Here is a 112,643-nt window from a genome sequence, read left to right as displayed (position 1 = left end):
GCTCCGGCTCCGTGACGAATTATGTCCGAATGGGAAGTCCCGGGATCAGCCCAGTCGTTCGCGCAGGTCCAGCATCGCGAGCGCCGCCTGCGCCGCACCGCCTCCCTTGTCGAGCTGCGCCGGATCGGCCCGGCGGATCGCCTGCTCCTCGTTTTCGGTCGTCAGGATGCCGTTTCCGATCGGAATGCCGTCCATGGTGAGCGCCATGATGCCCCGCGCGCTCTCGTTCGACACGATTTCGAAGTGATAGGTCTCACCACGGATCACGACGCCAAGCGCGACATACGCATCATAGCGCCCGCTTTCCGCGGCCATGGCGATCGCGCCCGGCACCTCAAGCGCTCCCGGTACCGTCAGAACCTCGGCGTTATGCCCCGCGGCTTCGATCGCGGCACGCGCGCCGGCAACCAGCATGTCGTTCAGATGATCGTAGAACCGAGCCTCGACGATGAGGATGTTGGCCATTCAAAACTCCGTTGATCCCCAAACGGGTCGCAGGCGCGGTCCTCGCGCTTTGGGATGATGATCGCCGATCCGGCCTCCGGCCGGATCGCGAAGCCTTATTCGCCGCCCACGCCGGGGATCGGCCGCTCGCCGACGATCGACAAACCGTAGCCGTCGAGGCCGACCAGCGTGTGATGCGTGTTGGTGAGAAGGATCATTTCCTCCACCCCGATTTCCGCCAGGATCTGCGCCCCGACGCCATAGTCGCGCAGTTCCTCGACCTCCGGCGCACCGGCACCCTTGCCTTCGGCACGCAGCTGCATGGAACGGGTGATCGCACCCTTCATGGGGCGATTGATCACGACGATCACGCCCGCGCCTTCCTCGGCGATCAGCTCCATGGAGCGCGACAGCAGGCCAGCGCGATCCGACACCTCTCCGAACATGTCCGAGAAGTAGCTCGCGGTGTGCATCCGAACGAGGGTCGGCTTGTTGGGATCGATGCGCCCCTTCATCAGCGCAACCGTCTCGTCACCGGTCGCCTTGTTGTGGAAGGTCATCGCCTTCCACTGGCCACCCCAGCGCGATTCGAAGACGGTCTCGACCCTCTTCTCGACGAGATGGTCGTGCCGCCGCCGATAGGCGATCAGGTCGCGGATCGTGCCGATCTTGAGATTGTGGAGCTGGGCGAAGGAGACGAGATCGTCCATCCGCGCCATCGTCCCGTCTTCGTTCATGATCTCGCAGATCACGCCGGACGGATTGAGGCCGGCCAGCCGCGAAACGTCCACCGCTGCTTCGGTATGGCCGGCCCGCACCAGCACGCCGCCATTGCGCGCCACCAGCGGGAAGACGTGGCCGGGCGTGACGATCTCTTCCTTGCCCTTCGACGAGTCGATCGCCACCGCGATGGTGCGCGCCCGATCGGCGGCCGAAATCCCGGTCGTGACCCCTTCCCGTGCTTCGATCGATACGGTGAATGCGGTTTCGTGCCGCGTCCCGTTATGGCGGCTCATCAGATCAAGCCCGAGCGCATCCACCCGCGACTTCGACAGCGCAAGGCAGATCAGCCCACGCCCATGCCGCGCCATGAAGTTGATCTTCTCCGGCGTTGCCATCTGAGCCGGGATGACCAAATCCCCTTCATTCTCGCGATCCTCGTCGTCGACAAGGATGAACATCCGGCCGTTCTTCGCCTCGTCGATGATCTCTTCGGGGCTCGAGAGGAAGGCGTGGCGCAAACGCGCGAGTTCAGCGGGCTTTTGCACGATAATGTTCCATCCGTTGGAGATAGCGGGCAAGCACATCGATCTCGATGTTGACGGCGCTGCCCGGTGCCAGATCTGAAAGCGTCGTCACGGCTTGGGTGTGCGGAATGATGTTGACGGCGAAGTGAGTCGAGCCGTCGTCTGCATCGGTGACTTCGTTGACGGTCAGCGAAACACCATCAACCGTTATCGAACCCTTGGCGGCCAGGAACGGCGCCAGATCGCTGGAAACGCGGAAGCCGACCCGCTTCGAATCGCCATCAGGACAAATGCCGATCACCTCGGCAATGCCGTCGACGTGCCCGGTCACGATATGCCCGCCGAGTTCGTCGCCCAGCTTCATCGCACGTTCGAGATTCAGCCGCCGTCCCTCGACCCACTGCCCCTGGGCCGTGCGATGGATCGTCTCGCCAGAAACGTCGAAAGCCAGCCAGTTCGGGCCCTTGTCGACCACCGTCAGGCATACCCCCGAACAGGCGACCGAAGCGCCCAGATCGATCTCCAGCGTCTCGTAGCTGGTGCCAACCACCACGCGCGTGTCGCCACGCGTTTCCACGCGCGTGATTTGACCGACGTCGGTTATGATCCCCGTAAACATCGCACACGCTCGTAGACCTCGAGCCGGTCCCTGCCAAGCTGGCGCGCATCGGTCTGTGTCCACCGGCCGTGCGCATCGGCTAACGTCGCCAGGCCGATGTCGCCCAAAGCGGGACGACCACGGCCGATCAGGATCGGGGCGCGATACAGGATCAGCCGATCAACAAGGTCCTGCGCCAGAAAAGCGGCTGCCGCTCCTGCACCGCCTTCGACAAACAGGTGATCGCCCGGCAGGCGCGAAATGCTCGCCGGCGAATCGAGCCAGACCGGATCCGTTCCGCCGCTCCCGCTGGAAAGGATCACCCGCAGGGGCGATCGCGATTCGAGGCCGGACAACCGCACGTCCAGCTTCGGCCGGTCGGTCTCCCAGGTATTCCGACCGACCAGGATCGCTTCATGCCGGCTGCGCTCGAGATGGCAATGCGCGCGCGCCTCGGCGCCGGTGATCCAGCGGCTCTCGCCATCTTCCCTCGCGATACAGCCATCGAGCGAGGTTGCGAGCTTCAGCGTCACGTGCGGCCGACCGCTCGCCTGCCGGGTGAGAAAGCCCGCCATGGTGGCGCGCGCTTCCTCCGCTCGCACGCCTGCGATCGTCTCGATCCCGGCAACCGCCAGCCGGACCAGTCCCTTTCCGTTGGTGCGCAGATCCGGGTCACCCAGCGCGACTACGACGCGGGAGACCTTGCTGCTGGCCAGCAGGTCAGCGCACGCCGGCCCGCGCACGGAAATATGGGCACATGGTTCCAGGGTGACGTAGACCGAGGCTCCCGCGGCCGCGTCCCCGGCCTCCTGGAGTGCCATCGCTTCCGCGTGCGGCCGCCCGCCCGGCTGGGTCCATCCGCGACCGACCACAACACCGTCGCGCACGATCACGCATCCAACCGATGGATTGGGGCTCGTTCGTCCACGACCCCGCTCGGCTAGAGCAAGCGCGACACCCATCCAGCGCGCGTCAGCGGCGCTTACAGCCCCCATCGCTTCAGCTTGTCATCGACCTTCCGGAACGATTCCCGCAACTCTTCCTGGCGACGCTTCTGCTCGTCCATCATCTTCTGCTTGATGGGGGCATCAATCGCCTGCTGAGCCTTGATCTCCGCGTCCGTACGATCGAGACGCCACTGCTGCACATAAACGATCTCGGGCTTGTAGACCTTCTCGACCTTCGAGTCCTTGGCGAATCCGATCAGCAGCAGCCCGGTCAACATTACTGAAATGAAGAGGAAGATGAGTTCGTGCTTCTGCCGCTGGTGCAGAAACAGGCGCAGGTCACGCACCGCGCGAAACGGGCTCATCCGGGCAAAGAATTGCATAACCGTGACATAGTGCCGCGGGGATGCCGAGACCAGCCCTTCACCGCCGCTTCTCGGCCGTGGCGAGGTCGGAAGGCCGAACCGGACGATGGTCACCAGCCCCCCGAACCTCCTTCATCTTCAGGACTCTAGCTCGAACCGAACCGTCATTTCCCTGGTCGCTTCCGTCGGCACGCCGTCCCGTGTTGCTGGCTGGAAGCGCCATTTCGCCAGCGCATGCTCCCGTGTTGCGCGACAGAATGCGTCACTGGTCGCGCTCACGCATTCCGCAGCGACCACCCTGCCGCTGGCGCCTATCGTCACCCGGATGGTCGCACTCCCCTCCCGCTCGGCCCGTCGCTCGCCCGCCGGATAGGTGGGCTGAAGGTCGCGGGCGTAACGGGGATCCACACGCGCCTCGACCATGACGGGTGGAGCAGGTGGATCCACTCGCGCCACTTCGCTGGCCGGCTGGACCGCAGGGAGCGATGGAAGGGGCAACGTCGGAATAACGTAGAACTCTGACGCTTCCGTCGAAAGCGAGGAGGAGACATTCAGCTGTTCCGGCGGGTTGGAAAGCCTGCTTTCTGCCGCGGGGTTCGCTTTGGGCGGGGTAACTTCCGGCGGCTGAGGAGGAGGCTCGAGCGGGATGTTCTCAATTCTCAGACCTGTTCGCTGTGTGATCGCCTCCATCACGGGGGCGGACAATATCAGGGCACCGATCACAGCCGCGTTGATCGCAACGGCAGCAACAAGGCTGCCGGCATTCACGCCGCCCGACCGAACAGAATTGTTCGCGTACATGAGCCTCTCCTTTCTGTGTTCTTCTCCTTCCGGGTTTCAGCCGGTTCAGTTATGTTACCACGTAACATTGCGCGATCAAGCGCGGTCGCGCGTCCCGCCGCCGCGTCTCTTCAGCTCGCTCGCAACCGAGCGATCGCGCGCTCACGTCCAATCAGCGGCAACAACGCCGCCATGTCCGGTCCGTGATCGCGCCCCGTCAGAGCGCGCCGCAATGGCAGGAATAGCGCCTTGCCCTTACGCGCGGTCTGTTCCTTCAGTTTATCGACCAGCTGATGCCAGGGGTCTTCGCCCCACTCGATCACTTCCGCGGCATCGGCCGCCGCGGCGAGATACTCGCGATCTTCGCCAGCTGCCGGCGCATCGACAGGCCCTTCAATCACGCTCCACCAATCGGACGCTTCGGCAACCGTCGACAGGTTCGGCTTCACCACGTCCCAGGCATCCGCTGCCATGCCGGCCGGCAGGCGATCCGCCACTGCCCCGTACGGAAGCTGATGGATGATGCGCGCGCTGAGCTGCGCGAGTTCGCCTTCATCGAACCGGGCCGGCGCTCGGCCGAACCGCCCGAAGTCGAAGGTCGTGAGGAGGTCAGCCATATCCACCGCGGGCTCGACCGGATCGCTGGTGCCCAGCCTGGCCAGCAGCGCGCGGATCGCTTGCGGCTCGATGCCCATCTCGCGAAGCTGATCGACGCCAAGGCTTCCCAGCCGCTTGGACAATTTGCCCTCACTCCCGGTCAGCAGCGCGGCATGAGCAAAGCTCGGCGGTGCCGCACCGAGCGCCGCGAACATCTGGATCTGCAGCGCGGTGTTGGCGACATGGTCCTCGCCGCGCACGACATGGCTGATGCCCATGTCGATATCGTCGATGGCGGACGGAAGCATGTAGAGCCACGAACCATCTGCCCGTCGCACCACGGGATCACTCATCGTGCTGGGATCGAAGCGCTGATGCCCGCGCACCAGGTCATCCCATTCCACCAGACAATCATGGTCGAGGTGAAAGCGCCAATGCGGCCGGACACCATCATTCTCCAACCGCGCGCGATCGGCATCGGTCAGCTGCAGCGCTGCTCGATCGTACACCGGCGGCAAACCGCGACCGAGCTGAATCTTCCGCTTCAGATCGAGTTCCTGGCTAGTCTCATAAGCAGGATAGATCCGGCCCGCCGCGCGCAGTTCTTCGAACCTTTTTTCATACAGGCCGAAACGCTCCGACTGACGCACTTCCGCATCGGCTTCGAGGCCGAGCCAGGCCAGATCGTGCCGGATAGCGGCCACGAATCGCTCCTCGCTACGCTCGGCATCGGTATCGTCGATACGCAGCAGGAAACGTCCACCGTGCGCCCGCGCAAACATCCAGTTGTGAAGCGCGGTACGAATATTGCCGACATGCAGGCGGCCGGTCGGCGACGGAGCGAAGCGGGTAACCACGGTCATGCAGCGCCGGTTAGGCCCGCTGCGGCTGATCCGCAAACTGTCTCGCCAAACCATGTCTCACGATTGCAACATGGATCGTTCGCGCTAAGGGGGCCGCGCAGAAAGGGCGCGACGAACATGAAATTGATGACCGGCAACTCGAACCTGCCGCTGGCGCGCGACATTGCCTCCTATCTCGAGATCCCGCTGACGGAGGCGCTCGTCCGGCGCTTCGCCGATGAAGAGATTTTCGTCGAGATCATGGAGAATGTCCGCGGCGAGGACGTGTTCCTGATTCAGTCGACCAGCTATCCCGTCAACGACAATCTGATGGAGCTGCTGATCTGCATCGACGCACTGAAACGTGCATCGGCTAAGCGAATCACCGCTGTGGTGCCCTATTTCGGCTATGCCCGTCAGGATCGTAAGCCCGGTCCGCGCACCCCGATCTCCGCCAAGCTCGTGGCGAACCTGATCACGAAGGCGGGGGCCGATCGCGTCCTCTCCGTCGATCTGCACGCTGGCCAGATCCAGGGCTTTTTCGACATCCCGACCGACAATCTATTCGCCGCGCCGGTGATGTCGGCCGACATCCTGGCGCGATTCGGTTCCAAGAATCTGATGGTTGTTTCGCCGGACGTTGGCGGCGTGGTTCGCGCCCGCGCCCTGGCGAAGCGCCTCCACAACGCACCGCTGGCCATTGTGGACAAGCGCCGCGAGCGGGCTGGCGAATCGGAAGTCATGAACATCATCGGCGACGTCGAGGGCCGCTTCTGCATCCTCATTGATGACATCGTCGATTCCGCGGGCACGCTGTGCAACGCCGCGGCAGCGCTGCGAGAGGCTGGCGCCGAGGACGTTGTCGCTTATGTCAGCCATGGCGTGCTGTCCGGCGGTGCCGTCGCCCGGGTGGAGGGCTCGGCCCTGCGCGAACTCGTTATCACCGACTCGATCGGGAACCAGGAAGCGATCGGCAACGCCGGCCGGATCCGCCACCTCACCATCGCGCCGCTGCTGGCAGAAGCGATTCGGCGCATCGCGGATGAGACAAGCGTCTCTTCCCTGTTCGACTGAAATCATCAGGGCGCCGGCTTATCGAAGCGGCGCCCTTTTCGTGGTGCGATGAGAGCGCCGCTAGTACGACACGCATGAAAGCCCGCTCTCTACGGGCAGGTCACCTGCAATCTACTAGCGAATCGCGGCCGCTGGTCAGCTGTTGCCGAGCGCCACGATATGGTCGAACACAGCCGGGTGAAGCGGCTTGGTGAACGCACAGCCGTAGCGGTATTTGTCCCGCCACGCGACGACAGCCTCAAGCCCAGCAAGACCCGGCAGGGTGAGCCAAACCGTCGTTCCCGGCCACAGCGTAAAGCTTGTCTGCGCGCGAAATCCGGTGGTTGAAAGGTCGACCACTTCGATTTCAAACCGGGTAGTGCCGCGGTCGCGCAGGTGGGCGCGCATCTTCACCGCCTTGCGCAGTGCGCGGCGGTTTTCCTCGCCGTCAGCCGGGCTTGGAAGGGGAATGGCGTGATCCATGCCCGCGTTATCCGCCGCGAAAGTTACTTTTCGGCAAACATCCGGTCCGAACCGGCCGGGGCACGTACGCCGGCGCGCCCCCGGCGCTTCAACTCGGCCTTTAGCGCCTCTGGCCTCGGCGCGACGAGAAACCCGAAGCTGATGGTACCTTCCTTGGTATTCACCACATGGTGCAACCGATGCGCCTGCACGATCCGCTTCATGTAGCTCGATTTCGGCAGGTAACGCGTGCGCACCCGCTCATGCACGATCACGTCGTGGAATCCGAAATAGATCGCGCCATAGGCCGCGATACCGGCGCCGACCCAGGCCCAGCCCTCGCCCCAGCCGCCCTGCACCCCGCCATAGATCAGCAGGATCGAGGGGATGGCGAAGATCACGCCGTAGAGGTCGTTCAGTTCGAACCGCCCGGTACGCGGGCGATGGTGACTTTCATGCAGGAACCAGCCCGGGCCGTGCATCACCCAGCGGTGCATCACGTAGGCGAAGCCCTCCATCCCGGCGACGGTGAGGAAGAACAGGAGAAGGCCGGTCCAGATCGACATGCGTTGGCCATATAGCCATCGCGCGCCCGCCTCGCTACGTCGCAGGCCGTTATGACAGACGCATTTGATCCCGAACGGCGCGCCGCAGCGCTCGAGTCCAAGGCCTGGCCCTATGAGGAAGCGCGAAAGCTTCTGAAGCGCTGGCCCGAGGGCAAGCCAAACGGGGAACCGATGCTGTTCGAAACCGGCTACGGCCCCTCGGGCCTGCCGCACATCGGCACCTTCCAGGAAGTGCTGCGCACCACCATGGTCCGCCGCGCCTATGAGGAAATGACCGGCCGCCCGACCCGGCTGGTGGCGTTCAGCGACGACATGGACGGCCTGCGTAAGGTGCCGGACAATGTGCCCAACAAGGAATTGCTGGAGGCGAACCTCGGCAAGCCGCTGTCCCGCGTCCCCGATCCCTTCGGCAAGTTCGACAGCTTCGCCGCGCACAACAACGCCATGCTGCGCGACTTCCTCGATCGCTTCGGCTTCGACTACGAGTTCGTCTCGTCGACCGATTACTACACCTCAGGCCGCTTCGACGAGAAGCTGCGCGATGTTCTGCGCAACTACGACAAGATCATGGCCGTCATGCTGCCGACGCTGCGCGCCGAGCGGCAGGCGACCTATTCGCCCGTCCTGCCGATCAGCCCCACCTCGGGCATCGTGCTCCAGGTCCCGGTCGAGGTGGTCGACGCGGAGGCCGGCATCATCCGTTTCGAGGACACCTCTGTTCCCGGGGGCCAAATCGTCGAACAGTCGATCCTCGGCGGCAAGGCGAAGCTGCAGTGGAAGCCCGACTGGGGCATGCGGTGGGCCGCGCTCGGCGTCGATTACGAGATGTACGGCAAGGACCTGATCGATTCAGGCATCCTCGGCGGCAAGATCGCGCAGATCCTCGGCGGCCGTAAGCCGGAGGGCCTGATCTACGAGCTGTTCCTCGACGCCAAGGGCGAGAAGATCTCCAAGTCCAAGGGCAACGGCCTCTCGATCGAGGAATGGCTGACCTACGGCCCCGACGAGAGCCTCGCCTTCTACATCTATCGCGAGCCGAAGAAGGCGAAGTCGCTTCACTTGGGCCTCATCCCGCGTGCGGTCGACGATTACTGGCAGTTCCGCGCCAATTATCCCGCGCAATCGTGGAAGGAGAAGCTCGGCAACCCCGTTCACCACATCCACACTGGCGACGTGCCGGCGGAAACGCTGCCGGTCACCTTCGGGCTGCTGCTGAACCTTGTCGGCGTGATGGGCGAAGGCGCGACCAAGGAGCAGGTCTGGGGCTATCTCGGCAATTACCTGTCGGATGCCAACGCCGCGGCGCAACCCGAGCTCGACCGGATGATTGGCTATGCACTCGCCTATCACCGCGACTTCATTGCGCCCACGCTGAAGCGCCGCGCGCCCGAGGGCGTCGAGATTGCCGCGCTCGAGCGGCTCGACGCCGATCTCGCCACGCTGGGTGAGGACCCTTCGGCCGAGGATATCCAGAACGCGGTTTATGAGATCGGCAAGACCGCCGGCTTCGCCGAGCTGCGCGACTGGTTCAAGGCGCTGTACGAAACGCTGCTCGGCTCCAGCCAGGGCCCCCGCATGGGCAGCTTCATCAAGCTCTACGGCGTCGCCAACACCCGCCGGCTGATCGCCGAGGCGCTCGCCGCGGCCAAGTGATACCGGCAGCTGGCGTCAATCTCCCAAGCCGCGGGAGGTTGGCGTCAGCCCCGCCGATCCGCTACCCTCACGCCCATGTGCAACGAGGCCGCCCGCCGCATCGCCATCGGCGAATTGCGCAACGACTGGGGCGAGACGCGCATCCCGCTCGTCTTCCCCGAAGGCGTGCCCAACATGGCGCCGCTTGACAGCTTCCGCATCACCGACCGCACGATCATCATCCGCGGCGTCGAGGGCCGCGCCGACGAGGCGGAATGCGTCACCCGCCGCTGGAGCTGGCCCGGCTCGCGCGGAAAACCCGTGTACAATTTCCGCTCCGACGGGCGAGATCTGCGCGCCGGCCGCTGCCTGATCCCGGTCGACAGCTTCTTCGAATTCACCAAGCCCGCCGATCCCAAGGCGAAGCGCAAGGATAAATGGGCCTTTCGCCTCGCCGGCCATGACTGGTTTTGCATCGCCGGGCTGTGGCGCAAGGACGCAAGCGTTGGCGAAGCCTTCACCATGCTTACCTGCGAACCCGGCCCTGACATCGCGCCCTATCACTCACGCCAGGTTGTGGTGCTCGGCCGCGATACTTGGTCCGCATGGCTCGATCCCGCCGTGCCATCCGCCGATCTGTGCCAGCCGCTTCCGGCAGGCAGCCTCACCGTCACTCAGGTGCGCTGAGCAACCATCCTTCCTCCAATCAAGGTAAAGCCCGATGCGGCGCTTCTTCTCCCCCGATCAGCTCCATCACGCCCCGGCGCAGGAGCTGCACAACGGCAATTTCACCGACTATGCCGAAAAGCCGTCGCGGGCGCAGATGATCCTCGACGCCATCGGTGGCGCCGAGGAGCCGGACAATAGCGGCGAGGCGCCGATTCGCGCGGTGCATGATTCTGGCTACCTCCAGTTCCTGCAGGATGCGCCAGCCGCCTGGGCCGCCGCCGGCCGCCCAGGCGACGCCATCCCTTATGCGTTCCCGGTCGTTGGCCGCCGCCCGCTTCGGCTAGACCGGATCGACGCACTGATGGGCCGCTACGCCTTCGACGCGACGACCCCGATCACCCCGCAGACCTGGGCCAGCGCCTATGGCAGCGCGCAATCCGCGCTCGCCGCCGCCCACGCGGTTCTGGCCGGCGACCGCGCCGCCTTCGCGCTTTGCCGCCCGCCCGGCCACCACGCGGGTGCCGATTATTTCGGCGGCTATTGCCACCTGAACGTCGCCGCCATCGCCGCCCAGGCCGCGCGCGATGCCGGGCATAAGCGCGTGGCGATCCTCGACATCGACTATCACCACGGCAACGGCACGCAGGATATCTTCTGGCAGCGCGGGGACGTCTTCTACGCCAGCGTTCACGCCGATCCCGCGACCGATTATCCCTTCTACTGGGGCCATACCGACGAAATCGGCGAAGGCGATGGCGAAGGCACCACGCTGAACCTCCCGCTGCCGCACGGCACCAGAGCAGACGCGTTCCGCGCCGCACAGGCCACCGCGCTCGACGCCATCGCGCGTTTTGGCGCCACCTTCCTCGTGGTCAGCTTCGGCGCGGATACCTGGGAAGGCGATCCGATCAGCCAGTTCGCGCTGACGACGCCAGACTATGCGATCCTCGCCCGCGACATCGCCGGCCTCGGCCTGCCGACAGCGATCGTCATGGAAGGTGGCTATGCGATTGACGCGCTCGGCGCCAATGTGGCGAGTTTCCTCAGCGGCTTCTGACGGGTGGATGACAGACCGGGCTGCAGCGCTGTGCCGCAGCCCGGCCTTGTCGGATCAATCGGGCTCGATAGCATCTACCGGTCGCAAATTGCGCTGGCTCGCGGCCACCGCTTCCACCCGCTCCATGACTCGAAGGACATTGCCCTGCGCCAGGTTGGAGAGATCGGCATCGCTCCAACCGCGCCGCGCCAGTTCCGCAAATAGCCGGGGATAGCCGTCGACGCCGGTCATATCCTCAGGTGCGGTTCCGCTTATGCCGTCATAGTCGCCGCCAATGCCGACCGCGCCCTTGCCGGCGATCCGGGCGATGTGCTCGACATGGTCGGCCACCGTCGCCGCGGTCACGCGCGGCATCGGGTGAGCCGCATCCCACGCGATCATCGGCGCCGGCGCCTTGGGGCCATATACATCCGTCGCCAGCCCCTGCGACTTGCCAAAGGCGGTACGCGCCTGATCCCATGCCCGCCATTCGGTGGAAAGGAACGCCGGATAGACATTGACCATGACCACGCCGCCGCCGGCGCCAATGCGACGAAGCAGGTCGTCCGGAATGTTGCGCGGCACATCCGCGATCGCCCGGGCCGAGGAGTGGGAGGCGATCACCGGCGCTTTCGACAGATCGAGCACAGCCGCCATCGTCGTGTCCGCCACATGGCTGACGTCGATGATCATGCCGATACGGTTCATTTCGGCGACGACGTCGCGGCCGAATGCGCTCAATCCATTCGCACGCGGCGCGTCGGTGGAAGAGTCGGCCCAGTCGAGGCTCTTGCCGTGCGTCAACGTCATATATCCGACGCCAAGTTCCTTCATCTGACGCAGCACGGAAAGCCGACCATCGATCTGATGACCGCCCTCGATCCCCATCAGCGACGCGATCTTGCCCGCGCGTTGGGCGCGGCGCAGGTCGGCTGCGCTCGTTACCAACGCAAAGGTGTCCGGGTTTGCCGCTACCACCCTGCGTACGATGTCGATCTGCTCCAGCGTCATCTCCACGGCGCGAGGCCCGGTGGCGCTGGCCGGGATCCACACCGACCAGAACTGGCCCCCCACGCCGCCCTGCCGCAGGCGGGGAATGTCGGTCTGCAAGGGATAAGGCAGCGCTGCCGTGTTGCGGCTCAAGTCCACCTCTTCCACCTTCGCCTCGTGCCGTTCGCGGATCTCCCAGGCGAGATCGTTGTGGCCGTCGATCACTGGCGTGCGCTCCAGAAGACGGGTGATCCGCGCAGGAACGGCGGGGGCTGGCGCGGCAGCGGCCTGGGCAGCAAGAAGAACGGCGATCAACGACATGGCAGCTCCGGGAAGCACGGCCTGCCGAGGAACTTACCGGCATGCCGCGGGTTGTGATCAGGCTCGCGTGGAACCGAGCATCACGAACGTCTTGCAAAGCCGTCGTTGGCGCAAGCGTCAACCGAGCCCCGCCGCACCTTCGCGTCGGGGCCGACTTGTATTGGGGGAGGAGAAAGGGCGACTCAGACCGGAAACATCGCGCGCGAGGAGCAGGTTACCGCTGCCCGCAAGCATCGGATCTCAAAGAGTTAATCCAGTTGATTTGATGACTTCTCCCCGAAGCATATGCATCGGGGCGGGAGATGGAGTGAGTTCGGTGAACGACGACAAGGAATATTACTACAAGCGCGCCGAGTCCGAGCTTGAAATGGCCCAGCGTACCGAGGTGCCGGAGGCGGTGAAGGCGCATTACACTTTGGCCGGCTATTATCTCGACAAGGTGTACAATGACGAGGCGAACGCCACTTCCCCGTCGGTCACGTGATCGTGCCTGCGCGGTCGCGATGAGCCGATTGTCGCCTGACCGCATCTGGGGGTCGTCACCCCGTTAGCCCGTCTCTGGCTCGCCCTCCCTACTTCGTGGCGAGCCTCGGCTAGGCAGGACTGATTCTTCAACGATTCGCTCAGCCCCAGCGCCCGCGCCGCATACTGCGGCGACTTGTCGAGTGGCAGCGATCGGAGCGCCGGGTTCACGGGTGCCGCAGAGCCGCGTCGCTAACCGTCCTTGCGACCTTCCAGAATCCAGGGCCGCGGACGTCCGGTGGGCTTTGGCTTCCCGTCCAGCCGAACTGCCCGTTTCACATAAACGGGCTTCAGCAGCAGGGTGCCATTCATCGCGCCGCCGGTCGGCTGGGCGAGAATCCGCTTCACCACGGCCTGGCCTCCAACCACCCTCCCGAAGGCGGCGTAGCCGGGATTGTCGGGCTTCCAGTCCATCCAGGGCATCGCGCCCACTGCGATGAACCAGTTACCGTTTGCGGAACCTGGCGGGCCACGCCGCGCCATGGAAATGGTCATGTCCAGATGCTTGATCCCGGTCTTCTTCGTCGACTCATGCGGGATCATGTCGAGGAATCGGCGCGCGTCCGTGCGGATGCCAGACTGGATGAAGCCGAACTGCGGCGCCTGCTTGTTGCGAGCAACGCGGTAGAAGCTGACGCCGTCGAACCGGCCATCATCCACATATTTCATGAAGTTGGCGGTGGTGGCTGGCGCACGCTTTTCATCCAGCGCCAGGATGATCGCGCCCAGCGCTGTTTCCAGGCGAACTCGAACATAGCCGGGCGTGGGGCGATCCGCCCGCTGCGCCTCGGCAGGAACGGCCGAGATCAGGGCGGCGATCAGGAGAAGAAGACGCATCAGGCGCGAGATACCGCGCGCGTAACCGTGACGCTACTGCTTACCGGCGCAGCGTCCTGCCAACGATCCCGGGCACCTGCCGATGGCCCGGATATGAGAAGAGGTTGCCGAACGATCCATAGCGGACCGCCCGACAACCCCTAAACATGGTCAGCGGCCGGAGAGCTCCAGCCCGGGAGACCATGCAGGCCTCTGAAATTTACCGCATCCGGCGTTGTCTGGAGGAGGATACCTCCCGCCGAACAGCGGCACTCCTCAGAAGCGCGTCCCCCGAACGAACTGAACCGACCCCATTGCTGAACCATGAGACATCGGATCACCTCCTTTCGCTGGTTGATAACGAGCGTGACCTGCTCGGCCACGTCATCAATGTGCGTGCAGTGCGGCCGCTAAACAAGCCTTGTTTTACCGACAGTTTTGAACGAACCTCTTTCGCCTTGCCGCGGCCAGGCGCGCGGCGGTCAGGCGCGACAATCCTCGATCACTCGGCCGATCTCGGCATAGGCCGGCACCACAAGCGTCGCGGCGCCTGCCTGCTCAACGACGAACCGTCCTCGACTGAACGCCATCGCGTCCAGGAGCGGATCACGGCCGGGCAAACTCGCCTCTGCTCCCGTTGCCGCGCCGCTCGCCGGCCGGACGGAAAGGGCACGCGTCGCGCTGGAGGTACGAACAGTCAGCGGCTGCTGGGATTGGCTGGGCCGCGACAGCAGCATGCCGCGGGTGGCCGCATCGCACCGAAGCACGAGCACTGCCTCGCTGCCGCTCTGTCCAAAGGCCGCCTGGCTGCCACGCGTGTCCCGGACATAACGCCACGTTCCCGGCGTCAGCGGCCAGTCGCGCCAGTCCCCTGCCAGCGGTGCGGCTACCGGTGGGGGCGGGAGCACTGCGACTGGCGGCGGCGGCGGCGGAGCCGGGGCGTTGGCGGGAGGCGCAACACACCCCGACACGCCCAGGGTGAGCAGGGCGGGTGCGAGCAAGGCGACGGGGGCAAGAGAATGGCGCATCGGGACGAACCCTAGCCCCTCTACGCCTCCACGCTCAACCGGAACCGGCGCATGGCAAGAGCGGTTCAGCGTGGCAGGAGACCGAGATGAGCAACAACGACACGCACACCACATTGGCCCTGATCGAGGCCTCGCTGGCCGATACGGTTAAAATCGAGAGCCGCGACGGCGACAAGATCGGCACGGTTCATGCCTTTCTCGTCCACAAGGTGAGCGGTCGGGTGACTCACGCCGTACTCAGCCTCGGCGGCTTTCTGGGGATGGGCAAAAGCTATTACCCCCTGCCCTTCTCGCTTCTGCAATTCGATTCGGTACGCGACCTCTACGTCGTCACCATAGATCGCCGAATGCTGGAGGGCGGACCCAGTTGGGCCAACAACGCGCCGCATTTCGATCAGGCCTATGCTGATCGGGTGGCAAGTTACTACGGTGTCGGTGGTGAAGATCTGACCCTGGGATGACCAGCATGGAGGAGCGGTGGCGCCAACTGCTCCTCCCGCCGAATCTCAACGCCACCTCCCGGCCCGGCGATCAACACTAGCCGGGCGGCATCTTGCTGGCGCTTAACGGCAAAGATCCGTCCCGCTCGCTCCGCAGCGAGGGCCCGCGGCTACCGCCGCTTCGCCATCCTGATCGCCTGTTGCTTGCCGAAGCGCGTCTTGCGTGTGCCCGGCTTGCCCTCGTTGCTGCGCCCCATCAGCGGCGCCTTGTGCTCGTGCACCGGCAGGCCAAGCTCCTCCTGCTCCAGCGCGCGGATCTCGTCGCGCAGGCGCCCGGCCTCCTCGAACTCGAGGTCCGCCGCTGCCTTGCGCATCTTCTTCTCGAGCTCCTCGATGTAGGCGCGCAGATTGTGGCCCACCATGTGCGGCCGTTCCTCGTCGCCCGTATCGATCAGCACGCTGTCCTGGTTCGATACGTGCGCGATGATGTCGCCGATGTTGCGCTTGATCGTGGTCGGCGTGATGCCGTGCTCTCGGTTGTACGCCTCCTGCTTCTCGCGGCGGCGCGCGGTTTCGTTCATCGCCCGCTCCATCGAGCCGGTGATACGATCGGCGTAGAGGATCACGCGCCCGTCGACGTTGCGCGCCGCGCGGCCGATCGTCTGGATCAGCGAGGTTTCGGAGCGCAGGAAGCCTTCCTTGTCGGCATCCATGATGCACACGAGGCCGCATTCGGGGATGTCGAGGCCCTCGCGCAGCAGGTTGATGCCGATCAGCACGTCGTACACGCCGAGCCGCAGGTCCCGGATCAGCTCGATACGCTCCAGCGTCTCGACGTCGGAGTGCATGTAGCGGACCTTCACGCCCGCCTCGTGCATATATTCGGTCAGGTCCTCCGCCATCCGCTTGGTCAGCGTGGTGACGAGCGTGCGATAGCCGAGCTCCGCGGTCTTGCGGCACTCGACGATGCAATCCTGCACCTGTTCCTCGACCGGGCGAACCTCGACCGGCGGATCGATGAGGCCGGTCGGGCGGATGACCTGTTCGGCAAAGACGCCGCCGGTCTGCTCCATCTCCCAGCCGCCCGGCGTCGCCGAGACACTGACGGTCTGCGGGCGCATGGCGTCCCATTCGTTGAAGCGCAGCGGGCGGTTGTCGATACAGCTCGGCAGGCGGAAGCCGTATTCGGCCAGCGTGATCTTCCGACGATGGTCGCCGCGCGCCATTGCGCCGATCTGCGGGATCGTCTGGTGGCTCTCGTCGACGAACAAGAGCGCGTTCTCGGGCAGATATTCGAACAGCGTGGGCGGTGGCTCGCCCGGCAGGCGGCCGGTGAGGAAGCGGCTGTAATTCTCGATGCCGTTGCAGCTGCCGGTGGCGGCGATCATCTCCAGATCGAAATTGGTGCGCTGCTCCAGCCGCTGATGCTCGAGCAGCTTGCCCTCCGCCTCCAGCTCCTTCAGCCGCTCCGCCAACTCGTGGCGGATCGCCTCGGTCGCCTGCTTCATCGTCGGCCCGGGGGTGACATAGTGCGAGTTCGCATAGACCCGCACCGAGTTCATGCTCGCCGCCTTCTTGCCCGTCAGCGGGTCGAACTCGACGATCTCCTCGATCTCGTCACCGAAGAAGCTGATCCGCCACGCTGCATCCTCGAGGTGCGACGGGAAGATCTCCAGATTGTCGCCCTTCACGCGGAAATTGCCGCGCTGGAAGGCCGCATCGTTGCGTTTGTACTGGAGCGCGACGAGCTTCCTCACGATCTCGCGCTGATCGACCGTCTGGCCCTTCTTCAGGTCGAAGATCATCGCCGAGTACGTCTCGACCGACCCGATGCCGTAGAGGCACGAGACAGAGGCGACGATCAGCACATCGTCGCGCTCCAGCAGCGAGCGGGTGGCCGAGTGGCGCATCCGGTCGATCGCCTCGTTCACCGAGCTTTCCTTCTCGATGTACGTGTCCGACCGGGGAACGTACGCCTCGGGCTGATAATAATCGTAGTAGCTGACGAAATACTCGACGGCATTCTCGGGGAAGAAGCTCTTGAACTCCCCATAGAGCTGCGCCGCCAGGATCTTGTTCGGCGCGAGGATCAGCGCGGGGCGCTGCAATTCCTCGATCACCTTGGCCATGGTGAAGGTCTTGCCCGATCCGGTGACGCCCAGCAGCACCTGGTCCTTCTCGCCCTGCAGGGCCGCATCAACCAGCTCGCGGATCGCCGCGGGCTGGTCGCCGGCGGGCTGGTAATCCGACACCAGCTTGAACCTTTTACCACCCTCGACCTTCGCCGGGCGTTGCGGTCGGTGCGGGACAAAGTTTTCGCCGGTCTCTGGTTCAGCAAGCGTGGTACGAATCTGGATCGCCATGGCGTAGATATGGGGGGTGCCAGTGCGGCGCGGAAGAGCAACGCGGGTGGGCGCGTTGCACTGGCGCTGCGCATCGCCTACCTGCACCTCGTTGGTGCGCGCCGGGCATGTTGGCGTTTCGATGCGTACCGAACCGCCATGTGCTGACCAGGCCTCGCCCGTCGAGCGCGCGGCCGGCTTCTCGGCCTGCGAGCTTTTCTTGCTTGCAGCGGGAACGCAGGGCGGCGACGGGGTTGGTAACCGAAGGGGCAGTCAGGTGTTCAAGACTGCCGATGAATGGGTGGCGCCGCTTCTCGCACAGGGCGTCATCGAGGAGCGAGATCGTTGACCGTGCTTGCAGAACCGAAGTTGATCCCCGACCACAAGGCCTTCCTGACGGTAAACGTCCGCTGGGTGCGTCATTGGAACGAGCATCTGTTCAGCTTTGCGGTGGACCGACCGTCCTCGCTGCGCTTCCGCTCGGGCGAATTCATCATGATTGGCCTGCCGGGGGAAGAAGATCCGGCAAAGCCGATCATGCGTGCTTACTCGATCGCCTCCCCGTCCTATTCGGACGAGCTCGAATTCCTGTCGATCAAGGTGGAAAACGGCCCGCTGACTGGGCGCCTGCAGGCGATCCAAGCCGGCGATCAGCTCTATATGGGCAAGAAGCCGACCGGCACCTTGGTGTGCGACGCGCTGCTCGGCGGCGAGCGGCTGTGGCTGCTATCCACCGGCACTGGCCTTGCGCCCTTCCTCAGCCTGGCGCGTGATCCCGAGGTTTACGAGCGGTTCAACCAGATCATCGTCGTCCATGGCGTTCGCCGCGTCAGCGATCTCGCGTTCCGCGACGAGCTGACGGCGAAGCTCGCGGAAGATCCGTTGGTCGGCGAACACGCGCAGGAGCAGTTCCACTACATCCCGACCGTGACTCGCGAAGAATTCGAGACGAAGGGCCGGATCACGGACCTGATTGCGGACGGCCGCCTGTTCGCCCCGCCCGTCACCGGCCCGGCAAAGTTCGATCCGGAAACCGACCGGGTGATGCTGTGCGGCTCCACCGCGATGATCCGCGAAACCGCGCAGATGCTCGAACAGCTCGGCCTTACCGAAGGGTCGAATGCCAATCCGGGCCAGTTCGTGATCGAACGCGCCTTCGTCGACTAAAGCCGCTTCACCCCCGCTGCGCTGCGGCTATGCTGCGCGTAACAAAAGGGGAATCGGATGCGTCGTTTCGTTGTTGCCGCACTGCTTTGCGCCGTCGCCACGCCCGTGGCGGCGGCGCCTGACTATCAGGCACAGATCAAGGCCGATTACGATCGTGACCTGGGTAAGCTCTGGGACCAGCTTCACCGCAATCCGGAACTGTCTTTTCGCGAGGTGAAGACCGCCGCTGCTATCGCTGCCGAACTGCGCAAGATCCCCGGCATGCAGGTCACCGAGAAGGTCGGGCAAACCGGCGTGGTCGGCGTGCTGAAGAACGGTACCGGACCGACCGTGCTGATCCGGGCCGACATGGATGGCTTGCCGGTTCAGGAAAAGTCCGGCCTGCCCAATGCCTCCACGGTGCGGCAAGTGGGCGTCGACGGGGTGGAAACGCCCGTAATGCACGCCTGCGGGCACGACACTCACGTCGTCGGACTGATCGCCACCGCGCGGCGGCTCGCCGCCATGAAGGACCGCTGGCAGGGCACCGTCCTGTTCGTCGGCCAGCCTGCCGAGGAGCGGATCGCCGGCGCCAAGGCCATGGTGGCGGACGGCCTCTACACCCGCTTCCCCAAGCCCGATTACGCGCTCGCCTATCACGTCGACGCCAGCATGGAGGCTGGCAAGGTCGCGGCCAGTGAGTCGATCCAATATTCCTCGTCCGACTCGATCGACATCGTCGTGCCCGGCGTCGGCGCGCACGGGGCGAGCCCCAACACCGGCAAGGACCCGGTCTACATGGGCTCGCAGATCGTGATCGCGCTTCAGGGCCTGATCAGCCGCGAGCGCGCGCCACTGCTGCCCGGCGTCATCACTGTCGGCTCGTTCCACTCCGGGCTGAAGCACAACATCATCACGGACGAAGCGAAGCTCCAGGTGACGGTACGCGCCAACGACGAAAAGACGCGCGCGCAGCTCGTCTCCGGGATCAAGCGTGTCGCCGAGGGCGTTGGCGTGATTAATGGGATGCCGAAGGACAAGATGCCGGTGGTGACGGTGGTCGAAGGAACGCCCACGACGATCAACGATGCGCCGCTCGCCAAGCGATTGAACGCCGTGATGGTCGAAACGCTAGGGGCGCAGAACGTCGTGCCATTCGAACAGATGGGCATGGGTGCCGAAGACTTCGCCTATTTCGTGCAGCCCGATACCGGCGTGAAGGGCTATTACTTCGCGGTCGGCGGCACACCTAAGGCGGCGTTGGACGCGGCGCGCAACGGCGGCCCGCCCGTCGCCTCCCACCACTCGCCGCTGTTCAAGATCACGCCGGAGCCGGTGGTGGTGACTGGCGCCACCGCGATGACCGCCGCCGCGCTCGATCTGCTGAAGCCGGGCGCCGCGCAATGATCCGCAGCGTCGCCCTGCTCGCTTTGGCGGCCACGCTCGCTGGCTGCGATGTCGGCCCCGATCCTGCGGAGGTCGCGCGGGTGCGCGACGGCACGGAGGCAGTGCGGCGTGCGCTCAAGCAACCGGAGACGGCGCAGTTCAAGGGCGTCGCTGCTTACGGTGCGGCAGTCTGCGGCGAAGTGAACGCCAGCGTCGGCATGGGCCGCACCGGCTATGAGCGCTTTATCGTCAAGAACGGCGACGTGACCTTCGCCTCACAACTGAAGACCGATGCGGAAATGGACGCGCGTTGGGCGGCAGACTGCCGATCGTGAATGAAATCGGGCACTGGCCGGAATGTGCTGGCCAGTGCCCGATTGTCTCCTGAAACAGGCCGCTGCTGCCTCAGATGTCGGCCGCGAGTGCCTTCAGATCGGCCAGCGGACGCGCCCCGAAATGGCTGATCACTTCCGCCGCGCAAACCGCGCCCAACCGCAACGAGCGTTCCAGTCCCCAGCCCTGCGCCTGCCCGTGCAGAAAGCCAGCCGCGAACAGATCGCCAGCGCCGGTGGTATCGACAACCTTATCGACGGGCGCGGCAGGCACTGTCACCCGCTCTTCACCTGCGATGGCACAGGCGCCCTCTTCGCTCATCGTCACGACCAGCAACGGCACCTTGCCCTTGACCGCGGCGATCGCGGCTTCCGTGTCCGTCGCCTCGGTTAACGAGACGATCTCCGCCTCGTTCGCGAACAGCACGTCGATCAGCCCGGCGTCAATCAGCTGATGGAACGCCTCACGATGACGATCAATAACGAATTCGGCCGACAGCGTGAAAGCGACCTTGCGACCAGCAGCGCGCGCCACGTCGATGGCAGCACGCATCGCCGCCCGCGGCTCTTCCGGATCCCAAAGGTAACCTTCAAGGTACAGATATTGCGCGCCAGCGATCAGATCGCGGTCAAGTGCCTCGGCCGGCAAGTAGTGTGACGCGCCAAGAAAGGTGTTCATGGTGCGCTGCCCATCGGGCGTTACGAAGATCAGGCAACGGCCGGTGGTCGGGTTACCGGGGCGCGCCGCGGTGTCGAACCGGATACCCGCCGCACGGATGTCATGGGCAAAGACCGCGCCGAGCTGATCATCAGCCACCTGGCCGATAAAGGCGCAGCGGCTGCCGAGCGCTGCCATGCCGGCGATCGTATTTGCCGCCGAACCGCCGGACACCTCCTGCCCGGGGCCCATCTTTGCATAAAGTGCGTCGGCTTCCTCGGGAGAAAAGACCAGCGCCATGGCGCCCTTTGTCATACCATTGTCGGCGACAAAGGCATCGGTGGCGGGGGCGAGGATGTCGACAATGGCATTGCCGATCGCAACGACGTCGTAGCTGGACTGGGTCAAGGAAGGATCCTGCAGGCTCGTTCGCTCTTAGCGTGCCGAAAGGCCGCTCTCCGATCCGGATAGTAGCGGCCGCGACAAGCTCAGTCCGAACGGGATGAGTGTTGCCGGCGCCGTAATTGCCGCGCCCGCCTTGCGCAACTGCACAGGGGCGCGCATTCCAGATGTGATGTTGAAGGCATTTGCGCTCAGCCTCACCCAGCTTGGTGATCGGGCGGTGTTGGCGGTACTCGTCAGGAGCCTTGCGCTGACGTTCGCTTTGTTCGCGCTTCTGGGCGTGGGCACGTGGTGGGGCGTGGACGCGCTGCTTGCCCGTCGATCGTTCCACGGCGCACTCGCATCCGCTGCCGCTATCGTCGTGACCGTCCTCGCATTCTGGCTCCTGTTCCGGGCCGTGGCGATCGCAGTGCTGGGATTGTTCGCAGACACCATCGTTGCCGCAGTCGAAAGGCGTCACTATCCGGCGGCCATGGCGAGCGCGAGAGATGTCCCGCTCACCCGATCCTTGACCATGGGGCTTGGGTCGGCCGGCCGCTTTCTCGCCGTGAACCTCCTGCTCTTCCCCCTCTACATCGTGTTGCTCGCAACCGGGATCGGAACGGCGGCGCTTTTCCTTGCCGCCAACGCCTGGCTGCTCGGCCGTGATCTCGGCGACATGGTCGCGGCTCGGCACCTTGCTCCCGATATGATGCGGAACTGGCGCCGTGACACCGCCGGCCGCCGCTTCCTCCTCGGGTTGATCGTGACCGGACTGTTCCTTGTCCCGCTGGTCAATATGCTCGCGCCGATCGTCGGCGCTGCCCTTGCCACTCACTTCTATCACCGGAACCGTCGATGACGCGCTTTTCGCTCCCGATCCTGCTTTTGTTCCTGTCCGGATGCGCCACGGTGGCGACCAGCGCGCCTGAGCCGGCAGCGCCCGTTCCGATCCCCTATGGCGCCGCCGGATTGGAGCGCGTGATCGGCCAGGACGCGAACGGGCTGGTCCGTCTCTTCGGCGAGCCCGACGCCGACGTCCGCGAGGGTAATGCCCGCAAGCTCCAGTTTCAGAGCCGGATCTGCGTACTCGACACCTATCTTTACCCAAAGGGCTCAGCCGAGCCACGGGTCACCTATGTTGATGCCCGGCAGCCGGACGGCCGGGCAATCGACCGCGCCAGCTGCGTTGCGGCACTAACCCGGCGCGTCGGCGGCAAATAACGGCCTTCAGATCCATGCTGCACGTCAATCCGAATGGCGGTCGCCCTTGTGCGTCACTCCGGCCGCGGCTGGTTGTGCAGAGCGCATCCATCGCCCTTGCTCCTGCCGTTAGCAGGATCTTTCCGATCTCGCGGCTACCAGCAGACCATTGCCGTGCCTCCGCAAACGTCGGTCGACCGGCAGGAGCACCCGTTCTAATCCGCCGCGGCAACAGCCCCGGCCAATGCCAGGGCAGCCATCGTGGGTAGCAATGTAGACCCCGTCATTGTCGCCAACGGACTGGTGAAGCGGTTCGGCGGGCGGCCAGTGGTTGACGGCGTCGATCTCGTCGTGCCGCACGGTACGGTCTACGGTGTGCTCGGCCCGAACGGTGCCGGCAAGACGACGACATTGCGCATGTTGCTCGGCATCATCGAGCCTGATGCCGGGGAGCGCACCCTGCTCGGCTCACGCCATCCGCGCGATGCCAGCGATCGGGTGGGCTATCTGCCCGAGGAGCGCGGCCTCTATCCTGCAATGAAAGCACGTGAGGCCATCGCCTTCATGGGCGCGCTTCGTGGATTGCCCTGGAAGGAGGGGCGAGCTCGCGCGCAGCTGCTGCTGGAAAACGCAGGACTCGGCCATGCAGCCGATGACAAGATCCGCAAACTCTCCAAGGGAATGGCGCAGCTCGTCCAGCTGCTGGGCTCGGTGGTTCACCAGCCTGACCTTCTGGTCCTGGACGAACCGTTCTCGGGGCTTGACCCGGTGAATCAGGAGCGGCTCGAAGCGTTGATCCTCGCGGAGCGGGATCGCGGCGCAACTGTACTGTTCTCCACCCATGTCATGGCTCATGCCCAGCGCCTGTGTGATCGCCTGGCTATCATCGCCGGGGGCAAGAGACGGTTCGAAGGCACCGTTGCGGAAGCACGCGGCACCCTGCCGCAGCAGGTTCATTACGTGCCCCACTTCCCGAACGATGGCTTGCGCCAGCACCTGCCGTCCGACGCGCGTGCGGAGGGAGATGGCTGGCGTTTCGAACTGCCGCGCGAAGGTATCGAGGCGCTGCTCAAGAGGCTGATCGACGCGGGTTACGGCATTTCGGGCCTTTCGATCGAACGCCCCGGACTCCATGAGGCTTTTGTGCAGATCGTTGGCCAAGCCGCGCTGGAGCGCAACACATGAACATCTCGACCGCCAACCTGCGCCGGCGCTTTTGCCAGACCTTCACGATCGCTCGCCGCGACTTCACCGCCACCGTGTTCACGCCGATATTCCTTTTGTTCCTCTTCGCGCCGGTGATCATGGGATCGTTCGGCGCGATCGGCGGCCTCGGCGCGGCGTCGGTATCTGCGGGATCCGCCGAGAAAGAACGGCTGGTCGCCATCGCCGCTCCGAGTGATGCGGAAGCGCTGATCGCTGCTGACCGGCAACTCCGGCCGCTGTTCCCCGGCGAACTCCAGCCGCCTGCGCTTGAGGTCCGCGCACCCTCCGGTGATCTCGCAGCCCAAGCCCGCGCGGCGCTGAACACGCCGGACGTAGACGTTGTTGCGGTGATGAGCGGACCCCTCGCAGCACCGCATATATTATTCGGGCAGAGCCGCAGAGCCGCGCGTTATCTCGCGGCGTTATCCGAACAGGCGATGCGCGTCGCCGCCGCTGGCCCGCTGCCGCCAAGCCGCCCCGTCTTTACCCGCACGGCACGGGAAGCGCCGACCCTGGGCGGGCGCAACACCGCGGCCTTTGCTGCGGTGTTCGGCATCTTCTTTCTGACGCTGTTCCTGTCAGGACAAGTGGTCGGTACGATGGCGGAGGAGCGCAACAACAAGGTCATCGAGGTGCTCGCCGCCGCCGTACCGTTGGAAAGCGTCTTCCTTGGCAAGCTGCTCGGCATGTTCGGCGTAGCAGTATTGTTTGTCAGCTTCTGGGGCTTGGTGGTCAGCCAGATCGGAATGCTGCTGCCTGCGAGCGCTGACTTGGCGGGGATGGCACCCGCGGTGGGCTTCGGCACGTTCGCGCTGCTCTTCGCCGGCTATTTCACCACCGCCTACCTCCTGCTCGGCTCGGTGTTCCTCGGCGTCGGCGCACAAGCCTCGACTATGCGAGAGATCCAGATGCTCTCGCTTCCGATCACCATCCTTCAGGTGGCGATGTTCGGCCTCGCTTCTGCCGCCGCCTCGAACCCGGGCAGTGGCCTCGCGACCGTGGCCGAGATCTTCCCGCTGTCGTCACCCTTCGCGATGGCAGGGCGGGCGGCAAACTCCCCCTTGTTGTGGCCGCACATCGCCGCACTCGCCTGGCAGGTGCTGTGGGTCGCGATCTTCATCACTGTTGGCGCCCGCCTCTTCCGCCGCGGAGTCCTCCAGTCGGGAAGCCCGGCAGGCGCGTGGAAGAAGCTGCTTGGGAAGGCGGGCAAGGTGAACACCAACCTTCCCTATTGACAATATTGTCAGTGAGGTTCTTCCTTGCCCGATAGAATTCGGGAGAGAGATAATGGCGACCCTTGCCAGGGATGTGTCCGAATCGGTTGACCCATTCGACGTCAGCAGATCCGAACTATATCGCGACGATACCTGGCGAGAGCCTTTCGCTCGCCTGCGTGCCGAAGCACCGGTGCATTATGTGCACGACTCGGAGTTTGGTCCGTACTGGTCGGTCTCCTCCTACAAGCCGATCGTTGAGGTTGAGTCGCTTCCCGATCTCTACTCCTCCGAGGCGGGCGGGATCACGATCGCCGATTTCGATGCGACCGATCCAAATGCCGTGCGAATGCCGATGTTCATCGCACGCGATCGGCCCGTGCACACGGCGCAGCGGCGTACGGTTGCCCCCGCCTTCACCCCTTCGGAGATGACGCGCCTGGCGTCCGACATTCGTCGGCGCACGGAGGAGGTGCTAGATTCGCTTCCCTGGGGCGAACGGTTCGACTGGGTGGATACCGTGTCTATCGAGCTTACCACGCAGATGCTGGCGATCCTGTTCGACTTCCCTTGGGAAGATCGCCGCAAGCTCACCTTCTGGTCCGACTGGGCCGGCGATATCGAGATCATCAAGAACGAGGATCTACGTCAGCAGCGCCTCATGCACATGTACGAATGCGGCACCTACTTCCGCCGTCTTTGGAACGAGAAGCTGAACAAGCCGCTCCAGCCCGATCTCATCAGCATGATGATCCATTCGGACGCGATGCGGGAGATGGACGACAACGAGTTCCTCGGGAACCTGATCCTGCTGATCGTCGGCGGCAACGATACGACCCGCAACACCATGTCCGGCCTGGCATACGGCCTCGACAAATACCCCGACCAGCGCGCCAAGCTCGAAGCTGACCCGTCTCTCATCCCCAATGCGGTTAGCGAGATCATCCGCTGGCAAACGCCGCTTGCGCACATGCGCCGCACCGCCACCCAAGACACCGAATTGATGGGCCAGCAGATCAAGGCCGGCGACAAGCTTGCCTTGTGGTACATCTCCGGCAACCGCGACGAGAGCGTGTTCGGTGAAGACGCCGACAAGCTGATCGTGGATCGACCGAACGCTCGCCGGCACCTCGCCTTCGGTCACGGGATCCACCGCTGCGTCGGCGCCCGCCTCGCCGAGCTTCAGATCGGCATTTTGCTCGAAGAGATGGCCAAGCGGCGCATGCGCGTGAACGTGGCCGGCGCGCCGGAGCGAGTCTCCGCCTGCTTCGTCCACGGATATCGCAAGCTGCCGGTGGAACTTAGCAAGTATTGAGCGGGATCGGGGGCGGTTCAGTCGGCCGCCCCCGACATTGTGCGACCTTGCCTCTCTAAACCCCGCGCAACTATGCTGGCGTTGGGGAGAATGGGGCCATGGCGGACGGGATCGAGGCAAGTGCGGATGTGATCACCGGGGGGCTGATCGGTCGTATGCTCGAACGAGATGCCGGCGCGGCGCACACCGCGCACGATCATCCCACCCACTGCCTCAATTGCGGAACCCAGCTGATCGGGTCGCATTGCCATGCCTGTGGTCAGGCCGGCCATGTTCATCGCACCGCAGGCGCCATCATCCACGATATCGCGCATGGCGTGTTCCATTTCGAAGGGAAGATCTGGCGCACCCTGCCGATGCTCATCCGCCGTCCTGGTGACCTGACTCGGCGCTACGTAGACGGGCAGCGAGCGAGCTTCGTCTCGCCGCTCGCGCTATTCCTGTTTACCGTCTTCCTGATGTTCGCGATCGTTGCGAACCTCCCCGGCTGGAGCTTTGGCGGTGGAGATTTCCTGAAGTCAGGCCTGTCCGGCGGCATGGTCGAGACTAGGGACAAAATCGCTGCCGAGCGGATCAAGGCGCAGACGCAGGTCGCCGACTACCGCCGCCGCCTAAACAAGGAGCGGCGTGAGCAGCAGCCCGATGCCGGACGGGTCGCCGCGCTCGAGAAGCGGCTTGCCGACGCGCAGGAGACGGTTCGCGATCTTGGCGCGGCCGAGCGGCTCTTGCCGGCTCCGGGTGCAGCAGAGGAGTTATCGCCGCGCGGTGCTGGCGAAAGCTGGCTTGAAGCGAAAATTCGCCACGCGCGCGAGAACCCGACGCTGCTTTTCTACAAGCTCAAGACCTCAGCCTATAAGTTCAGCTGGGCGCTGATTCCGCTTTCGATTCCGTTCCTGTGGTCGCTTTTCCCCTTCAGTCGCCGCTTCGGCCTGTACGATCACGCGGTCTTCACGACCTATTCGCTTACCTTCATGTCGCTGTTGACCATCGTGCTCGCCATTTTGGGCGCAATGGGTGTACAAAGCTGGGCGCTCATCACCGCCGCCGTCGTGATTGCCCCTATTCACATCTACAAGCAGATGAAGGGCACCTACGGCCTTGCCCGGGCCAGCGCCCTGATCCGCACGAGCATTCTCGTATTACTGATCATGAGCGTCATCGTGCCCGCCTTCGCCATGCTGCTGCTCTATCTCGGCCTCGCCTGAGCCCGCCGGCTATGTGCCTGCCGGCATACCGGGGAGAACAAGGGAGGTCTGAGGAGCATCGGGCATCCAGCATCGCTCAGCGATCCAAACGCGTTTGCCTGCGCGGCTCCGCCCTCACCGATGGTGCTGAACCGCGGCCTCACCGCCGCAACCCAGCCGGTTAGGTCGCCTCCTAACCATTGCTTCCCTCATCGCGTCGAAGAGCCAAACGTTTCAAAAGGCTCATCACTGAGGCGGCTGCCCTCTGTAGGATTGAAGCGGCGGGAACTTGAGCGCCTGATCGCCGCTCTGGCGCGTAGTCACGCCGAAGCACTGAACGGCGGAAACCATTCCCCAGGCCTCGCACTTTCGGCGGGTCGGTTCAGCATCAGAGCATCGTGCCGTGCACTGTCGCCACTCACCTCACCGGCATTCATGTCGACCACCGCGCCAACGACCGCTCACCGGTGTTTGGAAGACGCGGGATGCCCGAGGCGCCGCTTCGACAACCGCGATCCTTAGCCGGGCGCGATGACCTTCGCCACACCCACAGCCACCAGCGCGGCCAGGCGCGAGATCGGGCAGCCCTTTAAAGCTGCTTCAATGTGGCTGGGGCGGGATAAGGAAAAGACACACCGCGCTTGGCAAAAGAAAAAGCGAATGCCGAGCAGCGCCCGACATTCGCTTGAAGAAACAACCGTCATTGCGCGACGCCATCACAGCGTCGCGCTTTGTTCAGGCACCCGCCGGAGAAGGATTTCCAAACGGGCCCTGCGGGCGACGCGTCTTTGGAATGGACGTGCCCACGGTCGGGATCGTCGAGCGCTTCGGCTGATCGGTGCGGCCGATGCCTTCACCGGCAATCAACTTCTTGATCTCGTCGCCCGACAGCGTCTCATATTCGAGCAGCGCACCTGCAAGCGTGTGGAGCTGGTCGATATGCTCGGTCAGCACCGTCTTGGCGCGCGTCAGGCCGCCCTCGACAATCGTCTTGATCTCATGGTCGATCAGCTGCGCCGTCTCGTTCGACATGTGCGTCGGCTGCGAGGAGGAATAGCCAAGGAAGCTTTCACCCTCGGGCTGCGCATAATCGACCGGGCCGACCTTGTCGGACATGCCCCACTTGGTGACCATGTCGCGCGCCAGGCCCGTGGCATACTGGATGTCGCCAGACGCACCCGACGAGACCTTGTCATAGCCGAAGATGATCTCCTCGGCGACGCGGCCACCCATCGCCACTGCCAGATTCGCGTACATCTTGTCGCGATGGTAGCTGTAGCTGTCGCGCTCCGGCAGGCGCATCACCATGCCCAGCGCGCGGCCGCGCGGGATGATCGTCGCCTTGTGGATCGGGTCGGATGCCGGCTCGTGCAGCGCGACGATCGCGTGGCCCGCCTCGTGATAGGCGGTCATCCGCTTCTCGTCCTCGGTCATCACCATGGAACGCCGCTCGGCCCCCATCATGACCTTGTCCTTGGCCTCTTCGAACTCGGCCATGGCGACAAGCCGCTTCGACTTGCGCGCCGCCATCAGCGCCGCCTCGTTGACGAGGTTGGCGAGATCGGCACCCGAGAAGCCCGGCGTGCCGCGCGCGATCGTGCGCGCGTCGACGTCCGGCGCCAGCGGCACCTTCTTCATGTGCACTTCGAGGATCTTCACGCGACCCTCGATGTCGGGGCGCGGCACCACGACCTGGCGGTCGAAGCGGCCCGGACGCAGCAGCGCAGGGTCAAGCACGTCGGGGCGGTTGGTCGCCGCGATGATGATGATGCCTTCGTTGGCCTCGAAGCCGTCCATCTCGACGAGCAGCTGGTTCAGCGTCTGCTCGCGCTCGTCGTTGCCGTTGCCAAGGCCAGCGCCACGGTGACGACCGACCGCGTCGATTTCGTCGATGAAGACGATGCACGGCGCGCTCTTTTTGGCCTGTTCAAACATGTCGCGCACGCGGCTGGCGCCGACGCCCACGAACATCTCGACGAAGTCCGAGCCGGAAATGGTGAAGAACGGCACGCCAGCCTCACCCGCAATCGCGCGGGCGAGCAGCGTCTTGCCGGTACCGGGCGAGCCGACCAGCAGCGCGCCCTTGGGGATCTTGCCGCCAAGACGCGCGAACTTCGACGGGTCCTTCAGGAACTCGACGATTTCCTCCAGCTCCTCGCGCGCCTCGTCGATGCCGGCGACGTCGGCAAAGGTGACCTTGCCTTCCTTCTGCGTCAGCATCTTTGCGCGGCTCTTGCCAAAGCCCATCGCGCCGCCCGCGCCGCCACCCTTCTGCATCTGGCGCACCACGAAGAAGGCGATGCCCAGGAACAGCAGGAACGGCAGCGCCTGGACCAGCATATACTGCCAGATCGAGGGGCCTTCGTCGCGCTTGCCCGAAATCTCGACGCCGGCCTTGCGCAAGCGATCGGTCAGCTGCGGATCGGAAACCGGGTCGGTCCGGAACTTGTCACCGCTGGAAAGCGTGCCCGTGATCTGCTCGCGCGAGATCGTCACGTCCTTGACTGTGCCCTCGTCGACCTTGTCGAGGAAGGCCGAGTACGCGATCGAATTGCCGGTTGCAGCGCCGGTGCGGCCGTCGAACATCGTGACGACGATGGCCAGCGACAGGAGAATACCAACCCAGATCAGGAGGCTCTTCATCCACGGATTGGGGCCATTGCCTCCATTCTCTCCGGGCTGCTTGTCGTTGTCGTTCATGCGTTACCTTTCAACAGCCGCAATGTAGGTTGCCTGAGGTTAATGGCAACGGAACGGCAGCCGAATTTCGTCGCTCAGAGTGATCGACGCGGCGGTGCAATCCGGAACTGCCAGCGCCCGCGCCTCCGGCCCGCAACGACGCCGCCCTGCGTGCCGCGCCGCCCGTCCAGCAGCGTATCCAGCATCGGCTCGATATTCGCTGATTCGTCGAAGGCAGGAGCGGTGATGTCATGCGCTGCGCGGACGGTGGCAATCGCACGGCGAACCATCCGACGCAGCGTGTCGCGTGGCAGCCCGCTTGGATCGAGCGTGACCGTCTCAGGCGATATCTCCGCTCGCTCGCGCCACATCAGCAGCGCGATCTCACCGAGGTCTCGCTCTGCCTCCGCAACTGCCGCCGCGGTTCGAGCCAGGGCAGGTGGATCGAGCCACTCATTGCGATCGAGCAGCTGGCGAAACCGCGTGCGATCATGACGTGGATCGCTGTTGGCGGGATCGTCCACGAAGGGAAGCCCGGCCCGGCGCACGATCGCGCGCAGCGCCGCTCGCCGCCAGCCAAGCAGCGGGCGCACCACTGACGCGCCAGCGACAACCGCTGCCGAGCGGATCGACGCCAGCCCCGACACACCGGAGCCACGCGATGCCCGCATCAGGAACGTCTCTGCCTGATCATCGGCATGATGAGCAGTGGCCACCGCCATCGCGCGGCGCTGTTCCGCCCAGTCCGCAAGCAGCGCATAGCGGGCATCCCGCGCGCGCGCTTGCAGGCTTGCCCCAGCGATCGGGCCGTCAACCTTCAGGATGGCGTGGGGAACAGCCAATCCTTCGGCCTCGCGCGCCACCATGCGGGCCTCGTCTGCGGAAGCATCCCGCAGCCCATGGTCGATAGTCGCGGCAACCACCGCCTCCGGAAAGGCCGCCGCCGCCAGTACCAGCAACGCCATGCTGTCTGGCCCGCCGGAAACTGCCACCGCGATCGGCCGATCGCGGGACGGTGCGTCACCCGTGAGCGCTATTAGATCGCGCCGAAACCGCGCGAGATCAGCCGCTTCCGGCACTCTGTTACTTGCACTTGGCGGAGGTGCGCGCCCGCGCCACGTCGTCCTTCATGCCCTGGCCGATCTTGTCCCCGTAAACGTCTAGCAACTCGCCATAAACCTTGCAGGCATCGGCAGGCTTGTTCAGCTTCAGCAGCGCCTGACCGAGATAATAAAGGCTGTCCGGCGCACGCTCGCCGTCCGGCATCTTCTTGTAATTGTCGTAGAAGGCGATGGAGGCCAGGCTGGGCTTGCCATCATCAAGATAGGCCCGTCCCAGCAGGTTCTGCGCGAAGCTGGCGCGGCGCGACCGCGGATAGGTTGCCACCACCTTCTTGAGCTGTTCGGCCGCTTCCGGATACAATTTGGCCGCCCACAAACGATAACCGTAAAGATATTCATCCTCGTCGGCCTGGCCCGACGCGGGCTTCGCAATTGCTGCCACCTGTGCTGCGCGCCCGCCGCTCGCCGCCCCGGCCGCTGGCGCCGACTTGGCGGGAGCAGTCGCGCCGGTGCGGGGCGGCGGCGGAACCACCGGTCCGCCCTCACCGCTCCTAGCGTCGCTGGTGATCGGGGCAGCCTCGCCGCTGCTCAGCCGCGCGTCCGTCGCCTTCTTGTAGGCGGCGAACTGATCCTCGAGCTGGCGCATGCGATATTGCGTCTGCTCGATCTGCCCGGTCATGGAGGCGATCTGGGATTCCAGCGACGAAACCCGCTGCGTCAGATCATAGATCGCGCTTGATGCCGGTGCGCCGATTTCTTCCTGCGCGGGCTGCGCAGCCCGCACCTGCGGTTCGATATAGGCGCCCGCGCCGCCCGGGAAGACCTTCCGCTGCACCGCGCGCATCTCGCTCTCCAGCTTGCCGACACGGCCCTCCAGACCGGACTGTGCGACAGCCGGGGTGGCCGCTCCGGCGAGAATCACGGCAATGAAGAACCTACGCATTGATCAACAGCCCCCGGGAGTGGGTTAACAACCACGCTATAGCTGCACCGTCGCGCCTGTCGCCAGCCTTAAGGGCGCGCGATCAGCGCGAGGGAGCCGTTGATTCGCCAGCGAAAGCGGGCGGCACGGACGAAGACGCGGCTGGCGCCCCCGCGTGAGCGGCGGCTGGGGCCGCCGCCGGCGCCGCCTGAACCCCAGCGCGCGCACTGAGAGCATCGGCACTCACCCGCACATTCTTGATCGGCCGCTTGCCATCCCCCAGCGGCGGCAGCACCGACCCGTTGAGCGTCACGCGCAGCTTGTCCGGCCGGCCGACGTTGATCATCGGATTGTCGGCGTCGGCAGGGACGTCGAACCGCTCACCGGCCTTCATGGTGCCGATGTAGAGCGTCTTGTCCGCAGCGTCATAGACCCGCAGCCAGACCTCGTCCGTGGCCGTCAACGTCACCTGCGGCGTTGCCTTGGGCGCCGACGACGGCTGAGCCGCCGGGACCGCCACTGCTACGGAGGGAGCAGCCTTCGGCGGCGTGCCGTCGCCACGGAACAGGCTGCTGCCGAGCCAAAGAACCGCCAGGACGGCAATCGCCAGCGCGACCCCGGCCGCCGCGATCACCAGCCCACGGCTGGGAACGCGTGTCGGGTCCGCCACTTCATAGGGCTGGTACTTCGGCGTTACGCGCGGTGCGTCATGCGCTTCGGCGCGCACGTCCCGCGCCAGCGTCACCTCATCCTCGCCGACCGCACGCGCATAAGCGCGAACGAAGCCAACCGCATAGGTGGGCGACGGCAGCGCGCCATAATTGGACGCCTCGATCGCTTCCAGGTGGCGCAGCGGTACACGGGTGCGGGCGCCGATTTCGGCCAGCGACATCCCGTGTCGCTCGCGCGCAGCGCGCAGCCTCTCGCCTACAGGTTGCGGGAAGAGCGTCGCGTTGTCGCCGCGCTCGGCCTCAGTCATTCGCTTCTCCGCTTCGGGCGGACCGACCCCGTCCATCCTCGCTGCACGTCTCACAGAGCGGGCCATCTGTGTCAATCGAGCCACACCGCTTTTGGTCCGCGAGGCCCCTCGCTTCGCCGAGGCTTCTGCCGATCCTCAGCCGAGTTCCACGCCTTGCGCCTGCGCCCAAGCGCCCAGTGCTCCCCGCATGTCGCGCGGAGGATCAGCCAGCAGCCGCTGCATTTGGGTCCTTACCGCCTGGTAATCGAGCGAGCGCACCATCGCCTTGATCGGTCCGACCGCCGCAGGGGTGATCGACAGACGATCGATGCCAACGCCGATCAGCGCCAATGCCTCGAGCGGTCGGCCGCCCATCTCACCGCACACCGCGACCGGCACCCCGGCAGCACGCGCGGGTTCCAGCACGCTGCTGATGAAGCGCAGAATAGACGCCGAAAGCCAGTCGTATCGCTCTGCCAGCTTCGGGTTTGCGCGATCGGCGGCAAACAAGAACTGAGTCAGATCGTTGGTGCCGATCGACAGGAAGTCCACCTGAGGCAGCAGCAGATCCAGCTGGTAGGCAAGACTGGGCACCTCGAGCATCGCGCCATAGCGGATCTCGATCGGCATGCGCCGGTTGCGTGATGTCAGCCAGGCGCGCTGCTGCTCGAACAATGCGCGGGCCTCGGCAAATTCCCAGGCCTCGCTCACCATCGGGAACATGACGTTCAGCGTACGCCCCGCCGCCGCGTCTAGCAGCGCGCGGGCCTGCGCCTTCATCAGTCCGTTCCGCTCCAGCGCCAGGCGCAGCGCGCGCCAACCCATCGCGGGATTTTCTTCGTCCCCGTCATGCTGGGCCAGATAGGGCAGCGCCTTGTCGCCGCCGATATCCACTGTGCGGAAGATCACCGGCCGATCACCGGCCACGTCCAGCACCTCGCGGTACAGCCGCTGCTGTCGCTCGCGCTGCGGCAGGGTGGCGGAAACCAGGAACTGAAATTCAGTGCGGAAAAGACCGATGCCGTCGGCGCCGGTCACGTCCAGCGCGCCCACGTCATCGCGCAGGCCGGCGTTGACCATCACCATCACGCGGTGGCCGTCCTTCGTCTCGGGCGCGACATCCCGCAGCCGTGCATAGGCGGCCCGCCGCTTCTGCCGCAGCGCCAGCTTCGCCTCGAACGCCTCCTCCATGGGGCTGGACGGGCGCACCACCACCGATCCCTCGCCCACGTCGAGTAACAGCATGTCCCCTTCGGCAATCTGCCGGCGCACATCCCTTACGCGGCCGAGCACGGGGATCCCCATGGCGCGTGCCACGATGGTGACGTGCGCGGTCAGCGATCCCTCTTCCAGGATCACGCCTTTCAGCCGCCGGCGATCATATTCGAGCAGTTCCGCCGGCCCCAGATTGCGCGCGATCAGGATCGTGTCCTGCCGCAGCCCCAACTGCGCCGCCGTGCCCATCTGCCCGGAAACGATCCGCAGCAAGCGGTTCGACAGATCCTCCAGATCGTGCATCCGGTCGGCAAGCAGCGGATCGTCGATCTGCCGCATCCGCTGGCGCGTGCGCTGCTGCACTCGCTCGATTGCCGCTTCCGCCGTCAGGCCGCTGTCGATCGCCTCATTGATGCGACGGGACCAGCCTTCGTCATAGGCGAACATCTTGTAGGTCTCGAGCACTTCCTCATGCTCACCCCCCACGCCGAATTCCGCCTCGCGCGTCATGCGATCGATCTGCTCGCGCATCTTGTCGAACGCGGCATAGACGCGGTGGCGCTCGGCCTCGGTATCCTCCGCCACGGTATGCTCGATATGGATCCGCGGTTGGTGGAATACGGCGGCGCCCGCTGCCATACCCTCCACTAGTTTCTGCCCGGTCAGCCGGATGCTGGCGGTAGGCTGCTGCGGCCGATTGCGGGGGGCGGCAGGGTCGATCAGACCGGCGTTGGCGATCAGTTCGCTGAGCACCATCGCAACTGTCTGCAAGGCCTCGATTTCGATATCGGCATAACGGCGCGGCTCGGCATGCTGCACCGCCAACACGCCCACGGAGCGCTCCCGGCGGATGATCGGCACACCGGCAAAGCTGTGGAACCGATCCTCGCCCGTTTCAGGCTTGTAGGCGAAATCCGGGTGGCTTGCGGCCTCGTCAAGGTTCAGCACTTCGCCATTCTCGGCGATCGTCCCGACCAGCCCCTCGCCCATCGCGAGTTTGGTGACGTGAACCGCATCCGCCGACAGACCCCGGGTGGCAAACAGCTCCAGCACACCTTCGCGCAGCAGATAAATCGAGCAAACTTCGCTGTTCAGCGCTTCGCCGATGATCTCCACGACTTGGTTGAGCTTGGCTTGGGCATTGGAGCGAGCCGCCATGACATCGTGGAGGTTGACCAGAATTTCGCGGGCAGAGGCGGCGGCGGAAAGCATAAGGTGTCGCTAGCAGGCCGACCCGCTGGGTGCCACGCAACATTTCCTGCGCGGCACCGCAGCGAAATGTCAGTTCTTGCGCTTCTTTTTCCTGGGTTCCGGCTTGTCCTCACGCGGGAACAGCACGGCCGCCACACCGATGGCGATCGCGCCAACACCGGCGGCAGCCCCGACGATCCGGCCCAGAGACCAGCCGCGCCGCTCCGGCTGTGCCCACTCTTCTGTCTTCTGCTGCGGCGGAGCGGGCGGGCTGGGCGGATGCGGCGGCTCCTGGATCGGATAGGGTGAGGTATTGGCGGGCGGCACAGGCGGCGTATGCGTCATCGTCTTCCTCTTGGTGGCGGCAACAGAACGCCGGCATTCCCTGCCGGGTCCATTGCGGGTCGCTTGAGCAAAATAGCGCTTCGCTGCCAAGGCTGTTCCCGGTCCCCAGCCGGTCTGTGCACTGGCCGTGACAAGCGGTCGGTCATCTTGACCGTGAGCAGCATTTCGGCGACGCGATGTCGCTTCGGGGGGCAAATCATATGGCAACTTACGTGGGCACGTCGTCGGCCGACTTTTACTCGGGCAGTGACGACGATGACGTGATCAGGGGTCTGGACGGCACTGATCGCCTATTTGGCGGTTACGGCGCAGATCGGATATTTGGCGGATCCGGCAACGACATTCTCACCAGCGGAATGGTATTGGCCGATTTCTTCGGCGCCTTTCTTGCTACCCGCTTCGATACAGCGCCGGATCAGGATCGAGTCGACGGCGGTATCGGCAACGACGTCGTTGGCGGCGGGATCAACGACATTCTCCTAGGCGGAGAAGGGATCGACACGCTGTTCCTGGACCTGACGGCGGCGGACCAGGGCGTGACGCTCAATTTCGCCAGCCAGGCAACCGGCGGTATTGCCAGGCTCGGCACGGGCCGCATCGCGGGCTTTGAGCGTGTCGGCACCATCTTCGGCAGCGCGTTCGACGACATCGTGCAGCTCGGGGGCCTCGGCACTGGCGCCTCCCTCGCCGATCACGTCTATGGCGAAGGCGGGAACGACCTGATCGACGGACGCGGGCTTAAGAACTCGCCCGGCACCGGCTCCCCCGACGGCGACGTCATCATCGGCGGCGCCTATCGCCTGAACGGAGGCGATGGCGACGATCAACTGCTCGGTAGCGATTACGCCGATCAGCTGACGGGCGGTGACGGCAATGACCGCCTCGTCGCTGGCCTTGGCCGCGACCTGCTGTTTGGCGGCGCGGGCGACGATATGATCGATCTGCGGACCAAGGGCTATTCAGGCTTCAAGGATGTCGACGGCGGGGACGGCGAAGATGTCGTCCAGGTGCTCGGTCCGCGCTCAAGCTACGAGGTATTTCTGCAGGCGGACGGGACGACCATTCTGTACCGTGATTTCGGCGGCTATGATGAGGAATATCACCTCCTCGACGTGGAAACGGTGCGCTTTGGCACCCGCGATTTCTCCATGGCCGAACTGCTGAAGGACAAGCTGGTCGGAACCGACGGCGTCGACCAGATCGGACCCGGTCTGGCGGATCGTTACGGCCGCGCCGCCACCGCGCGGAACGACACCCTATACGGCCTCGGCGGCGACGACGTGTTGAACGGGGGCCGCGGCGCCGACACCTTTTACGGAGGGGAAGGCGCCGACACGTTCATCCTCGACAATACCGGTGATCGGATCATGGATGCCGAAGAGGCCGATCGGATCATCACCAGCGTCAGCTACGTTCAAGAGGATTGGTGGCACGCTGCCGGCCAAATCGAACTCAGCGGCCGAGCCGACATTGATGCCTATGCGCCGACAGCCTGGCTCGTCCGGGGCAATGCCGGAAACAATCATCTCACCGGGCAGGGCGAGCTGGAAGGTGGGCTGGGCAACGATTGGCTTACCGGAGGCATCGCGAGCTACGAACATGCCACCAGATGGGTCAGGGTCAATCTGGCTATCGAGGGGCCGCAGGATACGCTGGGTGCCGGCGTTGACACGCTGGAGGCGATCAAGGGCCTGCGCGGGTCAGCGCACGATGATCTGCTGATCGGCAGCTCCGGCAACGACGCGATCGAGGGCGGTGACGGCAATGATCGGATGCGCGGCGGTGACGGTATCGACACGCTCGATTACGGTCACGCAACGGCCGGCGTTCGAGTAGATTTGTCGCTGAATGGCGTGGCGCAGGATACGGGCGGCGCCGGTATCGATACGATCTACGACTTCGAATTCCTCGTCGGCTCCGCTCACAACGACATGCTGATCGGCACGGACAGTGCGGACGCCAATTATCTGCGCGGCGGAGATGGCGACGACATTCTGATCGGCCGCGGCGGCTTCGACACGCTGGAAGGCGGGGCCGGCGCCGACCTTTTTGTTTACGACACGCCCGGCTCCGGCGACTGGATCATGGATTTCGGGCTCGGAGACGATCGCATCGACGTGTCGGCCATCGACGCCGATGCGGGCACGCAGGGCGATCAGGCGTTCCGCATCGTCGATGCGTTCAGCGGTTCGGCCGGGGAGCTTGTCATCGACCGCGGGGGAGCGCAGCCGCAGATCCAGTTCGATGTCGACGGCGATGGTCAGTCCGACCTGACGTTGCTGTTCTACGCCGCCATGCCGGACGACATCGCCGCCCGCATCATCCTCTAAGGTTCAGTCGAACAGTCCATCCTGGCTGCCGGCGGGCGGGTTGAGGCCGAGGTGCTTCCACCCGCCCGCGTTCAGCACCCGTCCCCGTGCGGTGCGGGCGACGAGGCCCAACTGGATTAGATAGGGCTCGATAACTTCCTCGATCGTGTCTCGCGGCTCGGACAGTCCGGCAGCCAGCGTCTCCACGCCCACCGGACCACCCCGATAGATGTCGGCGATCATGGTCAGGTAGCGGCGATCCATTGCGTCCAGGCCCAGATTGTCGACCTCCAGCCGGTTCAGCGCCCGATCGGCAGCACCCGCATCCACCACCTCGACGCCGGCCACGTTGGCGAAATCGCGCACCCGGCGCAGAAGCCGCCCGGCGATCCGTGGCGTGCCCCGCGCGCGTCGCGCGATCTCGGCCGCGCCATCCGACGCGATGTTGAGATCGAGCAAGGCAGCGGCGCGCGTCACCACCCGGGTCAATTCCTCCACCGTGTAGAATTGCAGCCGGATCGGAATGCCGAATCGGTCGCGCAGCGGCGTGGTCAGCAGCCCCTGCCGCGTCGTCGCGCCCACCAAGGTGAAGCGCGGCAGGTCGATGCGCACGCTGCGCGCCGACGGCCCCTCCCCGATCATCAGGTCGAGCGCGCGGTCCTCCATCGCCGGATACAGCACTTCCTCGACCGCCGGCTGCAGCCGGTGGATCTCGTCGATGAACAGTACGTCGCCGTCCTCGAGATTGGTGAGCAGCGCCGCCAGATCGCCCGACTTGGCGATCACCGGGCCCGACGTCGCGCGGAAGCCAACGCCCATCTCGCGCGCCACGATCTGCGCCAAAGTCGTCTTGCCCAGCCCCGGGGGTCCGAAGAACAGCACATGATCAAGCGCATCGCCGCGCGATTTCGCCGCCTCGATGAACACGCGCAGATTGTCGCGCGCGGCCGCCTGGCCGACGAACTCGTCCAGCCGCTTGGGGCGCAGCGCAGCGTCAGCATCCTCGGCGCGGCGGGTCGGCGTGATGAGGCGATCAGTATCCGTCATCGGATCTCCGATAGCGTAGTTTCGATCCGGCGCCACAGGTCCGATAGCGCTTCGACGCCAGCGGAGCTGCGTGGCGCATAGGCGCCCAGCGGCGCACGACGCACTGTCATCGCCTCGAACGCGCTGGACGTTGGGATGACCGGCCAGTTGGGATGCTGCTGCAAAGCCTCACGGTGAAGCGCGCGTCGCCGGTCGACCATCGAAAATACCGGCACCAGCGTTACCTTCGCCCCCTTCTTGCGCGCGACATGCGCGGCAATGGTATGGAGCGCGCGCTGCGACAATGCGGAGGGAATGACAGGCACCACCACCAGATCGGCCGCGCGCATCACCTGGTCCGACGTGTCGGCCAGCCCCGGCGGGCAATCGATAATGATGCGGTCGTAATCACCCGCAAGGTCCTCGACGAGGCGGGTCAGCCGATGCTTCTTGTCGATCGTGCGAAAGGCGAGGTCGAGCGTGCGCAACGAGGCATCCGCGGGCAACAGGTGGAGCCGGTCGATGGCGGTGTGGCGGATCAGCCGACGCGGATCGATCTCACGCCGGATCGCGGCGCCCGCCTCGCGCCCCTCGCCATCATGCCCCAGGATCCACGTCGCCGCCGCCTGCCCGTCGAGATCCCACAGCAACGTGCGCCGCGCCGACAGTGTTGCCGCCGCCCAGGCCAGATTGACCGCCAGCGTCGTTTTGCCGACGCCTCCCTTCAGGCTGTAGACCGCGACCGCGCGGCCGGTCACTTCGCCGCCTTGCGTAGCGCCAGCCGGACCAAGGCGTCCAGCGTGGCGCCCGCGCCCAGCTCCTCTTCGGCGGCTGCCACCGCCGCGGACGCCTCAGCCGGGCGGAAGCCGAGGTTGAGCAGCGCCGACACCGCGTCAGCCGCCGCACCGACCGGCATTGCCTGCGCCGCCGCAGCCGGCCCCAGCACGATCCCGCCCGCCTTGTCCTTCAACTCGCGCACGATGCGCTCGGCGAGCTTCGGGCCGACGCCATTGGCGCGCGCCACCATCGCCTTGTCCTGCGCCGCCACCGCGCGGTTGAGTTCCGCGGGCTCCAGTGCGGAGAGGATTGCCAGCGCCACGCGCGCGCCAACACCCTGAACCCCGGTCAGCAGCCGGAACCAGTCGCGCTCATCGGCACTGGCAAAGCCGACGAGCCGCTGAAAATCCTCGCCGACCAGCATCTCGGTATGGATGTGCACCGCCTCACCGACCGGCCCCAGCGCGGCGAGCGTGCGCGACGAGGCGCCGACCAGATAGCCAACGCCGCTTACCTCGATCACGGCGGAATCCGCGCTCGTGCTGGCGAGGATACCCTTGAGGTAGGCGATCACCGATGCTGGTCCGTCATATCGCCCAATCCGTAGCGCCTCGGCAGCAGCTGGCCAACTCCCGCAGCAGCCGACGCGCAGCGTCAGCTGCCGGCCTGCACTCGCCGCATCATGCCTGCCGCGCTGGCGCGATGATGAGCGTGGCAGATCGCCACCGCCAGCGCGTCGGCCGCGTCGGGGCCGGCGACCTTCGCCCCAGGCAGCAGCACGCCGATCATCGCCTGAATCTGCCGCTTTTCCGCGCCGCCAGTGCCGACGACCGCCTTCTTCACGGTGGACGGATGATATTCGCCGATGTCGAGCCCCGCGCCGGCTGCGGCAAGCAGCACCACGCCGCGCGCCTGCCCGAGCTTCAGCGTCGATTGCGCATTGGTGTTGCCCAGCACTTCTTCCGCCGCCGCGCTGTCGGGCCGCTCGGTGCGGATGACGTCGATCAGCGCGGCATAAAGGTTCGCCAGCCGGCGCGGCAGCGGCATGGACGGGTCAGTGCGGATCTGCCCGTTGGCAACATGCCGCAGCCGGTTCCCTTCCGCCGCGATCACCCCCCAGCCGGTGGTGCCAAGGCCGGGATCGAGACCGAGGATGATCATCGCCGGGCCATCAGCCCAGCTTCGCCATCACCTCGTCGGACACCTCGTAATTGCCCCATACCTGCTGGACGTCGTCGTCATCGTCCAGCGCGTCGATCAGCTTGAACAGCGTCGCTGCGTCGCTTTCGTCCACCGACACCATGGTCTGCGGGCGCCAGGCGAGCTTCGCGCTTTCCGCCTCGCCCAGCACCGGCTCCAGCGCCTTGGCGACTTCGTGGAGATCGCCCTGCGCGGTCCAGATCTCGTGGCCGTCCTCGCTCGACGTCACGTCCTCGGCGCCCGCCTCCAGCGCGGCCTCGAACACCTTGTCCGCGTCGCCGGCGCTCGCCGGATAGTTGATCAGGCCCATGCGATCGAAGCCGTGGCTGACGGAGCCCGACGCGCCGAGGTTGCCGCCGTTCTTGCTGACGGCGGTGCGCACGTTGGTCGCGGTGCGGTTGCGATTGTCGCTCAGTGCCTCGATGATCAGGCTGACGCCGCCCGGGCCGAAGCCCTCATAGCGGATTTCCTCGTAATTCTCCGCGTCGCCACGGCTCGCCTTGTCGATCGCGCGCTGGATATTGTCCTTGGGCATCGACTGCGCCTTGGCGGCGTTAACCGCCGCGCGCAGGCGTGGATTCATGTCCGGATCAGGCAGTCCCATCTTTGCCGCGACGGTGATTTCGCGGGAAAGCTTCGAGAACATGCCCGAACGCTTCTTATCCTGTGCACCCTTGCGGTGCATGATGTTCTTGAACTTGGAATGACCTGCCATGTGCGCGCCTCTAGCGCCGGATATGTGCCCTGCTCAAGTCGCTGCGCTCATCGGACTTCGCGTTTTTGCTCAAGCAGGTTCTCCACCCGCGTCAGACGGGCGATCACGTCCTGATCCATCTTGCGATGCAGCCGCAGGATCTCGAGTTCGGCGCGCAGGTTTGTCTCGTAATCCAGCGCAGCAGTCAGCCGGTCCTTGGCCGCCTGACGATTCTGGCTCATCATGATCACCGGCGCCTGCACGGCGGCTAGCGTCGACAGCATCAGATTGAGGAAGATGAAGGGATAAGGATCGAACGCCTTGGCATAATGCGCCAGCAGATTGCTGTTGAGCAGCATCCAGCCCAGCAGCACCAGGGCGAAAACGGTGATGAACCCCCAGGAGCCACCGATTTCCGCCACGCGATCGGCCAGCCGCTCCCCGAAGGTGGCGCGCTCATCGGCAACGTCGGATGCGTCGCGCACCCTTGCCGTGCCCGATGCGATCGCGGTGAGGACGCGCCGCTCCTCCTCGTCCAGCGCCTCCGGCGGCTTGCCAAGCAGATGCAGCGCCAGTTCTTCCAGATCCGCCCTTTGCCCCTGCATCGCCCTCTCCCGGCCCGCTGCCGATCCGCTACGGCGATCCCCGCAATAGCGCAAACGTCTTGCCCCCAATGGTCGGTTTCGGCCAAACGCGGCGCATGACGATAGCCGTGGACATGGGCGCCGACACCTCGGGCGCGCCGGTCCTGATCGACCTAGAGGAATTGCTGGCTACCCGATTGCTCGTGCAGGGCAATTCCGGGTCCGGAAAGTCGCACCTGCTTCGCCGGCTGCTGGAACGGTCGGCCGGGCAGGTGCAGCAGGTCGTAATCGACCCGGAGGGCGATTTCGTCACGCTTGGCCCCGCCTATGGCCATGTCGTGATCGAGGCGGCGGACTATGCCGAGCGAGAAATCGCGCGAATCGCTGGCCGCCTGCGCGAACATCGCGCCTCGGTGGTGCTCAGCCTGGAAGGGCTGGAGGCGGAGGGGCAAATGCGCTGCGCCGCCACTTTCCTGTCGGCGATGTTCGATGCCCCGCGCGAACATTGGTACCCCGCGCTCGTCGTGGTGGACGAGGCGCAGCTGTTCGCCCCCACCACCGGCGGCGAAGTGGCGGAGGAGGTGCGCCGCGCCTCGCTCTCGGCGATGACCAACCTCATGTGTCGCGGCCGCAAGCGCGGGCTCGCCGGCGTCATTGCCACTCAGCGACTCGCCAAGCTGGCCAAGAACGTCGCGGCGGAAGCATCGAACTTCCTGATGGGCCGCACCTTCCTCGACATCGATATGGCGCGCGCGGCCGATCTTCTCGGCATGGAGCGTCGCCAGGCGGAAGCGATCCGTGATTTGCCGCGCGGCACGTTCCTCGCGCTTGGCCCGGCGGTCTGCCGACGGCCAAAGACGGTAAAGATTGGCGCGGTGGAAACCAGCGCCCGCAGCGGCAGCCCGAAGCTGACGCCGCTTCCCTCGGCACCGCCAGCCGATCTGCAGGAACTGATCTTCGCCGCGCCCGAGCCGGAGGCCGCGCCGCAGCTGCCGATGACATTTGAGGCCCGGCCGCGCCGGGTGCCCGCCGACGAACTGATCGCGGACATGGCCCGTCCCGCCCCCCTGCCGCCGGAGCCGGAGCGCAGCGACGAGGAAGTGGCGGGCATCATCGCCGACGTGCTGCGCGCGATCGTCGAAGACGCAGACGCCGCTGGCCGGCCCGCATCGGTGCTGTTCCAGGATTTCCAGGTTCGCTGCCGTATGCAGGGCCTGTCGCGATCTGGCATCGACCTCGGCGATTTCACCCGTCGACTCTCCTGCGCGCGCGCCGGCATCTTCGACATCGCCGACCCTGAATGGGCGGAGGTGATCGCGCTGACCGGCACGCTGCAGGATGAAATGGTCGGCCCGTTCCTGCTCGTCGCCAAGGCCGCGCGCGAAGGCGCCCCCTGCCCCAGCGACGCTGCGCTGGCAGAAACCTATGGCACCTCTTCGCTGGGGCGCGTGCGTCGATTGATGGGCTATATCGAAAGTCGCGACCTGATCGTCACCCGCACCGATCTGTCGGGCAAGCGGTCGATCACCATCGCGCGGCTCGGCTGGACGACGGCACCGGCCGAGGCCGTCTGAACAGCGCGGCTGGGCAGGCTGGTCAGCGGTCCTCGCAGCGGATCCGGTTCTTGGCCATGCTCACTTCCGCCTGTTCGCCGGCGGCGGCTTGCGTGGTGGCGGCATGGTCGCCGACGGTCATCTCGAACACCGCCGGGCCGCTGACCGCGCAGGCAACCCGGCCAGCGCTCAGTTTGCAGGCGTCGGCAAAGCGCGCCGGGTCGCCGATCGCGGCGGGGTCATCCGGCGGGCCCAGCCGCATACCGACCATGGTCGATCCGCCGAACAGCGCAACGCCCAGCCCCTTCAGCGCGCGCGCCTCATAGGCTGGCTTGCCGCTCGGCTGGCTGACCGGCTTCATTGCATGTTGTGCCGCCATGCGCGTGCAAAAGCCCGCCACAGAATCGACCGCTGGTGCCGCGGCGGCAGGCAGCAGAAGCGCCAGGGAAAGAATAATGGTCTTCATGCCGGTCGCCTCTGCCCAGATATTGTGACGTTCTCGAGCCGCGCGGCTCAGAGCATGCCCAGCGCCTGCATGTACGTCTCGAGGATTGCTTCCTCTTCCTGATATTCCTCGCGCTTCTTCTTGCGGATCGACATGATCTTCTTGATCGCCTTGGGATCGTAGCCGCGGCTCTTCGCCTCGGCGAACACGTCCTTGATGTCGTCGGCGATACCCTTCTTCTCTTCTTCCAGCCGCTCGGCGCGCTCGATCAACAGGCGCAGCTCTTCTGCCGCCACCTGACCGCCGCCCATGCCTTCGCCGCGTTCTTCAGCCATCTTGAAAACCCCAAATGTGAAGCACCGCCGGCCCAGCGCGAATCGCGCGTGAAGCGGCGGTGCGGTTGCCGGAATATCGGTTGCGGCGGCGGCTCCTATGGGAAGCCGCCGCCGCGATCAAACGCTATTCGGCGAGCGGCTTGGCCACGGCGCCCTTGCGCATGACGAACCGGACCCGCTCCAGCTGGCGCACGTCGGACAGCGGGGAGGTGTCGACGGCGATGATGTCGGCCTGCTTGCCCGGCTCGATGCTGCCGATCACATTGCTCTGGCCCAGCACCTCGGCCGCAGCCACCGTTGCGCTGCGGATGGCGTCGGCCGGTGTCATGCCGACCTTTTCGACCAACAGGCCGAATTCCTGCGCATTGTCGCCATGCTTGGAAACGCCGCTGTCGGTGCCGAAGGCGAACTTCACGCCCGCCTTGTACGCCTTGCGGTGGCTCTCCTGCATGGCAGCAGCAGCCGCCTCGGCCTTCGGGATCGTGGCCGGCGGCAGCGCCCCGGCGCGGGCCTGAGCCACAGCGGCGACCGGCGCGATTTCGGTCGGGACCAGATAGGCGCCGGTTTTCTTGAATGCGGCAATCGCTTCGTCATCGATGAAGCTGCCGTGCTCGATGGTATCGACGCCGGCCGCCAGCGCCGCCTTTGTTCCCTCGGCAGCGTGACTGTGCGCGGCAACCTTTCGGCCCAGGTTGTGCGCCGTGTCGACGATCGCCTTCATTTCCTCGGGCGTGAAAGCCCGGCCCAGGCCGCCAGACACGTTCGACAGGACGCCGCCGGTCGCAGTGATCTTGATCACTTGCGCGCCGAGGCCGATCTGCCGCCGCGTCGCGCGCACGCAATCCGCGGGCCCGTCGCAGGTGTTCTCCACCGTCTCCTTCACGGCGTGGGCGAACGGCTCGGCCAGGCCATTTAGCGGATCTCCATGGCCACCCGTGACCGAGATGGCGGTGCCCGCGTTGACGATCGTCGGGCCGACCACGTCGCCGCGATCCACCGCATCGCGCAGGGCGCGGATGCTGCGCGGCTCGCCGCCAAGATCCCGCACGGTGGTGAAGCCCGCGTTCAGCGTCGCCTTGGCGTTGCCGGCGCCGTACAGCACGTCATCCGCGCCTTCGTTGTTCAGCGCCGTCAAGCGCGCGCGCATCGGATCGCCCCCGATGCCCAGCAGGTGGACGTGAAGGTCGATCAGCCCCGGCAGCACGAACTTGTCATTCAGCGCCACCAGTTTGGCGCCTCCTTCGGGCGGCACGAAGCCGTCACGCACCTCGGCAATCTTGCCGTCGCGCACGATAATGGTGCTGTTGCCCCGCGGTGACTGGCCAGGCCGGTCGAGCAGCGCGCCGGCGTGGATGTAGGTCACCGTCGATGCAGGGGCCTGTGCCGGTGCGGTCTGGGCCAGGGCAGGCGTGGCCGCCGCAATCATCAACGCAGCCAGGATCATTTTCTTCATCGCCTACCCCCCTTGTCGCACCGCGCCTGCCGCGATGCTGCTATCATTGTCCGGGTGAGTAGAAGATGCGTGCACCCCTGGACAAGCGGGCGCGACAGGAAAATGGCAGGTTTCCTCCCGAATGACGGCGGCTGCGCGAAAGTCTGCCCGGCCGCTGCCCTCGCCGTCAGTGTGCGTTCTTCGCGACGCTCTCCTGCATCCGCTGCAGCTGCTCCGGCGTCGCCTCGGCCTGGTGCGTCGCCTTCCACTCGGCGTAAGGCATACCGTAGATCGCCTCGCGCGCTGCGTCATTGGGCACGCCGCCCGCCTCGCTCACCCAATCCGACAGGCAATTGCGGCAAAAGCCTGCCAGACCCATCAGGTCGACATTCTGTGCATCGCTGCGGTGGCGCAGGTGGTGCACCAGCCGGCGGAACGCGGCAGCCGCCGTCGCGTCGTCGATCGTGTCGATCGGGTCCATCATCGTCTCCAAGGTTGATCGCCCGGAGATAGGCGGTAGGCCTGCGGACGCAAAGCGAGGAAACCGATTACATGGCACGAGCGATCACCCCACGCAGCCGCAAGGTGCGCGTGCTCGCCACCTTGGGCCCGGCCAGCAACACGCCGGCCATGATCGCGAAGCTCTTCGAAGCAGGAGCGGACGCCTTTCGCATCAACATGAGCCACGGCGATCAGCAATCGAAAGTCGCGGTGATCCAAGCGATCCGAGCGCTGGAAAAAAGCCACGGACGCCCCACCACCATTCTGGCCGACCTTCAGGGGCCCAAGCTGCGCGTCGGCCGCTTCGCCGACGGACGGGTCCAACTCGCCCCCGCCGCCACCTTCGTTCTTGATCGCGACCCCACACCTGGCGACGCCTGCCGTGTCGAACTCCCTCACCGCGAGATATTCGACGCGATCGAGCGCGGCGCCCGCCTGCTCCTCGACGATGGCAAGCTGGTGCTGCGCGTCGTGGAGCATGATGCCGACCGGATCGTCACCACCGTCGAGATCGGCGGCCCGCTCAGCAACAACAAGGGGCTGAATGTGCCGGACGTGGTGGTGCCAATGGCGGCGCTTACCGACAAGGATCGTTCCGATCTCGCCTTTGCGATCGAAGCTGGGGTGGATTGGATTGCCCTGTCGTTCGTGCAGCGGCCCGAGGATCTGGCCGAAGCACGCAAGCTCATCGGAGGCAAGGCCGCGCTGCTCGCCAAGATCGAGAAGCCGGCCGCGATCGACCGGCTCGAGGAGATCGTCGAGATGTGCGACGCCGTTATGGTCGCTCGCGGCGATCTGGGGGTCGAGCTGCCGCCGCAGGCCGTGCCCCCGCTCCAGAAGCGCATCGTGGAAACTTCGCGGCGTCTCGGCCGCCCCGTGGTGGTCGCCACCCAGATGCTGGAATCAATGATCAAGTCACCCTCGCCCACCCGGGCCGAGGTGTCGGACGTCGCCACCGCCATTTACGACGGTGCGGACGCGATCATGCTGTCGGCGGAAAGCGCGGCGGGTGACTGGCCGGTCGAGTCGGTCGCGATGATGAACGCCATCGGCGAATCGGTGGAGCGCGATCCCATGCACGGCGATCGCATCCGGTTCACCGTCACTCGGCCCGACCCCACCACCGCCGACGCGCTGGCGGAGGCGGCCAAGAACATCGCCGTGACCATATCGGCAAAGGCGATCATCTGCTTCACCACCTCGGGCTCCACGGCCCGCCGTGTCGCCCGCGAGCGCCCGTCGGTGCCGCTCTTGGTGCTGACGCCGAAGATGGAAACGGCGCGTCGGCTGGGGCTGCTATGGGGCACCCATGCGGTTCACACGCGGGACGTCGATTCGTTCGAGGAGATGGTCGCCAAGGCCAAGCGCATGGCACTGCGTCAGGGCATGGTGAAGGCTGGCGACCGCGTGATCATCATGGCCGGCATTCCGTTCCGCACGCCGGGCGCCACCAACGTCCTGCACGTGGTAGGAATCATCGGCGATGAGCTGAAGGGTTTCGGCTGATCCCGGAATAGCAGCCGCGGGCGCGCGGCACGCGGCCGCGCCGGCTTAGTTCAACAGGCCGAAGCGGCTGAGATCGGCCCGCAGCGTTGCGGCGTCGATAAAGGGCACCGCCTGCATCCCCACTGCCTGTGCCCCGGCAACATTGTCGTGCCGGTCGTCGACGAACAGCGCCTCTTCCGGCTTCAAGCCGAACCGATCGAGCGCGAGGCGGTAAATGGCGGCGTCCGGCTTCACCAGCCGCTCCGCTCCCGACACCACGATATCGCGGAACCGGTCGAACATGGCTGCTTCCTGCGCACGGAAGGGCGCAAAGAATTCATCGCTGAAGTTGGTGATCGCAAACAACGGCACGCCAGCCTCGTCCAGCTGGGCGACCACTTCGGGCATGCCTGTCACCGGCCCCGGAATCTGTTCCGAGAACCGCGGGCCCCATTCGGCGATCAGATGCGCGTGCTGCGGAAAGCGCGCAGACAGCTCCGCCGACGTCTCCGCGAAGGGACGGCCGGCGTCATGCTGGAAATGCCACTCCTTGGAGCAGACATCGCGCAGAAATACGTCCAGCGCCTCATCATCGGTGATGAGGCGCCGGTAAAGGACCCGGGGGTCCCAATCGTACAGGACGTTGCCGATGTCGAAGACAACGGCAATCGGCCGCATCAAGATTAGCCCTGGCGAGCCTTGAAGCGACGATTCGTCTTGTTGATGACGTAGGTCCGGCCGCGACGACGGATGACGCGATTGTCGCGGTGGCGGTCCTTGAGCGACTTGAGGCTGTTGCGGATCTTCATGGCGGATTCGCTTCTATGATTATGCGTGATCGGAAAGGGTGCGCGCCTAGTGGCAGCCCCCTTGCAAGTCAAGATGGAGCCGCCAACAGAGAGAAGCGTTGATTCACCGTAACGACTGCAGGGGAGAAGAATCATGGGTCGCATTTTGATCGTCATCGGCATGGCGGCGGCCCTGGCGGGCTGCGCTACCGGGCCGTCGCGTTTTCCCGTGCAGGCGACTCGCTATCATTTCAACGCCATGACCGATCGCGGCACCATCGCCGTGGAGCCGCTGACGGGCACGGGCACCGCCAGCCTTGAGTACAAGACCTATGCCGCCGCCGTTCAGACGGAATTGCTGCGGCTGGGCTATACGAATCCGGCGCCCGGCGCTGCGCCCGACTTCCTGGCCACCGTTTCCTTCAGCCGCGCACCCCGGGCGCTGCCACCGCGACGCTCGCCCGTGTCGATCGGGCTCGGCGGCGGCGGCATCAGCGGCGGTCGTGGCGGCGGCGTCGGCCTCGGCGGCGGCGTCAGCTTCCCGGTCGGCGGCTCGGGCGCGGGTGAAGGCGTCGTCACCGAATTGTCGGTCCGCATTCGCCACGGTGCAGACGCCGTGTGGGAAGGGCAGGCACAATCGCTGACTGACCTCAGCGCCCCGGACGCGGACACCGGCGCAGTGGCCTCCCGGCTCGCCCGCGCGCTCTTCAGCGGCTTTCCCGGCGAAAGCGGTCGCACTATCGAGGTGCAATGAATCTCAGCATCAACGCCGCGTTTGACAGCGGCAACATCCGCCTGATCGCGATCGATGGTGACCGTGTCGACCTGGAAATCGTCACGGATCACCAATCCGATTTCTACCAGTGGTTCTACTTTCGCGTCGCCGGCGCGGCAGGTCGCCGGCTGACGTTCCGCATCCTTAATGCCGGCGGCTCGGCTTATCCGTTCGGCTGGCCGGGCTATCGGACGCGCGCCTCTACCGATCGCAAGACGTGGCGCACCGTCGATACGCGCTATGCCGATGGCGTGCTCGAATTCGATTGGGCCGGTGACCCGTCCTCCGGTGAGGCATCAATTGTCTGGTTCGCCTATTTTGCGCCCTATACGATGGAACAGCATGCGGATCTGATCGCCCGCATCGCGACGCGCCCGGGCGTCCGCCATCGCGAGCTGGGCACCACGCTCGACGGGCAGGCGATCGATTGCTTCGATATCGGCACCGGTCCGAAGTCGGTCTGGCTCTATGCCCGTCAGCATCCCGGCGAATCGATGGCCGAATGGTGGATGGAAGGCGCGCTCGATTGGCTCACCAGCCCGGCCGCCGCCCCCTTGCTTCAGGCAGCTACCGTCCATGTCGTCCCGAACATGAATCCGGACGGCACGCGCCGCGGCCATCTGCGTACCAATGCGGCGGGTGTGAACCTCAACCGCGAATGGCACAGCCCGACGCCGGAACGCAGTCCGGAGGTGCTTTGCGTGCGCAATGCCATGGACGAAACCGGCGTCGTCTTCGCCATGGACGTTCATGGCGACGAGGCAATTGCCGCGAATTTCATCGCCGGCTTCGAAGGGGTGCCGTCCTGGACCGAGCGGCGGGGCGAGCTGTTCACCGAATTCGGCCGCCGGCTGGCGGCGCACACGCCGGATTTCCAGACGGAGCTTGGCTATGAGCGCTCGCAGCCCGGCCGCGCCAATCTGTCGATGTCGACCAATCAGCTTGCCGAACGGTTCGGCGCGGTCAGCGTGACGCTCGAAATGCCGTTCAAGGACCATGATGCGAACCCGGATCCGGCGTTTGCCTGGTCGCCGGAGCGCTCCGCGCGCTTGGGCGTGTCCTGCCTGGAAGTGCTCAGCGAGATGATCGGGGAGCTGTGATGGAAGTGCGCGAGGGTGGTCTGGACGACCCACAAGTGATCGCCCTCGTCGCACACCATCAGGCGGAGGCACGCGCCACTACGCCGCAGGAAAATGCCCACGCCATGGGTGCGGAGAGCTTGCGCCGCCCCGACATCAGCTTCTGGTGCGCTTGGGACGGCGAGGAACTGCTCGGCATCGGCGCCCTTCGCGAACTGTCGCGCGATCATGGGGAGATCAAATCCATGCGTACCGCGCCGGGGCACCTGCGTCGCGGCGTCGGCCGGGCGATTCTGGCGCAACTCGTGTCGCTCGCCCGCAGCCGCGGCTATCGGCGGGTGAGCCTGGAAACCGGCACCGCGGCGATGTTCGGGCCAGCCAATCGGATGTACGAAGCGGCGGGCTTCGTGGATGGCCCAGTGTTCGGCGGCTATCCCGAAAGCCCGCACAACCGCTTCATGACGCTCGCGTTGTGACGCGGGCCGTCACGGAACGTCACAGATATTCGTCCCAGTGCCGATAGGCCGGCTCCTTGGACAATTGTGGCCGATCGGCCTGGTCGAGCGTCATATAGGGCGCTGCCTCGATATCCTCCCGTGTCAGCTCGAGATAGAAACCCTCCAGATCCTTCGCATAGGTCAGCATCGACCACGGCAGCGGATAGGCCCGTGAACCGAAGCCCAGAAAACCGCCAAAGGTAAGCACCGCATTTTCCACCTGTCCGCTGTGCTTGTCGATCATCAGCGAGTGGATCGAGCCGATCTTTTCGGCCCGGCGGTCGTACACAGGGGTTCCCTGAATCCGATTGGATGAAATCAGGCGATGCGCCCCGTCGCGATGGTTTTGAGTGGTCGCGGCCGCGATGTTGGTCTGTGTCATGGCAAGCCTCCTCTGCCCCCCACAACCCGGTCTGCGGCGGCCCGCCTGTTGGCGGATCTCCGCCGTGCGTCATTATGCCCCATTTCCGTTCGTTCCACCACTCCCGCCGCCGAAGTCGGCGCCGGGGGACGGCGCGCAGCGACTATGCGCGCCGCCAGCCCCGGATTAGCCTGTCGCACCATGCCCTAGAGGCGAATCGGGAGAGAGATGTGGCCGATCCTTCGCTGCGTAACCGCGCTGTTCAGCTCTACGACGCCTTCACGCACGAGCATCGTGATCGGCGCACGCTGCTGCGCCAGATGACGGCGCTGGCGGGCTCGGCCGTGGCGGCGGAGGCGCTGATTGCCAGCATCGCCGCTTCGCCAGTGGCGGCAGCCATCATCGACCCGGCCGACAAGCGGCTTGAAGCCGGTATGCGCGACGGGACGGAGGCTGGGCGTCCGGCCCGCGCTTATTATGCCGCACTCAAGAGTGCCGCGAAGCCTGCGCGCCGCGGCGTCGTCCTCGTCATCCACGAAAACCGCGGCCTGACCCCGCACATCCAGGATGTGGCTCGCCGAGTCGCGCTGGACGGCTTTCTGGCGATCGCCCCCGACCTGCTTGCGCCCCAAGGTGGCACGCCCGCCGACGAGGACAAGGCGCGCGAGCTGATCGGCACGGTGGATTATGATCTCGCGCTCGCCCAGGCCCGCGCCTTCGCCGACAAGACGCGCGCCATGCCGCAGGCATCCGGCAAGGTCGGCATGATCGGTTTCTGCTGGGGCGGCGCCTTCGTGAACCGCATGGCGGTGGCTGGCGGCATCGATGCCGGTGTCTCTTATTACGGCCCCGCGCCAGCCCCGTCGGAGGCCGCGCGGGTCAATGTGCCGCTGATGCTCCACTATGCCGGCACCGACGCGCGCGTCGCCCAGACCGGAGAACCTTGGGTCGCTGCGCTGAAGGCCGCCGGCAAACCGGTGGAGGCTTTCACCTATCCGGGTGTCGACCACGCCTTCAACAATGACACGTCGGCCGCCCGTTACAACAAGGCTGCGGCCGACCTTGCCTGGGGCCGCACGACCACCTTCCTCCATCGCCACCTGGACGCCTGAGGCCGAACTCCCCCGACCCTCTCCGATACACACCGGGAGAACCACGATGAGCGACCTGATTTTCTACACCAATCCCATGTCCCGCGGCCGGATTGCGCGGTGGATGCTGGAGGAAGTCGGCGCACCCTATGAAACCCGGCTGGTCGATTGGACGGACAAGCCAGCCGATTTCTTGGCCGCCAATCCCATGGCCAAAGTGCCCACGATCATCCATCGCGGTCAGGTCGTCACGGAGGCCGGCGCGATCATCGCCTATCTCGCCGACGCGTTCCCGGAGGCCGAACTCGCCCCTGCCCCAGCGCAGCGCGCAGCTTATTACCGCTGGATGTTCTTTGCCGCGGGGCCGCTGGAAGCGGCCACAACGGATCGCGCCCTTGGCGTCGCACCCACTGCCGAGCAACAGGGCATGGTAGGCTATGGCAGTCTCGATCGCGTGGTCCAGGCGCTGAAAGGTGCGGTCAGCGCAGATACTTACATCGCCGGTGAGCGGTTCACCGCTGCGGACGTCTATGTTGGCAGTCATATCAGCTGGGGCCTACAGTTCGGCTCCCTGCCAAACTGCGAGGAATTCGATCGCTACCTTGCCCGCCTCATGGATCGCCCAGCCGCGGTGCGAGCGCGGGAGATCGACGACGCCCTGATCGCCGGCGCCACCGGCTAGGGCCTCCCCGCCCGCGGGTACGTCAGCCAGCAGCCGTTAAGCGCGTTTGTGCGTTTAGCAGGGCATGGCCTATGCTGCGATCACCCGCCCCCGCTGGACGCGCGAGCGCCTGCTCGCGGCGGTGGCCGCGATCATGGTGCAAGCCCTCGTCGGCTATGCCCTGATCACTGGCCTTGCCGTTCGCTTCCCCAACACCGTTCAGGACACGATCAAGCTCTTCTCCGCAGAGCCGGTGCCGCCACCCCCCCGGCCCCGTACCGAGCCGGAGCAGCGCGCTGCCAAGAGCCGGGCGGAGGGTCGGGCGTCCGCCCGGAACATTCGTAGCCGCGCAACCGAGGTGGCGGCACCAAAGCCAGTCGTCGTCATTTCGCCTCCGCCCCCGACAGTGATCACGACGCTCACCCCCTATGTCGCGCATGACCCCACCTCCGGCTCTGCGCCCGTCCGCGGCCCGGGCACCGGCGCGGGCGGTGTCGGCGATGGTTTCGGCAGCGGTGGGAGCGGCAATGGTGACGGCAGCGGCGGCGACGGCGACGAAACAGGCCCCGAGTTAATGCGGGGTCGCATGAGCACCTCGGATCTTCCCGAGTCGCTTTTTGCCACTGGCTTCAACGGCACCGTCGGCGTTCGCTACATGGTGGCCACAAACGGACGGGTGCCAAGCTGCCAGGTCACCCACTCGAGCGGCAACGCGGAAATCGATAACATCACCTGCCGTCTGATCCGGGAGCGATTCCGATTTCGTCCGTCCCGCGACAGCCAGGGACGACCAGTTGCTGCCTGGATCGTAGAGAATCACACCTGGGAAGTTGAGGCCGACACGGTTGAAGTGGTCGAAACAACAAGGAAGCGCCGCTTGCGCCTTTGGTAGCTGGCGAACCCGCTTGATCGCCCGTCCACGCGCTTCAACGCGGCCGCCTCACCACTCGCCCCAGCCCTGTCGCTCCTGCAGGTGCTCGGTGATCCGCCGCCGGGTCGCGGGGGACGTGCCGGGCGGCAGCTGGTCACATGCGAACCAACCCACTTCAGCGATCTCGCGGGGATCTGCGATTGTGATCGCGTCCGGATCGGCGACATCGCACAGGAAGACGACCACATGGTCGTCCTTTCCCTCCACCCGGTTGTGGTACACGCCGTGAACCCGGCGGAGCGTCACGTCGGCAAGCCCCACCTCCTCCAGCAACTCGCGCCGGATCGCGGCCTCGGCGCTCTCACGCTTGTCGACGCCGCCGCCCGGCAGATACCAACCGGCGACATATTGATGTCGCACCAGGGCAATTCGGCCCGCGGGGTCGACGAGAAGAGCACGCACGCCAAACGTCCGCGGTTGCACCAGCTTCCAATACAGCCGCATGGCACGCCCGGCGATCCGGTAGCGCCAGGCAACCACGGTCAGGCGCCGATGGAAACGCTCAGGAAGGCCGGAATCGGGCCGTTCCAACCCTCGTCGGAGCCGCCCTCGACCGGGTCGCGGCGTCGACGAAGATCATCCCGTTCGCGTCCGCGATCGCCATCGGCGCTCCGCTCGCGCTCACGCTCACGCCGCGGCGCGCGCTCTTCCGGCTTGGCTCGCCGCGGCCGCTCCGGCTTGGGCTCTTCCGCGACGGTGATCTCGCGCCGGTCGATCTTCTGACCGGTAAGCTTCTCGATATTCTCGATATTCTCGGCGTCGTCTGGCGCGACCAGCGTGTAGGCAATCCCGGTGGCGCCGCCGCGGCCGGTGCGACCGATACGGTGCACGTAATCGTCCGGATGCCAGGGCGCATCGAAGTTGAAAACGTGGCTCACACCCTTGATGTCGAGCCCACGTGCCGCGACGTCCGACGCGACCAGAATGTTGATCTCGCCCTTCTTGAACCGGTCAAGTTCGGCAAGCCGCGCCGGCTGTTCCATGTCGCCATGGATTTCGCCCGCCGCGAAACCGTGCTTCTTCAGGCTCTTGTTGAGCTCTCGTACCGTGGTCTTCCGGTTGCAGAAGATGATAGCGGTGCTGACCGCTTCCTCACGCAGCAGGTGCCGCAACGTCTGGCGCTTCTCGAACGCCTGCCCCTTCACCGACACCACCCACTGGGCGATGTTGATGTTGGTGGTGGCTGGCCGTGCTACCTCGATGGTCTTGGGATTGCTGAGGAATTTGTCAGCGAGCTTCTTGATCGGCGGCGGCATGGTCGCCGAGAACAGCAGCGTCTGCCGCTGCTTGGGCAGCTTCGTGCAGATTTCCTCGATGTCGGGGATGAACCCCATGTCGAGCATGCGATCCGCTTCGTCGATCACTAGCATGCTGCAGCCGTTGAGCAGGATCTTGCCGCGGCTGAAAAGGTCCATGAGGCGCCCGGGCGTCGCGATCAGGACGTCGACCCCCTTTTCCAGCGCCTTGACCTGGTCGCCCATCTGAACGCCGCCGATCAGCAGCGCCATGGATAGCTTGTGATACTTGCCGTAGATCTCGAAGTTCTCGGCGACCTGGGCGGCCAGTTCGCGCGTGGGCTCCAGGATCAGGCTTCGCGGCATCAGCGCACGGGCACGGCCATGCGCGAGGATGTCGATCATCGGCAGCACGAACGATGCCGTCTTGCCCGTTCCCGTTTGCGCAATCCCGATGATGTCCCGCATCATCAGCACGCTCGGAATGGCGGAGGCCTGGATCGGCGTCGGGTCCGTGTAGCCGGTGTCGCCAACGGCGCGGAGGAGTTCTTCTGAAAGGCCGAGGTCGGCGAAGCTCATGGCAATCCTGAAAAGAAGGCGCGTCGATGCGGCCCTTTTACGAGCCGGGCGAGACGCGATTGCGCCTCTGTTGTCAAGGTAAACGGCACTTCAAGCCGCTTTTTGCGACTATTTCTTCTCTACAAGGGTGCGGAAACGCGCAATTTCGCATCTTCCGCCAGATCGTGTGCGCAAGGCGTCGCGGCGTGCGCAGACCATCCCGTCCTTGGACCGCTTTACATAAAAGCCGCTGTAGAAGTTCAAGGAAGGGCAATCATCGTCCAACTTCGCGCGCAGCCGGCGCCCGTCGGTCGCGATCAGATCCACGTCGCCTTTGGGTGAAATGATCGCGCTGGCCAGCACGTTGGCTGGCACGCACTTGGGCGCCTTCTTCTCTTCCCACACGACCGGGGATGCTTGCTGGCGGCGTGATGCCACAGGCAAGCGCGGGATCCGGATCACGATCCGTTCCCGGACGGAAAGCTGCGCATAACGGACCTCCGGCTCGCTGGCGGAGATCGCAAGCGGCGCGGCAAGCAGCAGCGGAAGGATCGGGCGGGCGGACTTGTGCATCGTCAGAGACGCCCGCGCTGCCCCGAACAATTTGAACCGTTGATGAATTGCGGCAATCATGTGGCGATGACTCCGCAACAGATCCGCCTGCTGAACTCGCTTGCACCGCGCCTTTCGGCGCGCGCCATCGTCACGGATCGGGACGCGATTGCACCGTGGGAGACGGATTGGCGCGGCCGCTGGCATGGCCATGCGCCGATCCTGTTCGAACCCGCGACGGTGGCGGAGGTGCAGTCGATCGTGGCGGGTGCGACCAGCGAGGGCGTGCCGCTCGTGGCGCAGGGGGGCAACACGTCGATGGTCGGTGGCGCCACGCCGCCTGAATCCGGTGAGGCCGTCATCCTCTCACTGCGGCGGCTCAATCGCATACGATCGATTGATCGCGACGGAAGTCTCGCCATTGCCGAGGCGGGCGTGATCCTGTCCGATTTGCACGACGCAGTCGCGGCGGAGGGGCGCCGCTTTCCACTGACGCTGGGCAGTCGCGGCTCGGCAACGATCGGGGGGCTGGTCTCCACCAATGCGGGTGGCACGCAGGTGCTGCGCTGGGGAACGATGCGCGGCCTCGTTGCCGGCGTCGAGGCGGTTCTCAGCGACGGCAGCCTGTATGAAGGATTGGCTGCGCTTAAGAAGGACAACCGCGGCTATGACCTGAACCAGCTTCTGATCGGCGCAGAAGGAACCCTGGGGATCATCACCGCGGCCACGCTCCGCCTGGCGCCGGCCATCACCGCGCGCGCGGTGGCCTGGATCGGCCTCGCCACACCCGAGGCCGCGCTACAGCTCCTGCGTCGCTTCGAGGCAGCGGGCAATGCGGTGGAGAGCTTCGAATTGCTTCCGTCGGAATCCTTCCAGGCCGTGCTCACGCACATCCCGGGAACGCGCGCGCCGCTAGCGGGCGCCCACCCCTGGCACGTGCTGGTGGAGGCGGTGGCAAGCGACCCTGCCGCTCCTGCCCCTGCCGCCTTTGTCGAGCACGTTCTCCAATCCGCCATCGGGGACGGCATCGTTGCCGACGCAGCGATCGCCGCCAATGAGGCGCAGGCTGACGCATTCTGGCGCATCCGCGATTCGATCTCGGATGCGGAGCGCGCCACTGGGCCTGCCGCGCAGCACGACATTTCGGTTCCGGTCGAAGCCATGCCCCGCTTCCTCATCGAGGCTGCCGCTGCTTGCGACGCCCGTTTTCCCGGCACCCGCGCCAGCGGCTTCGGGCATCTGGGCGACGGTAACGTGCACTTTCACGTCCGCGCCCCCGCCGGCGCCGATCGCACCCGGTGGCTTGCCGAAGAAGCACCCATTGTGACGCGATTTGTCGATGATCTTGTCGTTGCGGCCGGCGGCTCGATCTCCGCAGAGCATGGCATCGGCCAGATGAAGCTTCACGAACTGGAGCGGCTCTCTCCGCCGCCGCGAATGGCTGCGTTGCGCGCGATCAAAGGTGCACTCGATCCCGCCGGTATCTTCAATCCCGGCAAACTCGTCACGCTTGCGCCAAGCGCCGCGGACGAATAGTGCGCGCGGGTTCGGGCGGCGGGCGCCGCTCCTTGTCCGTATCTGGAGAGATTTGATGGCCAGCGCGCCGCAGCAGCAACTTCCGCTTTTCTACAACGGCCTTGAGCCGCTCTCTAGCGAGTTGCACGCCGACTATAAGATCCGCCCTGCCCAGTCGGCGCCGTTTCTGGCGACCCAGCATGCGATTCCGATCACCATCGACGAATTTGCGCTGGTGCAGCGTTACATGCCGATCGTCTTTTCGGCCGGCGAGGATTCGGTGCCAATCGCGCTGATGGGCCTGAACGAGGGCGTGAACGTCTTCGTCGATGCCGATGGCAAGCTGGTCGAGGATAATTTCTACGTCCCCGCTTACATCCGCCGCTATCCCTATCTGCTGGCGCGTCTGCGTCCGGACGCGCAGGAGCTCTCGCTCTGCTTCGATCCGACGTCGGACACGATCGGCCAGTTCGACGAGGGTCAGCCGCTGTTCGAGAACGGTCAGCCGAGCGAAGTCACCAAGAACATTCTCGCCTTCAACGAACAGTTTGAGCAGGCTGGCGCCCGTACCGCCCAGTTCATGAACGAGCTGCGTGAGACCGAGCTTCTGATGGACGGCGAAGTCTCGATCCAGCACGAGGGCTATGAACAGCCGTTCGTGTATCGCGGCTTCCAGATGATCAACGAAGAGAAGCTTCAGGATCTGCGCGGCGATCAGCTGCGCAAGATGACCAAGAGCGGCATGCTCCCGCTGCTCTATGCCCACCTCTTCTCGCTGTCGCTGATGCGCGAAGTGTTCGCGCGCCAGGTCAGCCTCGGCAAGATGCCGCAGCCGACGCTCAGCGCCTGACGGCGTTCTAAACAACATCATGGTCAGCGAGGGCGCCACTCCGGCATCGGACGGAGTGGCGCCCTTCTGCTGTGTTGGCTGCCGCCCGTTTTTCGGCTCGTTGGATCGGGGTGCCGACGTCCTCGGGTGAGCTCCCGCGACGGCTTGTCGACGAAAATTCTCGCTTTCCCGTCCAAGGGTTGAAACCACCCGCCGGTACATTACGTTATGCAGGTACGGTTTCCGTGTCCCCCCTTTCGCGGAACCGTATGGCACACCTCACGGTGTGTCTCCTCCCTGAACCTTGGCCACCTCGGGCCTCGCCCGAGGTGGTTTTTTTATTCCGCGGCAAGCGCCGTGGACTGGTCCAGCGCTTCTTCCTCCAGCCCGTCGATGATGTTACGCACGAGGGCGGCGATATGGCCGAAGCCGGTGCCCGGACGATCAAGGCGCCCGTCCAGATAGAGCGACCGATCGATCTCGAGCTGAATGGCGTGAATATGCTGCCGCGGATTGCCGTGGCGCTCCAGGATATAGCCGCCGGCATAAGGCACGTTCAGGCTGTACTCGTGCTGCCTGGCCGCAATCGCCGCCTCCATCCGCCGGACAAAGCGATGCGACGCGGATCGCCCGAAGCGGTCGCCGATGACAATGCGCGTGCGGCTGCCAGCGATGGGCGGCATGGAATGAATATCCAGCAAGACCGCAACGCCGAACCTTGCCTTTGCCGCCGTCAGGGCCGCCGCCAGTGCCTCATGATACGGCCGATGCACCGACGCGATGCGGGCGACGACTTCATCACCCTCCAGACGCCGCCGCCACAACTCGCCCGAGGCGGTCGTACGGCGCGGCACCAGGCCAAGGCCGCTGCGGACCTTGGCACTTAGGTGCCCGGCCGGTGCGCCGTCATCCAATCGCGGATCGCGATCATGCTCCGCACGATTAAGGTCGATCCATGCCCGGGCCACCCGTTGGACGATCGCTGTCTCGCCCCGCCGGGCGGCCAGCGCGAGCTGATCCACGAATCGGTCCTCCAGAACCGTCAGCGCGGTCAGCGGTACCCTGAGGGCATCGTGCAGCGGCAGCGGATAGTCCCGCCCGGCGTGCGGCACCGACAGCACCACCGGGCTGGCTGGAGGCAGCTCGCCGACCGCGTCAAAGGACAATTGCATCGCCCATCAGCCTATGGAGTAAGTCCCCCTGTCGCAATGCGATACAGCAATCACCGTCATCGGCTGGAAAACGTTAAAGGATTTCCGCATATGCTGGTGGCTGATCGCAAGGACCCACGAATGATCCGAATCTTGCTGGCGGAGGACGACCAGGTGATGCGCGAGTATCTCGCGCGCGCGCTGGAGAAGTCCGGCTATGCGGTGACTGCTGTTGACCGCGGAACGGCTGCCCTGCCCCTGATCGAAGAGGAAGAATTCGATCTGCTGCTGACCGATATCGTCATGCCAGAAATGGACGGGATCGAACTTGCGCAGCGCGCCGGCGAACTGCGTCCGAAGCTGCGGGTCATGTTCATCACTGGCTTTGCCGCAGTGACGCTGAAGGCCGGCAAGGCAATGCCCCAGGCCCGCGTGCTCTCCAAGCCGTTCCACCTGCGCGACCTCGTCATGGAAGTGGATCGCATGTTCGAGATCGGAGAATTTCAGGAATTACACTAAACGGGGCTTGCGCCGGTTCCGCAGCCCGGCTAATGGCGCCGCTCCCGGAGGGCGTGTAGCTCAGTGGTAGAGCACTGTGTTGACATCGCAGGGGTCGCAAGTTCAATCCTTGCCACGCCCACCATCTAAAACCCCACCATCCCAACGGGCTGGTGGGGTTTTTGATTTGGGGTTTTCGTGGAAGCCATTGAGCACGCCGTGATGCTCGGCAGGTCACCAGTGCGCGAGCGTGTGATGGGCGGATGCAGCCGATCCCGGGTGCCCCTGGCGCTCACAGTCCCCGCAAGGCACCTCTGAGGGAAGAGGGGCACCCAAGACCCATCAGGGCGCCTGGACCAGCCCTTGGCGCACGCCTTGCGCCAGCTGCGCCCGCAATGACGCGAGCGCCGCCTCGCTCAGCCGTGGCCGCTCGGCGACGGGCTTGCCCTTGCGCAGTCGCGCGCGCTCCTTTTCAGGCGGATCGACGCGCCGCACCCGGACGGCCGCCACCCCTGCGCCCCGCATTCCAAGCTGCTCCGCCGCCCCCCGGGAGAGATCGAGGATCCGCCCGCGCGCGAAAGGCCCGCGGTCATTGATCCTCACCAGGATCGTACGGCCGGTGTCCAGCGCCGTCACTTCGACATAGGTCGGCAGCGGGAGCGTGGTGTGCGCTCCCGTGATCCATTTGGGGCGGAACCGTTCGCCCAGAGCCACTCGGTTGCCGCTTTCCGCACCGTACCAGCTGGCATATCCCAGCACGTCAAAGTCTGGGTCTGCCGCAGGGCGGTATGTCACCCCGCGAATGGTATAGGGCTTTCCGACCACCACAGGGGTGTCGCTCACGGGTCGGTATCGGGCCGTGCTGCAGCCAGCGAGCGCCAGTGCCCCGCTCACCAGCATGACCGCTCGGCCGCCCCTTATGCCTGGAATGATCATGCGCTTCTGGTAGCGTTCCGGCGTGTGGAGCGGAACCGGCCGTACTGCGAGACGCAGCGAGAAAGCGGGCGAACGGAAATCCACGTCGCGCAGGTTGATCCGTTAACCGGAGACGGTGGAGAGACGGTGGGCGCGACAGCGCATCACAACGCTGCCAAGCACGCAAATTGCGGCAAGAACAACAGGGTTGAGGCGATCAAACGTTTACGCCTGAGCGATGATCATCGTGGCTGACCGAGGCGGAGTCTCAACGCGCGAGGTATGTGATCAATCATTCGGGAGCGGCGATGATGACGGAAGAGGATCAGCTGGATCTCTATCATCGGGAACGCGCCATTGCGGAGCGTCGCGCCGCCAAGCGGGCTCAAGACACGCGCGCGCAGGCGGCGCATCTCGGGCTCGCCCAACAGCACGAACTCGCCCAGGCGATCGCATGGCATCGCGCAGACCTCGGCACTGGCCGCAACCCCTCGTAACACGATAGTCACGCGCCGGAGCTTGCCGGCGGTCGGCCGCCAAGCGTCACCCGCGGCACAGGGCGCATCGGGCGCTCGCGCCGGGAAGCCCTGGAAGCCCGCGCACCTCAGCGCCAGCCCTAACAGAACGAGCGCCAATCGATGCCCGCGGAGGAGCCGCCCCGCGGCTCGCCGTCACGCAAATCGCGGAAACGATGAGCGCCGGCTGCGAACAGGGGCCGATCGGAAATAAAGAAGGGGCGACGCTGCCGTCAGCGCCGCCCCTTCTTTTACTTCGCTGGTAACTTCACGAGCAGCGGAGCCGGGCGCCCTGACCCGGCGAACGCCGGGCCTGCGCAGGCCCGCTCAGAGCTTCTCGGTCAGCTCCGGAACCACCTTGAACAGGTCGCCGACGAGGCCGATGTCCGCGACCTGGAAGATCGGCGCGTCCTCGTCCTTGTTGATGGCGATGATGGTCTTGGAATCCTTCATGCCGGCAAGGTGCTGGATCGCGCCGGAAATGCCGACGGCGATATAGACTTCCGGGGCGACGATCTTGCCGGTCTGGCCGACCTGATAGTCGTTCGGCACGAAGCCGGCGTCCACCGCCGCGCGGCTGGCACCGACGCCGGCGCCGAGCTTGTCGGCCAGCGGCTCGATGATCTTGGAGAAGTTCTCGCCATTCTGAAGCGCGCGGCCACCCGAGACGATGATCTTCGCGCTGGCGAGTTCCGGACGTGCGCTCTTGGCGATTTCCGAGCTTTCGTAGGTGGACAGGCCCTTATCGCCCGTCGACGCAACCGCCTCGACAGTGCCCGAGCCACCCTCTGCCGCCGCCTTTTCGAAGGCAGTGGTGCGGACGGTCAGAACCTTCTTCGCGTCCGACGTCTGCACCGTCGCAATCGCGTTGCCGGCGTAGATCGGGCGGGTGAACGTGTCCTCGCTCTCAACCGAGAGCACTTCGGAGATCTGCATCACGTCCAGCAGCGCGGCGACGCGCGGCGCGATGTTCTTGGCCGAGGTGGTGGCCGGCGCGACGAACGCGTCGTGATGGCCCATCAGCTCAACGACCAGCGGCGCAACGTTTTCGGCCAGCGCATGCGCATAGGCGTCGTCGTCAGCGACGTGGACCTTGCCCACGCCAGCGATCTTGGCGGCTGCCTGTGCCACGCCATCGACACCCTTGCCGGCGACCAGCAGGTGAACTTCGCCCAGCTTCGACGCGGCGGTCACCGCGGCGAGCGTGGCATCCTTGACGGTCGAACCGTCGTGCTCGACCCAAACCAGAGTCTTCATCTTGAACCTCTTTCCTCTCCCCGTCGGGGCCGCGTCCACGCGGCACCCGGAACGGGATCAGTGACCGGCGTTGCGCTTACTTCGCGACGCCCATCGCCTTGAGCTTCATCACCAGCTCGTCGACATCGGCGACCTTGACGCCCGCCTGGCGCTTGCCCGGCTCGACGACCTTCAGCGTCTTGACGCGTGGGCTCGTGTCGACGCCGTAATCGGCGGCGGTCTTCGTCGCGAGCGGCTTCGACTTTGCCTTCATGATGTTCGGCAGCGAGGCGTAGCGCGGCTCGTTCAGGCGAAGATCGGTGGTGACGATCGCCGGCAGCTTGAAGTTGTCGGTTTCGAGACCACCATCGACTTCGCGGGTAACCTTGACGGTCTCGCCCGACACTTCGACCTTGGACGCGAACGTGCCCTGGCCCCAGCCGAGCAGGCCGGCGAGCATCTGGCCGGTCTGGTTGTTGTCGTCGTCGATCGCCTGCTTGCCCAGGATGATGAGCTGCGGCTGTTCCTCGGCGGCAACCGCCTTCAGGATCTTCGCGACGGCGAGCGGCTCGACCTTGTCGTCAGAGGTGACGAGGATCGCGCGATCCGCACCCATGGCAAGCGCGGTACGCAGCGTTTCCTGCGCCTTCTGCTCGCCGATCGAGACAACGACGATCTCAGTCGCCACGCCCTTTTCCTTCAGGCGAATGGCTTCCTCGACCGCGATCTCGTCGAACGGGTTCATGCTCATCTTGACGTTGGCCAGATCGACCCCCGTCCCGTCCGCCTTCACGCGGGGCTTCACGTTATAGTCAAGCACGCGCTTGACCGGCACCAGAACCTTCATTCCACTCTCCCAAGCGTCACCCCGGCCAGCGCCGGGGTCTCCCGGTTGCGTCGCGCTCCATGTCGGGGAGATGCCGGCCAGAGCCGGCATGACGATGGAGAACGATCAGTCGAAACTTACGCCGCCTTCTTCACCTCGGCGACGATCTTCTGCGCGGCATCGCCCAGATCGTTCGCGGGAACGATGGCGAGGCCGGAATTCGCGAGGATTTCCTTGCCCTTCTCGACATTGGTACCCTCGAGCCGAACGACAAGCGGCACCGACAGATTAACTTCCTTCGCCGCGGCAACGATGCCCTCGGCGATGATGTCGCACTTCATGATCCCGCCAAAGATGTTGACGAGGATGCCCTTCACGTTCGGATCGGCAAGGATGATCTTGAACGCCGCGGTGACCTTCTCCTTCGAAGCGCCGCCACCGACGTCGAGGAAGTTCGCCGGGAACATGCCGTTCAGCTTGATGATGTCCATCGTCGCCATGGCGAGGCCGGCGCCGTTCACCATGCAGCCGATGTCGCCATCGAGCTTGATGTAGGCGAGGTCGTACTTCGACGCTTCCAGCTCGGCCGGATCTTCCTCGGTCTCATCGCGCAGTTCGGCGAGATCCTTGTGGCGGAACATGGCGTTGCCGTCGAAGCCGACCTTGGCGTCGAGCACCATCAGCTTGTTGTCGTCGGTCACCGCCAGCGGGTTGATTTCGATCTGCGCCGCATCAGTGCCGAGGAAGGCGTCATAGACCTTCCCTGCGAGGCTCTGCGCCTGCTTGGCGAGGTCGCCGGTGAGGCCCAGCGCATTCGCGACGGCGCGGCCATGGTGCGGCTGAAAACCGGTCGCGGGGTCGACCGAGAAGGTGTGGATCTTCTCCGGCGTGTCATGCGCGACGGTCTCGATGTCCATGCCACCCTCGGTCGACACAACAAAGGCGACGCGGCCGGTCGCGCGATCGACGAGCAGGGCCAGGTAGAATTCCTTGGCGATATCAACGCCGTCGGTGACGTACAGGCGATTGACCTGCTTGCCGGCATCACCCGTCTGGATCGTCACCAGCGTGTTGCCGAGCATCTCGGTCGCGGCATGGCGAACCTCGTCCTCGGTCTTGGCGAGGCGGACGCCACCCTTGGCCTCCGCCGGCAGTTCCTTGAACTTGCCCTTGCCGCGCCCGCCAGCGTGGATCTGTGCCTTCACGACGTACAGCGGCCCCGGCAGCTTCTTGGAGGCTTCAACCGCTTCCTCGACGCTCATTGCCGCATAGCCCGCGGGAACGGGCACGCCGAACTTCGCCAGCAGTTCCTTGGCCTGATATTCATGAATGTTCATGCCGGGGCTCGCCTTACAAAACCGAAAACAGTGGGCCTTAAGCACAGGGGGGCCGCCGAATCCAGCCTTCGCGTGCGCTTTGTCGAGGCCAATACGATGCCGCGGCCACAACTATCGTTGCACTTGCGTCGCAACTACAACAAGGGCGTTCAGGACAGCGCCCTAGCGCCGGTTGCCGCTTTGTTCTATATCATCCGGCGTGATCTCGCTCCCCTACCCGGCGCTTCATGCGAGCCATACCGGCATCTGGATCGCGCACGGCGGGGAAGTGCGAGCGGTTTCCAGGGGAGAGGCGATCCGCGCCGCTGCGGACACGCCGATGATCATGATGAATGCACCGCTGGTCGGCCAGCGGCTGGGCTATGCCGACCTTTCCGGCCTTGATCTGCTGGAACTGTTCGCCTTTCTCCGCCCGGCGAGCTTCATGGTGCCGACGCCAAAGGGGCTCGCTGCTGCCACCGGGCTGGAGCTGCCGGCGGATGATGGCGCAGTCGCCCCGTTTCTCCTCGCCGCGACTCAGCGGCTCCTTGCCATCCCCGAAGGTGACTGGCGCGAGCGCGAGGGCGCGTGGAGTGCAGCCCAGTCGCTGTTCCGCCTGCGCTGGTCGTGGGCACCGTTGCTGGTCGATCGCCTGCGCAAGCCGGCGCGGGACGAACGCTGGCTGTTCTCGAAGCTGCCCGAATGGGATGAAGCGGCGCCCCGGCCCGCGCCGCGCACGGTCACACTTGCCGCCGACGCCACGCAGCAAGCGCTGGCTGACCTTGTCGGCCCCGGCGCCGAGACTCGGCCCGGCCAGCGCGCTTTTGCTCAGGCAGCCGCGGGCGCCTTCGCGCCGCGCCCTGCCCGCGACGTGCCCAATCTCGTGCTCGCCGAAGCGGGAACCGGGATCGGCAAGACCCTCGGCTATCTCGCGCCGGCCAGCCTCTGGTCGGATGCCGCGGGCGGCGCGGTGTGGGTCTCCACCTATACCAAGGCGCTACAACGTCAGCTCAGCCGTGAAACGCGGCGGATCTATCCCGACGAAGCCGTCCGCCGTCGCAAGGTCGTGACCCGCAAGGGGCGGGAAAACTATCTGTGTCTCCTCAACCTTGAGGATGCCCTGCAGGGCGGCTTCGCCGGGCGAGCCGCGGTTCTGGCGCACCTCGTGGCGCGCTGGGCGGCCTATACCGCGGATGGCGATATGGTTGGCGGGGACTTGCCCGGCTGGCTCACCACATTGTTCCGGCGCAACGGGTCGACGGCGCTCACCGATCGCCGCGGCGAATGCGTCTATGCCGGCTGCCCGCACTATCGGAAATGCTTCATCGAGCGCGCCGCACGCGCTTCTGCGGAGGCGGACATCGTCATCGCCAATCATGCGCTGGTGATGGTCAATGCGGCGCGTGGGCGTGAACTGGCGACTCGTCCGACCCGTTACGTGTTCGACGAGGGGCATCATCTGTTCGATGCCGCCGACTCGATGTTCGCCACCGCGCTTACCGGGCAGGAAACCATCGAGCTGCGCCGGTGGATCATCGGGCCGGAGGCGGGCAGCCGGGGTCGACGTCGCGGCCTTGCTGCGCGCCTCTCCGATGTCGCAAGCTATGACGAGGCCGGCGCGCAGGCGATCTCCGATGCGGTAAAGGCCGCGCAAGGCCTCGCCGCCGATGGCTGGCTGCAACGATTGGCCGAGGGCGCACCGTTCGGGCCGATCGAAACGCTGCTCGCGAGCGTTCGCGGCCTCACCTATGCGCGTGCCGAGGGGGCAGGAGATGCCGGCTACGGCCTGGAAACAGAGCTCGCCGAGCCGTCGCCGGAGCTGATCGAGGCGGCAGGCCCCGCGGCGGAGGCGTTGGACGCGCTGTACCGGCCGCTGGTTGCCTTGGGGAAAAGGCTGGAGGCCGTGCTGGCGGATGCGCCGGACTGGCTCGATGGCGCGGCCCGCGCGCGGGTGGAGGGCGCCATTGCCTCGCTTGGCTGGCGTGCGGAGATCGTTGCTGCGTGGCTGTCGCTGATCGCCCGCATCGGCGGCCCGGCAAGCGCGGACTTCGTTGACTGGCTCGCTGTGGATCGCGTCGAGGGCCGCGAGTTCGACATCGGGCTGCACCGCCGCTGGCTCGATCCGACGCGCCCCTTTGCCGAGATCGTGCTGAAGCCGTCGCATGGCGCGCTCGTCACCTCTGCCACCCTCACCGCTGGCGGCACTTGGGAAACGGCGGAGGCCCGCGTGGGCGCGCCGCATCTCGCGCGCCCTGCCGTCCGCTTCCAGGCCGAAAGCCCGTTCGACTATGCCGCGCGCGCCGAGGTGCTGGTGGTGACAGACGTGAAGCGCGGCGACGTGCCGGCGCTGGCGGGCGCCTATGCCCGGCTGATCGAGGCGGCAGGGGGCGGCACCCTTGGGTTGTTCACCGCCATTCGCCGACTTCGCGGGGTTCACGCCCGCATTGCCGATCGGCTCGCCCGGGCCGGGCTCCCGCTGCTGGCACAGCATGTCGATCCGATCGACACCGGCACGCTGGTCGACATCTTCCGGGATGATCCCCACGCCTCGCTGCTGGGCACCGACGCGCTGCGCGACGGGGTGGACGTCCCCGGTCATTCGCTGCGGCTCGTCGTGATGGAAGGTGTGCCATGGCCAAAGCCGACGGTCCTTCACGCCGCCCGGCGCCTCGCCAACGGTGGCAGCGCCTATGACGATCGCATCGTCCGGGCCCGCATGGCGCAAGCCTTCGGGCGGCTGATCCGATCGGCGGAGGATCGCGGCGTCTTTGTTCTTCTGTCGGCGGCGACGCCCTCGCGCCTGCTCGATGCCTTTCCGCCGGGTGTGCCAATTGCGCGCGTTCCGCTGGATGAGGCGATCGCGCGAGTCGCATCCCGGCTTTCCTCGCGCGCAACCTTCGGGCATGAGGCGGCTCCCGCACCCTGACGGAGATCAAGCTTGAAGACGTTGACGCTGCTGCGCCACGCCAAATCGGGCTGGGATGATACTGTCGCGCGCGATTTCGACCGGCCGCTCAACGCGAAGGGTCGAAAGGCGGCACAGGTCGTCGGCGCCCACCTGCGTCGGCTCGGACTGCGCTACGACCATATCGTTGCCTCCCCGGCAGAGCGCGTCGTCCAGACCATTGCCGAGGTCGCCACCGGCTATGGCGCGGCAATCGAGCCCGCCTGGGACAAGCGGCTGTACCTCGCCTCATCCGCCACCCTGCTGGACGTCGCCCGCGAATCGCCGGCTGACGCCGGGCACCTGCTGATGATCGGGCACAATCCGGGCCTCGAAGATTTCGTTCTCTTGCTGATGGGCGGCGGTGATCCGTCGCTGGTTCGCGAGGCCGAGCTGAAATATCCCACCGCCACCGTCGCGGAACTGACCTTCGACGTGGATGACTGGGCAAGCATAGCCCCTGCATCGGGCACGCTGACGCGGTTCATCCGTCCGCGTGATCTCGATCCCTCGTTGGGGCCGCGCGAGGAGTAGGATCCGGCTCACCACCGGGTCGGGCCCGCCCGCTGCGCTCGGGCGTTCAGCGCCGCATGAACGATACGGCGCCGACACGATTCCCCCTGCACCTCCAGATGCTGGCCGGTTTCGCCATCGGCCTGATCGGCGGCCTGATCGTGAAGCTCACCGCTGGCGACGCTGGCTGGGTGGAGGACATCACCACCTATGTCACCGGCCCGATCGGGCAGATCTTCCTTCGCCTCCTGTTCATGCTGGTCATCCCGCTGCTCTTCGCGGCGCTCGTCACCGGCGTGGCGGAGATGGGGGACATTGCCGCGCTGCGCCGGGTCGGGATCCGCACGCTGATCTTCACGATCATCCTGTCGGGCCTGTCGGTCGCGATCGGTCTGGCGCTGGTCAATCTGGTGCGTCCGGGCGAGGGCGTGGATCCGGCCATGGCGCGCGAGTTGCTGGCACAGGCGGGCGAAGGCGCCGCCTCGATCGTCCAGAAATCGCGCGAGGCGCCCGGCGCGCTCGATTCGGTGCTCGGCATCATCCCCGCCAACGTGATCCGCGCCGCGGCGGACGATGACATTTTGGCGGTGATGTTCTTCGCCCTCGCCTTTGGCATCGGCATCGTACTTGCCCGTTCGGAAAAGACCGAAGCGCTGCAAAATGCGATCGAGGGTCTGCTTGAGGTGACGATGACGCTGATCGGCTATGTCATCCGTCTCGCCCCGATTGCCGTCGCCTGCTTCATGTTCAACCTGGCCGCGCTGTTCGGGGCGGATATCCTGGTGCGGCTCGGCGCCTACATGGCCACCGTATTGGGTGCGCTGCTGATCCAGCTCGTCATCGTTTATTCGCTGGGCGTGTGGCTTGCCGCCGGCATGAGCCCGCTCGCCTTCTTTCGCGGCAGCCAGGAAGCGATGGTGATGGCCTTCTCCACCGCGTCGTCGAACGCGACCCTGCCGACCAGCCTGCGAATCGCGGAAAGCGAATTAGGACTGCCCCGCCGCGTCGCCCGCTTCGTTCTCACCATCGGCGCGACCGCGAACCAGAACGGCACCGCGATTTTCGAAGGCGTGACTGTCATCTTCCTCGCGCAGTTCTTCGGCGTTGAGCTCGGGCTCCTGCAGCAGCTCACCGTGATGCTCGTCTGCATCCTGGGCGGGGTCGGCACGGCCGGTGTGCCCGCGGGATCGCTGCCGGTGGTGGCGATCATCCTTGGCATGGTCGGGGTGCCGCCAACCGCCATCGGCCTGGTGCTTGGGGTCGACCGGCTGCTCGACATGTGCCGCACCGCCCTGAACGTCACCGGCGATCTCGCCATCGCTACCATGGTTGCCGGTCGGGACCACCCGCCCGCACCGGCAACCCGAAGCGCTTAGCCGCCGGCGTCAGCCCTCGCGCGTCACCGCCCCTGCGCCCGCCACTTCTGGATGGTGCGCTGGATGATCTCGTCCTCATGCCCGACGTCGCGCCACAATTGCGAGAAGACGGGATCAGCCGACGCAGGGCGCTTCGCCTCTTCCAGTCGGTCAAAGGCGACTCGGATCGGGATCGCCACGCCCTCGCCGCAGATGATGCATTCCTGATTGCGCAGCGCGGGGATGGAGTCGAGGAAGCCGCGCGCACCCTCCGGCATCGCCGCCCGCACGAAGGCCTGGTCGCGATCGTTGTTCAGCCGCATGGCGATGATCGTGCCGCATTGCGACAGCACGCCTTCCGCCAGGTCGGACGGCCGCTGCGTGATCAACCCCAGCGACACGCCGTATTTACGCCCTTCCTTGGCGATCCGGCTCAGGATGCGGCCCACCGAAGAGCCATCTTCGCTGCGTGGAATGTAGCGATGCGCTTCCTCGCAGACGAGCAGGATCGGCCGCTGCGGCTCGTTGCGTGACCAGATCGCGAAGTCGAACACCATGCGGCTGAGCACCGCGACGACCACGGACGTGATCTCGTTCGGCACGCCCGACACGTCGATGATCGAGATCGGGCGCCCATCGCCCGGCAGGCGAAAGACGCGACGGATGAAGTCCCCCATCGTATCCGCCACCAGCATGCCCGAGAACATGAAGCTGTAGCGCGGATCGGCCCGGATCTCGTCGATCTTGGTCTTGAGCCGCAGATAGGGCGCCGTGTTGGACGCCTTGTCCATCTTGCCCATTTCCAGCTGGATCAGGTTCGTCAGGTCGCTGAGCAGATAGGGGACGGGCGCATCCACCGTCAGCTTGGGGATCTCGCTGCCAACGCGGCTCTTGGCGCGGGCGGCGAGCAGGCATTTGGCCAGGATGTCCGCGTCGACCTGCCGCTCTGCCCCCTGCGTGGTCAGGAACACTTCGCAATGTTCCTCGAAGTTCATCAGCCAATACGGCATCTGAAGGTTCGAAACGTCATAGATCGCCCCGTTGGTACGGAACGCCGCGGCATATTCCCCATGGGGATCAATCATCACCACATGGCCTTGCGGCGCCAGCTCGCAGATCCGGTGCAGGATCAGCGCAGCCGACGTCGACTTGCCAGTGCCGGTGGAGCCGAGCAGCGCGAAATGCTTGCCCAGCATCGCATCGACATACAAAGCGGCGCGAATATCATTGGCGGGATAGACGCTGCCGATCTCCACATGGGCACGTCCCTCCGCGGCATAGACCTGCCGCAGGTCAGCACTGGAAATGGGGTAAACCTCCGCGCCGGGCGTCGGATAGCGAGTCACGCCGCGCCGGAACTGGTATAATTTGCCCGTCAGTTTCTCTTCATCGCCCTCGCCCAGGAAGTCGATGGAGGCGACGATCCGACCGGTGTTGAAATCCTCGAGCCGCAGCGATCGGATGTTGGCAATCAGCCAGGATGCACCGACCCTCACCTTGATCTGCCCGCCCACCTGGCCACCACTGGCGATTACCGGGTCAGCATGGCCGGCAAGCCCCGCAAGCGCTGCGGAATCGAACAGGACCTGGCTGGACGAACCGGCGATTTCCACCACAACGCCGATCGGTTCCAGGTCGATCGGCCGGCGCGCCTGCGCAGCAGCAATCGCCTGCTCGAACGCCTGCGGCGTCGGCATTTCACTCATGGTGGGTTCCTGCGGCCTTTCCCATCCCCTCTGGTTTAGAGCCGAAGCGTAAACAGACGGTGATTGGCGATTTGGCCGGTCTTTCGGTGAGTTACACGCGCTGTGCGAGCCGCCCGGCGCCCCAGCCCAGCAGAACGGACATGGCAACCGCGACCAGCCCGTAAGGGATGGCGTTGCGCTCCGCCGCGCGCGCGACATAGCGTTCGAAGCCGGCCTTCTCGACGGTGATTTCGCGGACCGCCGCCGCCAGCACCTTGCCGTCGCGGATCAGGAACGTCTCTGCGGTAAACTGCCCCACCGGGACGCGTGCGGGAATGCTGACGCGGGCGCGGTACAGCACGCCTTCGGTGATCTCCACCGCACCGGGCGCTTCGACGTAAAGCCCGGCCCGGCGCCGCAGGTCCACCAGGCCGCGCGCGAACCGGTCCTGCACGGTCGGCGCCGCGGACGAGGCTGGCGAAAGCTGAAGGCTGTCCAGCCCCAGTTCGTAGATTGCACGGGTACGATCATCGACGATCCGCTTGATCGGCCGCGACGAGGCGATCGCATAGAAACTGGGCGCCGAACGATAACGCAGCGCCTGCGCGTTCACCCACACGCCGGCCAGTTTTTCCTTCTCGCGAACCGTGATCGACTGGACCGGCCCCTTCACCACCACGACCAGATCGGTCGCATGTTCGTCATCCGGCAGTTTGCCGCCGGGATAAAGGATCGCCCCGAACAACAGGAGCTCGGCACCGGTAAAGCTATAGGCGATACGGATTTCGCGCTGCGACACATCGGGCACCAGCACCGGCTTCGCCTGGGCGAGCAGCAACGGGGCCGCCAGGATCAACGCGATTCGCTTCACGACAGCTCGATCGAGTAGATTTCGTCGGGTCGCCAGCCCAGCCCCAGCGCGATGCGCCCCGCCACCAGCAGCACCATCAGCGCCAGTGCCAGCCGCAGATATTCCGGCCGGGCCTTTGCCGCGAAGCGAGCCCCGACCTGTGCGCCGATCACCGAGCCGATCAGCAGCAGCCCGGCCAGCACGATGTCCACCGCCTTGGTCGTCACGGCATGCACCATGGTGGCGGCGGCGGTAACGAACAGGATCTGAAACAGCGAGGTACCCACCACCACCTGCGTGGCCATGCCCAAAAGGTAGATCATCGCCGGCACCAGCACGAATCCGCCACCCACGCCCAGCAGGATGGTGAGAATGCCCGTACCGAAGCCCAGCAACAGCGGCGCGAGCGGCGAGATATACAGGCCCGAGCGGTAGAATCGCATCCTGAACGGCAGCGAGGCGACGAGCGGGTGGTGCCGCCGGCGCCGTGGCGGCGCGGCCCGCCGCCCGCGGGTGACGGCTATCGCTTCCAGCGATTCCTTCAGCATCAGCCCGCCGATGGACGCGAGCAGCAGGACGTAGGTGATTGCGATCGCCGTATCGATCTGGCCGGACGCTTGCAGCAGGCGGAACAGCCACGCACCGAACAGCGAGCCCAGCACGCCGCCGATCACCATCACCCCGCCCATCTTCACGTCGACACCGCCGCGCCGGTAATAAGCGGACACGCCCGAAATACTCGCGCCGGTCACCTGGCTGGCGGCCGAGGCGGCCGCTACCGTGGGCGGGATCCCGTACACGATCAGCAGCGGGGTGGTGAGAAAGCCGCCGCCGACGCCGAACATGCCGGACAGGAGCCCGACTCCACCGCCCAGGGCGATGATCACGAGCGCGTTGACCGAGAGGTTCGCGATCGGGAGGTACAGATCCATTCCCCTCCCGATATGCCGATCGGGCGCGGCGCGGAAGCGCCTGCGGTCAGAAATCGGTGCCGATCGACAAGGCAGGTCCGGAGGCCGGCGCTGCCCGGCCGGCCAGCCGCTGCCGCCATTCGAGCGACAGCCGCAGGCTCACCTTCGCAATCGGCAGCACGGCGCTCGCGGTCGGCCCGGCGTCGAGTCGCGCCGCCCGCCGCTGCGCACCGCCCCACGCGCCGATCCCAAGGTCCAATCGAGCGGCGCCGACTTGCGCGACGGTGCGGGACAGGCGCACCGCGCCGTCAACGAAGCCCTCGGCGCCATCGCGGGCGATCACGCCGGCCTGGGCATAGCCGTCCAGCATCATCGGGCCGGCCACGCTGGTCGGCCCGAATCCCCCGATGAGCCCGACCGAGGGTCCGCCACGCGCCTGCTCGATGCCGACGCGCTGTTCGGCGATCACGTGCACCGGCAAGCGCGTCGGCTGCCAGTCCAGCCCGATCGCCGCTTCCCGCTGTCGGCCGCGAAGCGCGGTGGAGAACCGGCCCGCCACCGCCAGCCGAGCCTCGGAATCAAGCGCATAGGTCAACCGTACACCGGCCTGGCTCCCGCCGAGCTGCGGCACGAACGGGGCCGTCTCGCCACCGCGCACGATCATCCAGCCGCTTCCGCGAAGGCGCGACCCAGCAGATGGTCGAGCAAGCGGCGCGCCCGGTATCGCGGACGGCGGGCTAGCCTGAGATACGAAACCGGCGTTCCCCGGCCGTGGTCCCGCTTGCACGCCCACGGCATCATGGAGCGCGCTCGCGGCTTGCGAAGTCCCTGCCGCGCTCGGCCGAACAGGCGTGGTATGGAATGTCGGCCAAGGTCGCTGCGCCCTGTGCCGACCAACGGCCACGCGCGATCCATCCAGACGCGACAACGCCACGGGGCGGCGCGTCGGACTGCGCTGGTCCGCCACTTTGCCGGAGTGCCCCGGACGCTCGACCACGGCCGAAGGTCTCAGCCTCTCGGCCGCCCGGATCGAGTCGTCGACTGGCCACAACTGAAACACGCGCATTCCCACCCAGAGCGCGAGAAGGCTCACCAGGAACCGAAGCGGCCGGCCGCTCCCGCTCACAGCGGCGTCGCCTCGCCTGGAAAGACATGGGTCGTCTTGTCCCAGTGCGGCGGCGCACCCGTCAGCAGCCGGGCATATTGGCCCGCCGCTCGGATCGCGGCGAACATCGCGATCAGATTGCCGATCACCGCGCGCGGCAGCGACCAGAGCGCCTCCCGCCACCCATAAGCGCGCCCCGTGGATGCTGCCCGCCAGGCAAGCCGCCACACCAGCAAGCCGGCATTGACGTTGAGGATCGCCTGCAGCCCTCGATCGACGGGGGGCGTCGGCAGGCCCGTGGCAAGATGAACCACCGCCGACAGCCCCCAGCCGACCGACGCCAGATAAGCGGCGGCAAGCACGATCACGGCAATCGGCGCACGCCGGTCGCGCATCCGCATCCAATGGTCCGCAAGGTGCGTCGCGCGCGCCCAGCCGATCCGGTCCCAGCCGGCGAGCGCAATGCCCGTCATCCAGCGGCCCTTCTGCCGAACGGCGTCCGTCAAGGTCGACGGGAAGAAGGCGCGAACCGCCACCAGCTCTCCGTCGACATCTTCCACCCGCGCGAAGCACGCCGCATAGCCGAGCGCTCCCGCGCGCAGGCCCAGCTCATAATCCTCGGTCAGGCTGTTCTGATCGAACGGAGCACCATGGGCATCGGCAAGCGCTTCCAACACCTCAACGGCTATCGCGCAGCCGACCCCGGACAGCGGAAGGCCAGCCCCCAATGCGGCGCGCAGCACCATCTGGCGCCCGTGCGAATCGGCGAACTCATCGGCGTAATGGCCCGACACCAGCCGCGCCTCCCGATCGATCAACGGCAGCACTGGGATCTGCACCAGCGGGTGCTGGTCGATCAGTGCATCGAAAACGCGCAGCTCGGCGGGATGCACGACATCTTCGGCATCATGGAGGACCACCGCACGCGTCCGCTCGCCCGACGCGACGTCATCGCGCCGCATCGCACGCCACATCGTGTTGAGATTGTCCGCCTTGGTCGTTGGCCCCGGCCGCGACCCGATCACCGGGCGCACCCTTGGATCGCGTTCCGCCACGGCCACGACCGCGTCGATGGTCGCCCGGTCATTGGGATAGCAGCCGACGTAGATGCGAAAGTGCGGGTGCGCGTATCGGGCGAGTGCCGTTCGCAGCATGGCGCCGATTACCAGCGCCTCGTCCCACACCGGTACGAAGATCGCCAGCCCGCCAGGCTGTTCGGCGGCAGCCGCGGGCAGGCTGCTGATCGGCCGCCGCGTGGTGCCATGGCGCAGCCGGTGCGACAGCCACGCAAGGTCGACGACCAGATCGCCGATCCCGCCGACCAGAAAGCCGACAGCCGCAAACAACGTCAGCTCGCGCACAAGTGCGTCGAGCCCCGTCAAGACGAGTCCCCCCATTGCCAACCAGCCCCCCGATCCGGCGCGGCCAACCTTCCTTATCGAAAGGTGTCGAACAATGTTTTACGGACTAACCTGAGTTAAGCGTTCAATTTGGTGACGGTCGGGCGAACCAAATTGGGACATGCGCGTTCGGCCGCTTAGTCCCACCCCCTTTCGGGACTAGTGCCGGAACCCAAGCCAGGCACCGGCCGCGTCGTGTGTAGCAGCGGCGCGGCCGCTCTGGTCGGCACATAACGGGCCGGGCGATCACTCGCCCGGCCCGCTTTTCACTGGTTACCAGTAGAAGTTGCGGATCACGTCCAGCACGATGCCGCGACGGTAATCGACGAGCACGACGTCGTTATAGTGGCGGATCCAGCGCGCATTCGCACGGGCCGGAGGCAGACGGTAACGCCACGGGTCGCTGATCCAGTAACGCTGGCCGTAATAGGTCGGCGCAATGCGCACACCCGGTCGCCAGCTGTTGTAACGGAACGGCGCCCGCCAGTTGCCGCGCGAATACAGCGCCCGGTTCTGCGAACGATAAGATTGCCAGTCGTTCCGACCCCAGCGGCGGTCGCGATCGCGCAGGTCCTCGCGGTATTCGCGGCGGGCATCGCGCAGTTCGCGGCGCTCCTCACGGACATCGCGCCAATCGCCGCGGCGCTGCGCCTCACGAACGTCGCGGCGCTCCTCGCGGATTTCCTGCCGGTCACGGCGCAGTTCGCCATAGGATTGGGCCGTGGCGACGCCCGGGATCACTGTGGCTGCCATCAGCGCGGAAATGATCAAGTTACGCATGATCTGAAACCTCCATCCATGTGGCACGACACCGAACCGGACGCCGCACCGTGAGTGGAGATATGCTCCGATTCGCCTGAACCGCCGGGGAATGCATCAGTCAGCCAGCAGAAAGGATCGTGACGTAGGCGTCACGTCCCTTCGCCGGTGAGTTTTGCGCTTACGGGCGGGTTCCGCCCGCGCCGCCGCCCGCCCCTGCCGCGCCAACGGTGCCGATATTGCCGAACAGATCGGCAAAGAAGCCGCGCTCGCGTCCCAGCGTCGGCGTGGTGCGCTTCGCCGGGCTGATCGAGGCGACCTGCTCCGCGCCCCATTTGCGGATCGCGGAAACATTGCCGGCCTGATCGAAACTGATCTGAACCGTCACCTGCTCGCGCACCTTGGGGGTGTTGAACGCATAGTTGCGGCTGTCGCGCGACACATAATACCAATCGCCCTGATTGAACTGGGCCGCGAAGCTCGGCTGGCCGAGCGTCGCCAGTACCGACTGGCGGGTATCAACCCCCGGCTGCACGGCATTCAGCAGGTCCGCGTCGACGATATAGCCCTGATGCGAGCGCAGCGGCGCGCAGGCCGACGCGGCAACCGCCATGGCCGCAGCGATCAGGAGGGGAAAACGCATGGCTACTCCGCAAATGGCGTGGGGCATACGGCGCGCCGTTGCGCCGCCGGCCAATCCCCTCAATATGCGGGGCAGACACTCGACACAAGCACGACAGGCAAGACGATCTTGGGACTTCTTGAACGATTCCGCCGGCGCGACCGTGAAGCTGCGGCTCCGCTTTATGCGGCGGTGGTTGCAAAGGCACGCGAGCCGCACTGGTATTTGGATGGCGGCGTGCCGGACACGCTGGATGGCCGGTTCGACATGGTGGCGGCGGTGCTCGCCATGGTGATGCTGCGCATCGAGGCCGAGCCGCCGGGGGACATGGCCGCCGCGACGCTGGCAACCGACGTTACCGAGCGGTTCGTCGATGACATGGACGCGCAGGTGCGCCAGATCGGCTTTGGGGACATCGTGGTCGGCAAGCATGTCGGGCGCATGATGGGCATGCTGGGGGGGCGGCTCGGCGCCTATCGTACCGCGATCGCCACCGGCGACCTCAGCGAGCCCCTGATCCGCAACCTCTGGCGCGGCAATGCGCCGGCGGCGGAGGCTTCTTCCTATGTCAGCGCGCAGTTGCAGCGTTTCCATGCCTCGCTGCAGGATGTGTCGCTGGCCGATCTGCGTGAAGGACGTCTGGCATGACTCCCGAATTCTCGCGCCCCATCCGTATCGACACCATCGGCGAAGGCGAGCGTAGCGAAACGATCGAGGCGAGCGATACCGAACGCGCCGCGCTTGCCCAGCGCTTCGGCCTGCTCGGGATTGAGCGGCTGAGCGGCAATTTCGTGCTGCGGCGGGATGCTGCGGGCGTGTTGGTCAGCGGCCGCGTCCTGGCCACGGCCACTCAGGCCTGCTCGATCACCGGCGAGTCACTTCCCGCCGCCGTCGATGAGGAAGCGCGCCTGCGCTTCGTCGACGATCTCGGCGGCGGCGAGGAGGTGGAGCTCGACGACGCAGACATTGACGTGCTGCCGCTCGAAGGGGCCGCCATCGATCTCGGCGAAGTCGCTGCCGAAACCCTCGCCCTCTCGCTCGATCCCTTCCCGCGCGGTCCGAATGCGGAGGCGGCGCTGAAGGAAGCCGGCGTGCTCAGCGAGGGCGAAGCGGGCCCGTTCGGCGCACTGGCGGGGCTCAAGGAAAAGCTTGCGAGAAAATAGCGCCTAGGGCGCGCTCTGCCGATCCGCCCGGATGACAAGGGCCGCCGCCTGCTTCACTCCCCGGCCCGGACGTGATCCGGGCCTCGCGTGGTCGCGGCCGGCAGTCCTCACTCCGGCCGCGAGGCGATCCTAGCGCCGGTTCCGTATCGCGCTCAGCGTCGTTCCCGCGGTGATCTGCTCCACGTCGGTCTTGAGGTGGAGCAGGCGGACGCCCTTTTCATTCATGGCGCGGGCCAGTGCCGGCGCAAAATCGTCGGTCCGCTCGACCGTCTCGGCCCAGGCACCAAAAGCGCGCGCCAGCAACGCGAAATCCGGGTTCACCAGGCGCGTGGCCGATTGCCGCTCCGGGAACTCCCGCTCCTGATGCATGCGGATCGTGCCATAGGTGCCGTTGTCGACCACGATGACGAGCATGTCGCAGCCGTGCTGGATCGCGGTTGCCAGTTCCTGCCCGTTCATCAGGAAATCGCCGTCGCCTGCCACGGCAACCACCGTGCGGTCCGGGCGGCGAAGCGAGGCGGCCACGGCGGCGGGCACGCCATAGCCCATCGCCCCGGCGGTCGGCGCCAATTGGGTGCCCGGCCCGGCATAGGGCCAGTAACGATGCCACCAGCCGGAGAAATTGCCGGCGCCGTTGCAGATGATCGTGTCCGCCGGCAGCGCGGCGCGCATCGCCATCACGCAGGGGCCGAGGTCCAGCGTTACACCGGGACGCTCGTTTGGCGTCGCCCAGGCGCAATAATCGTCATGCGCCTCCAGATCGTGGGAGCGGCTTGGCCCGTCCACCAGCGCCAGCGCCTCGCCAAATTCCGCCATGGACGCGCAGATCGCCAGATCGGTGCGATAGGTCATGCCAAGCTCGGTCGGATCGGGATGGACATGCACCAGCCGCTGTCCGGGATGATCCGGCGTGATCAGCGTGTAACCGTCGGTGGTCGCCTCGCCCAGCCGCGCACCAATCACCAACAGCAGATCGGCCGCCTTTACCCGGTCGACCAGCGCCGGGTTCGGGCCATAGCCCAGGTTACCGGCATAGGCCGGGCAATCGTTGGGAACGGCATCCTGCCGGCGGAACGCCGCCACCAACGGCACGCCGGCGCGATCGCCCCAGGCAGCGACGTCCTGCCCGGCGGCCGCGTCCCAGCCGGCGCCGCCGATGATCGCCACCGGGCGCTCGGCCGTTGCCAGCAGGTCGGCAAGTTGCTCCATGGCGTCGGGGTCTGGCGCTTGTCCCACCCGCTCCACCCGCGGCCGGTCGACCGCCTCAACCTCGTCGAGCAGCATGTCTTCGGGCAGGGCCAGTACCACCGGGCCCGGCCGCCCGTTCATGGCAGTGGCATAGGCGCGCGCGACATATTCCGGAATGCGGCGCGCGTCGTCGATCCTGGCCGCCCATTTGGCGATAGGTCCGAACATGGCGGCAAAATCCACTTCTTGGAACGCCTCACGATCCCGCGTGCCGCGGTCGACGTCGCCGATGAACAGGATCATCGGCTGCGAATCCTGCATCGCTACATGAACGCCGATCGCCGCGTTGGTCGCTCCCGGCCCGCGGGTGACGAAGGCGATGCCGGGACGATGCACCAACGCGCCATCGGCACAGGCCATGAAGGCCACCCCGCCTTCCTGCCGGCACGTGACCACCTCGATCTCCGGCGTATCCACCAGTGCGTCGAGCACGGCGAGGAAGCTTTCGCCCGGTACGGTGAAGATACGATCGCAACCTTGTGCGACGAGCTGATCGACCAGAATGCGGCCGCCGGTGCGGGTGGGTGTCTCCATGTCTGGGTGTGTAGAGCGACGAAGCGGCAAGGGAAACCGCCAACGCTCGACGGGCTGCCCGCCGGGCTCCGCGCCGGAGCAGCTTCGCAATCCCCTTGCTAAGCCAATCGCCTTAGACAATCCTTCGCCGCAAAATAGCTGGGAGAGGATGATGGCGGATTTCGAGCTGGTCGCAGACGGGCTGCGCTTTCCGGAAGGGCCCGTGATGATGCCCGATGGCAGCATCATGCTGGTGGAAATCGAGCCGGGCCGCATCACCCGGGTCACGCCCGATGGCCGCAAGGAAACCGTGGCTGAGCCCGGCGGCGGCCCGAACGGCCTCGCGCTTGGGCCCGACGGAATGCTCTATTGCTGCAACAACGGCGGCTTCGACTGGCACGAGAACAGCGGAATGCTCTCGCCGGGCGGCATCGCTTCCAACTATTCGGGCGGGCGCATCGAACGGATCGACCCGGCGACGGGCAAGGTCGAGGTGCTCTACAAATCGGGCGACTTCGGCTGCGTGCTGCGCGGCCCCAACGATCTCGTGTTCGATGCGCATGGCGGCTTCTGGTTCACCGATCACGGCAAGATGGATTATGCCAAGCGCATCCACGACGTCGTCGGCATCTTCTACGCCAAGGCGGACGGCAGCCACCTGGAAGAAGTGATCTTCCCCTCCAACAACCCCAATGGCTGCGGCCTCTCCCCCGATGGGAAGACGCTTTATGCCGCGGAAACCTACACCTGCCGCCTGATGAAGTTTGACGTGACCGCGCCGGGCAAGGTCGATGATTCCGCTGGCGTCGGCGGCGCCGGGACGCCGGTCTATCGCCCTGCCGGCTGGAAGTTCTTCGATTCGCTGGCGGTGGAGGCTTCCGGCAACATCTGCGTCGCGACGATCGGCGAATGCGGCATCAGCGTGATCTCGCCGGAGGGGGAACTGGTCGAATTCGTCGCCACCGACGACATCTTCACCACCAACATCTGCTTCGGCGGCGATGACATGCGTGACGCGTATCTCACCCTGTCGGGCACCGGCCGTTTGGTGAAGACGCGCTGGAACCGCCCCGGCCTGAAGCTGGAATATTGACCTGCGCTCGCCCCCGGCCGACGTGCCGGGGGCCCGCTGCCTCCCCCGGCGATCCCGGCGCGTCGCCCGTTTGCCTTCTCCGTTCGGCCCGTTAAGGACCATCCCCATGCGTGATACCGTCATTTTCGATTTCGGCGGGGTGGTCACCTCGTCACCGTTCGAGGCGTTCAACCGGCTGGAGCGCGAGCGCGGGCTTCCGCACGATCTGATCCGCCGGATCAACGCGTCCAACCCGGACGACAACGCCTGGGCATTGTTCGAACGTGCCGAGATCGACGCCGCCGGCTTCGACACGCAATTTGCCGAGGAGGCGCGCGTGCTCGGTCATGAGCTGCGCGGCGAGGACGTGCTCTCGCTCCTTTCCGGCGACATCCGCCCGCGCATGGTGCACGCGCTGGATTGGCTGAAGACCAACGGCTACCGCCTCGGCTGCATCACCAACAACGTGCCCGCTGGCGAAGGCGCTGGCATGTCGCGCAGCGCGGAAAAGGCCGCCAAGGTCGCCGCCGTGATGGAGCGGTTCGATCACGTCATCGAATCGAGCAAGATCGGCATCCGCAAGCCCGATCCGCGCATCTACGAACTGATGCTGACCACCTTGGGCAAGCCTGCCGCAAACTGCGTCTACCTCGATGACCTCGGCATCAACTGCAAGCCGGCCGCCGCGCTCGGCATGCACGCGATCAAGGTGACGGGAGAGGCGCAGGCGCTCGATGCGCTCGCCGATGCGCTGGGGGTCGAGCGCGGGACGTTCTGACCCGCCGCCCCCGATCAGCTGAAGCGCCCACTGCCCGGCAGATCGGTTGCCCGCATCGCGCGTGATCGCTAACTCGTATCGTTCGATACGACAGAAGGCGCACGCATGAACAAGCTCTATCCGGACGCCGCCGCGGCGCTCGACGGGTTGCTTCACGACGGAATGCTGATCTGCGCGGGCGGCTTTGGCCTGTGCGGCATTCCGGAACGGCTGATCGATGCCATTCAGGCGTCGGGCGTGAAGAACCTGACGATCGCCAGCAACAATGCCGGCATCGATGGTGAAGGGCTCGGCAAGCTGCTGCGCACGCACCAGGTGAAGAAGATGATCTCGTCCTATGTCGGCGAGAACAAGGAATTCGAGCGCCAGTATCTGTCCGGCGAGCTGGAGGTGGAATTCTGCCCGCAGGGAACGCTCGCGGAACGCTGCCGCGCCGGCGGCGCCGGCATCCCCGGCTTCTACACCAAAACGGGCGTCGGCACCCTGGTTGCCGAGGGCAAGGAAGTGAAGGTGTTCGATGGGGAGGAATATATCCTCGAACGCGGCATCCGCGCCGACCTCAGCATCATCAAGGGCTGGAAGGCGGACGAGAGCGGGAACCTCATCTTCCGCAAGACCGCCCGCAACTTCAATCAACCGATGGCCACCGCTGGCCGGATCTGCGTCGCGGAGGTGGAGGAGGTCGTGCCCGTCGGCACCCTCGATCCCGACGCCATTCACTTGCCCGGCATCTATGTGAGACGAATGATCGTCGGCGCGCCGTACGACAAGAAGATCGAATTCCGCACCACGCGGGCGAGGGAGAACGCGTGATGACCGAGCAGACCAAGGGCTGGGATCGCAACCAGATGGCTGCCCGCGCCGCCAAGGAGCTGCGCGACGGCTATTATGTGAACCTCGGCATCGGCATCCCCACGCTGGTGGCGAACAACATCCCCGCTGGCATGACCGTCACCCTGCAGAGCGAAAACGGCATGCTCGGCATCGGCCCCTTCCCCTATGAGGGCGAGGAGGATGCGGATCTCATCAACGCCGGCAAGCAGACGATCAGCGAGCTTCCCAGCAGCGTCTATTTCGGTTCCGATCAGAGCTTCGCCATGATCCGCGGCGGCCATATCGACCTGACGGTGCTTGGCGCGATGGAAGTGGCTGAAAACGGCGATATCGCCAACTGGATGATCCCGGGCAAGATGATCAAGGGCATGGGCGGCGCCATGGATCTCGTTGCCGGCGTGAAAAAGATCATCGTCGTAATGGAGCATGTCGCGAAGGACGGCAGCCCCAAGTTCATCCCGGCCTGCACCCTGCCGCTGACCGGAAGGAACGTGGTCGACATGATCGTGACCGACCTCGCCGTCTTCCAGCGCCCCGACCACCACAGCGCCTTCCGCCTGATCGAAATGGCGCCTGGCATCACCGCCGACGAAATTGCCGCAAAGACGACCGCGACCTACGAGGTTGCGCTGGGCTGACGCCGCCGGTCCTCTCGGCCCAACGCCGGGAGGACGACGGCCCAGACACCCCTGTAGGCGCGGCACACGCAATCTTTGTACCGCAGAACAGCTTCTACTCTTCCATTTATTGCGCCACCTCGTCTAAGGCGCCCCTCGTTATGGCCAGTCGTCCGCTTACTTTGTACGAAAAGGTCTGGGCCGCCCACGTCGTCGAACGTCGCGACGATGGCACGTGCCTGATCTATATCGATCGCCACCTCGTTCATGAGGTTACCAGCCCGCAGGCTTTCGAGGGGCTTCGCGCCGCTGGCCGCCGCGTGCGCCGGCCGGATCTGACGCTTGCCGTTCCCGATCACAATCTGCCCACCACGCCGCGCGTCGATGCGGCGGGGCGTGAACTGCCGATCGCCGATCCCGAAAGCGCGACGCAATTGTCGGCGCTTCGCCAGAATGTCGCGGAATTCGGCGTGCCCTATATCGATGCGCTCGCCGCCGAGCAGGGCATCGTCCACGTCGTTGGCCCGGAACAGGGCTTCACCCTTCCGGGCACCACCGTCGTTTGCGGCGACAGCCACACCTCGGCGCACGGGGCTCTGGGCGCGCTGGCGTTTGGCATCGGCACTAGCGAGGTAGAGCATGTGCTCGCCACGCAGACGCTGCTGCTCAGCCCGTCAAAGACGATGGAAGTGCGGGTCGAGGGCAAGCTTGGCTTCGGCGTCACGCCAAAGGACGTGATCCTCGCCATCATCGGCCGCATCGGCGCGGCCGGCGGCACCGGCTATGTCATCGAATATACCGGCAACGTCATTCGCGAGATGTCGCTGGAGGGCCGGCTGACGGTCGCCAACATGTCGATCGAGGCCGGCGCGCGTGCCGGCATGATCGCGCCGGACGACACGACGTTCGCTTATATTAAGGATCGCCCCATGGCGCCGAAGGGCGCGGATTGGGACAAGGCGGTCGCCTGGTGGCGCACCCTCGCCACCGATCCGGGCGCGACTTATGATCGGACGGTCCTGATCGACGCCTCGGAGATCGCGCCCGCCCTCACCTGGGGCACCAGCCCGGAGGACGTGGTTTCGATCACCGGAACCGTGCCGGAGCCCGAAAGCTTCGCCGACGCCTCCAAGCGCGAGGCGGCAAAGAAGTCGCTCGATTACATGGGGCTGACGCCCGGCACCCGGCTTCAGGACGTGCCGGTCCAGCATGTCTTTATCGGCTCCTGCACCAACAGCCGGATCGAGGATCTGCGCGCTGCCGCTGCCGTGGCGGACGGCAGGCGCGTTGCCGAAGGCGTGCGCGCAATGGTCGTCCCCGGGTCGGGACTGGTGAAGCGGCAGGCGGAGGCGGAAGGCCTCGACCGCATCTTCACGTCGGCCGGCTTTGAATGGCGGGAGCCCGGCTGTTCGATGTGCCTGGCCATGAACCCGGACAAGGTGCCCCCGGGCGAACGCTGTGCGTCCACTTCCAACCGCAACTTCGTCGGCCGGCAGGGGCCGGGTGCGCGCACCCACTTGCTCTCGCCAGCAATGGCGGCCGCCGCTGCCGTAACCGGGCACCTGGCGGACGTTCGCGAGTTGATGGCAAACGCCTGATCTACGTCGGTCCGGGCTGGAACCTGGGTGAGCAACGTTACCCCGGGCGTCAAATAGCCGGTATGGGACGCCCGCCGATTAACAAGGGAAGCGTAATGAAAAAGGTCTTTGTTCTGCTGATCGCAGGCTCCCTGTTGAGCGGTGTCGCCGCGTACGCCGCCATCGCCAAGCCGGCTGCCCTGGTTAAGCTGCGGCAGCGCTGATGGAGCGGGTTCGCACCGTATCGGGCAAGGCCTATCCTTGGGGCGCCAAGAACGTCGACACCGACGTCATCATCCCGGCGCATTGGCTGAAGACCATCACGCGCGCTGGCCTTGGTCGCGGCGCGTTCGAGACGGTGCGCGCACAGCCCGGCAATATCTTTGACGATCCGGCCTATGCCGGCAGCCCGATCCTGATCGCCGGCGACAATTTCGGCTGCGGGTCCAGCCGCGAACACGCCGCCTGGGCGTTGGGCGATCTGGGGATCAAGGCGGTGATCGCGCCCAGCTTCTCTGACATCTTTTCCGGCAATGCGTTCAAGAACGGAATCGTACCCGTTGTTCTGCCGCAGGATGCGGTCGATCGGCTGATCGAGGTCGCCAGGACCGACGAGATCACCATCGATCTGGAAACGATGACCGTCACCACGCCCTTCCAGGATCGCTTCACCTTTGAACTGGACCCGTTCCGTCGGCAATGCCTGATGGAGGGGCTGGACGAGGTCGGCCTGACGCTGGCAAGGGATACCGCGATTTCGAAATACGAGGCGATGCTGGACGAGCATCGGCCGTGGATCGCGGGAGAGACGAATGCGAGCATTGCTGTCGAGGGCGCCGGGCGGACCTGAAACGCTGGAGATCGGGGAGCTTCCCGATCCCGTCGCCAAGCCGGGTGAAGTGATCGTTGCCGTGAAGGCGTGCGCGATCAACTATCCCGACGTGCTGATCATTCAGGACAAATATCAGTTCAAGCCGCCTCGCCCGTTCGCCCCCGGCGGTGAGGTTTCGGGCGTAGTCGAAAGCGTTGGCGAAGGCGTGACGGCGTGGAAGCCGGGCGATCGTGTCATGGGCAACACCGGCAACGGTGGCCTGGTCGAGAAGATCGCGCTGAAGGCCGACAACATCTACGCCATCCCGGACGAGCGTTCGTTCGAGGAAGGCGCTGCCATGCTGCTGACCTATGGCACCACCATTCACGCGCTGCAGGATCGCGGCAGCATCAAGGCGGGCGACAACCTGCTGGTGCTGGGTGCCGCTGGCGGCGTGGGCCTTGCCGCCGTGGAGCTGGGCAAGGCGTTCGGCGCACGCGTGGTCGGCGCGGTGTCGAGCGAGGAAAAGGCGCAGGCGGTGCGCGATGCTGGCGCCGATGACGTGATCATCTATGGCCGCGCACCGTTCTCGAAGGATGAGAGCAAGGCGCTGGCCGACGCCTTCAAGGAAAAGGCGGGCAAGAACGGCTTTGACGTGATCTATGACGCGGTCGGCGGCGATTATGCCGAACCGGCGCTTCGCTCCATTGCTTGGGAGGGCCGCTATCTCGTGATCGGCTTCCCCGCCGGCATCCCGAAGATCGCGCTGAACCTGACCCTGTTGAAGAGCTGCGACATCCGCGGCGTATTCTGGGGTGCCCATGCGGCGCGCGAGCCGGTCAAGAACCGCGCCAGCATCAAGCAGCTGTTCGACCTGTGGGGCGAAGGCAAGATCGCGCCCAAGGTGACGGAAGTATTCCCGTTCGATCGCGGCGGCGATGCCATCGCCAAGATGGAAGGCCGCGCCGCTATCGGCAAGCTGGTGGTCCGCGTCGCCGACTGACGGGCCGGGACGTGCCGGGTCAGCCCGGCACGTCCCGCACCCGATCCGCCCGAGCGCACCCCCGCCCCGCGCCCCCACAACATAGTCTCCGCGGCTAAGCGAAGCGCGCGCGCCTCACGCGATGTTCTCGAACGATCGCCACCGCCGGGCGATCGTAACCGGCAAATGGCCGAAAGCGCCCGCACCGCCCGGTCGCTCACAACACCTTTCAGGTCAGCGCTCTCACGCTCAGCCTCGCTTCGGGGGGCCGGACCGCTGATGGCCGGCGCTATCCGGAACAAGGCCAGCCAACGGCCATGACTGGCCAGAGACAGGCCAAAAGCACCCGCGGCGGTTACGCAAGCGGCCACGCAAAACGTGGACTTACCGGAACGTCCAACCGCCGCGCCGCTCGCGGAGCCAGCCCCTCCCGGCTCGGGAAGGGGCCAGTCCTTGTCAGCGCCCCAGAAGCATCCGCGCCTGGCTTGCCACCTGCGCCAGCATGGCGGCCGACGGGCTGCTCGCCTGCCGCGCCCGGTTGATCACGGCGGTAAAGCGCGCCACCGGCGCCTCGTTTTCCGTCAGCCATTTATTGACTGACGCGCTGGAATCGCACGGTTCTTCCCGCGACAGGAAGTCGAGCCGCATCTGCTCGAAATCCCGAACCAGGCCGGCCACCAGCAGCCGCTCCCACGGATCCGTCGGCTCGAGACGCGCCGCCGCCGCCTGCGCCCAGTCGAGCCCCAGCGCCTCGCCAAGCCGCGTGTAGGCACGGGTCAGCTCGGTTTCATCCGTCTTCGACTTCGCGCTGAGATCAACGAGCCCGATGGCCCCATCCATCTCATGCAAGCGCACGACCCGCGCCGCCAGCGACTCGGGCGCTCCGGCCGCCGCCAGGGACTGTGCCATGCGCGCACTTTCCGACCGCGCTTCCTGGAGCAGCAGGTCGCTCGCCTGGCCTTGCAGCTTGGCGACGCCCTTGCCGATCCGTTCCAGCACCTCACCGGGCAGAGTACCGGGCGCGACGACGCGAAGCAGATCCGCGACTTGCGAGCGCACCGCCCGCGCGACGCCGTCGAACAGGGCAATGCGCCCGTCCTCGGACATGCTGCCGGTCTCAATGTCGCGCCACAGCGTGCCGAGGTCGAACAATCGCTCGATCACGACAAACATGGCCGCGACGTCGCCCAGCGCCGCCCCTTCTTCCTCGGCCAGCTCGAACGGGTTCAGGATCCCGATTCGATTGACGATGCGGTTGGCCAGCTTCGTGGCGACGATCTCGCCCCGCAGCTGGTGATGGTCGATCGCTTCGCCAAATCGCTGCTGCATTTCCGCCGGGAAGGCGGCGCGCAGATCAGGCTGGAGCAGCGGATCGGCGCCCAGGCCAGCCGCCTCAATCGCGTCCTGCAGCGCAAGCTTCGCCGTGGATAGCAGCACCGCCAGCTCCGGCCGGGTCAGGCCGCTTCCCTCCGCGGCACGGCGCAGCAGATCCTCGTTGCCCGCCAGGCCCTCCACCCGGCGATCAAGGCGGCCCGCGGCTTCGAAGATCTCGATGACGCGCACGAAGCTTGGCACGGCGCGAACGCCGCCCCGCTCCGCGATCGACAATGCCAGCGTCTGGAGCCGGTTATCCTCAAGCACCAGATGCGCGACATCGTCCGTCATCGCGCCCAGCAGCGTGTTGCGATCATCGAACGAGAGGCGACCCTCGGCCATCTCACGGTTCAGCGCGATCTTGATGTTCACTTCATTGTCCGAACAATCCACGCCGGCGGAATTGTCGATGAAGTCCGTGTTGATCCGGCCGCCCTTCGCAGCGAACGCGATACGTGCCGCCTGAGTCACGCCAAGGTTCGCGCCTTCGCCGATCGCCGTTGCTCGAATGTCCTCTGCATCGACGCGCAGACGATCGTTGGCCGGATCCCCGACTGCCGCATTGTTTTCGGAAGCGGCCTTCACATACGTGCCGATCCCACCGAACCACACGAGGTCGACCGGTGCCTTGAGAATGGCGGAGATCAGCGCGGCGGGTTCCAGCTCATCCGCGATGATGCCGAGTGCGGTCTTCACCTCTGGGGTCAACCGGATCGTCTTGGCAGTGCGCGCGAAGACGCCGCCACCTGCGGAAATCAGGCCCTTGTCATAATCCTCCCAGCTGGACCGCGGCAGGCTGAACAGCCGTGCGCGCTCCGCCCAGCTCTTCGAGGGATCGGGATCCGGGTCGAGGAAGATGTGGCGGTGATCAAATGCCGCCACGATCTTGAGCGTCTGCGACAGCAACATGCCGTTGCCGAACACGTCGCCCGACATATCGCCGCAGCCGACGACACGGATGACATCCTTCTGAACATCCACCCCGCGCTCGGCGAAGTGACGCTGCACGGAAACCCACGCGCCGCGGGCGGTGATGCCCATCGCCTTGTGGTCATAGCCCTGCGAGCCGCCGCTGGCGAACGCATCGCCCAGCCAGAAGCCGCGTTCCAGCGCGAGGGCATTGGCGACATCGCTGAACGTCGCCGTTCCCTTGTCGGCAGCAACGACGAAATAAGGATCCTCACCGTCGTGAACCCGGACGCCCTCCGGATGCACCACCTTGCCTGCAACGATATTGTCGGTGATCGACAGCAGCGTGCGGATGAAGACGCGATAGCTTTCCTTGCCTTCAGCCAGCCACGCGTCCCGGTCCGTCGCGGGATTGGGCAATTGCTTGGGATAGAAGCCACCCTTCGCACCGGTCGGCACGATCACCGCGTTCTTCACGCGCTGCGCCTTCATCAGCCCCAGGATCTCGGTACGGAAGTCGTCGCGTCGATCGGACCAGCGCAGGCCACCGCGAGCAACCGGTCCGGATCGCAGGTGGATGCCTTCCACCCGCGGAGAATAGACCCACACCTCGCGCCACGGCAGCGGTGCCGGCAGGCCAGGGATGCAACTGCTGTCGAGCTTGAAGGCGAGCGCTTCTGCCGCAGCCGGGGCGAACGCATTGGTGCGCAGCGTGGCGGCGATCACCGCCTTGAACGCGCGCAGGATGCGATCGTCGTCGATCGCCGTCACCGCGTCGAGACCGGCAGCAATCTCTGCATCGACAGCCGCGACATCGCCTTGCGCGTGCGGATCATGCGCCAGGGTGAAACGATCGATCAGCGCCTTGGCCAATGCCGGTGCCCTGCCCAGCGCTTCGGCCACGGTGGTCAGGCTATAGGTCAGCCCCGCCTGTCGCAGATAGCGGAACCAGGCGCGGTAGAGCAGCACGGCCGCAGGCTTCAGTCCCGCGACCAACATCAGGCGGTTGAACGCGTCGTTCTCCGCCGCGCCCTTCAGCACCGCTGCGATCGCGTCTTCCAGCACCTCGCGGTCGATGTTCGCGACGTCACCTTGCGGCTGCACGATGAAGTCGTGAACGAAGCTGTCGCTATCCTCGCGCAGGCGCGTCGGCAGCTCGCCGATCACGCGATAGCCGAAATTCTCGAGAACCGGGACCGCTTCGGACAGCGCCAGCGCACCGTGCGATTTGTAGATCTTCAGTCGGTGATCGGCACCGGGCGCGGGCGGATAGATGTGCACCGCACGGTCGCTCTCATCGGCCAGCTCGGAAACCCGCAACACGTCTTCCGCCGCTTCATCGGCTGTCGAAACGTTGCGATAATTCAGCGGGAAAGCACCGGCCCAACGAATGGCCAGCCGGGCCGCGCGGGCAGGCGCAATGCGCTCCGCCAGTGCGGCTTCGACGTCACGCTCCCAGCCGCGAACCATCTTTTCGAGGCGAGCGTCCAGCGGCTCCACGTCCGGCATGATGCCGGACTGCCGCAGGTCGATGGTATAGCGGATCAGCGCGACCCGGCCGTCCTCCAGCGCGATCGACCAGTTCAGGATGCTGCCGTTCGCCGCGTCGGCCAGCATGTCGCCGATAGCAACGCGCCGGGTGGTGGATACATCATCGCGGGGCAGCCAGACGAAGGCGAACAGGTGCCGGCCCAGCGCGGACCGAACAAGCACCAGCTTCGGCCGCGGCCGATCGGCAAGGCTCATCGCCGTCAGCGCGAGTTCTTCCACCGCCTCGGCGGACACGGCGGTCACCAGATCATGCGGCAGCGTGGCCATCGCATGGGTCAGCGCCTTGCCGGTATGGCCGGCGGGATCGAAGCTCAGCTTCGCTTCAAGGTCCGCAAGGCGCTGGCGCAGCACCGGCACGCTGCGTGGCGGAGCCTTGAGCGCGGCCGAGGTCCAGAGGCCGGCGTGGATCGACAGGCCGGCGATGGCCGCCCCACGACGGATCGGCACCACGATCAGGTCCAGCGGCACGCGGCGGTGAACCGGCGAGATCAGGCTGGACTTCAGCAGCAGCGGCCCGCCCTTGCCGCTGGCGAAATACTCCAGCGCCAGACGTCGTGAACGCTCGGCAAGCAGCGGCGGCTCATGCGCGTTGCGGGCAATGCCCAGCGGCTCGCCATCCACTGCCCCGTCTGCCATCCACCGCTCATGGCCGAGCAAAGTGAAATGCCGGTCCAGGAACCAGCGCATCAGCGCGGCGCCTTCATGGTCGCCGCCAGTATCCTCGATGCCAGCAGCGTCGGCCGCCAGCGTCGCCTGCATCCGCCGCCAGTCGGCAACGGCAACCCGAACGTTCGAAAGATCGCTGATCAATGCATCGATGAGTTCACGCCGGTCGCGCGCGTCGGCTCGCTCCGTTTCGATATAGATCATCGATTCCGGGGATCCGCCGTCGTCTACCCCCTCGAGAACACCTTCGGCGTCGCGGCGTACTGGTACCACTGGATGGATAATACGATCGATAGCGATGTCGTGATCGCCAATTGCACCCGCGATTGAATCTACCAGGAAGGGCATGTCGTCGTTGACGATCGCCATGCGCATGCGCCGCTGCGGGCCTTCGCCGGGCAGCGGCTCCAGCGCGACCGCAACGGTACCGGGAGCCCGCACCTGGGCGGTAGCGGCCAGGAAGGCGGCGGCGTCAACCTGCTCCTCTCGTCCAAAGCCGTTCAATTCACCCGGCAGAGCGCCCTTGGTCAGCCGGTCAGCGAGCGCTTGTGTCAGCGCCTTCATCGAGGTTTTCGACATGGCCGAGCCTATGCGCCCGAGTGGCGCGGGGCTCAACCCTTGTTTCCGATGCAACTATCTCAGGGAAGCGCGGCAGCTGCCCGGCTCGCGAGGTCCTGATCGTCGGGAATTGCGCCAAGTATGTCGAACATGCCGTCGCCACGCGCCTGGGCGAGAAGGACAACCATCTGCTGCGGACCTGCCGGCACGTCCAGCGCCAAAGTAGCGATGGGCAGTCGCTGAAGATCCGAGGGGCTGCGGACGTCGTCGCGCGATGCGCTCGGCCCGTCGGCCCAGACGGTCGGCACCGCCTCTACCCTGGGCTGGCTGCGCACGGCGGCCGCGAGCTCCGCGTCGAGTTGCGCTTGCTCGGCCGCACCAACGATCTCCTTCCAATTGATCACGCCATAGACGTGATCAATGACGTCCCCGTCGGAGGAGAATGGCATCAGGATGCCGCGATACAGGGTGTTATGCCCACGCGTGCCTACGAACTCGGCCTCGAAGCCGATCGGCGCCCGATTCGCGATGATCTGCAGATAATGATCTGTCAGCCGCGAAAGCAGCGAACGGGCGGGCACCTGAGAGATTCGCGTGATCTCCTGATGAACGCCGCATTCCTCGCTCAGCGCCTCGCCGATGGCGCTAATCGCCGGGTCGTCCATGCCGTCCGTAAAGTCCAGCAACACGCCATGCGCCTGGAAGTCCGTTGGGCCTGCGGATTCCAGATCTTCGATGGCCGGGTACGCACGACCCTTCAGCAGGGACACCCAATGATTGTACGCGCGGACGTGCATGCGCCGCTCGTCACTGCCAATCACCTTCGTCGCCTCGCCGATTCCCCCCTCGGTCGGGTCACTGCCCCGGTCGGCGCGTGCCCCATCGAAGCCGCGGATATCCATGATGTTCGTCCTCTGGAGCTCATGCCCTGCCCCCTTATTGCCGCGCGCGTGGTAAAGAGCGCGTAAACTCGAGAGCCGCTTGCACTGTGCGCGAACCCCTGCTAGGCGCCCCGCTCCGACGCGCTGAACTGCGCATCGTGCCGCGTTAGCTCAGCTGGTAGAGCATCGCATTCGTAATGCGGGGGTCGCAGGTTCGAGTCCTGCACGCGGCACCACTTTCCGATCCGGCATGATCCCGTCAGGATTGAGAATCTCCCGGAAATCTGCCATTTCTAACGCATAATTTGCCGTAGAAGTCCCTAATTGTCCGGTGAAAGCCCGCACTCGTTGGGGGCTTTGTTGGGGGCCAACCCTGCGGCACTGCTAGGAATGGCCCCCATGCCACTGACAGACACTGCCGTGCGAACCGCTAAACCGGGTTTGAAGCCGCGCAAGATTGCAGACGAGAAGGGTTTGTTCCTTCTCATACAGCCGAGCGGAGGAAAGCTGTGGAGGCTCAAGTACCGCTATCTTGGCAAAGAAAAGAAGCTCTCCCTTGGGTGCTACCCTGATGTAACATTGAAGGCCGCAAGGGACAAACGTGATGAAGCGCGTCGCCTAATCGCAGAAGGTGTGGACCCTTCCGTTGAAAAGCGCGCCCGCCATCTTGCGGCCCAAGCGCAAGCGGCGAATACCTTCGGGGTGCTCGCCAATGAGTATATCGACAAGCAGGAGCGCGAAGGACGTTCTAGCGCCACCATCAGCAAGGCTCGTTGGCTGCTAAGCCTGATGGAGCAGCCGTTAGGCAAACAGTCCGTGGACTCCATCACACCAGCCATCCTTCTGGCCGCCTTGAAGCTTGTGGAGGATAAGGGCCACCATGAAACCGCGCGGCGTATGCGATCCCTCGCTAGCCGGGTTTTTCGGTACGCTGTGGCCACGGCACGCGGCACCGGAGACCCTGCGGCAGCTTTGCAGGGGGCTTTAACGAAGTCGCAGGCCAAGCATCATGCTGCGATTGTCGATCCTGCGGGTGTAGGCGCGCTGCTACGCGCTATTGACGGGTACGACGGACAACCGATGACCCGCCTTGCGCTTAGCCTTGCACCACTCGTCTACGTTCGACCGGGCGAACTTCGAACAGCAGAATGGTCAGAGTTCGACCTTGACGCTGCCGTGTGGCGTATACCGGCTAGTAAGATGAAGATGGGCCGCGAACACGTGGTTCCGTTGGCTCGGCAAGCATTAGCGATTCTGGCCAGCGCGAAGGTTTTGACCGGTAAGTATAAGCACGTTTTTGCTTCAATGTATCCCGGCACTCGGCCAATGTCCGAGAATACGCTTAATGCAGCGCTACGTCGTCTTGGGTATTCAGGAGACGAAATGGTGGCGCATGGATTTAGAACGATGGCGAGCAGCCTACTTAATGAAAGCGGTAAATGGCATCCTGATGCAATTGAGCGTTCGTTAGCTCATTGCGATAAAAGCGTTATACGAGGCACGTATCATCGCGGCGCTCACTGGAAAGAGCGTGTTGAAATGGCGCAATGGTGGGCAGATTACCTTGATGAGCTACGTGCAAACATCAGGTAACCAAACGGGACAGAAGGCAGCGGTGGGACTACTGCTGCGCTATGCCGGAAGTGCGCGAACATCATCGGCGACGTGATCCGTAAGTACAACCCGCACGCGGTATTCCGACCAGTAGCCTAGCCCACAACTGGTTGATTTTTCTATCTAGTTTGAGCGGCTTAACCGCTCTTAATGGTTCGAATATGGGTTGCGAATGCCTATTTGGTACCGACACGCTCTTCGGGCAGGCTGCAAAATGGCTATCATCGTCGCCATGACAAACAACACGCCCCACCTTGATCGCATTATTCGCCGAGCAGAAGTTCTCGAACTCACCGGCCTAAGCAAGTCCGTGATGTACGCCCACATCGCCATGGGAACCTTCCCTAAACCGGTGAAAATTTCAACTCGGTCGGTCGGCTGGCGTGAGAGCGCAATCATAGGCTGGCAAAAAGGACTTTCCGAGTAGAGGCGCACAAGGGAAGCTCTACGACGCGGCTAACAGAAAACCCCTACAATCCCGCGTGTGAGATTGATAGCTGTGAGCTTGGTGACGCAGCACCCCACAACTGCGTCACCAGTCCTTCTAACTACCGGCAAAGGCGTTTTCCCTTGTATGTAAGCGCATCCAGCAAGCCAGCTTGTTAAATCCGGGCGAAATTCAACGTGCCGACATAGCTGGTTAAGCTAGAAATTAATAAGCGGGTTAACTTACCATATAGTTGCATTAACATTGCAACTACTTCGCCCGGTACAAGGCGTTGCTTTCCGCGAAACCCGCGATAGAAGATGAACTGTTCACCGATCAAGGCGAATTGTTCACCCCTACATCGCTGAAAATGCGGTTCTTGGCCTGCTTTATCTCTTCTCCCGCAATTGCGTGGGAGCAGCGATGGGTGGCGGACCCAAAGACCGCAACACCCATATCCTTTCCGGATTAAGGCCCTCGGCAATGGCTTTGCCTAACCTGTCCTCCCCCATACTGCCAACCAAATGGTTACTCTATATGCCCCTCCCTCTTCTTCTCTCCTTTCCCTCTTCCCTTTCCTCCCCTCTTCTTTCCTCCTTTTTTAAATCGATAAATGAGAAAGGATCGCTTAAGGGATTCATAGAAGCTTATGGCTACAGTCTAGAACCAGACCCGAAGATAATCGGCAAGGGAGTCTACTTTGGGTTCAATCACGAACCAAAAACAGAGAAGGCTAAGCGGTTCATATCGGCCTTGGCTAAACACGCCATTCGGGGGACCGATAAGACCTACAATCCGTCACGATCATTCGAAACTGCCCTAGGTGCATTTGTGGCAGAGCTATTGGCCATCGTGGCGGATGATGAGATAAGCTACGGCTATCACGTCATGAACCCGGCCGCCTTCACCAAAGCAGGCGTTGGCTACAAGCCGTTCAGGTCCGTGGTGCAGGGCATGTATGAGTTCCGGCTGATTGAGTACCAGCGGGGCTACAGGGAGCATACGGGATCGGACGCCAAAGCGCAGGCAGCCCGCTTCCGCGCCACTGACAGGCTGTTGGAAATGGCGGCCGGTTATGGGATCACGGCCAACAATGCGCATTGCCACTTTGGCTTTAGAATGCGGCCAACGAGCATCCGTAATCCGGTGATATTGAAATCGGCTCGGACGTTCGCACGCGATCCGCAGAGCATGGGCGTCGATCTCGCTGACCCAAAGGCAAAGCAGATCGCAGGGCGCGTAAACGAGCTAAATGGCTTCTTCGCCAAACAGGAAATCACGCCAAGCTGTCACTATGCCTTCGTGCGCATGTTTTCATGCGGGGATCAGTCTGCTTTCGATTGGGACCAAGGTGGGCGGCTCTACTCGGTAGGTTTCGGTAATTACCAGCAGCTACCGGGCAAACCAAAGAAGGGCCACCTTTTCTGTCGCGGCGATATCCGCATCAACGGAGAGGAAACCATCGAACTGGATATCAAGGCCAGTCACCTGACAATCCTTCACGCTGTGGCCGGTATCCCGCTTCCGAACCATCCTGATCCCTACATCATTCCCGGCTTTGATCGTGGCGTCGTGAAGGCGTTTGTCACGATGGTCTTGGGCTATACAAAATTCCATCGTGATTGGACGGATGCCGCAATTGCCACTTACGAGAAGAAGACGGGTAAGGACCTAACAGCCTACCCGTTCAGGGCCGTAAAGGATGCGGTGTTAGATGCCGTTCCCCTTTTGAAGGGATGGCCTGACAGCGTCATCAGGTGGGGTGACTTGCAGTACATCGAGAGCGAAGCTGTGATCGACACGGTCTATGCCCTTGCCTTTGAGCATGGCGTACCAGCGCTGCCCGTGCATGACTCGATTATCGTTCCGGGCCGCTACAAGGCTTTGGCGGTGAAGGTGCTATCAGAGAAATTTGCAGCTTACGTGGGCGTGCGTCCGACAATCGAATGCAAGTGAATAGCCTTCTTCGAGGCTGTGAGCTTTCGGGATTATTCGGGTTTGGCCCTGAATACGCGATAGAGTCTTGCCTCGCCGATATCTCTAAGAGGTAAGCCTCATCTTCAACGACAACCAACGTGCCGTAGCAACCTAAGCCAATTAGGGGCGCTAGGGGCGCGTTTGCGTGTTGTGTGGATCATGGGTCCATCTAGCCGGTTGCGCGCGCTGTAGATGCCGTTTGCGGGCGATCTAGGGGCCTTCGTCATAGGGAGGCGCGACACCAAGCGCGTTAGAGCAAAGGCATAATGATGCACCACAAAAAACGAAGGGGGCCAGTGGCCCCCCGTTCGCTTACCAGCAGTGTTCTAGTATCTCTTCGCTTGTGTAGCATCGCCTACAGTCAATGTAGGCTGTAATTCCACCATCCGATATTTCCGCCCAAAGGGAACGCAACTCGGAAGATAGCTTTTCGCTGTCAAAGTTCAACGGTGCAGGTAGGCTGATATCAATGACGTGGTGCCCGCAAGCCCCGGACGTTTTTACATCAGGTGCAACGAGCTTCGCCCAATGGGCAGGCTCCCCCCACAAGAGGGCAACTAGCCGGTAGGTTGACATAGATTCAACCGCGTTGATAAGCTTTTGCGTCTTAGTCGGCGACTTTCCGCGTCCATCATACTGTTCGGGTACAACAATGGTGACTTTGAGTCTGTAGTGCCCAACGTCATCAGATGGGAGATATATTACTGTACTTTTTGATTTCGTCACAACTACTCACTTTCTTCTGAACCTCCTATAGAGGGGTGTGTCACACCAGAGCCGAATTGCTCCGGTGAGAAATCATCTATATTCCGACTTGGTCTTGCGCACAACCGTTAGTGATAGACTTACTAATCACTTTTACTTACACTGTTTGCGATGGCGAAGGCGCTTGGTCTAGGGCGTAAGCCCGGAATGAAGGCGGCGAAGGCTGTGGAACAGGATCAGCCCACACCGAAGAGCCGGAAGGGCAAGAGCGTCACCCAAGCTAAGGCTGCGGCGAAGGCTCACCTAGGCACCAGATGAGCATTTCCGGGGCAAAGTAGCTTTACTGCTGCTGTGCCGGAATTCTTACTAGCACCTGCGCACGGCAGGCCATCTTTTCACCTTCACCGTTGCATGAATAACCGACCGTTGGCGTGCGCAGGTTTATACTAACTAAGATGGTAAATTGACTCCCATCCTTCGAAACGCAATCTTTGCGTTTGAGGGGGTGAGAATCATGAAGGCACTGATTTCGAGTATGCTTGCGACGCGCTCGGAAATAACGAGAACATACAAAGAAGAGCTATTTGACCGGATCGATCCCGACAGCCGGCGATTGATAGCTCTTCAAATCCGCGCTCTCGAAACGGACCTTCACCGACTTCGCGAATGGGCAGGCCTGACAGAAGCCGATTAACCCTTGGGCCCTCGCCTCGCTGGAAAGGCAGGCGCGCTCGCCTCCCCGCTGAAAAGCGGCACTAGGTAAATCTTGTAAGCGACACGCCCATGCTGAAAGCAGAAGGTGCGTAGGCTACCGAAGTCTTTGATGCGAGGGCAGAAAGATGACGTACACGCACAAGGATTCAAACGCCGCATACTTCCATCAGCGGGCCGAAGTGGAGTTGAAGCGGGCCAACGAAGCGCGTTGCCCCCAAGCCGCAAGGGCGCACTATCTACTGGCAGGCCATTACCTCAACCGAGCCTTTAGCGATCCAAGCTATGCGAAGGTGTCCCGCGACAGGCGTGATAATCCTGTTCGCGTCCTTGCGCTCGAGTCAGAGGCAGTAGCGGCAGACTCCCTTGCAAAGGCGCAGGCGCTCGCATTTCAAGCGGATCGTTTGCGAAGCAAGCAAACACGAAATCTTCGCGCTGTCGAGCGGATGCCGTTCTTTCGGAACTGAATAGCGTGCGAACCGCGAGCCATCGACACCCTGAACTCCGAGCTAACTTACGGCGTTACGTTCGACGGGTGGTTTTCGACGGCCAGGAACCGCAATAGACGCCGCGATAAGGCAGAGTTCGCTAAGCGACCGTATACCGCCAACCATAGCTGCAAGGGCGCAATGGGTTGGTCAGAGTGGCAAGCGCAGTTGCGCTTTGTCCTGCACCGTCCAAGGGCGCTCAAGACCCTCTACAATGAACTCGGCAAGCTCCCGCGTAGACCAGTAGCGTAGAGCCTCGTTGGCGGCGCTAAGCCCCGTGACTGCACGCAAAGGCGCTGCCTCAATCAAGGCGGCAAGGTGGTCTGTGCTGATGGTGTCCATTGCGATTCTCCGTGACGACCGAATAGAACGTAACGAGAACGCAAAACAAGGGGGGTCGGTTCGCTCTTGCAGCGCCTGGATGGCGCAAGCAGCCGTTACGGAATGCTGCCGGGACAGGTACGAGCCACCCGCATCCCATCATCCCACTTGGGCTTGTAGACGGCGTGCCCCCTTGCAAGCTGCCAACACGATAAATCGCCCTTAGTACCAGCTACGCGCGCTAGCGTTCGTCCGTACCGATCCTCGCCCACACGATTGATTGTCAGAGAGCCTGTTAGCGCGGCTTCTAAGCTAGCGGTCGCGGCATATGGATCGCCCGTCACGCAGTCGCGACCACGCCGGCAATGACCGGGCAATTCTGGCGTGTCGATGCCTAACAGCCTTATGCGTTCATCACCGCATCTGATCGTGTCGCCATCTGTGACAGCACAGCCGGAAAGCGGTTCGTCATAGGTGACTATAGAAGACCGGCTAGCGCTTGCCGGGACCAAGGCTGGATATACCCCTACCAAGGTTCCTATAGCCGCTGCGGCGCTAATTACTGCCACTGGCAATCCGATGCGGCGCATACGCCCTTTCTGGCGCTTCGCCCTGTAACGCGGGCCTAGTTTGATCGGCACGGCACGAAAGGGCTTGTTGAAGGATATAGTGCGAGATTGCGCATCCCTGATTGCGGTTAATTACTTGGGATGATTGTCGTAAGCGGCGCCTCATCGCTCTGCATTTTAGATACCCTTTCCTTATCTATTTGTAATCGCATTAAGTGCCTGTCCTGCACCTTCATAAACGCTTTTATCGCCCAATCGGAAAGATGCCGCTGGTACACTCCCCGAACAAGCGACATACCAAAGAATTTCTGAAATTGTGTTCGGCGCAATAAATTGCTTTGGAGTTGGTGGCGCGGACTTTATAAATCGTCCAACGCGGTCATATATGCCCGACTGTAGAAATCGATACGACTTTTCAGAGCAATCATATTGAATAAATGACGTCTCAATATTAACCGAGCCGTTTTCAAGAGTGCCGATGTGACTCCACATGCGCGCGTTCGTAGGCGTGGACTTAACAACCGTATCTTTGTCAACAAACACGACATACGATCCATCACTGTGTTCGTTGAAGTCGACCATGTAGATATCGCGCGCGGAAGCTGCTGTAGCCGCCGCCCCAGCGAGTAGCACCGCCAATGCAAACCTAAACATCATTCGCTTTCCCCTGTCAGAAGGGGCTTAATGATCGGCACCGAAAATTGCCACGCTCATGTGTCCGCAAACCACACTCCTGTGTCCGCAAACTAGACAGCACGTTTTTCTACCCGTTGGATTGCAGCACGCGACACGCTGTAGCGCTTAGCCAATTTGCCTGGTGACACCCGCAATGCCCTAGCTGCGCAGATACCTGCTGCTGGTTGTTAGACAGAGCCCGCGGTCGTCCAAGCGTCTTTCCTGATACCTTTGCTCGCGACGGACCAATTCATGCATCACGCACTTTGCCGTTTGCGCAAATACAAACTGCTGTTACATATATGGCAACGCACGTTGCGACATATGGAACAGCACAATGGCAAACGGCAAGTTCGTGGCATATTACAGGGTCAGCACCGAAAAGCAGGGCAGAAGCGGTCTAGGACTCGATGCGCAGCGCAAAAGCGTCACTGACTATCTTAATGGCGGCGCTTGGGACCTTACTGGCGAGTTCGTCGAGGTTGAGTCCGGTAAGGTCGATCAGCGACCGAAGTTGGAACAGGCGCTTTCTCTCTGCGAATTGACTGGTGCCACTCTCGTCGTCGCGAAGCTTGATCGCCTTAGCCGCAATGTGGCCTTCCTTGCTGCACTACAAGACAGTGGCGCGCGCTTCGTCGCTGCGGATATGCCGGAAGCGAACGAACTTACGATCCATATCATGGCGGCGGTCGCCCAGGCCGAGCGGAAGGCGATATCTCGCCGCACTATAGAAGCATTGGCAGCAGCGAAGGCTCGCGGCGTCAAGCTAGGTGGGGCGAGGCGGAATGTAGAAGACCTTCGCAAAGGTCCTGCGGCTAGTGCTACTGTTCGCGGGAAGGCTTCCGAAGAGCGCGCAGCTAAGGTCCTGCGCCATATTGAAGTCGTAAGGACTTCTGGCGCTGAGTCCCTACGTGAAATAGCTGCCGGCTTGAACGCTGCCGGGATCACGACGCCGCGCGGTGGGGTGTGGCAGGCTTCGCAAGTGAAGCGCATACTTGATGCTCGGCATCCCTCACCAATGCGCTCGGCTGCAGTCGAGCCGGCTGCTTCAGGTAAACGAGTCAATTAGACGCTGGCCTGAACAAGAATGCTTGATTGAACACACAGTTTCATCCCTTGCCAGCCAAGTGCCGTATGCTACCAATCGGAGGCAAGGGAGAGTTTATGGCGAAGCGGCAACGTACGAACCAAGTCACAGCGTCGTTTCACTACCTCGTTAAGCGGAAGCGTGGCGAGCCTGAGAGCGAAGAGACGGGTTTCACCGCTCAAGAATTTGCCAAACTGGGGGCACGGCTGCGCGATGTTACTCCCATTGACTTCAGCGACGAAGCCGAAATTAGGTTGATAAAGCAGGGGGAGAAAATACCTCTTCTTAAAGTAACGGATATTTCTGTCGCGAGAATTTTCGGCAGGTTCGAAGGTGCGTATTACGGGCAGGAGTATCGCAACACGAAAGTGGGCACTATAGATGCTGATAGCCTGAACCTAAGAACATTTCACTACATTGTTGATTACCGTCGTGACGGCCGCATAGTGGTCGGGAGTCAATACTTAGGCAATTATGGCGACTACGACGGTCTTAGCTACTTCATTTCCAAGACTTTGCAAACCAATGAGTCGGTAGTAAGGTCGAAGTCATTCAGTAGTTTGCGCCATGAACTTGGTAGTGGAACTCCGGTCGAACTGAAGGTGGCCCTAAACCGACCTGGTAAGAAGTTGGGTAGCAAGAGCCTATTTTCCAAGACCGGCGTATTCGTAGTTCGAGGCTCTGAATACGGCGATGAATTCGAGCGTGATGTAAAGGGGCTGGTGCCCCAAGTTAAAGGTTCGATGGAGGCAAGAAAGGCCGCGCTTGCCAAAATAATGTCACAAGGCGATCTGATGGACATTGACGATGAGGACATTGCCGGCTGCACCGTTTTGATGCGACAGGACGGGCATCAGTATACAGTGTACCTTCTCGGCGACAATAATGTTGCCACAAGGTTCCCTCTTTCCGTTTCGGTTCCCCCCAATGGGTTATTGGACTATGATAGCGTAAAGAACGAAATGGTTCGCGTTCTGGACAATGTTGTTACACCGGGTTTGCGACGGTGAGTTCTGCTCGTTTATGGAATATCGTAAGTGACAACTACGGCACCTATCGGGATGAGCAAACGCAGGCGGCCGAACGACACGGCTTTAGGCTTGCGGTGCAAGCGCTTGCTTCTGTCATACTTTCCTTGTTCGTTGACGGGCTAAGCGACGATAATATTTCGGTGCTTGTCACCGCACTTTCTATTCTGATCGGCTTCGCCTTTGCGGCAATGTTTCCAATAGCTTTGGAAAGTGTGGGTGGGCTACCAAAGCCGCTGTATGCCGAGGATCGTGACGACATAAGGGTGATAAGACAGCTAGCGATGTACTTTCGCTTTAACGTCGCTTACTTTATTCCACTGGCGCTAACGTGTGTGGCAACGCTTCTGATACAGATGCTGGATTTAACTGTCCCGAACTTTATTTCAGGACTTCAGCCTCGTCTGTCGCCGCTGACGGCGGATGTATGGTACTATGTCTCTCATCTTAGAAGCCTCGCCTCTAAGGCGTTATTGTCTCTGTCAATTATGCTTTTGCAAGAGAGTTGCTACACATTCTATAGAATGTGTTTCAATGCACTTTCGCTACTTAGAATAAAAGAAGAGTACATATCTAGTCGTTCCGAGTAAGAACGACTAGGGTTGAATTTATCTTCTGAAGCGGAGCGCTAGGCGGACCGCCTCTAAATCCAACGGGATTCGTTTTCGGTGTGCCATTCGGTGGCAGTTAGCACACAGTACGGCAAGGTCAGAAAGCTTAGTCCTGGTTCTGCGGTGTAAGGTATGGACGGGCTTTGTATGATGCACCTCGACGTAGCCGGCCCCTAACTCGCCATAGGCTGCTTCAAAGTCGAAATTGCATACCTCGCAAGCCAACGACCCCGCTGCTGCTGCAGCGTTACGCTTCTCTTTCACAAGCTTGGGGTCGCGCTCATACCGCTTGTGAAGGCGCATGATGACGCCGCCTTCCTCGCCTTCGTAAGGCTCAGCCGCTGGCAATTTTGCAACGACCGCTTCATCGGCGTTGGCGACCGCTTCTCGAATTGCCGCTGCATCCGCTGCTAGATCGGCAGACCGGCCTTCGTATTCCTTCCATAACACCGCCTCTAGGCGATTGCCCCGCGTCATGCCGACCTTGCCTTGTTGTAGATAAGCAGGATCTGACGAACGGAAATTCATCACTTTAAGATAGACACCATTGCGGTTTCGAAGGGTGTCGCTGCCGCCGCCGCCGTTCAGCCGATGCATTTTGTTCAGAACAACAGATAACTGCTCAACAGCTTCATCGTCCTTGCCGGTCGGGTTGCCGCCGGTCTGAACATAAAGGTCTAATGCGAGGATCAACTCATCCCTCGACCAAACCGGATTGCGGATCGCCTTATCCATGATGCCATCGTAGGCGGGGGATAGCGCCATGCAAGTCGATCCGCTTCATACGGCACCAGCGAGCAGACAAACTTCGCTCGCTGAACACAGTGGCCGCGCGGTGCAATTCCTGTGCAATCATGCCAGGAAATTGGGGTAACACGGGGGCATGATCAGGGAAAAGCCGGGGACGCAGCAACAGGCTCCCCGCTGCACCTAAGCGCGATGACTTGGGGGCCACGGTGGGGGCCACATACCAAGCCTAAGACATATATTGTTTCTAGCGCAGATACTTACAGGCATTGAGCGAGTCCTGCACGCGGCACCACTTCCCGTCGAACACGGGCGCCAGGCCCAAGGCAAAGTTCGGCCTTTCCCGTTATTCTCTCGATGGTTCGCGGAGTGACCGTTGGTTTCTCCAGCGAGGCGCAACTGCTCAGCCCATGGCAGACCGCTCCTTTATCTCTTCGCTCGGCCGCGTTCAGGCTGAGCTGGATGTGCAGCTCGGCCACAAGGGGCATTGAGCTCCGTTACCTAGCTCCGCGCCTCCTGCCCTGCCCGGACCTTATCCTTGCATGGTGGGACACGCGGGCGACGAGCAACGCGAGGTCTTCGGGGCTGATGTCGAACGTCTCGCCGAGGTCAGCAAGTGCGCGATCGATGTCCTCGGGATGAGGGTCCGAGACGCGATCGGTCTGCTGGGGCAGCGAAGGGGCGCGGTGGGGATAAGAATGGTGGGAGAAGCGGTGGAACAGCAAACCTGCGAGGGTCAGGAGCACGGCGTTGATCCCGACCGGCACCAGCGCAAATAGATAGCCCGCGGATACGACGGCGGGCCCGCCAACCACGGCGGTCAGCGCCGCCGCACCGCCCGGCGGGTGCAGGCAGCGCAGCAGCGACATGATCAGGATGGCAGCGCCTACCGCCACGCCGGCGGCCAGCGCCACATCCGGCACGAGCCGCCCGACGGTGATCCCGACCAGAGCGGAGATGATGTTGCCCCCGATCACTGGCCATGGCTGAGCAAGCGGGCTGGCCGGCACCGCGAACACGAGCACGGCCGACGCCCCCATCGGAGCGACAATCATCGGCAGCGGCGCCATGTCCTTCAGCAGAAGGAAACTCACCGCTGCGGTGATTACGATTCCCGCCAGTCCACCAGCACTGGCGACCACCCGATCGCGCAGCGATCCGCCGGCCAGAATTGCGCGAAAGAGTGGAACCACGCCCGCTTACCGCTGGCTCGCCGTCCAATCCGCGACTTTCCGTTCCAGCACCGGCATCGGCAAAGCGCCCGTATCCAGAACAGTGGCATGAAACGCGCGCGGATCGAAGCGATCGCCCAACGCACGCCGCGCCTCCGCTTTCAGGCGAAGAATGGTCAGCTGGCCGATCTTGTAGGCGAGCGCTTGCCCCGGAATGGCGATGTAACGCTCCACCTCCGCCACCGCATCGCTTTCAGGCATCGGCGAATTGTCGAGCATGTAACGAACCGCTTGGTCGCGGGTCCAGCCCTTGGCGTGAATGCCCGTGTCGACCACCAGCCGCATGGCGCGCAGCATCTCATCGTTCAGCCCACCCATCCGCTGATAGGGATCGGTTTCAAGCCCCAGCTCCGGATAGAGCGTCTCGGCATACAGACCCCAGCCTTCGGAAAAAGCCGTGTTGCCGCCGAAACGCATGAAGGCCGGCAAACTGGCATTTTCCTGAGCGAGACTGATCTGGAAGTGGTGGCCGGGCACCGCCTCGTGGAGATACAGCGTCTCCATGCCCCACAGATAGCGGTTCGGCAGATCATAGGTGTTATAGTAAAAGACACCGGGGCGCGAACCGTCGGGCGTGCCGGACTGATAGGATCCCGCCGCCGCCGTCTTTTCCCGGAATGCCGGAACCGGCCGGATCTCGAGCGGTGTCTTCGGGATCAGGCTGAACTGCTCACGGACCCGCGCATCGACCTTCTTTCCGACCGCCGCGTATCCCGCTGCGATCTCTTCGGCGGTTTTCGGCTGGAAACGCGGATCGGTCCGCAAATGTTGGAAGAATTCCGGCAACGTACCCTTGAACCCGGCGCGCCCCTTCTGAGCTTCCATTTCGGAAAGGATGCGCGCCACCTCGGAAAGGCCGAGTTCGTGCACTGCCTCCGCCTTCAGCGGCAGAGTGGTGCTGTTCTCGATCAGATATTCGTACCAGGCGGCGCCACCCGGAAGCGCTGACAAGCCGACGGTGTCCCGCGCACGCGGCAGATATTCGTTCTGAAGAAATTCGCGCAAGCGTCGGTGCGCGGGATTGAGCACATCACGCACCTGCTGGGCATAGGCCTTGGTCAAGCGAGAGCGTTCGGCCGCCCCCACGGCGTCGGGGAACTTCGTCACCGGTTCATAGAAAAGCGACGCCTCCGGCGCTCCGGCCAGAATGTGATCCAATTGGCCGATCACATTCTGCACGACCAGCTTGGGTGGCATGATCCCGCGCTTCATGCCCTCACGTGCACGGGCGATCATACGATCTACCACCTGGGCATATTGAGCGTTGCGTTTCAGGTTGTTGTCGTAATCGAGCACCGTCTTGAACGGCGCCGCACCTTGGCTGGAGGCGAATTCCGGATAAAAGGTCTGCAATCCGCCGAAATGGTTGATCGGCAATACTTCGCTGATCCGCAGCAGAGCGGGCGTATAGCCCTTCAGATCACGCTCCCGATCCGACTTGAACACATCATAAGCAATGCGGTCCACCGCAGAAAGGCGATCGCGGTTCACTCGGCCCAGCGCCTTCAGATCATCAACCAGAGCCTGCCGCTCCGCTTCCTCGTAAGCGGGGGTGAGGTAATCGCCCAAGCGATCGGCATAGCGAAGGTCGCCGCGGAAGATCGCCTCCACGGGATTGCGCCGCAGCCTGGCTTCGTCGCTGTCGTTGAAGATCTGGCGCAGCTTGGCACCCTCGGCAGCGGCGTCACCCGCAGGCACGGCTGAGCCGGGCGTCGCCACCGGGGCCTGGGCGGCGGCCATAGCGGGAAGAGCAACAGACAGAAGCAGCGGAAGCAGGACGCGCAAGGTGGGTGTGCCTTTCGAGTGGGTTGCGCCCGGATCGGGGCAAGCGGCCATTTGCCAGTATTAAGTGTCTTTTGAAATGCTTCTCGCAGCGGCGATCGAGATAACCGCGAGGGGTTGTTCGCTAACTCGCTCGAAAACTGGCGCCCGATCGGGCGAGAGCATGGGCCGCGATGGGTCCGCACCATGGCGCCGTGCGGTCGCGCTTTCCGGGAGGCACGGCGGCTCGCGCCATCTCACTCGCCGCTGGGGCGTTTATGCCCGCTGCCGACAGCCAGCAGCGTCCCTAAACGAAAATGGGCCGCCCGGTTGTCCCGGACGGCCCTTCCCTCTCCTATTTCGAAGCGGGGAAAATTAGCTGGACGAAGAAAGATTCACTGCCGCGTACTTGCCGCGACGATCAACTTCGAGTTCGAAGGACAGGCGATCGCCTTCGTTCAGGCTGGACATGCCAGCACGCTCGACAGCCGAGATGTGCACAAAGGCATCAGGCTGACCATCGTCGCGCTGGATGAAGCCGAAGCCCTTCATCGCGTTGAAGAACTTGACGGTTCCCGTGGCCTTTTCGCCAGTCAGCTGACGCTGCGGGCCACCGGCACCGGCGCCACCAGCACGCGGCGCGCGCTCGCCACCGAAGCCGCCCTCGCGCGGTGCGCGGTCGCTCACCGGCATCGGCTCGCCTTCGATCTTCAGCTCGGTCGCCGAGATGCGGCCACCGCGGTCGACCAGCGTGAAGCCGAGCGGCTGACCTTCCGCAAGAGCGGTAAGCCCGGCCTGCTCAACAGCAGAGATGTGGACGAACACGTCTTCGCCGCCGTCATCACGAACGATGAAGCCGAAACCCTTCTGGGCGTTGAAGAACTTTACAACACCGGTGCCCTCGCCGACGACCTGCGGGGGCATGCGGTTCCCACCGCCGAAGCCACCGCCGCCGCCGCCGCCGCGGAAGCCACCGCCGCCGCCGCCGAAGCCGCCGCCGCCGAAGCCGCCACCACCGCCGCTACGGAAGCCGCCACCGCCGAAGCCGCCGCGGTCACCGCCGAAGCCGCCGCCACCAAAGCCGCCGCCGCCGAAACCGCCGCCGCCGAAATCACCGCCGCCGAAATCGTCGCCACCGAAGCCGTCACGCTTGTCGCGCCCGCGTCCGCCACGATTGCCGCGGCCACCTTTTTCGTAACCCATAAACCCTGTTCGTCTTCCCGCTCCGCCCGCAAATCAGTTTCAAGACCCGCGCGATGGACGGCCGGCGCAGGGCTTTGTGACGCGGAAGCTGGTGCGCCACAGGACTCGTCATAGCGCATCGGCGCGCCTGCTGCGAACAGATTCGTCGTGAAAAGCAAGTATTGCGCATCGATCATTGCGCAACTGTCGCGTTCAAAGCACAGGTTATCGCGCTAACAACCATTGTATCACCCGTTTTCCGCGGGTTGTTGAGCCTGACGGCGCCCCGCGCTACGGCGGGCGAATGGCCGTTTATTTTCATGAAGAAGATCTTCCGGGCGATGTGTTCGCACCCGGCGCCCCGCTTGCCGTCGACACGGAGACGATGGGGCTCATCACGCCGCGCGACCGGCTCTGCCTCGTGCAGATCTCGGACGGGCTGGGTGACGAGCATCTCGTCCGCTTCAATCCGGGTTCCACCTACGCCGCGCCGAACCTGCGTGCGGCGCTCGCGGATCCTGCCAGATTGAAGCTATATCATTTCGGCCGCTTCGATATCGCGGCGATCCGGCACTATATGGGGATTGTTGCCGCCCCGGTTTATTGCACCAAGATCGCGTCGCGTCTGGTCCGCACCTACACGGACCGCCACGGGCTGAAGGAATTGGTGCGCGAGCTGCTGGGGCAGGAAATTTCCAAGCAGCAGCAATCGTCCGACTGGGGCGGGCCGGAGCTCAGCGAAGCACAGCGCGAATATGCTGCCTCCGACGTGCGGTATCTGCATCGCCTTCGTGACGAGCTCGACAAGCGACTGGCGCGCGAAGGACGCACCGAAATCGCGCAGGCGTGCTTCGATTTCCTGCCCCATCGCGCCGAACTCGACCTGGCTGGCTGGCCGGAGGTGGACATCTTCGCGCATGCTTGAGGACCGTTTCGGCTCCCCGGCCATGTTCGTGCAGTGCCGGCAGGCGCGAATCGAACAAACCGGGGCAGCGCGAAACTTTCGCGGTCCTCCGCGTTTGGTAAGTTCCGCCTCGGCGGGAGGGTTCACGGCGGGGAAGCGCGCGCATGTCTGAAATCGCGGTCCGGGAACGTACGCGGCGTCAGCGATGGGCGGCCCCGGGGAGCCGGCACGACCGGATCATCTCCATCACCCACTGGCTGCTTCCGGTGCTGATCGGCGTGCTCGCGGCATTTCTGGTCATGGCGCCGCTGACGACCGCAGGGGACGTGTCGTTCGTGCTCGACAAGAACAAGGTCGAGGTCGCGAAGGAACGCCTGAAGATCCAGCGCGCCCAATATCGCGGGTCGGACGCGAAGGGGCAGCCGTTCACGTTGAACGCCGGCTCCGCCGTCCAGCGAAGCTCCGCAGAGCCGATCGTCGAGATCAGCAAGCTGGCGGCGCAAATCCGCCTTCAGGACGGACCGGCCACGTTGACCGCCCCGACCGGCCGCTACGATATGGAAAGCGAGCGGGTGAAGGTCGACGGCCCGATCGCCTTTCGAGGTCCGAACAACTACACGCTCGATACTCAGGACGCGACGGTGGACCTGAAGACGCGCAAGCTGCGCTCGACGGACGGCGTGACCGGCACGGTTTCCCAAGGAAGCTTCAGCGCAAACAGGCTTGATGCGGATCTGGAGGCCAGAACCGTCACTTTGCGTGGCAATGCCCGCTTGCGCGTGAACCCGCGAGGGGCGAGATAGCGCGCCATGAAACGCGTGGCCCTCCTCGCCCTTCTGTTCGCATCCGGCGCGATCGCGCAGACGCGTCACAACACCAACGCCCCGATCGATTTCGGTGCCGACACGATCGAGCTGCAGGATCGCGCCAATCGGGCGGTGCTTTCCGGCAATGTCGCCGTCCGGCAGGCGGAAATGTCGCTCAACGCTGCGCGAATGACCGTCAGCTACACGGGACAGGTGGTTGGCGGTAATCCGCAGGTATCGCGCCTCGACGCCGCCGGCGGCGTCGTCGTGCGCCGGCCCGACCAGACGGCGCGCAGCCAATATGCCGTGTACGATCTGAACCGGCGAATCATCACCATGGTGGGCGCGGTCAGCCTGACGCAGGGCGCGAATACCGTGAATGGCGGGCGGCTGACGATCAATCTCGATACGGGACGCGCCGTAATCGACGGGTCATCGGTTCGTGGTGGCACCGGCGCCGGAAACGTCACGACGGCTCCGTCAGGCCGGGTCACGGGCACTTTCTCCGTGCCGAACCGCAACTGATCGAAAGAGGGCTTCCGCCACGCCGCAAGCTCATGCATGATTCCTGCCAAGTCGGTACGCGGCAGCGTGCCGGCCGGGCGAGCGCAAGGCTGCAGACGAACGATGGACGATAGTACCACCCTCTCCCATGCGGAGCCCATCCACGAGGCGCCGATCTCGAGCGGTCTTCAGGTCGTTTCCATCGCCAAGTCGTATGACAAGCGCGTCGTCCTGAGTGACGTGTCCGTGTCTGTGGCGCGGGGCGAAGTGGTTGGCCTGCTCGGCCCGAACGGCGCTGGCAAGACGACCTGCTTCTACTCGGTGATGGGTCTGGTGAAGCCGGACGCTGGCCGAATCATGCTCGACGGCGAGGACATCACTGGCCTGCCCATGTACCGCCGCGCGATCCTGGGTCTGGGATATCTGCCGCAGGAAACGTCGATCTTCCGTGGTCTGACCATCGAGAAGAACATCCTGACCGTACTCGAACTCGCCGAGCCAGATGCTGCCGCGCGGCAGCGCAAGCTTGATACGCTGCTGGAGGAATTCGGCCTGACGCGGCTGCGTGATGCGCCGGCAATGGCCCTGTCCGGCGGTGAGCGGCGCCGCGCGGAAATCGCCCGCGCGCTGGCGGCCGACCCGACGATCATACTTCTCGACGAGCCTTTCGCCGGCATCGATCCGCTGTCGATCGCTGACATTCGCGCATTGGTGAAGCAGCTGAAGCAGCGCGGCATCGGCGTGCTGATCACCGATCACAATGTGCGCGAGACGCTGGACATCGTCGACCGTGGCTACATCATCTACGATGGGCGCGTGCTGTTCACGGGCGCGCCGGCGGATCTCGTCGCTGATCCGAACGTGCGGCGCCTGTATCTGGGCGAAGAGTTCTCGCTCTGAGCCGATGGGGATGGCCGCCATCATCGTCATTCCGGCGACAGATGGGATCGCATGGGGGCAGGCCAGGCGGGGCTGCGGCAACACCTCGCTGATCAACTCACCCGCGAAATCCGCTGCCCGATGAGCCTCGCGCCGCGCCTCGATCTACGCCAGTCACAATCGCTGGTGATGACGCCGCAGCTGCAGCAGGCGATCAAACTGCTGACGCTATCCAACCTCGAGATCGAGGGCGTCATCGCCGAAGAGATCGAGAGGAACCCTCTTCTTGAAGCCGTCGCGACCTCCGATGAGGCACCGGTGGCCGAGCGCGAGCCCGATCTGGTCCGTGACGAACCCGCCCCGGCCGACGAACTCGTTCTCGCCGGAGAGGCGGCCGGTGAGACGCTCGACGTGGATATCGCCGCGGAGCGGTTCGATGACAGCCCGTCCGACAGCATGATCGGCGCGGGCGACGGGCTTGGTGTCACCGGCGCGGCCGGGGGTCTGGGCGAGGACGCCCCTGATCTCGATGCGTTTGCGGCCGCCAGCCCGACGCTTGCCGATCATCTGCTCCATCAGGCTGGCGAAGTGTTGGCGGGCGCGGACCTGTTCGTCGCCCAGCATCTCATCGACCTCATTGACGAGTCCGGTTACCTCACCGCCAACCTGCTCGACGTTGCCGCACGGCTCGGCGTGCCGCTGGCGCAAGTCGAGCGGGTTCTCGCCGTTATTCAGACCTTTGATCCCACCGGGGTGGGCGCGCGCGATCTGGCCGAATGTATCGCGCTACAGGCCAAGGAGGCGGATCGCTATGACCCGGCCATGGCCCGGCTGATCGATCATCTCGACCTCGTCGCCCGGGGCGATCTTCCACGGCTGAAGCGCATTTGCCAGGTCGATGACGAAGACATGGCGGACATGATCCGCGAGCTGCGCAACTATGATCCAAAGCCGGGCGCGCGCTTCGGTGGCGA

Annotated in this window: 112 protein-coding genes and 2 tRNA genes (1 of these 114 running past the window's edge); 55 read left to right on the top strand and 59 right to left on the bottom strand. The window is 64.5% G+C overall.

Annotation, left to right across the window (positions count from 1 at the left end; genetic code table 11):
• Nucleotides 1–45 precede the first annotated feature (45 nt).
• From ribH to gltX, 7 genes are all read right to left on the bottom strand, one after another.
• A complete protein-coding gene (gene ribH / locus LQ954_RS10000) occupies nt 46–465 on the bottom strand; it encodes a 6,7-dimethyl-8-ribityllumazine synthase (RefSeq protein ID WP_227771736.1) in 420 nt (139 codons plus the stop codon).
• Between the two features lie 95 nt (nt 466–560).
• On the bottom strand, nt 561–1,751 hold the full coding sequence (gene ribB / locus LQ954_RS09995) for a 3,4-dihydroxy-2-butanone-4-phosphate synthase (protein WP_231022935.1): 1,191 nt from the start codon (nt 1,749–1,751) through the stop codon (nt 561–563).
• On the bottom strand, nt 1,696–2,310 hold the full coding sequence (locus LQ954_RS09990) for a riboflavin synthase (RefSeq protein WP_231022934.1): 615 nt from the start codon (nt 2,308–2,310) through the stop codon (nt 1,696–1,698). Before LQ954_RS09990 ends, ribB begins: the two co-directional genes overlap by 56 nt.
• A complete protein-coding gene (gene ribD / locus LQ954_RS09985; protein WP_443026614.1) occupies nt 2,292–3,284 on the bottom strand; it encodes a bifunctional diaminohydroxyphosphoribosylaminopyrimidine deaminase/5-amino-6-(5-phosphoribosylamino)uracil reductase RibD in 993 nt (330 codons plus the stop codon). The genes LQ954_RS09990 and ribD overlap by 19 nt, the downstream gene beginning before the upstream one ends.
• A complete protein-coding gene (locus LQ954_RS09980; RefSeq protein ID WP_227771739.1) occupies nt 3,272–3,715 on the bottom strand; it encodes a hypothetical protein in 444 nt (147 codons plus the stop codon). Before LQ954_RS09980 ends, ribD begins: the two co-directional genes overlap by 13 nt.
• Before the next feature lie 24 nt (nt 3,716–3,739).
• Complete coding sequence (locus tag LQ954_RS09975; protein WP_231022933.1) at nt 3,740–4,402, bottom strand: energy transducer TonB; 663 nt, start codon at nt 4,400–4,402, stop codon at nt 3,740–3,742.
• Between the two features lie 110 nt (nt 4,403–4,512).
• A complete protein-coding gene (gene gltX / locus LQ954_RS09970; RefSeq protein WP_231022932.1) occupies nt 4,513–5,841 on the bottom strand; it encodes a glutamate--tRNA ligase in 1,329 nt (442 codons plus the stop codon).
• Nucleotides 5,842–5,958: 117 nt separating this feature from the next.
• Between gltX and LQ954_RS09965 the strand changes: the two genes are divergently transcribed.
• Entirely contained in the window at nt 5,959–6,894 is a 936-nt protein-coding gene (locus tag LQ954_RS09965) for a ribose-phosphate pyrophosphokinase (RefSeq protein ID WP_227771742.1), read from the top strand.
• 135 nt (nt 6,895–7,029) lie between these two features.
• Here the strand turns inward: LQ954_RS09965 and LQ954_RS09960 are convergent, their stop codons facing one another.
• The gene (locus LQ954_RS09960; protein WP_227771743.1) at nt 7,030–7,356 is read right to left on the bottom strand and encodes a pilus assembly protein PilZ; all 327 of its coding nucleotides are present in this window, start codon (nt 7,354–7,356) and stop codon (nt 7,030–7,032) included.
• Nucleotides 7,357–7,379: 23 nt separating this feature from the next.
• Nucleotides 7,380–7,901: a sterol desaturase family protein gene (locus LQ954_RS09955; RefSeq protein ID WP_231022931.1), complete on the bottom strand. Its 522-nt coding sequence runs from the start codon at nt 7,899–7,901 to the stop codon at nt 7,380–7,382.
• 51 nt (nt 7,902–7,952) lie between these two features.
• Here LQ954_RS09955 and LQ954_RS09950 point away from each other — a divergent pair, with 51 nt between their 5' ends.
• The 3 genes from LQ954_RS09950 (at nt 7,953) to LQ954_RS09940 (ending at nt 11,259) form a co-directional block, all read left to right on the top strand.
• Nucleotides 7,953–9,554, top strand: coding sequence for a lysine--tRNA ligase (locus LQ954_RS09950; protein WP_231022930.1), 1,602 nt, complete (start codon nt 7,953–7,955; stop codon nt 9,552–9,554).
• 75 nt (nt 9,555–9,629) lie between these two features.
• Nucleotides 9,630–10,220, top strand: coding sequence for an SOS response-associated peptidase family protein (locus LQ954_RS09945; protein WP_231022929.1), 591 nt, complete (start codon nt 9,630–9,632; stop codon nt 10,218–10,220).
• Between the two features lie 34 nt (nt 10,221–10,254).
• Nucleotides 10,255–11,259 (top strand): histone deacetylase family protein, encoded by a 1,005-nt coding sequence (locus LQ954_RS09940; protein ID WP_231022928.1) that lies wholly within the window; start codon nt 10,255–10,257, stop codon nt 11,257–11,259.
• A gap of 54 nt (nt 11,260–11,313) precedes the next feature.
• On the opposite strand, the gene LQ954_RS09935 is transcribed toward LQ954_RS09940, so the two are convergent.
• Nucleotides 11,314–12,549, bottom strand: coding sequence for a dipeptidase (locus LQ954_RS09935; protein WP_231022927.1), 1,236 nt, complete (start codon nt 12,547–12,549; stop codon nt 11,314–11,316).
• 316 nt (nt 12,550–12,865) lie between these two features.
• Between LQ954_RS09935 and LQ954_RS09930 the strand changes: the two genes are divergently transcribed.
• Nucleotides 12,866–13,033 carry a hypothetical protein gene (locus LQ954_RS09930; RefSeq protein ID WP_227771749.1) on the top strand — a complete coding sequence of 56 codons (168 nt, stop codon included), beginning with the start codon at nt 12,866–12,868 and terminating at the stop codon, nt 13,031–13,033.
• 230 nt (nt 13,034–13,263) lie between these two features.
• On the opposite strand, the gene LQ954_RS09925 is transcribed toward LQ954_RS09930, so the two are convergent.
• Nucleotides 13,264–13,908: a peptidylprolyl isomerase gene (locus LQ954_RS09925; protein WP_227771750.1), complete on the bottom strand. Its 645-nt coding sequence runs from the start codon at nt 13,906–13,908 to the stop codon at nt 13,264–13,266.
• A 461-nt stretch (nt 13,909–14,369) separates the two neighbouring features.
• Nucleotides 14,370–14,915, bottom strand: a complete 546-nt coding sequence (locus LQ954_RS09920; RefSeq protein ID WP_231022926.1) for a hypothetical protein — start codon at nt 14,913–14,915, stop codon at nt 14,370–14,372.
• An 86-nt stretch (nt 14,916–15,001) separates the two neighbouring features.
• Here LQ954_RS09920 and LQ954_RS09915 point away from each other — a divergent pair, with 86 nt between their 5' ends.
• The gene (locus tag LQ954_RS09915) at nt 15,002–15,376 is read left to right on the top strand and encodes a PRC-barrel domain-containing protein (protein WP_227771752.1); all 375 of its coding nucleotides are present in this window, start codon (nt 15,002–15,004) and stop codon (nt 15,374–15,376) included.
• A gap of 149 nt (nt 15,377–15,525) precedes the next feature.
• On the opposite strand, the gene uvrB is transcribed toward LQ954_RS09915, so the two are convergent.
• The gene (gene uvrB / locus LQ954_RS09910) at nt 15,526–17,718 is read right to left on the bottom strand and encodes an excinuclease ABC subunit UvrB (RefSeq protein ID WP_231022925.1); all 2,193 of its coding nucleotides are present in this window, start codon (nt 17,716–17,718) and stop codon (nt 15,526–15,528) included.
• A gap of 121 nt (nt 17,719–17,839) precedes the next feature.
• Between uvrB and LQ954_RS09905 the strand changes: the two genes are divergently transcribed.
• The 4 genes from LQ954_RS09905 to LQ954_RS09890 are packed head-to-tail and all read left to right on the top strand — an operon-like array spanning nt 17,840 to nt 20,564.
• Nucleotides 17,840–18,046 carry a hypothetical protein gene (locus LQ954_RS09905; protein WP_231022924.1) on the top strand — a complete coding sequence of 69 codons (207 nt, stop codon included), beginning with the start codon at nt 17,840–17,842 and terminating at the stop codon, nt 18,044–18,046.
• The gene (locus LQ954_RS09900; protein WP_330999962.1) at nt 18,043–18,864 is read left to right on the top strand and encodes a ferredoxin--NADP reductase; all 822 of its coding nucleotides are present in this window, start codon (nt 18,043–18,045) and stop codon (nt 18,862–18,864) included. The genes LQ954_RS09905 and LQ954_RS09900 overlap by 4 nt, the downstream gene beginning before the upstream one ends.
• 57 nt (nt 18,865–18,921) lie before the next feature.
• A complete protein-coding gene (locus LQ954_RS09895) occupies nt 18,922–20,250 on the top strand; it encodes an amidohydrolase (protein ID WP_231022923.1) in 1,329 nt (442 codons plus the stop codon).
• A complete protein-coding gene (locus LQ954_RS09890) occupies nt 20,247–20,564 on the top strand; it encodes a hypothetical protein (RefSeq protein ID WP_227771755.1) in 318 nt (105 codons plus the stop codon). The genes LQ954_RS09895 and LQ954_RS09890 overlap by 4 nt, the downstream gene beginning before the upstream one ends.
• Before the next feature lie 70 nt (nt 20,565–20,634).
• On the opposite strand, the gene LQ954_RS09885 is transcribed toward LQ954_RS09890, so the two are convergent.
• Nucleotides 20,635–21,627: an adenosine kinase gene (locus LQ954_RS09885; RefSeq protein ID WP_227771756.1), complete on the bottom strand. Its 993-nt coding sequence runs from the start codon at nt 21,625–21,627 to the stop codon at nt 20,635–20,637.
• A gap of 166 nt (nt 21,628–21,793) precedes the next feature.
• On the opposite strand from LQ954_RS09885, the gene LQ954_RS09880 reads away from it, so the two are divergent.
• From LQ954_RS09880 to LQ954_RS09855, 6 genes are all read left to right on the top strand, one after another.
• A complete protein-coding gene (locus LQ954_RS09880; RefSeq protein WP_227771757.1) occupies nt 21,794–22,462 on the top strand; it encodes an EI24 domain-containing protein in 669 nt (222 codons plus the stop codon).
• Nucleotides 22,459–22,824 carry a hypothetical protein gene (locus LQ954_RS09875; protein ID WP_227771758.1) on the top strand — a complete coding sequence of 122 codons (366 nt, stop codon included), beginning with the start codon at nt 22,459–22,461 and terminating at the stop codon, nt 22,822–22,824. Before LQ954_RS09880 ends, LQ954_RS09875 begins: the two co-directional genes overlap by 4 nt.
• Before the next feature lie 237 nt (nt 22,825–23,061).
• Nucleotides 23,062–23,988: an ABC transporter ATP-binding protein gene (locus tag LQ954_RS09870; RefSeq protein ID WP_231023035.1), complete on the top strand. Its 927-nt coding sequence runs from the start codon at nt 23,062–23,064 to the stop codon at nt 23,986–23,988.
• The gene (locus LQ954_RS09865) at nt 23,985–25,244 is read left to right on the top strand and encodes an ABC transporter permease (protein ID WP_231022922.1); all 1,260 of its coding nucleotides are present in this window, start codon (nt 23,985–23,987) and stop codon (nt 25,242–25,244) included. The genes LQ954_RS09870 and LQ954_RS09865 overlap by 4 nt, the downstream gene beginning before the upstream one ends.
• A 52-nt stretch (nt 25,245–25,296) precedes the next feature.
• The gene (locus LQ954_RS09860) at nt 25,297–26,538 is read left to right on the top strand and encodes a cytochrome P450 (RefSeq protein ID WP_227771760.1); all 1,242 of its coding nucleotides are present in this window, start codon (nt 25,297–25,299) and stop codon (nt 26,536–26,538) included.
• 98 nt (nt 26,539–26,636) lie between these two features.
• Entirely contained in the window at nt 26,637–27,743 is a 1,107-nt protein-coding gene (locus tag LQ954_RS09855; protein ID WP_231022921.1) for a DUF3667 domain-containing protein, read from the top strand.
• A gap of 497 nt (nt 27,744–28,240) precedes the next feature.
• On the opposite strand, the gene LQ954_RS09850 is transcribed toward LQ954_RS09855, so the two are convergent.
• From LQ954_RS09850 to LQ954_RS09820, 7 genes are all read right to left on the bottom strand, one after another.
• Nucleotides 28,241–28,426, bottom strand: coding sequence for a hypothetical protein (locus LQ954_RS09850; protein ID WP_231022920.1), 186 nt, complete (start codon nt 28,424–28,426; stop codon nt 28,241–28,243).
• A 31-nt stretch (nt 28,427–28,457) separates the two neighbouring features.
• Entirely contained in the window at nt 28,458–30,422 is a 1,965-nt protein-coding gene (gene ftsH / locus LQ954_RS09845) for an ATP-dependent zinc metalloprotease FtsH (RefSeq protein ID WP_321576556.1), read from the bottom strand.
• Nucleotides 30,423–30,496: 74 nt separating this feature from the next.
• A complete protein-coding gene (tilS, locus tag LQ954_RS09840; RefSeq protein ID WP_231022919.1) occupies nt 30,497–31,393 on the bottom strand; it encodes a tRNA lysidine(34) synthetase TilS in 897 nt (298 codons plus the stop codon).
• Nucleotides 31,394–31,484: 91 nt separating this feature from the next.
• On the bottom strand, nt 31,485–32,405 hold the full coding sequence (locus LQ954_RS09835; protein WP_227771764.1) for a YbgF trimerization domain-containing protein: 921 nt from the start codon (nt 32,403–32,405) through the stop codon (nt 31,485–31,487).
• A gap of 82 nt (nt 32,406–32,487) precedes the next feature.
• On the bottom strand, nt 32,488–33,363 hold the full coding sequence (locus LQ954_RS09830) for a helix-turn-helix domain-containing protein (RefSeq protein WP_231022918.1): 876 nt from the start codon (nt 33,361–33,363) through the stop codon (nt 32,488–32,490).
• Nucleotides 33,364–33,498: 135 nt separating this feature from the next.
• Entirely contained in the window at nt 33,499–35,769 is a 2,271-nt protein-coding gene (ptsP, locus tag LQ954_RS09825; RefSeq protein ID WP_231022917.1) for a phosphoenolpyruvate--protein phosphotransferase, read from the bottom strand.
• Between the two features lie 69 nt (nt 35,770–35,838).
• Nucleotides 35,839–36,093, bottom strand: coding sequence for a hypothetical protein (locus tag LQ954_RS09820; RefSeq protein WP_231022916.1), 255 nt, complete (start codon nt 36,091–36,093; stop codon nt 35,839–35,841).
• Between the two features lie 200 nt (nt 36,094–36,293).
• Between LQ954_RS09820 and LQ954_RS09815 the strand changes: the two genes are divergently transcribed.
• Complete coding sequence (locus LQ954_RS09815; protein WP_231022915.1) at nt 36,294–38,423, top strand: calcium-binding protein; 2,130 nt, start codon at nt 36,294–36,296, stop codon at nt 38,421–38,423.
• A 3-nt stretch (nt 38,424–38,426) separates the two neighbouring features.
• On the opposite strand, the gene ruvB is transcribed toward LQ954_RS09815, so the two are convergent.
• The 6 genes from ruvB to LQ954_RS09785 form a co-directional block, all read right to left on the bottom strand.
• Nucleotides 38,427–39,449 (bottom strand): Holliday junction branch migration DNA helicase RuvB, encoded by a 1,023-nt coding sequence (gene ruvB / locus LQ954_RS09810; RefSeq protein WP_227771769.1) that lies wholly within the window; start codon nt 39,447–39,449, stop codon nt 38,427–38,429.
• A complete protein-coding gene (locus tag LQ954_RS09805) occupies nt 39,446–40,186 on the bottom strand; it encodes a ParA family protein (RefSeq protein ID WP_231022914.1) in 741 nt (246 codons plus the stop codon). The genes ruvB and LQ954_RS09805 overlap by 4 nt, the downstream gene beginning before the upstream one ends.
• Complete coding sequence (ruvA, locus tag LQ954_RS09800; protein WP_231022913.1) at nt 40,183–40,779, bottom strand: Holliday junction branch migration protein RuvA; 597 nt, start codon at nt 40,777–40,779, stop codon at nt 40,183–40,185. The genes LQ954_RS09805 and ruvA overlap by 4 nt, the downstream gene beginning before the upstream one ends.
• 80 nt (nt 40,780–40,859) lie before the next feature.
• Nucleotides 40,860–41,366, bottom strand: a complete 507-nt coding sequence (gene ruvC, locus LQ954_RS09795) for a crossover junction endodeoxyribonuclease RuvC (RefSeq protein ID WP_231022912.1) — start codon at nt 41,364–41,366, stop codon at nt 40,860–40,862.
• A gap of 10 nt (nt 41,367–41,376) precedes the next feature.
• Nucleotides 41,377–42,120 (bottom strand): YebC/PmpR family DNA-binding transcriptional regulator, encoded by a 744-nt coding sequence (locus LQ954_RS09790; protein ID WP_227771773.1) that lies wholly within the window; start codon nt 42,118–42,120, stop codon nt 41,377–41,379.
• A gap of 47 nt (nt 42,121–42,167) precedes the next feature.
• Nucleotides 42,168–42,704 (bottom strand): DUF1003 domain-containing protein, encoded by a 537-nt coding sequence (locus LQ954_RS09785; RefSeq protein WP_231022911.1) that lies wholly within the window; start codon nt 42,702–42,704, stop codon nt 42,168–42,170.
• A 95-nt stretch (nt 42,705–42,799) separates the two neighbouring features.
• On the opposite strand from LQ954_RS09785, the gene LQ954_RS09780 reads away from it, so the two are divergent.
• On the top strand, nt 42,800–44,257 hold the full coding sequence (locus LQ954_RS09780) for an ATP-binding protein (RefSeq protein WP_231022910.1): 1,458 nt from the start codon (nt 42,800–42,802) through the stop codon (nt 44,255–44,257).
• A gap of 22 nt (nt 44,258–44,279) precedes the next feature.
• Here LQ954_RS09780 and LQ954_RS09775 read toward each other — a convergent pair whose 3' ends face one another.
• The 4 genes from LQ954_RS09775 to LQ954_RS09760 all read right to left on the bottom strand — a co-directional run bounded on the left by LQ954_RS09775 (nt 44,280) and on the right by LQ954_RS09760 (nt 46,932).
• Nucleotides 44,280–44,702: a hypothetical protein gene (locus LQ954_RS09775; protein WP_231022909.1), complete on the bottom strand. Its 423-nt coding sequence runs from the start codon at nt 44,700–44,702 to the stop codon at nt 44,280–44,282.
• A gap of 47 nt (nt 44,703–44,749) precedes the next feature.
• Nucleotides 44,750–44,992 (bottom strand): DUF2312 domain-containing protein, encoded by a 243-nt coding sequence (locus LQ954_RS09770; protein ID WP_227771924.1) that lies wholly within the window; start codon nt 44,990–44,992, stop codon nt 44,750–44,752.
• Nucleotides 44,993–45,140: 148 nt separating this feature from the next.
• Nucleotides 45,141–46,469, bottom strand: a complete 1,329-nt coding sequence (locus tag LQ954_RS09765) for a metal-dependent hydrolase family protein (protein ID WP_231022908.1) — start codon at nt 46,467–46,469, stop codon at nt 45,141–45,143.
• Nucleotides 46,470–46,635: 166 nt separating this feature from the next.
• Entirely contained in the window at nt 46,636–46,932 is a 297-nt protein-coding gene (locus LQ954_RS09760) for a DUF1244 domain-containing protein (protein ID WP_443026617.1), read from the bottom strand.
• A gap of 68 nt (nt 46,933–47,000) precedes the next feature.
• Between LQ954_RS09760 and pyk the strand changes: the two genes are divergently transcribed.
• Nucleotides 47,001–48,455, top strand: a complete 1,455-nt coding sequence (pyk, locus tag LQ954_RS09755; RefSeq protein WP_231022907.1) for a pyruvate kinase — start codon at nt 47,001–47,003, stop codon at nt 48,453–48,455.
• Between the two features lie 45 nt (nt 48,456–48,500).
• On the opposite strand, the gene LQ954_RS09750 is transcribed toward pyk, so the two are convergent.
• Both LQ954_RS09750 and ykgO read right to left on the bottom strand, forming a co-directional pair.
• Nucleotides 48,501–49,112: an HAD family hydrolase gene (locus LQ954_RS09750; RefSeq protein WP_227771780.1), complete on the bottom strand. Its 612-nt coding sequence runs from the start codon at nt 49,110–49,112 to the stop codon at nt 48,501–48,503.
• Nucleotides 49,113–49,117: 5 nt separating this feature from the next.
• Nucleotides 49,118–49,243, bottom strand: a complete 126-nt coding sequence (ykgO, locus tag LQ954_RS09745) for a type B 50S ribosomal protein L36 (RefSeq protein ID WP_003046794.1) — start codon at nt 49,241–49,243, stop codon at nt 49,118–49,120.
• A gap of 133 nt (nt 49,244–49,376) precedes the next feature.
• Between ykgO and LQ954_RS09740 the strand changes: the two genes are divergently transcribed.
• From LQ954_RS09740 to LQ954_RS09730, 3 genes are read left to right on the top strand one after another with little or no spacing between them, the layout of a single operon-like run.
• Nucleotides 49,377–49,976, top strand: coding sequence for a DUF4136 domain-containing protein (locus tag LQ954_RS09740; protein WP_227771781.1), 600 nt, complete (start codon nt 49,377–49,379; stop codon nt 49,974–49,976).
• Nucleotides 49,973–51,097: a M14 family metallopeptidase gene (locus LQ954_RS09735; protein WP_227771782.1), complete on the top strand. Its 1,125-nt coding sequence runs from the start codon at nt 49,973–49,975 to the stop codon at nt 51,095–51,097. Before LQ954_RS09740 ends, LQ954_RS09735 begins: the two co-directional genes overlap by 4 nt.
• Nucleotides 51,097–51,552, top strand: coding sequence for a GNAT family N-acetyltransferase (locus tag LQ954_RS09730; protein WP_231022906.1), 456 nt, complete (start codon nt 51,097–51,099; stop codon nt 51,550–51,552). Before LQ954_RS09735 ends, LQ954_RS09730 begins: the two co-directional genes overlap by 1 nt.
• A 19-nt stretch (nt 51,553–51,571) precedes the next feature.
• On the opposite strand, the gene LQ954_RS09725 is transcribed toward LQ954_RS09730, so the two are convergent.
• Complete coding sequence (locus LQ954_RS09725; protein WP_227771784.1) at nt 51,572–51,955, bottom strand: PRC-barrel domain-containing protein; 384 nt, start codon at nt 51,953–51,955, stop codon at nt 51,572–51,574.
• Between the two features lie 209 nt (nt 51,956–52,164).
• Here LQ954_RS09725 and LQ954_RS09720 point away from each other — a divergent pair, with 209 nt between their 5' ends.
• From LQ954_RS09720 to LQ954_RS09710, 3 genes are all read left to right on the top strand, one after another.
• Entirely contained in the window at nt 52,165–53,046 is an 882-nt protein-coding gene (locus LQ954_RS09720; protein WP_231022905.1) for a dienelactone hydrolase family protein, read from the top strand.
• Nucleotides 53,047–53,092: 46 nt separating this feature from the next.
• A complete protein-coding gene (locus tag LQ954_RS09715; RefSeq protein WP_231022904.1) occupies nt 53,093–53,707 on the top strand; it encodes a glutathione S-transferase family protein in 615 nt (204 codons plus the stop codon).
• 64 nt (nt 53,708–53,771) lie between these two features.
• Nucleotides 53,772–54,578 (top strand): energy transducer TonB, encoded by an 807-nt coding sequence (locus LQ954_RS09710; protein ID WP_231022903.1) that lies wholly within the window; start codon nt 53,772–53,774, stop codon nt 54,576–54,578.
• A 48-nt stretch (nt 54,579–54,626) separates the two neighbouring features.
• Here LQ954_RS09710 and LQ954_RS09705 read toward each other — a convergent pair whose 3' ends face one another.
• The 3 genes from LQ954_RS09705 to LQ954_RS09695 all read right to left on the bottom strand — a co-directional run bounded on the left by LQ954_RS09705 (nt 54,627) and on the right by LQ954_RS09695 (nt 56,983).
• Nucleotides 54,627–55,097 carry an NUDIX domain-containing protein gene (locus tag LQ954_RS09705; protein WP_231022902.1) on the bottom strand — a complete coding sequence of 157 codons (471 nt, stop codon included), beginning with the start codon at nt 55,095–55,097 and terminating at the stop codon, nt 54,627–54,629.
• 2 nt (nt 55,098–55,099) lie between these two features.
• Nucleotides 55,100–56,431 (bottom strand): DEAD/DEAH box helicase, encoded by a 1,332-nt coding sequence (locus LQ954_RS09700; RefSeq protein WP_231022901.1) that lies wholly within the window; start codon nt 56,429–56,431, stop codon nt 55,100–55,102.
• A 108-nt stretch (nt 56,432–56,539) separates the two neighbouring features.
• On the bottom strand, nt 56,540–56,983 hold the full coding sequence (locus LQ954_RS09695; protein WP_227771790.1) for a hypothetical protein: 444 nt from the start codon (nt 56,981–56,983) through the stop codon (nt 56,540–56,542).
• Between the two features lie 66 nt (nt 56,984–57,049).
• Here LQ954_RS09695 and LQ954_RS09690 point away from each other — a divergent pair, with 66 nt between their 5' ends.
• Nucleotides 57,050–58,498 carry an FAD-binding oxidoreductase gene (locus LQ954_RS09690; protein ID WP_231022900.1) on the top strand — a complete coding sequence of 483 codons (1,449 nt, stop codon included), beginning with the start codon at nt 57,050–57,052 and terminating at the stop codon, nt 58,496–58,498.
• Between the two features lie 55 nt (nt 58,499–58,553).
• Nucleotides 58,554–59,327, top strand: coding sequence for a SapC family protein (locus tag LQ954_RS09685; protein WP_227771792.1), 774 nt, complete (start codon nt 58,554–58,556; stop codon nt 59,325–59,327).
• 317 nt (nt 59,328–59,644) lie between these two features.
• On the opposite strand, the gene LQ954_RS09680 is transcribed toward LQ954_RS09685, so the two are convergent.
• A complete protein-coding gene (locus LQ954_RS09680) occupies nt 59,645–60,478 on the bottom strand; it encodes an N-formylglutamate amidohydrolase (RefSeq protein ID WP_231022899.1) in 834 nt (277 codons plus the stop codon).
• A gap of 120 nt (nt 60,479–60,598) precedes the next feature.
• Here LQ954_RS09680 and cpdR point away from each other — a divergent pair, with 120 nt between their 5' ends.
• Nucleotides 60,599–60,976 carry a cell cycle two-component system response regulator CpdR gene (gene cpdR / locus LQ954_RS09675; RefSeq protein ID WP_227771794.1) on the top strand — a complete coding sequence of 126 codons (378 nt, stop codon included), beginning with the start codon at nt 60,599–60,601 and terminating at the stop codon, nt 60,974–60,976.
• Between the two features lie 49 nt (nt 60,977–61,025).
• Nucleotides 61,026–61,100: transfer RNA gene (locus tag LQ954_RS09670), tRNA-Val, on the top strand.
• Between the two features lie 197 nt (nt 61,101–61,297).
• On the opposite strand, the gene LQ954_RS09665 is transcribed toward LQ954_RS09670, so the two are convergent.
• The gene (locus tag LQ954_RS09665; protein WP_227771925.1) at nt 61,298–61,855 is read right to left on the bottom strand and encodes a septal ring lytic transglycosylase RlpA family protein; all 558 of its coding nucleotides are present in this window, start codon (nt 61,853–61,855) and stop codon (nt 61,298–61,300) included.
• Between the two features lie 323 nt (nt 61,856–62,178).
• Here LQ954_RS09665 and LQ954_RS09660 point away from each other — a divergent pair, with 323 nt between their 5' ends.
• The gene (locus tag LQ954_RS09660) at nt 62,179–62,367 is read left to right on the top strand and encodes a hypothetical protein (protein ID WP_231022898.1); all 189 of its coding nucleotides are present in this window, start codon (nt 62,179–62,181) and stop codon (nt 62,365–62,367) included.
• 345 nt (nt 62,368–62,712) lie between these two features.
• On the opposite strand, the gene LQ954_RS09655 is transcribed toward LQ954_RS09660, so the two are convergent.
• The 3 genes from LQ954_RS09655 to sucC form a co-directional block, all read right to left on the bottom strand.
• Nucleotides 62,713–63,642, bottom strand: coding sequence for an electron transfer flavoprotein subunit alpha/FixB family protein (locus tag LQ954_RS09655; RefSeq protein WP_227771796.1), 930 nt, complete (start codon nt 63,640–63,642; stop codon nt 62,713–62,715).
• A gap of 76 nt (nt 63,643–63,718) precedes the next feature.
• A complete protein-coding gene (locus LQ954_RS09650) occupies nt 63,719–64,468 on the bottom strand; it encodes an electron transfer flavoprotein subunit beta/FixA family protein (protein WP_231023032.1) in 750 nt (249 codons plus the stop codon).
• 116 nt (nt 64,469–64,584) lie between these two features.
• Nucleotides 64,585–65,784, bottom strand: a complete 1,200-nt coding sequence (sucC, locus tag LQ954_RS09645; protein ID WP_231022897.1) for an ADP-forming succinate--CoA ligase subunit beta — start codon at nt 65,782–65,784, stop codon at nt 64,585–64,587.
• 199 nt (nt 65,785–65,983) lie between these two features.
• Here sucC and LQ954_RS09640 point away from each other — a divergent pair, with 199 nt between their 5' ends.
• From LQ954_RS09640 to LQ954_RS09630, 3 genes are read left to right on the top strand one after another with little or no spacing between them, the layout of a single operon-like run.
• Nucleotides 65,984–68,689, top strand: a complete 2,706-nt coding sequence (locus LQ954_RS09640) for an ATP-dependent DNA helicase (RefSeq protein ID WP_231022896.1) — start codon at nt 65,984–65,986, stop codon at nt 68,687–68,689.
• A 12-nt stretch (nt 68,690–68,701) separates the two neighbouring features.
• Nucleotides 68,702–69,241, top strand: a complete 540-nt coding sequence (locus tag LQ954_RS09635) for a SixA phosphatase family protein (RefSeq protein WP_231022895.1) — start codon at nt 68,702–68,704, stop codon at nt 69,239–69,241.
• 56 nt (nt 69,242–69,297) lie between these two features.
• Nucleotides 69,298–70,596: a dicarboxylate/amino acid:cation symporter gene (locus tag LQ954_RS09630; protein WP_231022894.1), complete on the top strand. Its 1,299-nt coding sequence runs from the start codon at nt 69,298–69,300 to the stop codon at nt 70,594–70,596.
• 23 nt (nt 70,597–70,619) lie between these two features.
• On the opposite strand, the gene LQ954_RS09625 is transcribed toward LQ954_RS09630, so the two are convergent.
• From LQ954_RS09625 to LQ954_RS09595, 7 genes are all read right to left on the bottom strand, one after another.
• A complete protein-coding gene (locus LQ954_RS09625; RefSeq protein WP_231022893.1) occupies nt 70,620–72,281 on the bottom strand; it encodes an ATP-binding protein in 1,662 nt (553 codons plus the stop codon).
• A 91-nt stretch (nt 72,282–72,372) separates the two neighbouring features.
• Nucleotides 72,373–73,131, bottom strand: coding sequence for a TIGR02186 family protein (locus LQ954_RS09620; protein WP_227771803.1), 759 nt, complete (start codon nt 73,129–73,131; stop codon nt 72,373–72,375).
• Complete coding sequence (locus LQ954_RS09615; RefSeq protein ID WP_231022892.1) at nt 73,128–74,042, bottom strand: sulfite exporter TauE/SafE family protein; 915 nt, start codon at nt 74,040–74,042, stop codon at nt 73,128–73,130. The genes LQ954_RS09620 and LQ954_RS09615 overlap by 4 nt, the downstream gene beginning before the upstream one ends.
• 46 nt (nt 74,043–74,088) lie before the next feature.
• Nucleotides 74,089–74,685 carry a hypothetical protein gene (locus LQ954_RS09610; protein ID WP_231022891.1) on the bottom strand — a complete coding sequence of 199 codons (597 nt, stop codon included), beginning with the start codon at nt 74,683–74,685 and terminating at the stop codon, nt 74,089–74,091.
• A gap of 458 nt (nt 74,686–75,143) precedes the next feature.
• Complete coding sequence (locus LQ954_RS09605; protein ID WP_231022890.1) at nt 75,144–76,523, bottom strand: glycosyl transferase family protein; 1,380 nt, start codon at nt 76,521–76,523, stop codon at nt 75,144–75,146.
• 276 nt (nt 76,524–76,799) lie between these two features.
• Entirely contained in the window at nt 76,800–77,306 is a 507-nt protein-coding gene (locus LQ954_RS09600; RefSeq protein ID WP_231022889.1) for an RcnB family protein, read from the bottom strand.
• 160 nt (nt 77,307–77,466) lie between these two features.
• Entirely contained in the window at nt 77,467–77,928 is a 462-nt protein-coding gene (locus tag LQ954_RS09595; RefSeq protein WP_227771808.1) for an outer membrane protein assembly factor BamE, read from the bottom strand.
• A gap of 108 nt (nt 77,929–78,036) precedes the next feature.
• Between LQ954_RS09595 and LQ954_RS09590 the strand changes: the two genes are divergently transcribed.
• Both LQ954_RS09590 and LQ954_RS09585 read left to right on the top strand, forming a co-directional pair.
• Nucleotides 78,037–78,555, top strand: coding sequence for a ubiquinol-cytochrome C chaperone family protein (locus LQ954_RS09590; protein ID WP_231022888.1), 519 nt, complete (start codon nt 78,037–78,039; stop codon nt 78,553–78,555).
• Nucleotides 78,552–79,070 (top strand): YceD family protein, encoded by a 519-nt coding sequence (locus LQ954_RS09585; RefSeq protein WP_227771810.1) that lies wholly within the window; start codon nt 78,552–78,554, stop codon nt 79,068–79,070. The genes LQ954_RS09590 and LQ954_RS09585 overlap by 4 nt, the downstream gene beginning before the upstream one ends.
• 129 nt (nt 79,071–79,199) lie before the next feature.
• Here LQ954_RS09585 and LQ954_RS09580 read toward each other — a convergent pair whose 3' ends face one another.
• Entirely contained in the window at nt 79,200–80,852 is a 1,653-nt protein-coding gene (locus LQ954_RS09580) for a thiamine pyrophosphate-binding protein (RefSeq protein WP_231022887.1), read from the bottom strand.
• Nucleotides 80,853–81,003: 151 nt separating this feature from the next.
• Between LQ954_RS09580 and LQ954_RS09575 the strand changes: the two genes are divergently transcribed.
• The 7 genes from LQ954_RS09575 (at nt 81,004) to LQ954_RS09545 (ending at nt 87,523) form a co-directional block, all read left to right on the top strand.
• Nucleotides 81,004–81,924: an SMP-30/gluconolactonase/LRE family protein gene (locus tag LQ954_RS09575; RefSeq protein WP_231022886.1), complete on the top strand. Its 921-nt coding sequence runs from the start codon at nt 81,004–81,006 to the stop codon at nt 81,922–81,924.
• Nucleotides 81,925–82,030: 106 nt separating this feature from the next.
• Complete coding sequence (locus LQ954_RS09570; protein WP_227771813.1) at nt 82,031–82,681, top strand: HAD-IA family hydrolase; 651 nt, start codon at nt 82,031–82,033, stop codon at nt 82,679–82,681.
• A gap of 105 nt (nt 82,682–82,786) precedes the next feature.
• Nucleotides 82,787–83,494 (top strand): CoA transferase subunit A, encoded by a 708-nt coding sequence (locus LQ954_RS09565; protein ID WP_231022885.1) that lies wholly within the window; start codon nt 82,787–82,789, stop codon nt 83,492–83,494.
• Nucleotides 83,494–84,153, top strand: a complete 660-nt coding sequence (locus LQ954_RS09560; RefSeq protein WP_227771815.1) for a 3-oxoacid CoA-transferase subunit B — start codon at nt 83,494–83,496, stop codon at nt 84,151–84,153. The genes LQ954_RS09565 and LQ954_RS09560 overlap by 1 nt, the downstream gene beginning before the upstream one ends.
• A gap of 140 nt (nt 84,154–84,293) precedes the next feature.
• Entirely contained in the window at nt 84,294–85,730 is a 1,437-nt protein-coding gene (leuC, locus tag LQ954_RS09555; RefSeq protein ID WP_231022884.1) for a 3-isopropylmalate dehydratase large subunit, read from the top strand.
• 202 nt (nt 85,731–85,932) lie between these two features.
• Nucleotides 85,933–86,559 carry a 3-isopropylmalate dehydratase small subunit gene (gene leuD / locus LQ954_RS09550; protein ID WP_231022883.1) on the top strand — a complete coding sequence of 209 codons (627 nt, stop codon included), beginning with the start codon at nt 85,933–85,935 and terminating at the stop codon, nt 86,557–86,559.
• A complete protein-coding gene (locus LQ954_RS09545; protein ID WP_227771818.1) occupies nt 86,522–87,523 on the top strand; it encodes an NADPH:quinone oxidoreductase family protein in 1,002 nt (333 codons plus the stop codon). The genes leuD and LQ954_RS09545 overlap by 38 nt, the downstream gene beginning before the upstream one ends.
• 435 nt (nt 87,524–87,958) lie before the next feature.
• Here LQ954_RS09545 and LQ954_RS09540 read toward each other — a convergent pair whose 3' ends face one another.
• Together LQ954_RS09540 and LQ954_RS09535 are read right to left on the bottom strand one after the other, a co-directional pair.
• Entirely contained in the window at nt 87,959–92,581 is a 4,623-nt protein-coding gene (locus tag LQ954_RS09540; RefSeq protein WP_231022882.1) for an NAD-glutamate dehydrogenase, read from the bottom strand.
• A gap of 59 nt (nt 92,582–92,640) precedes the next feature.
• Nucleotides 92,641–93,462, bottom strand: coding sequence for a hypothetical protein (locus LQ954_RS09535; RefSeq protein WP_443026613.1), 822 nt, complete (start codon nt 93,460–93,462; stop codon nt 92,641–92,643).
• Nucleotides 93,463–93,601: 139 nt separating this feature from the next.
• Between LQ954_RS09535 and LQ954_RS09530 the strand changes: the two genes are divergently transcribed.
• The 5 genes from LQ954_RS09530 to LQ954_RS09510 all read left to right on the top strand — a co-directional run bounded on the left by LQ954_RS09530 (nt 93,602) and on the right by LQ954_RS09510 (nt 99,342).
• Nucleotides 93,602–93,677, top strand: a tRNA-Thr gene (locus LQ954_RS09530).
• Nucleotides 93,678–93,840: 163 nt separating this feature from the next.
• The gene (locus tag LQ954_RS09525; RefSeq protein ID WP_231022881.1) at nt 93,841–95,034 is read left to right on the top strand and encodes a tyrosine-type recombinase/integrase; all 1,194 of its coding nucleotides are present in this window, start codon (nt 93,841–93,843) and stop codon (nt 95,032–95,034) included.
• A gap of 235 nt (nt 95,035–95,269) precedes the next feature.
• Entirely contained in the window at nt 95,270–95,482 is a 213-nt protein-coding gene (locus tag LQ954_RS09520) for a helix-turn-helix transcriptional regulator (RefSeq protein WP_330999961.1), read from the top strand.
• Between the two features lie 423 nt (nt 95,483–95,905).
• A complete protein-coding gene (locus tag LQ954_RS09515) occupies nt 95,906–97,438 on the top strand; it encodes a hypothetical protein (protein WP_231022880.1) in 1,533 nt (510 codons plus the stop codon).
• A 1,565-nt stretch (nt 97,439–99,003) separates the two neighbouring features.
• Entirely contained in the window at nt 99,004–99,342 is a 339-nt protein-coding gene (locus LQ954_RS09510) for a hypothetical protein (RefSeq protein ID WP_231022879.1), read from the top strand.
• Between the two features lie 171 nt (nt 99,343–99,513).
• Here the strand turns inward: LQ954_RS09510 and LQ954_RS09505 are convergent, their stop codons facing one another.
• From LQ954_RS09505 to LQ954_RS09495, 3 genes are all read right to left on the bottom strand, one after another.
• Nucleotides 99,514–99,705: a DUF6771 family protein gene (locus tag LQ954_RS09505; protein ID WP_231022878.1), complete on the bottom strand. Its 192-nt coding sequence runs from the start codon at nt 99,703–99,705 to the stop codon at nt 99,514–99,516.
• A gap of 95 nt (nt 99,706–99,800) precedes the next feature.
• Nucleotides 99,801–100,274: a thermonuclease family protein gene (locus LQ954_RS16260; RefSeq protein WP_330999960.1), complete on the bottom strand. Its 474-nt coding sequence runs from the start codon at nt 100,272–100,274 to the stop codon at nt 99,801–99,803.
• 171 nt (nt 100,275–100,445) lie between these two features.
• Entirely contained in the window at nt 100,446–100,910 is a 465-nt protein-coding gene (locus LQ954_RS09495) for a surface-adhesin E family protein (RefSeq protein WP_231022877.1), read from the bottom strand.
• A gap of 355 nt (nt 100,911–101,265) precedes the next feature.
• On the opposite strand from LQ954_RS09495, the gene LQ954_RS09490 reads away from it, so the two are divergent.
• The 3 genes from LQ954_RS09490 (at nt 101,266) to LQ954_RS09480 (ending at nt 103,633) form a co-directional block, all read left to right on the top strand.
• On the top strand, nt 101,266–101,997 hold the full coding sequence (locus LQ954_RS09490; protein WP_231022876.1) for a recombinase family protein: 732 nt from the start codon (nt 101,266–101,268) through the stop codon (nt 101,995–101,997).
• 95 nt (nt 101,998–102,092) lie between these two features.
• On the top strand, nt 102,093–103,025 hold the full coding sequence (locus LQ954_RS09485; protein ID WP_231022875.1) for a hypothetical protein: 933 nt from the start codon (nt 102,093–102,095) through the stop codon (nt 103,023–103,025).
• Nucleotides 103,022–103,633 (top strand): hypothetical protein, encoded by a 612-nt coding sequence (locus LQ954_RS09480; protein ID WP_231022874.1) that lies wholly within the window; start codon nt 103,022–103,024, stop codon nt 103,631–103,633. The genes LQ954_RS09485 and LQ954_RS09480 overlap by 4 nt, the downstream gene beginning before the upstream one ends.
• Nucleotides 103,634–103,651: 18 nt before the next feature.
• Here LQ954_RS09480 and LQ954_RS09475 read toward each other — a convergent pair whose 3' ends face one another.
• The 4 genes from LQ954_RS09475 to LQ954_RS16255 form a co-directional block, all read right to left on the bottom strand.
• Nucleotides 103,652–104,389, bottom strand: a complete 738-nt coding sequence (locus tag LQ954_RS09475; protein ID WP_231022873.1) for an HNH endonuclease — start codon at nt 104,387–104,389, stop codon at nt 103,652–103,654.
• A gap of 509 nt (nt 104,390–104,898) precedes the next feature.
• Nucleotides 104,899–105,594, bottom strand: coding sequence for an HPP family protein (locus LQ954_RS09470; RefSeq protein ID WP_231022872.1), 696 nt, complete (start codon nt 105,592–105,594; stop codon nt 104,899–104,901).
• A 6-nt stretch (nt 105,595–105,600) separates the two neighbouring features.
• Nucleotides 105,601–107,373, bottom strand: coding sequence for a DUF885 domain-containing protein (locus LQ954_RS09465; RefSeq protein ID WP_231023029.1), 1,773 nt, complete (start codon nt 107,371–107,373; stop codon nt 105,601–105,603).
• 396 nt (nt 107,374–107,769) lie between these two features.
• Nucleotides 107,770–108,597 (bottom strand): cold-shock protein, encoded by an 828-nt coding sequence (locus LQ954_RS16255; protein ID WP_330999959.1) that lies wholly within the window; start codon nt 108,595–108,597, stop codon nt 107,770–107,772.
• A 283-nt stretch (nt 108,598–108,880) separates the two neighbouring features.
• On the opposite strand from LQ954_RS16255, the gene LQ954_RS09450 reads away from it, so the two are divergent.
• From LQ954_RS09450 to rpoN, 5 genes are all read left to right on the top strand, one after another.
• Nucleotides 108,881–109,501, top strand: coding sequence for a ribonuclease D (locus tag LQ954_RS09450; RefSeq protein WP_227771821.1), 621 nt, complete (start codon nt 108,881–108,883; stop codon nt 109,499–109,501).
• A gap of 143 nt (nt 109,502–109,644) precedes the next feature.
• Nucleotides 109,645–110,283, top strand: coding sequence for an LPS export ABC transporter periplasmic protein LptC (lptC, locus tag LQ954_RS09445; protein WP_227771822.1), 639 nt, complete (start codon nt 109,645–109,647; stop codon nt 110,281–110,283).
• Between the two features lie 6 nt (nt 110,284–110,289).
• Nucleotides 110,290–110,811 (top strand): LptA/OstA family protein, encoded by a 522-nt coding sequence (locus LQ954_RS09440; protein ID WP_231022871.1) that lies wholly within the window; start codon nt 110,290–110,292, stop codon nt 110,809–110,811.
• Nucleotides 110,812–110,913: 102 nt separating this feature from the next.
• On the top strand, nt 110,914–111,690 hold the full coding sequence (lptB, locus tag LQ954_RS09435; RefSeq protein ID WP_227771824.1) for an LPS export ABC transporter ATP-binding protein: 777 nt from the start codon (nt 110,914–110,916) through the stop codon (nt 111,688–111,690).
• Between the two features lie 120 nt (nt 111,691–111,810).
• A protein-coding gene (rpoN, locus tag LQ954_RS09430) for an RNA polymerase factor sigma-54 (RefSeq protein ID WP_231022870.1) crosses the window boundary here: on the top strand, nt 111,811–112,643 show its 5' portion. 652 nt of this gene lie beyond the right edge of the window; only the first 833 of its 1,485 coding nucleotides appear in the window; the start codon lies at nt 111,811–111,813; its stop codon lies beyond the right edge, outside the window.

This window comes from Sphingomonas sp. IC-11, from assembly GCF_021043365.1.
GTDB lineage: Bacteria > Pseudomonadota > Alphaproteobacteria > Sphingomonadales > Sphingomonadaceae > Sphingomonas.
The sequence above is the reverse complement of the archived record's forward strand: the minus strand, read 5'-3'. Positions and strand labels throughout refer to the sequence as shown.

Coding starts and splice junctions, on each gene's coding strand:
- LQ954_RS09915 (WP_227771752.1), top strand. CDS start 15,002: ATGAGCAACAACGACACGCACACCACATTGGCCCTGATCGAGGCCTCG.
- LQ954_RS09775 (WP_231022909.1), bottom strand. CDS start 44,702: ATGAAGACCATTATTCTTTCCCTGGCGCTTCTGCTGCCTGCCGCCGCG.
- gltX (WP_231022932.1), bottom strand. CDS start 5,841: ATGACCGTGGTTACCCGCTTCGCTCCGTCGCCGACCGGCCGCCTGCAT.
- LQ954_RS09710 (WP_231022903.1), top strand. CDS start 53,772: ATGGCCTATGCTGCGATCACCCGCCCCCGCTGGACGCGCGAGCGCCTG.
- LQ954_RS09615 (WP_231022892.1), bottom strand. CDS start 74,042: ATGGATCTGTACCTCCCGATCGCGAACCTCTCGGTCAACGCGCTCGTG.
- LQ954_RS09895 (WP_231022923.1), top strand. CDS start 18,922: ATGCGTCGTTTCGTTGTTGCCGCACTGCTTTGCGCCGTCGCCACGCCC.
- LQ954_RS09535 (WP_443026613.1), bottom strand. CDS start 93,462: ATGGATATCCGCGGCTTCGATGGGGCACGCGCCGACCGGGGCAGTGAC.
- LQ954_RS09465 (WP_231023029.1), bottom strand. CDS start 107,373: ATGGCCGCCGCCCAGGCCCCGGTGGCGACGCCCGGCTCAGCCGTGCCT.
- LQ954_RS09940 (WP_231022928.1), top strand. CDS start 10,255: ATGCGGCGCTTCTTCTCCCCCGATCAGCTCCATCACGCCCCGGCGCAG.
- LQ954_RS09855 (WP_231022921.1), top strand. CDS start 26,637: ATGGCGGACGGGATCGAGGCAAGTGCGGATGTGATCACCGGGGGGCTG.
- LQ954_RS09905 (WP_231022924.1), top strand. CDS start 17,840: ATGCGTACCGAACCGCCATGTGCTGACCAGGCCTCGCCCGTCGAGCGC.
- LQ954_RS09515 (WP_231022880.1), top strand. CDS start 95,906: ATGGGTGGCGGACCCAAAGACCGCAACACCCATATCCTTTCCGGATTA.
- LQ954_RS09680 (WP_231022899.1), bottom strand. CDS start 60,478: ATGCAATTGTCCTTTGACGCGGTCGGCGAGCTGCCTCCAGCCAGCCCG.
- LQ954_RS09735 (WP_227771782.1), top strand. CDS start 49,973: ATGAATCTCAGCATCAACGCCGCGTTTGACAGCGGCAACATCCGCCTG.
- LQ954_RS09540 (WP_231022882.1), bottom strand. CDS start 92,581: ATGTCGAAAACCTCGATGAAGGCGCTGACACAAGCGCTCGCTGACCGG.
- LQ954_RS09715 (WP_231022904.1), top strand. CDS start 53,093: ATGAGCGACCTGATTTTCTACACCAATCCCATGTCCCGCGGCCGGATT.
- LQ954_RS09660 (WP_231022898.1), top strand. CDS start 62,179: ATGATGACGGAAGAGGATCAGCTGGATCTCTATCATCGGGAACGCGCC.
- LQ954_RS09475 (WP_231022873.1), bottom strand. CDS start 104,389: ATGGATAAGGCGATCCGCAATCCGGTTTGGTCGAGGGATGAGTTGATC.
- LQ954_RS09890 (WP_227771755.1), top strand. CDS start 20,247: ATGATCCGCAGCGTCGCCCTGCTCGCTTTGGCGGCCACGCTCGCTGGC.
- LQ954_RS09925 (WP_227771750.1), bottom strand. CDS start 13,908: ATGCGTCTTCTTCTCCTGATCGCCGCCCTGATCTCGGCCGTTCCTGCC.
- LQ954_RS09830 (WP_231022918.1), bottom strand. CDS start 33,363: ATGACTGAGGCCGAGCGCGGCGACAACGCGACGCTCTTCCCGCAACCT.
- LQ954_RS09495 (WP_231022877.1), bottom strand. CDS start 100,910: ATGATGTTTAGGTTTGCATTGGCGGTGCTACTCGCTGGGGCGGCGGCT.
- cpdR (WP_227771794.1), top strand. CDS start 60,599: ATGATCCGAATCTTGCTGGCGGAGGACGACCAGGTGATGCGCGAGTAT.
- LQ954_RS09545 (WP_227771818.1), top strand. CDS start 86,522: ATGCGAGCATTGCTGTCGAGGGCGCCGGGCGGACCTGAAACGCTGGAG.
- LQ954_RS09790 (WP_227771773.1), bottom strand. CDS start 42,120: ATGGCAGGTCATTCCAAGTTCAAGAACATCATGCACCGCAAGGGTGCA.
- LQ954_RS09650 (WP_231023032.1), bottom strand. CDS start 64,468: ATGAAGGTTCTGGTGCCGGTCAAGCGCGTGCTTGACTATAACGTGAAG.
- LQ954_RS09785 (WP_231022911.1), bottom strand. CDS start 42,704: ATGCAGGGGCAAAGGGCGGATCTGGAAGAACTGGCGCTGCATCTGCTT.
- LQ954_RS09505 (WP_231022878.1), bottom strand. CDS start 99,705: ATGGACACCATCAGCACAGACCACCTTGCCGCCTTGATTGAGGCAGCG.
- ribD (WP_443026614.1), bottom strand. CDS start 3,284: ATGGGGGCTGTAAGCGCCGCTGACGCGCGCTGGATGGGTGTCGCGCTT.
- LQ954_RS09945 (WP_231022929.1), top strand. CDS start 9,630: ATGTGCAACGAGGCCGCCCGCCGCATCGCCATCGGCGAATTGCGCAAC.
- LQ954_RS09580 (WP_231022887.1), bottom strand. CDS start 80,852: ATGGAGACACCCACCCGCACCGGCGGCCGCATTCTGGTCGATCAGCTC.
- LQ954_RS09990 (WP_231022934.1), bottom strand. CDS start 2,310: ATGTTTACGGGGATCATAACCGACGTCGGTCAAATCACGCGCGTGGAA.
- sucC (WP_231022897.1), bottom strand. CDS start 65,784: ATGAACATTCATGAATATCAGGCCAAGGAACTGCTGGCGAAGTTCGGC.
- LQ954_RS09605 (WP_231022890.1), bottom strand. CDS start 76,523: ATGGGGGGACTCGTCTTGACGGGGCTCGACGCACTTGTGCGCGAGCTG.
- LQ954_RS09510 (WP_231022879.1), top strand. CDS start 99,004: ATGACGTACACGCACAAGGATTCAAACGCCGCATACTTCCATCAGCGG.
- ykgO (WP_003046794.1), bottom strand. CDS start 49,243: ATGAAGATCCGCAACAGCCTCAAGTCGCTCAAGGACCGCCACCGCGAC.
- LQ954_RS09850 (WP_231022920.1), bottom strand. CDS start 28,426: ATGACGGTTGTTTCTTCAAGCGAATGTCGGGCGCTGCTCGGCATTCGC.
- LQ954_RS09570 (WP_227771813.1), top strand. CDS start 82,031: ATGCGTGATACCGTCATTTTCGATTTCGGCGGGGTGGTCACCTCGTCA.
- LQ954_RS09770 (WP_227771924.1), bottom strand. CDS start 44,992: ATGGGCGGCGGTCAGGTGGCGGCAGAAGAGCTGCGCCTGTTGATCGAG.
- LQ954_RS09955 (WP_231022931.1), bottom strand. CDS start 7,901: ATGTCGATCTGGACCGGCCTTCTCCTGTTCTTCCTCACCGTCGCCGGG.
- LQ954_RS09490 (WP_231022876.1), top strand. CDS start 101,266: ATGGCAAACGGCAAGTTCGTGGCATATTACAGGGTCAGCACCGAAAAG.
- LQ954_RS09690 (WP_231022900.1), top strand. CDS start 57,050: ATGACTCCGCAACAGATCCGCCTGCTGAACTCGCTTGCACCGCGCCTT.
- LQ954_RS09975 (WP_231022933.1), bottom strand. CDS start 4,402: ATGTACGCGAACAATTCTGTTCGGTCGGGCGGCGTGAATGCCGGCAGC.
- leuD (WP_231022883.1), top strand. CDS start 85,933: ATGGAGCGGGTTCGCACCGTATCGGGCAAGGCCTATCCTTGGGGCGCC.
- lptB (WP_227771824.1), top strand. CDS start 110,914: ATGGACGATAGTACCACCCTCTCCCATGCGGAGCCCATCCACGAGGCG.
- LQ954_RS09880 (WP_227771757.1), top strand. CDS start 21,794: ATGTTGAAGGCATTTGCGCTCAGCCTCACCCAGCTTGGTGATCGGGCG.
- ftsH (WP_321576556.1), bottom strand. CDS start 30,422: ATGAACGACAACGACAAGCAGCCCGGAGAGAATGGAGGCAATGGCCCC.
- LQ954_RS09625 (WP_231022893.1), bottom strand. CDS start 72,281: ATGAGTGAAATGCCGACGCCGCAGGCGTTCGAGCAGGCGATTGCTGCT.
- LQ954_RS09700 (WP_231022901.1), bottom strand. CDS start 56,431: ATGAGCTTCGCCGACCTCGGCCTTTCAGAAGAACTCCTCCGCGCCGTT.
- ruvB (WP_227771769.1), bottom strand. CDS start 39,449: ATGACGGATACTGATCGCCTCATCACGCCGACCCGCCGCGCCGAGGAT.
- LQ954_RS09835 (WP_227771764.1), bottom strand. CDS start 32,405: ATGCGTAGGTTCTTCATTGCCGTGATTCTCGCCGGAGCGGCCACCCCG.
- LQ954_RS09875 (WP_227771758.1), top strand. CDS start 22,459: ATGACGCGCTTTTCGCTCCCGATCCTGCTTTTGTTCCTGTCCGGATGC.
- LQ954_RS09560 (WP_227771815.1), top strand. CDS start 83,494: ATGACCGAGCAGACCAAGGGCTGGGATCGCAACCAGATGGCTGCCCGC.
- LQ954_RS09585 (WP_227771810.1), top strand. CDS start 78,552: ATGACTCCCGAATTCTCGCGCCCCATCCGTATCGACACCATCGGCGAA.
- ribB (WP_231022935.1), bottom strand. CDS start 1,751: ATGTGCTTGCCCGCTATCTCCAACGGATGGAACATTATCGTGCAAAAG.
- LQ954_RS09815 (WP_231022915.1), top strand. CDS start 36,294: ATGGCAACTTACGTGGGCACGTCGTCGGCCGACTTTTACTCGGGCAGT.
- LQ954_RS09665 (WP_227771925.1), bottom strand. CDS start 61,855: ATGCTGGTGAGCGGGGCACTGGCGCTCGCTGGCTGCAGCACGGCCCGA.
- LQ954_RS09740 (WP_227771781.1), top strand. CDS start 49,377: ATGGGTCGCATTTTGATCGTCATCGGCATGGCGGCGGCCCTGGCGGGC.
- LQ954_RS09730 (WP_231022906.1), top strand. CDS start 51,097: ATGGAAGTGCGCGAGGGTGGTCTGGACGACCCACAAGTGATCGCCCTC.
- pyk (WP_231022907.1), top strand. CDS start 47,001: ATGGCACGAGCGATCACCCCACGCAGCCGCAAGGTGCGCGTGCTCGCC.
- LQ954_RS16255 (WP_330999959.1), bottom strand. CDS start 108,597: ATGGGTTACGAAAAAGGTGGCCGCGGCAATCGTGGCGGACGCGGGCGC.
- leuC (WP_231022884.1), top strand. CDS start 84,294: ATGGCCAGTCGTCCGCTTACTTTGTACGAAAAGGTCTGGGCCGCCCAC.
- ribH (WP_227771736.1), bottom strand. CDS start 465: ATGGCCAACATCCTCATCGTCGAGGCTCGGTTCTACGATCATCTGAAC.
- LQ954_RS09685 (WP_227771792.1), top strand. CDS start 58,554: ATGGCCAGCGCGCCGCAGCAGCAACTTCCGCTTTTCTACAACGGCCTT.
- LQ954_RS09920 (WP_231022926.1), bottom strand. CDS start 14,915: ATGCGCCATTCTCTTGCCCCCGTCGCCTTGCTCGCACCCGCCCTGCTC.
- LQ954_RS09960 (WP_227771743.1), bottom strand. CDS start 7,356: ATGGATCACGCCATTCCCCTTCCAAGCCCGGCTGACGGCGAGGAAAAC.
- LQ954_RS09630 (WP_231022894.1), top strand. CDS start 69,298: ATGAACGATACGGCGCCGACACGATTCCCCCTGCACCTCCAGATGCTG.
- uvrB (WP_231022925.1), bottom strand. CDS start 17,718: ATGGCGATCCAGATTCGTACCACGCTTGCTGAACCAGAGACCGGCGAA.
- LQ954_RS09950 (WP_231022930.1), top strand. CDS start 7,953: ATGACAGACGCATTTGATCCCGAACGGCGCGCCGCAGCGCTCGAGTCC.
- LQ954_RS09935 (WP_231022927.1), bottom strand. CDS start 12,549: ATGTCGTTGATCGCCGTTCTTCTTGCTGCCCAGGCCGCTGCCGCGCCA.
- LQ954_RS09485 (WP_231022875.1), top strand. CDS start 102,093: ATGGCGAAGCGGCAACGTACGAACCAAGTCACAGCGTCGTTTCACTAC.
- LQ954_RS09450 (WP_227771821.1), top strand. CDS start 108,881: ATGGCCGTTTATTTTCATGAAGAAGATCTTCCGGGCGATGTGTTCGCA.
- LQ954_RS09760 (WP_443026617.1), bottom strand. CDS start 46,932: ATGATGGACCCGATCGACACGATCGACGACGCGACGGCGGCTGCCGCG.
- LQ954_RS09565 (WP_231022885.1), top strand. CDS start 82,787: ATGAACAAGCTCTATCCGGACGCCGCCGCGGCGCTCGACGGGTTGCTT.
- LQ954_RS09725 (WP_227771784.1), bottom strand. CDS start 51,955: ATGACACAGACCAACATCGCGGCCGCGACCACTCAAAACCATCGCGAC.
- LQ954_RS09610 (WP_231022891.1), bottom strand. CDS start 74,685: ATGATCGTGCGCGGTGGCGAGACGGCCCCGTTCGTGCCGCAGCTCGGC.
- LQ954_RS09575 (WP_231022886.1), top strand. CDS start 81,004: ATGGCGGATTTCGAGCTGGTCGCAGACGGGCTGCGCTTTCCGGAAGGG.
- LQ954_RS09695 (WP_227771790.1), bottom strand. CDS start 56,983: ATGCACAAGTCCGCCCGCCCGATCCTTCCGCTGCTGCTTGCCGCGCCG.
- LQ954_RS09865 (WP_231022922.1), top strand. CDS start 23,985: ATGAACATCTCGACCGCCAACCTGCGCCGGCGCTTTTGCCAGACCTTC.
- LQ954_RS09750 (WP_227771780.1), bottom strand. CDS start 49,112: ATGCGGCCGATTGCCGTTGTCTTCGACATCGGCAACGTCCTGTACGAT.
- LQ954_RS09820 (WP_231022916.1), bottom strand. CDS start 36,093: ATGACGCATACGCCGCCTGTGCCGCCCGCCAATACCTCACCCTATCCG.
- ptsP (WP_231022917.1), bottom strand. CDS start 35,769: ATGCTTTCCGCCGCCGCCTCTGCCCGCGAAATTCTGGTCAACCTCCAC.
- LQ954_RS09860 (WP_227771760.1), top strand. CDS start 25,297: ATGGCGACCCTTGCCAGGGATGTGTCCGAATCGGTTGACCCATTCGAC.
- LQ954_RS16260 (WP_330999960.1), bottom strand. CDS start 100,274: ATGCGCCGCATCGGATTGCCAGTGGCAGTAATTAGCGCCGCAGCGGCT.
- LQ954_RS09520 (WP_330999961.1), top strand. CDS start 95,270: ATGGCTATCATCGTCGCCATGACAAACAACACGCCCCACCTTGATCGC.
- ruvC (WP_231022912.1), bottom strand. CDS start 41,366: ATGATCATCCTCGGTCTCGATCCCGGCCTTGGCACCACCGGCTGGGGG.
- LQ954_RS09525 (WP_231022881.1), top strand. CDS start 93,841: ATGCCACTGACAGACACTGCCGTGCGAACCGCTAAACCGGGTTTGAAG.
- LQ954_RS09780 (WP_231022910.1), top strand. CDS start 42,800: ATGACGATAGCCGTGGACATGGGCGCCGACACCTCGGGCGCGCCGGTC.
- LQ954_RS09600 (WP_231022889.1), bottom strand. CDS start 77,306: ATGCGTAACTTGATCATTTCCGCGCTGATGGCAGCCACAGTGATCCCG.
- lptC (WP_227771822.1), top strand. CDS start 109,645: ATGTCTGAAATCGCGGTCCGGGAACGTACGCGGCGTCAGCGATGGGCG.
- LQ954_RS09595 (WP_227771808.1), bottom strand. CDS start 77,928: ATGCGTTTTCCCCTCCTGATCGCTGCGGCCATGGCGGTTGCCGCGTCG.
- LQ954_RS09765 (WP_231022908.1), bottom strand. CDS start 46,469: ATGAAGAAAATGATCCTGGCTGCGTTGATGATTGCGGCGGCCACGCCT.
- LQ954_RS09440 (WP_231022871.1), top strand. CDS start 110,290: ATGAAACGCGTGGCCCTCCTCGCCCTTCTGTTCGCATCCGGCGCGATC.
- LQ954_RS09965 (WP_227771742.1), top strand. CDS start 5,959: ATGAAATTGATGACCGGCAACTCGAACCTGCCGCTGGCGCGCGACATT.
- LQ954_RS09655 (WP_227771796.1), bottom strand. CDS start 63,642: ATGAAGACTCTGGTTTGGGTCGAGCACGACGGTTCGACCGTCAAGGAT.